This is a genomic window from Metabacillus sp. 84, assembly GCF_050107715.1.
GTDB lineage: Bacteria > Bacillota > Bacilli > Bacillales > Bacillaceae > Metabacillus_B.
Window position 1 is genome coordinate 1 of record NZ_JBNILN010000010.1, and the last position, 114758, is coordinate 114758.

Consider the following 114758-nt stretch of genomic DNA (forward strand, 5'->3'; position numbering starts at 1 on the left):
CTCATAACCCGAAGGTCGCAGGTTCAAATCCTGTCCCCGCAACCAAAATGGTCCGGTAGTTCAGTTGGTTAGAATGCCTGCCTGTCACGCAGGAGGTCGCGGGTTCGAGTCCCGTCCGGACCGCCATGATCTTTTAAAAGACAACGAAACGCGATGTTTCGTTTTTTTTGTGTCTAAAATTTGAGTATGTGAAGTTGAATCCGTGCACTTGGATAAACGAATGGAGTGCGCTAAACTGTTAATAATGATACAAGAACGAAAAACGTTAATTAATTGCGAAATATAGGTGATTAAAATGAATGGTTTTGACATCAGTTCTGAATCTGCTCAAGCTACACAAGCTCTTTCTGAAAAACTTGCCAGGTTGCTGAAGGGCGGCGAGGTGCTGACCCTTGAGGGGGATTTAGGTGCGGGGAAAACGACCTTTACGAAAGGTCTTGCCAAGGGCCTTGATATTCAAAAAATCGTGAACAGCCCTACATTTACCATCATGAAAGAATACCACGGCGGACGGCTATCGCTTTATCATATGGATGTTTACCGTTTAGATGAAGAAAGCGAAGCATTAGGATTCGAAGAGTACTTTGAAGGGAATGGAGTAACAGTTGTCGAATGGGCTCATTTAATTCAGGACCAGCTGCCAATGGAAAGGCTTGAGATTGCCCTTTTCCGCAGCGGAGACGAAGCAAGATTGCTTCGCTTCCAGCCGCATGGTTCTAAATACATTGATTTATGCAGGGAGCTTTTTGAGAATGAATAAAGTATTAGCGATTGATACGTCCAATGATACGCTTGGTCTCGCCCTGCTCACGAACGGAAACGTGACAGGAGAATTTATTACGCATTTAAAAAAGAATCACTCTGTCCGAGCCATGCCCGCGGTCGAACAGCTTCTGAAGGATTGCGGCATCAAGCCCTCCGACTTGGACAGCATCGTGGCCGCAGTGGGTCCCGGCTCTTACACAGGAGTCAGAATCGGTGTAACCATTGCCAAAACTTTGGCCTGGTCCTTATCGATTCCTCTTTATACTGTTTCAAGCCTGGAGTGCCTCGCAGCCGGCGGCCGTTATTTTGACGGACTGATTTGTCCGCTGTTTGATGCAAGAAGAGGCAGGGTGTATACCGGACTATACACCTGGAACGATGGGGTCCTGCTCAGCAGTGCTGATGATCAGAACGTGCTTCTGGCGGATTGGCTTGAAGGGCTGAAAGAGACAAATAAAAAAGTGCTATTCATAGGGCACGATGTTCACATGCATTGGGAAATGATTGAGGAGAAGCTGGGCAGTCTTGCTGTTAGAGCCGATCTGGTTCAAAACAGTCCTAGGCCTTCAGAGCTTGCAAGAATCGGTCTTCAAAAGGAGCAAACCTCTGTGCACACCGCTGTGCCAAACTATACGAGGCTCGCCGAAGCAGAATCTAAGTGGCTTGAAGAGCAAAAATAAGTTGGTGGAGAACGTGGGGAAAAGCGAGTTGAAAATCAGGGCCATGAGGGTCGAGGATATCGATTCTGTATATGAAATTGAAACGAAGTCCTTTGCAACGCCCTGGAATAAAGAGTCCTTTTATAATGAAGTGGCCCATAACCTGTTTGCCACCTACCTTGTCGCTGAGCATGATCATAAGGTAATCGGCTATTGCGGAATCTGGCTCATTGTAGATGAGGCCCAAATCACCAATATCGCCATCCTTCCGGAGTATAGAGGAAACGGGTTTGGAGAAACTTTGCTTAAAAAGGCGATGAAAGAAGCAAAAAAGAGGGGAGCCCGCCAGCTCTCGCTTGAAGTAAGGCTGTCCAACTACCCAGCCCAGGAGCTGTATAAAAAGCTTGGGTTTAGGCCAGGCGGGATCAGGAAGCAGTATTATACAGATAATTTAGAAGATGCATTAGTGATGTGGGTGATGTTAAATGGAGTGTAAGGATCGGTATATTCTGGCCATTGAAACGAGCTGTGATGAAACAGCAGCGGCCATTATTAAAAATGGAACGGAAATTGTGTCCAATGTAGTCGCCTCTCAAATCGAATCGCATAAGCGTTTTGGCGGAGTTGTACCTGAGATTGCGTCCAGGCACCATGTAGAGCAAATTACGCTGGTTCTTGAAGAAGCGATGCAGCAGGCTAAGCTTGAGTTTAAGGATTTGACCGCGATTGCGGTAACAGAAGGACCTGGTTTAGTAGGAGCCCTGCTGATTGGGGTTAATGCAGCGAAGGCTCTCGCTTTTGCCCACCAAATCCCCTTGGTCGGCGTTCACCATATCGCAGGCCATATTTACGCCAACCAGCTCATTTCCGAGCTGAAATTCCCATTGCTTGCGCTGGTTGTATCCGGGGGACATACCGAGCTTGTCTATATGAAAGAGCACGGCTCATTTGAAGTAATTGGCGAGACACTGGATGATGCAGCGGGAGAAGCCTATGACAAAGTAGCCCGGACCCTGCAGCTGCCATACCCGGGGGGGCCTCACATTGACCGGCTTGCCCAGGAAGGAGAACCGGTCATTGACCTGCCGCGTGCATGGCTTGAGGAAGGCTCCTATCATTTCAGCTTCAGCGGGCTTAAGTCTGCCGTCATTAATACGCTTCATAATGCCAGGCAAAAAGGCCAGATCATTGAAGCGAGAGATCTTGCGGCAAGCTTCCAGCAGAGCGTCATCGATGTTCTGGTGGAAAAAACCTTCCGCGCGGCTATCGAGTATGGAATCGGGCAGGTGGTGCTTGCAGGAGGAGTAGCTGCAAATAAAGGGCTGCGACAGGCATTGTCAGTCCGTTTTGAGGAGCGTTCAGACATAGAGCTTGTGATTCCTCCATTATCCTTATGTACAGATAATGCCGCGATGATTGGCGCTGCAGGGGATATGCTCTATCAAAAAGGAGTTCGAGGCCATATGGGTATGAATGCTAATCCGGGGCTGGAACTATAGAACGACAGAATCTTTGCTGTGTATAAATGGCGAAGGTTCTTTTTTTTACAGGTTATCAACAGGTTTATCCACAAACCTGTTGATAGAATTCCAAACCTTGCAAAATAAGGGGCTTTGGACTGTGGAAAATGTGGATAAAATGAGGGTTATTTGTGGATAGTGTGGATAATAGAGCTGGGAGCTTGAAAAATAAGTGCTGAAGCTGTGGATAAAAAAAGAACAGCTTGAACGCTGTCCTTTTTCCTTCTATTCCTGAAGCTGTTCCCACTCGTCCATCAAGTTGGCAACCAAAAGCCGGTATTCTTCATTTTTCCGGTTGATTTCCTGCAGCTTTTCGTGATCCTGATAATAATCGGGATCGGCGAGCAGCTGCTCGTTTTCTTCGATTTTTTCTTCAAAGCTGAAAATTGCGGATTCAATTTCTTCAATTCTTCTTGAACGCTGCCGTTCAAGCTTTTTCAATTCTTTTTCCTGCTGGTACGAAAGCTTCGTTTCCTTTTGTTCCTTTGCTGGGGAGAGCGCAGTTTTTTCCTGCTGTTCCAGAGCTGCGAGCTCCTCCTGTTCCTGTTTTTTGGCCAGGTAATAATCGTAATCACCGAGGAACATTTCCAGCCCATCCCGGGAGAGCTCACACACCTTTGTAGCAATGCGGTTGATGAAATACCGGTCATGTGAGACGAACAAAATGGTGCCGGGGTAATCCACAAGGGCATTTTCCAGCACTTCTTTGCTGTCCAGATCCAAATGGTTTGTCGGCTCATCCAGGATAAGCAAATTGGCTTTTTCCATCATCAGTTTTGCAAGGGCAAGCCGTGCTTTTTCTCCCCCGCTTAAAGCAGACACCGGTTTAAGAACGTCGTCCCCGCTGAAGAGGAAGTTTCCGAGAACAGTCCGGATTTCTTTTTCAGGCTTTAGCGGATATTCATCCCAAAGCTCATTCAGGACCCGTTTATTCGAGGTCAGCTCGGCCTGCTCCTGGTCATAATAGCTGATCTTTAAACTGGAGCCGTAACGGATGTCGCCCTCCATCGCCTTTAGCTTGCCGACGATTGTTTTAAGCAGGGTGGATTTGCCGATCCCGTTCGGTCCGACAAGGGCTAAGCTGTCGCCGCGGTCTGCTGCGAATGTGATATTGGAGATAGCAGGTGCTTTGCCGTCATAGGAGACGGTCAGCCCATCCACTTTAAGGACATCGTTCCCGCTCTGCTTATCAATATCAAACCGGAATACGGCAGATTTTTCGTCGCCTTGGGGCCTGTCCATCATATCCATCTTTTCCAGCTGCTTGCGGCGGCTTTGAGCCCGTTTTGTTGTTGAAGCTCTTGCCAGGTTCCGCTGAACAAATTCCCTCAATTTTGCGGCTTCGTCCTGCTGTTTTTCATAGGCTTTCATATCCCGTTCATAGTTCTCGGCCTTTTGCTGAAGGTAGGCGGAGTAATTTCCGTGAAATTTGGCTGATTGATGCCGTGAAATTTCGTATACCTGATTGACAACCTTGTCCAGGAAGTACCGGTCATGCGAGACGATCAGCACGGCTCCCTTATAGCCCTGCAAGTATTGCTCAAGCCATGAGAGGGTAGCGATATCCAGATGGTTGGTCGGCTCATCGAGAATCAGCAGATCCGGACTCGTCAGAAGAAGCTTCCCGAGCGCGAGACGGGTCTTCTGGCCGCCGCTTAAAGTGGAGATGGAGATGGATTGGTCAAAATCCCCAAAACCGAGACCATGGAGGATGGATCGGATATCCGCTTCGTATTGGTAGCCGCCCTGTTCCTTAAAGTCGGTTTGAAGGCGGTCATATTCCTTCATTGTCTGGCTGAACTGGGGACTTGCGGGATCAATCTCTGCCATATCGGCTTCCATGCTGCGCATTTTCTTTTCCATCTTTTGAAATTCGCTGAACACTGTCAGCATTTCATCCCATATCGAACGGGAGGACTCAAGTCCTGTATTCTGGGCTAGATAGCCGATGGTCAGATCCTTCGGCTTTATCAGCTCCCCGGAATCATACGAAAGCTGGCCGGAAATGATTTTCAGGAGCGTCGATTTGCCTGCTCCGTTTCTTCCAACAAGCGCTATCCGGTCCCGTGTCTGAACTTCAAGCTTAATATTGGATAATATCGGTTCAGCTCCAAAAGATTTTGTGAGCTGCTGAACTTGCAGTAGAATCATACTTTTCACCTCATATATACTCCTTTCAGTGTAGCTCAACTGCCGAATGCGGGCAACCTTGCCGTCTCTTTTATGGCAAATTCCTGGTATCCGCCAAAAGACAATTTTAGAAAAATAGTGTATAGTTTGGGTAGGATGCCATCTATACCGTCTTCTTCGCATTTATGCAGGAAATGGAATTGGAAGCGCTAACGTAAAAATAGAAGATATAACTATATAGAATAAGAGGCGAATGCCTGTAGATTTGCATCAAGGAATGTGAGGGAACCATACATGAACATTGACCAATCCAAAATACCGCAGGCGACCGCGAAACGTCTGCCGCTTTATTACCGTTTCTTAAAAAACCTTCATTCTTCCGGAAAGCAGAGAGTGTCATCAGCAGAATTGAGCGACGCTGTAAAGGTGGACTCTGCCACGATCCGCAGGGATTTCTCCTACTTCGGGGCTCTTGGAAAAAAAGGCTATGGATACAACGTGGACTATTTGCTTTCCTTTTTTCGGAAAACGCTGGATCAGGATGAGCTGACGAAGGTCATTTTGATTGGGGTCGGGAACCTCGGAACGGCATTTTTGCACTATAATTTTTCAAAAAACAACAACACAGAAATCTTCGCGGCTTTTGACGTGGATGAAGAGAAAATTGGGACTCAGGTCGGAGAAGTGCCGATCTTCCATCTGGATGATCTGGAGGAGCGTCTTCCTGAAGGAGCACCGGTAGCAATTCTTACCGTTCCAGCACCGGCTGCGCAGTCGATCACAGACAGGCTGATTTCAATAGGGGTCAAAGGGATTCTAAATTTTACACCAGCAAGACTGAACGTGCCGGACAATATTCGGATTCATCATATCGATTTGGCAGTGGAGCTGCAATCTCTTGTTTACTTCTTAAAGCATTATCCAAGCGAGACATCTGTGTAAAAGGATGGATGGTCCCATGAACGAACGGGAAATGACGGTTTATGAGCACATAGAAGAGCTACGGAAACGGATCATCTTCATAGTCATCTTTTTTATCATCGCGCTGGCCGCCGGCTTTTTTCTGGCCAAGCCCCTCATTTTATTTCTGCAGCAGACAGAAGAGGCGAAGAACCTGACCTTGAACGCGTTCAGGATTTCAGACCCGCTGCTGCTTTATATGAAATTTGCCTTTATTATTGCGTTTGTTCTCATCTCCCCGCTGATTTTGTTTCAGCTTTGGTCGTTTATCAGCCCTGGCTTATATGAAAGAGAGCGAAATGCGACATTAAGCTACATCCCGCTTAGCGTCCTCTTATTTTTAGCGGGACTGGCATTTTCCTATTTCGTTCTATTTCCGTTTGTCATCCGGTTTATGACTGAATTGTCGGCCGATATGGGCATCAATCAGGTCATCGGCATCAATGAGTACTTTCAATTCCTGCTGGAGCTGACCTTGCCTTTCGGACTGCTCTTCCAGCTGCCTGTCGTCATTATGTTCCTGACAAGGCTTGGCATCGTCACCCCGCTGTTTTTAAGGAAAGTCCGTAAATACGCGTACTTCCTTTTGCTTGTGGTCGCCGGGTTCATTACACCGCCTGAGATCCTGTCACAAATGATCGTGCTGCTGCCGCTTGTTCTTTTATATGAAATCAGCATCATCGTTTCACAGAGAGCGTATCGGAAGTCGCAGCTCATCCAGATGGAGGAAGAGGCGAAGGAACAGCTTTCGGAATAAAAAAATAACCTATCCGGACGGGATAGGTTATTTCCTTTGGATCTCTCTTTTCAGCTTACTGCCAAACAGAAACATCCGGATAGCTACCGCGAAATCAAAGGTCGCAATGATCATGAGGATCACGGTAGAAAAGGAATACAATCCGTTTGACGCACTATTAATCGCAAGGTACGTAAACAGAATGCCCATGGCTAAATAAAAGAGGGCAAGAGCCCAGGGACGTGCTTTCATAAGAAGGTTCCTCCAATAATGCTTTGCAATTGCTCTGCTTCCTTCAGCATTCTTTCAATATCATCACTATATACATACTGAATGATGACCACAAGTGTGTTCATAAATACGTGGGCGATAATCGGAACGATAATCCGCTTTGTCTTAACGTACAAAAACGCAAAGGTCAGACCCATTGCCGTATAAAGCAGAATGTGGGCAGGATCCTGGTGGACCACTGCAAAGATGACAGAGCTGATGACAGCTGCAAGGATAAAGTTGGTCCGTTTGTAAATGGTTCCGAAAATGATTTTTCGGAAAATGATTTCCTCGAGAATCGGCCCTGCAATGGAGACGACAAATACCATAAGGGGTGTCAGTCTCACAATCTCCATGATCTGCTGCGTATTCTCTGATCCCGGCTTAATGCCGAGCAGCTGGGATTCAATATTTGCTGCGATAACCTGGGCAAGAAACGCCAGAAAAATTCCTCCGACAGCCCAGGCTGCGGACGAAGAAGCAGAAGCCGGAGTTCCCCTTAAGTCCGTTTCTCCTTTATCCTTTCTCAAAAGGAAAAGAACAATGGCGAGACCGGCGGCAAAGCTGATGATGTTCCAGTAGCCGATCACCTGGTTCCGTTCAACCCCCAGGCTTAAGAGAAGCGGGGCACCGGCGAAAATGGAAAACTGCATAACGACATATGTAAGCAAAATGTACCAGTAATGTTTCTTCACGTCTAAGCTCCTTTAGGATCCGCACTTGCTTATAGCCTATTCCTGAGTGCGGCTAATGATACGCTAATAACAATTGTACCATATCCAGCTTCCCATCACTCCTGACAGACCTGACTGAGTGCGTTTTCAATTGTTGAATTTCGTCGAACAAAAATTAAATGGTTTTCACTTGAAATTCGGAAAAAGTTTATATAATATAGACTTGTGTGTTAGCACTCAACATAAACGAGTGCTAATAAATTAAATTTACATATGAAAATGAGGAGGGTGTTTCACTTGTTAAAGCCACTAGGTGATCGTGTAATTATTGAATTGGTTGAATCTGAGGAAAAAACAGCAAGCGGCATCGTATTGCCTGATTCTGCGAAGGAAAAACCGCAAGAAGGAAAAGTTGTAGCTGCTGGTACAGGACGCACGCTGGACAATGGCGAGAAGGTTGCTCTTGAAGTAGCTGCGGGCGATCGCATCATCTTCTCAAAATATGCTGGAACTGAAGTTAAATATGAAGGTACAGAATACCTGATCCTTCGTGAGAGCGACATTTTAGCGGTTATCGGCTAATCGATCCAACCGGATAAAAAAATAAAACGATAAACAATTCCAAGGAGGTATTTTTCATGGCTAAAGAAATTAAATTCAGCGAAGAAGCTCGCCGTTCCATGCTTCGCGGTGTGGACGCGCTTGCGAATGCCGTAAAAGTAACATTGGGACCAAAAGGACGCAACGTCGTTCTTGAAAAGAAATTCGGTTCTCCGCTTATCACAAACGATGGTGTGACAATCGCGAAAGAAATCGAGCTTGAAGATGCTTTCGAAAACATGGGAGCAAAGCTTGTAGCTGAAGTAGCAAGCAAAACAAACGACGTAGCAGGTGACGGTACAACTACGGCAACGGTTCTTGCACAGGCAATGATCCGCGAAGGCCTGAAAAACGTAACAGCCGGCGCAAACCCTATGGGCGTCCGCAAAGGAATCGAAAAAGCAGTAAAATCTGCAATTCTTGAGCTTCAAGCGATTTCCAAGCCAATCGAAGGCAAAGAGTCCATCGCTCAAGTAGCATCCATCTCTTCTGCTGACGAAGAAGTTGGACAACTAATTGCTGAAGCAATGGAGCGCGTTGGAAACGACGGCGTTATCACAATCGAAGAATCCAAAGGGTTCACGACTGAGCTTGAAGTGGTAGAAGGTATGCAATTCGACCGCGGCTACGCTTCACCATACATGGTAACTGATTCAGATAAGATGGAAGCGGTTCTTGAGAATCCTTACATCCTGATCACAGATAAAAAGATCACAAACATCCAGGAAATCCTTCCTGTTCTTGAGCAAGTGGTTCAGCAAGGCAAATCTCTATTGCTTGTGGCAGAGGATGTTGAAGGGGAAGCACTTGCAACACTTGTTGTGAACAAGCTTCGCGGAACATTCAATGCAGTAGCGGTTAAAGCTCCTGGCTTCGGTGACCGCCGTAAAGCTATGCTTGAAGACCTTGCCATCCTGACTGGCGGAGAAGTGATCACAGAAGATCTTGGTCTTGACCTTAAATCTGCGAACATCACTCAGCTTGGACGCGCATCCAAAGTTGTCGTTACGAAAGAAAACACAACTGTGGTTGAAGGAGCAGGCGAAACAGACAAAATCGCAGGCCGCGTAAACCAAATCCGAGCTCAATTAGAAGAAACAACTTCTGAGTTCGACAAAGAAAAGCTTCAAGAGCGTCTTGCTAAACTTGCTGGCGGCGTAGCCGTGATCAAAGTTGGTGCCGCTACTGAAACAGAACTAAAAGAGCGCAAACTCCGCATCGAAGACGCCCTGAACTCTACGCGCGCAGCAGTAGAAGAAGGAATCGTATCCGGCGGTGGTACAGCCCTCGTGAACGTATACAACAAAGTAGCTTCTCTTGAAGCAGAAGGCGATGCAGCAACAGGAATCAACATCGTGCTTCGCGCTCTGGAAGAGCCAGTACGCCAAATCGCTCACAACGCAGGCCTTGAAGGATCTGTCATCGTTGAGCGCCTGAAAAACGAAGAAATCGGAGTTGGATTCAATGCTGCAACAGGCCAATGGGTAAACATGGTCGAAGCAGGAATCGTTGACCCGACAAAAGTAACACGCTCCGCACTTCAAAACGCTGCATCTGTCGCAGCAATGTTCCTCACTACTGAAGCGGTAGTAGCCGACATGCCAGAAGAAGGCGGCGGCGCCGGCATGCCTGACATGGGCGGCATGGGCGGAATGGGTGGAATGGGCGGCATGATGTAATATTGCCCTCAAACCCTTGATATGAGTGGGTTCTTGAGTAAGGTTAGAGAGAAATGCTAACATTTTGCTAACATTGAGGTTTTTAACGGAGGCTTCTCATTAGTTCACCGAACTTTTGAGAGGCTTCTTTTTTCATTTCTTGGGTGACGTGGAGGTACACATTTTTTGTGATTTGATCGTCTGTATGACCGAGACGGTCCATAATTTGTTCGAGTGATACACGCGCTTTGGCAAGCAACGAAGTGTGAGTGTGCCTAAGACTGTGCGGTGTTAAATCTTCATTAAGGCCGGCAATTTTAAGCAGCCTTTTCATTCGATCTCTAACGTTCTTAATCACGATTGGATAACCATACTGTCGTTGCATTTTGGCGAATATAAAATCTTGGTTATAGTAAGAATCCTCTAATCGTTCGATTACCTCGTCTTGAACCTTTCTATGTTCCTTCAAAGCATCGATGACATCTTCATCTACAATGATTTTTCTTCTCGATTTTCTCGTCTTTGGAGTACCAAGTTGATATTTCATCGCATTGTTGCTTGGATTATAACATGTTTTTGTGATGCTGATGGTGTGATTAACAAAATCAATATCCTTCCACTTGAGTGCGATTAACTCCCCTGCTCGAATACCTGAATAGGACAGAATGAGAAATGCCAAATAATCATGTTCCAAACCATAATCCTTAGCAGTTTTCAAAAATAACGCAAGTTCTTCCTTTTCCAAATATTTTGGAAGTTCCTCTTCTTCCATTTGCTCGAGGGTTTTCTTATCTTTTTTGAGATAAGCAAATTTTGTTGGGTCTTTCTTAATGAGTTCTAACTCCAACGCTTTTCGGAAAATCATCCTGGGCCTTGTCTGTGCGCCATGCTATAATCTCAAGATTTTCTCTATCAGCCAAGAGTAGTATCTGGCTTTTTTGAATTTCCAGAGAATGATTTCCGTCTTGTTTTTTGTCTGAATAACGTCTATAGCTTGTTGATTTTGTTTTACTCATGAAGTTTCCAATTCCTTTACAAAAGTTGATAGGAATAAATCAATACCAATATAAGTTTCGTGAACAATGACTTCATGAACAAGCAACTCTATTAACCGTTGCACGTCTTGTTCCGACAGACTTAATTGTTCCTGTGAAAAAATTGTATTTAGACTTTTAATCTCGTTACTTAGTATCTGCAGAGCAGTTAAATCTTGACCTAACTTATTGGCCTTGTCCTTTATTACTTGAATACGGTCCATGTGTTTTTGAATAGTAGATTTGTTCCCAAGTGTACATAGCGCAAGTGAAGTATCCAAATATTCAGATGTGGCGATATCCTTTTCGTGCACCAATCGTTTCTTTGCCGAAGATATGTGTTTGGTCAAAATTTTATGGGCTAGCTGTGTCGGAATAGACTGTAAACGTTCGAGAACTGCTTGTTTAAGGGATGTGTTCAATTCCTCAACCGTAATCATCTGTCTTTTATGGTTAGTACTACATATGAAGTAACCTTCATCAAGTGCATTTTGCTGACGAAGTTTCATGTCTTTTCCGCATTTGCCACACTTTGGCGTTGTAATGAAAAGGTTACTAACCTCAATAAGCCTTTCTTTATAGATAGCTAGAAATTCACCTATCTGAGCTTTCACCGCCAAATAAAGTTCCAGACTAACTATAGGTTCAATATGCGCTAGTGGTTGCAACCCATTTTTCGATTCGTAATGTGCAGCGTAAAATGCATTTGTTAATATTCGCAGTAGTTTATCTGTTTGGTTTAACCCCTTACGACGTTTCATTAGGAAATGAAAGAATTCCTCTTCGTCTTTAACCTTATTAAAATCGGTAAATAACGAAACAATGGAATCGCGCTTTTCTTCATTTACGACATAATACACCTGTTTCTCTTCTTTCATCCGCTTATAACCAAAGATACTGGAAGGATATTGTTTGCGAGTATCACTGATACGAGTTCGAATATTTTCGCCTTCCATCTGCCCAAACATTCCATAAAACGCTTCTAGTGCTAACTTGTTACGGAATGGTGGTTCATTACTCGCTGTATAAATAACTTCTACGTTATATTTAATAAAAATCCGCGTGATATCAACGAATTCATAAAAGTTTCTAGCCAAGCGATCTCGCTTATATACAATTACCTTTTTAACTTTTTCTTCTTGTATTAAGCGGAGTAACTCCATTAACTTTAGTCTATCCTTCATTTTCAGCTTTGTAGCTGAAACGTCATGATCGGTTAGCTCAATCACAAAGTCCTCATTTCCATTTAGACCTTTTGATTCAAGGTATTTTTTCGCTGCAGATAGCTGCAGTTCAAGACCTTGTGCAGCGGAACTTACCCGACCATATTTTGCAATTAAATTGTAATCATCCATTTTTATTTCCCTTTCTATTATTATTTTTTACTAATCAATAAAGCCCGAAGTCTATAATCATCTCTGGTAATATGGTCCAACAACGCATTCTCAATAAAACGTTTGAACCATAGCTCCGAGTCTGATGATAGTTCCTCAGAGTAACTGACTTTTACGACACGATACTTCTCGTTCATAGCTTCCCCTCCCATCAAGTATTTGCTAATAAGCATTGACGCGAGGGGAATGGTTTATACTTTACTTCTTCGAAATTTGCTTAGTTGATTCCAGTTCTATATCAAGTGATAACTGAATACCAGCCGGCACCTTTTCAGTACTAAACCCTGCATTCTTCCGAGGTACAATTATCATTTTTGTTTCATATCCGGGAATTTGAAGTTTTTTTATGATCTTGTTCATGCTTTTGTTCCTGTAAGTGGATGAACACATTTATGATAGATTTTGAGATTCCAACCTCTTCACAGTGAACAAGGCATTCTTTATGCCAATTAGTACTAGTGATTTCCTTGTTCTCCACTAGGGAGTCCTCCTTTCTATATAGAATTAATTGCTCTTGGCCTCAAGCGTTAATCATCTTACCTTTAAGAAATTAATATTCTTATAGGTAAAAAGAACTATTGTTAGGTGTTAGATATTTTGAAGATATTTATTAAGCTGATTTCCGATATTTTCAGTAGATAAATTAATGTGAACAGAAAAAGACGAAGGGGTTATTAAAAAATACCTCTTCGTCTAAGACATACAAATTGCGCTAACATTTTTATTATGTCTTCTTCAAACCGTTTAATACATATTTAAGGAAATATATTAAGTTCAGAATTAAGAAACGTTATTTAAGTATCTACCTCAGCCTATTTCGTAGTGCTTTCTAGCACTATGAATCTGCAACTTACAATTACATTAAAAGAAATGATAAAATAGAATATATTTACAAAAAAATATTGGACCTAAACAGAATATTAAGGATGGTTAGAAGATTTCCTAATAAAACAATTTATTGGATTTATGAGTAATCTACATATTAGAAGAGTTCCCGTACTTATAGACTTGTAAGGAGTGATTTGGCAAATATGGTTAAAAAAAGAGAAGAAATAGGGGCTGCGGATAAAACTTCAGTAGGCTTTGAATATCAACATTACTATTTTCTATACCGGTTATTAACACTAAAGAGAGATGAAAGTATTGGTTATGAGGTGAAAGACGACGTTCATATTGAAAATATTGATGGGACTATAGAACTTATTCAAGTGAAGCATACTCTTAAAGTTAATGTAGAAGGCAAAGCTAAAAATTTAACAGAATTAGATATTGACTTATGGAAAACGCTTAGCAATTGGGTAACTTTAATAGGAGAAAAGAAAGAGCCGAAGAGTTATTTGTCTAAGACTTCATTTGTTATTGCTACTAACAAGAATGATAGTACACGGAATTTATTCTTAACTAATTTAAGGAAGTTCAATGATAATAAAATTTCTTACGATGCATTACTTTTATATGTGGAGGAACTTATTAACAAGACAAGTAATGAAGAACTTAAAGAAAAAATTAGAAATGTAATTAAATTTGGAAGAGAATTATTATCCGTATTTTTCAGGAAGTTGAAGTTTGATTTAGCTATTGAAGACATAATAGAAAAGATAAAAAATGAAATTAAAGATCATTTTATTTCTGATGAACGGGTAAACGATGTCTTAATATGTATTGAGGGGAATACACGATTATGGAAATATGATGTCGTAAAAAGGAATAATAAGATATTAATATCTAAGGATGAAGTCAATAGAAAACTTGAAGGCTGTTTTGAGAACTATAGAAAAACCACATTGCCACAGAGGGATATTGATACATTTATTGATGATGTCAATGAATTAAAGGATCTACCATTTATTCAAGAATTAATAGAAATTAATGATATAAGTACAGATGATTATTCTGAAATGGTTAGATATAATAACCAAATGCTAAAGTTGGTAAATAATATGAACCAGTGGCTTGTAGATGGAGATTTGACTGAAATAGACCAGAAAAACTTTATAGAGGATAGTTTTACACGTTGGCACCGTATCCATAAAAGGAAGCATAGAAAAACTAGAAATATTGACCGAAATAATAAAAATCCCCAACAAGAGCAAGAGCTTATTGATGCAGCCTTGGATTGTCTGGATGATGTTAGAGAAATAGACCTGCAGATAGATGGAACAAATCTTACTGCTGATATGTGTAATGGTAATTACTACAATCTATCTAATAAAAAGTTAGTTGGTTGGAAAGTAGAGTGGGAGGATAAGTATAAATGAAGAATGCGAATAGTAATAGTTATTATTCTTATAATAACGAAATTATTGGTATAGTAGCTATGATTTCTATATTAAAACTATCAGAAAAAATCTCTATTTCAAAAGCTATGTTGATACTCCCCCTCATCCTTCATGATCCAACGATGAATTATCTTCAAAAAGGTAACGTAAAGATTAAAAGTATAGATCAACTAGTAGTTGATAAATATCAATTTCTTACAAATTTTAATAATAGATTTTCTAGCATGTTACCTATAAGTTTGAATTGTTTATATTTGTTAGAAAAAATGAACCATATAAAAATAGAGGATGGATATATATCTAAACTAAAAGAAATAGATTTTAATGTGAAGAAGCTAGGTAAAAGAGGAATGAAGATCTACAAGTCGTCTTACAACATGAGAAACATATTAGACGCTAGTGAAAGTTATCTATACTTACAGTTGAGGGTGGAACTATGAATTTTAATATTAGGAACATTTTATTATGGTGTGAAAACGGGACCTTAAGAAACTTAATATTTAAAGAGAATAAAATTAATGTGATAACCGGAGATAGTGGAACGGGAAAGACAGCTATTTGGTCAATTGTTGATTATTGTATGTTGAATTCCGATAAATTTAACATACCAGAAAAGACAATTGGTGAAAGTGTATCTTGGTACGGCATTAGAATTGAGATAAATGGAAAGATGTACACTATTGGGCGTAATTCATTTCTTGCTACAAAAGATGCATCTAAACTTTTTTATTTTTCAGGGGAGGGGGTTATCCCTCAGGAACCTGAAGATAATATAAGGAGTAAAGATTTAAGGAAAATAATAGAATCAGAGTTTTCTATAGATAATAATGTAAAGGTGCCATATGGTGGCAAAGTTATAAAGAAGGGAAGTAAAGTTTCTTTTAGGTATTTTTTGTTATTTGTTGCTCAAACACAAAATATTATTATAAATGATGAAGTTTATTTTCCGAAACAATCTATTCCGAAATATGCGGAGGCATTAGATAGAATATTTGATATGGCACTGACTATAGATAATATTGAGGAGACATTAGTTAGAGAAAAAATATCGGAGCTAGAAAGGAATAAAAGAAGATTAGAACGAAAACAAAATTCTATGGAATTGGAAGTAGACTTATTTAATGAAGAGATATCTGAATTGGTGAGAAAAGCAAAAGAATACTCACTAATAGACGAAAATATTAGTGACTATAAGAAAGCTTATGACGAACTTAAGAAAGTCTTAGAAAATCCGATTAATGCCTTAATATATAAAGAAGACTATGAAACTAGTGAATACGATAATCTTCTTAAGCAGCAAGTAAGTCTGAAACGAAAGGTTAAAAACTTAAAATCTTTTAATAAAGAATACGCTGAATATAAAAGTTTATTAAATAAAAATTACGACAGCTTAAAGCCAATTGAGTTTGTGAAGAACAATCAATCCGAATTAATATCAGATGAGATTACAAACAGGTTCATTGGGCAATTGGATAATCAGTTAAGGAGAATAAAAGAAAAAGTAAGTAAGAAGTCCCCAATATCTATAAAGGTTAACGAAGAAATCAAAGAGTATGAAGAACAACTTAAAGAAGTTGGTAGGAAGTTGAGTTTATTTAATAATCCACTTGAACTTTCATATGAGTTGAATAGTAATTTTGATAGATTAGTAACTTTAGGTGAAATAAAAGCAAAGGTGGATTTGTTTAAAGATAGAACGTCAGTGATAGACTATAGTAATGAGATAAATTTAATTGATGAAGATATCGAAGCTCTTAGCGTGGGTTTAACTTCCCATGAAGATAGAAAGAGTTCAATTTTAACTTGGCTAGAAGAGTTGATACAGGAATATTTAGATGAGAGTAAAGATGCTCTGGGAAACTATGCTGGATATAGAGCGGTATTTAATTACTCTGATAAAACTCTTAAATTAAGAGAGCCTAAGACACCTAATATAATTGATACTGTTGGAAGTAGCTCAAATGATTTATTTTTACATATATGCTTATTCCTTGGGTTACATGATTTGTTCTTACAAGCTAAATCCCCGTTTGTACCAAATTTCCTTTTTCTAGATCAACCTAGTCGTCCATATTATGAAGATGGTAAACCCAAAGAGGGACAAGAGCTAAAAGGTACGGATAGAGAAAAGATATCTATTGCTTTTAGAGTTTTAAATTATTTTATGAGAAAAGCCTTAAATAGAGGAGATTCTTTTCAAATGATAATAGTTGAACATATCCCTCCAGAAATCTGGGAAGAACAGGGGCTAGAGTGTGTACATTTAGTTGAAGAATTTAGAAATGGTAATTATTTAATAAATAAAGAGAATATAAAGTAATATTTAAAATTGGTATTAAGGTTTAAAGAGAGATTAATTATTTGAATCGCTAATTATTCTAGATCACGTAACGTTTATGTGGGATTTATATAATGATTCATAATCGATGTTAAACTCTCAAAGCTTACGGGTAACTGATGTGATGAGCGGTCAACTCCTTGATATATAAGGGCTATGAGATGATTTGTTACCTAAAATGCTAACATAAAATAATATAGGAAGCTTCTTATTAGTTATTACTATTGGGAGGCTTCTTTTTTAATTTCCTGAGTAACATGGAGATAAACTCTTTTCGTGATTTGACCATAAAGTACATTATTTTTTGGAGGATTTTAACAAATTTTGTCGAAGTAGGTTTATTGAAAAGCAAATAACAGAGTACGAGTAAAATTGTAAAATTCTCTCTAGATTCTTTATATAACAATGATGAATTAGTATTGACTTTACTGGAGGTGCAAAATGTCTAGTGTATCACTTTTACGAATAGACGCACAGATTCTTAATATAAACAAGGTAATTTGCCGTCACATAGACAACCTTGCCACTTCGCCAAGAGGAGTAGTTTCGCAGGACATCCTGTCTCAACTACGTAACTTTGTTGAGCATATAATGCTAAAGTTCTACGCTAATGGCCAAGACATAGATAACGACTATGATAATATCTGCACAGCAATTGACTTTGTAAGAACACAGGGCAAATTAAAAGTACTGAGGCGGTTTCATGACTATTTGCAAATCGTAGCATCACACTATACTCTTGACGAGGAAAACTCAGAGCGGTTAATGCTAAAATATTATGAATACCTTTTGAAAATCAAAAACCTCATGTATGATAGGTTTTCCTTAGCCGTTCTTGGCAATCTTGACAAGTTTCCGATGAACATTGATTCAAACATGCAGGAGTACTATGAAAAAATTGCAGCTAAGATAAAACGCTATAATATGCAGAGCGTTGGAAAATCCGATAAATACTATATCCAAAAAGTTAAGCCATTCTTTATCGGTCAACGGGTTTACTATGAAGTAACTTTCACACCCGCAAATGATTATGCGAGCAAGTTTAATCGGGTTATAGCCTTTACAAGTATGGAAATAACCGAGAACTATGCTGTCAAGTTTGCCCTTGCCCACGACAGTATTGAAATCCTAGGCAAGACTATGCCTATCATTGTTATCGTAGGTTGGGAAGTCGCAATTCGAGATTGTGAGTTTAAGAATTTCTCAAGTCTCATTAGGGGAACGGCCGTTACGACCCGATATGCTGAACAACAAGGAATCTCACTATTTTTAACATCAACTGGATTTAATCTAACGGAACTCGTTGATTTTCCCGATACGGAATTTCAAAAGATAAAGCAACAAGCGACACAACGAACCAAGATGGTTGTGTTCTTCGAAGATTTAGAGCGGTGTCGTGCAATAATGAATGAAAATAGGGCGGGTAAAAATCTACTACGTTATTTACTTTACCATATGAATAATAAAATAATTAAGAATCAGCATCACAGCCTTGCAAACAATAATTTGTCCGGGCTTTATGTGAAAAACGGTAGTATCCCGTTCGACAGAATGCCCTTTAATTCCTCACCGTTAGGACATAACCCTAGACTAGGGGATTTGTTCGCTTGTATTGATCCTGCAGAACGACAACACGAAATACTTGCACGTCTGGTTAGGAACAACACCGAAATTAAAGGACAACTTTTTACACCCATAAAGGATATCACTGGGTTCGATGATATAGCAGAACTCGTAAGAATTTATAACTCCACATTATGGCACGGTCATTTTGAAAGCAGCAAGTTAGTGATTGAAGCTGGTCACATCTTTATAAATGGTTATAAAAACGATACCCGTTTCATTATTAACCAACTTGAGGATCTGGCAAAAAGCGGAGTTCAGAACTATTCAAACTCGGTAAAGGCGTGGTTGAGCGAACCTAACCACGGTGTTGACTGCGACGAGAAAAAAGAGGCTTTAACCCGAATGTTTGAAAGCTCACGGGTGGCTTTAATTTACGGCTCGGCCGGCACGGGGAAGTCTACGCTCATAAACCACTTAGCACATTTCTTTGCCGATAAGAAAAAACTGTTTTTAGCACAAACCAATCCTGCTGTCGATAATTTGAAACGACGAGTAACAGCTTCAAATTGCACATTTTCAACGATTACAAAATTCCTAAAAAGGAAGAGCATGATTACTGATTATGACGTGCTAATAATAGATGAGTCCAGTACGGTGAACAATCGTGATATGAGAGATATTTTTATCAAAGCTACATACAAGCTTTTGGTTATGGTTGGTGACTCATATCAAATAGCATCTATCCGATTTGGCAACTGGTTTAACGTTGCTCGTATGTTTGTTCCAGAAACAACAGTATTTGAATTAAAAAAGCCTTACAGGAGCAATAACCAAGGATTGCTTTCATTATGGGACAGAGTGCGTAAGATGGATGATACCATTCTTGAACTTATTACACGGCAGGGGTATTCCAACACGTTAGACGTTTCAATTTTTGCCCCTGCTGAAGCAAATGAAATAATTCTATGTCTTAATTATGACGGGCTGTACGGAATAAATAACATTAATCGTTTTTTACAAGAAAGTAATCCAAACGTTCCGGTGTCTTGGGGAATTCAACAATATAAGGTCAACGATCCAATTTTATTCAATGAATCCGACCGTTTTGCGCCCCTAATTTATAACAACATGAAGGGAAGGATAGTAGGGATAGAAATTCTTGATATTGAAAAGCCCACAGAACGCATACAGTTTGATATCGAACTTGAAATGGTTATCAACGGTGTAGATGCCTTTGGTCAAGATTTTGAGTTATTGGATAACTTAGAATGCGGTCACTCTGTTATACGATTTTGTGTCAACAAACTTAAAAGTACGGATGAAGATGATGACGGCTCTTCAAAATCAGTTGTTCCATTCCAAGTTGCATATGCCGTATCCATCCACAAGGCACAAGGCTTGGAGTACAATTCTGTTAAAATCGTCATAACAGCTGAGATTGATGAACTTATAACACATAATATCTTCTACACAGCTATCACCCGTGCGAGAAATAAGCTCAAAATCTACTGGACACCGGAGGTTGAGCAAAAGGTTTTGGGTAGCATAAAACTGAAAAACAACAATAAAGACATACAGTTGTTGAAGCGAGGCAACCAATTATGACTCTGTAGAACTAATTGTTCCTGTTTTAACTGCTAAAGGTGTTATAGTAGTTACCAAAAACGTATGACATCTCTGAACTTCTTGAATTAAATCACGCGGTTAATTGCTGGAGGGAATTTGAACATGAATCTAGGTTCTTTAGAAGAACGTCAAAAAAGAAATAATGAGATCAAACTTGTGACTGCCGCATTAAATGAAACTAAGGTCAAGGAAGATGAAATTTTGCGCATTTTGATGAAGGTATGTGATATTGGCCGAAAAGAAGCAATGAATGCCCTCCAAAATGAGAAATTTATGCTGTCTCCTTGTCGAGAATTGTATCATTACTTAATTATGGAAAAGGGATTTGATGCTTATGATGCGGATGTATTTGTTCACAAATACGCGAGGACTGCACTAGCGGGTAATTCAGAATTAAGTAAATTAACCTCAGCTAAATTGTTTGAAGCTATTAGAAAGACTAATTACTAGTTGAGGATTACTAATGGAAAAAAATAGAGCGATATGATATAGTGGTTAGCCTTACAAACATTTGCAGCACTCGTAAGAAAAACAAGTGTGAGGTATAGTCAATAATTAAAGAGGGTACTTTTAGTAAATCTTTAGAGAATGAATTAAAAAGCTTTTGAGAGTAAACCTACTAGCACTCATGTATTGCCTTCATACACTATATAAATGTGTGTTGTGTAAACCGAGGTAATAGGTAATGTACTTAAAAATGCTAACATTATGCTAACGCAATCCTATAAAAAACGGTAAATCTCCATTAAAAGATGTTACAGCCAAGAACACCCAAAACGTTGATTTACCGCACCTTCTGCACTCTATGTTTACAATATTACACTCTAGCAACCTACCGGCGGCAGGTTGTGATAGCTGCTCCCCCTTGATATATAAGCTTTTCTAGTAATTACTAACAAAATGCTAACATAATGTAATATTAAAAGAGGCTTCTCGTAAGTTTATTAAACTTACGAGAAGCTTATTTTTTATGTTTTCAGTGATATGAAGATAGAATATTTTGTGATTTGGTCGTCATTATGACAGAGTCTGTTCATCATTTATTTGAGTGATACCCCGGCATCGGCAAGAAGCACGTATACATATTTCCTAAACTATGCTGCTGAGTCAAATTTTTATTTACCTGCTATTCTAGGCCTTCATATGATCTCGAACATTATATTACCACAATGGGATAACAGGAGTAGCGTTCCATTTTTGCAGTCTTCCTTAATATGATGAACTATCAAATTGTTGGTAAAATCCTCCTATTTTCTATGTTAAAATTAAATAGAAAACTAAAAAATTTCTATTAACTGAAGTATTTTCTTCTAGTAAAGGGGGAGTAAACTTTGCCAAGTTTCTTAATAGGTTATAAGGATGCTGATAAAAATAGTGGTCATGAAGATCCAATGTTACATGAGTTTACATATGGTGATTTAAAAGTAAATGGGGAAAAGCTTTTAAGTCTAAAAAAGGGAAATTTTTTATTTTTTCATAAGAGTATATATGATAAGAGGTATATAACTGCTTATTACTTAGTGGAAGAAGTTCATTTAGTAAGAAAGGCAATTAAAGACCCTCTAATCATGGGAAAATATAATAACCACCATTTACAAAAGAGTTCAGACCAATTAGGTATTAACGAAACAGTTGTTTTTGGAAATCCATTACGATCAAAAGTATTAGACGTTCCACTTGAAATAACAAAGGGCTTATTAAGTCAGTTATCGAGAAAGGCAAATTTAAATCCAGACCAAACACAATTAGCCGCTATATCATCAGCACTACGTACATGGAAAGAATTAAATCAACAAGATGTAAATCTATTAATTAGTTTAATTCATGAAAATGAAAAAGCTGGTAGATTAACAAATACAACATTATCTACAGAAGAAGTATATCAGGTTCTTGAGAGAGATATTGAAAAGTTTATTGCTAATAATCCTGAGATTCTCGGAGGTAAGAATATAACAATTGAAAAACAACAGTATATTTTTTCTGATGAATCAAGGTTAGACCTACTTTTACATGATACCTCCACTAATTGTAGCATTGTGGTTGAAATAAAAAAAGGAAAGATTGGCAGGGAAGCAAAAGAACAAATCAAACATTATATGAGGTTATGTAAAGAAGAATTAGGATATTCGGATGTGAAAGGGATTATTATTTGTGATGGGATTTTACCATACTTTGAAAATGAATTATTAGATGCAAAAAAAGAAAACATTTCTGTACAAACATATGGCTGGAGGCTTCACATAAATGACTAGTTTAAAGAATTATAAGTCCGAGTTTATTAACTTTTTATTGTGATTAAGGAGTAAACATTATGGCTATTTTTATAGATAGATTCCATGAAGGTGTGAAAAGAAAAGAATATATTTTTGGAAGAGGGCCTGAAACACTATACTATATCCTTACTTTTAAAATTAGCATAAGCAACTACAAAGTTATTATTCTTCAAAATCATAGTCTTATTGTTGAGGAATATGAAGAGGGATTAACTGCAGCGAAACATTCTGCTTTTGAAGCACTCTTGAAGTTAGACCCTGATGCTTTTAATAGAAAAGAAGTTACTATGGTACATTATAAACATGATAGACCTAATGGGAAACCTTGGGTAAAAGATACTGAAAATGAATTGAATAAGAACCTAAACAAATTCCTTTTAGGTGTCACTAATAAAGATGATGATTCAAAGTTAAATACTGCTAACAAATATATACAACAATTTAAACAAGAGGAAAGTAAAGATGTAGAAAATATCCAATTAAATCAGACAGAAAGAGATCAGTTAATAAAAGCTAGGATTGGACAAACATCGTTTAAAACGGCTCTAGTGGTAATGCAAAAGAAATGTAGTTTATGTGGTGTATCTGATATTAGATTTTTAATAGCAAGCCATATAAAACCTTGGAGCAAATCAACAGATGCTGAAAGAATGGATATAAATAATGGGCTATTGCTATGTCCAAACCATGATTTTCTATTTGATAAGGGGTATATTACGTTTTCTGAAGGAGGCTTTATTATTTTATCATCTGAATTATCCGAAGAAACAAAACTATTTTTTAATGTAAATAAAGATATAGGCCTTTCCTTAAATACTGATCAAAAAGAATATATGAAGTGGCATAAAGAAAATGTATTTATAAATTCTTGAGGTATAAAACTTACCATAAAGGCCTCTCAATAAAACTAGCATAGGTTTTGCGATTATTTTATATTCTCTATGTGATGAAGGGATGTAATTATGATACATAAGGAGCTTTTTATGGGTATTGAGGTGTTTGAATTTGAGAACAGTTAAACATGAGCCTTTTTCCTATAACGACGCAATCTCTCTTGCAAATTTAGTCATTCAATGTTTTTACGATGGTAATGATGAATTTGATATGTTTTGGGATGATTCAATAGATGAAATAGCTAAAAAACTGACCAAACCAGAAAAAGAATCTCTCTTGCACATATACATAGATTGGATTAGAAGTATGTTAGAGGATGAGATTGATAATATTCTCAATAATGTAGATCCAATTGATTTTCAAAGTATATTTGATGTTATGGAATCAACAATAAATCAACTTGGGTGTAAGTCATATAAAAAAGATTACCCTAACTATGCTGAAATTGAAAAATGCGGTCATTGTGGAAATTGTAGAAGTTGTCTGAAATTTCAGAGGTATATTGTGTGGCTTAAAACTAAATCTGATGAATATTCACAACAAAGGATTCATGCAGCTTTTCATGTATTAATGTTAAATAAAGCATTCTTGAAAGATTTTCATGAAGTTATTGCAAAAGCCATACAGTCAGATAAAGTAAAACTAAACTCACTATACCCGAATGAAATCAACTCACATGGCATTATTAAACGTTCGCATTGGCCGGTATGGTTAAAAAAAGGGATATTTTTCAGAGATAGGGGTGTATGTACTTTGTGTCGTAATCCTTTATCTGGGGATTTGTTCTTAGGAATTGATCCAGATATGGATCATATTGTTCCTTTAGCTTTACACGGAAGTAATGATTCGTCTAATTTACAAATTCTCTGTAATAAATGTAATAATAAAAAAGACACTATAGTAGTGCAACAAGTTCCATAGATATACCATTATGGAATATATGAGTTTAAGTCTCTTTTAGGAAGGTGTCTCATTTGGGTGTTGATTTAGACTTAAATATTAATAAACACATAGAAAAACACGATATAGAGGAAATAATCCTAAGCCTTGGTTATAAGAAAACAGAGTTTGATAATACATATTTTTGGTTCGATTACGATTATAGATCAACTAGAGGCTGTTGGTTTTCTTTTGGCTATAATAGAGAATATTTTATAGAGGGGCAAGATAGACAGGTTAAAACTAGTATGGAAACATCTACTAAGGCAGGTCGAAGTTATTATGATCTTCAAATGCAAATAGACACAATAAAATTATTAGAAGAAAGATTCGGTGGTACTGTATATGGAGATGGAGAAGAAGGCTATTTCGAAAATGATTTACCTAAACTCTCTAGAACTGATATAGCTTGCGGATTTGCATATATAAACTTTAAAAGAAACCTAGCTATGGTAGAAGGACTAATTGAAGATGTTGACTTAGAAAGGATAAAAAATTATGAAGAAAACGGCCTCCCTCTTATTTTTGAAAAGAACTATTTGAGAAATAACACATTACTCCCGTTCTTTGTGTCTGTTATGGAGAATTTTCTTAAAACATTTACTTATAGATATATTGAAACTAATGAAGAAGCTCAAAACATTATATATAAAAAGAAAGATAGACAGTTACCATATAATGTTGTGAAAAAACTTATCAATGGTGAAAAAAATATAATTGATATAGAAATAGAGGAATATTCTTTTCAAAATTTCAAATCAGCAAATAGAGCTTTTATTAAGTATATTGGAATTGATTTGTTTAAAGATATCTTATCACATAAAATCCCAGTTGAAGGGCAAGAGAAAACATTGGTGACAGTTCTGACAGAAATGATTGATTATCGCCATAAATTAATACACGAGGCCCTACTAAACAATACTTTAGGTAAAAATAAAATGAAGTGTTATCACTCGAGTTTGGAATTACTTGGTAATGTTTTAGTCAGTTACCTTTTAGAAAAAAGAGATATAAGGATTGATTTAGAAGAAGAGCTATAAGAAAGATTCACAAGTCTAGTTAGTGGTAGCTGATAGATGAAAGTGGTGTATAAAATGGATAGAAAACAAGAAAGAGTCATCTTTTACAAAGATGTTTATGAGATTCCAAGTATTGATGATTTTATTGTTGAGTTTAAATTTAATAATACAACTGTTTATACGAAAGACAAACAACTAATTATTGAATGTATTAAAACAATTGACGGTATTGATAGTCCACAAGAAATAAGACGTTATACTAGACCAGATCTGCTAGTTGTTCAAGGTATCTTATGTTACTTTACGGGACATCTATTTACAATATATGAGTTCAAGAAGGGTGAGACTCATATAGAAGAAAGTGGAATTAATCCTTCTAAACATATAGAGTGTAACCTTCTTTCATTAGAAGGCTTGGATCAGTCCAACGATTTAAATTCACTACTTGAGAAGTTGAAAGATAAACGTTTTAAAACGTTAGTCATTACATTATTAGATAGATGGAGAAAAGCACTTTTTATGGTTGATGAAAGTGAAGTAGATACTTACCATGACGAAGCAATTCTAACGCATTTTCATATTCTTGAATTACTCGTAAGCTACTACTACAATGATTTCAAGGAAGAAGCTAATGAAGAAATCAAGCGTTTTTTGACATTATTCTCTTCAGAGCTACTTAATCAAAGTGGAAAAGCCAGAGAAAATACTATTAATTCTAAATTAAGAATTTTGCAGGAAGTACTAATTAGCGATGAGGCCTCAATCGCTACAAAGATTAATTACTTTTTAAAAACGCATCATATGTTAGATGAACATACATATTCCTTGGTTAATAAAATTGTTAAAATACGAAATTCTATAGCACACGGTCGAATGTCATATAAAGAAAAGTTAATCTGGTCACTTCCGCCTTTCTTCAACATTTCAGGTATTGATACTAAATTGATCATTTCTCAAGTCCAAATTTTGACCGCAAGAGCTATTGCTGTGCATTTAGGTTTAGATGCTTGGAAAGACGCTTGGGGGTTCATCCATGATTCTCTACCACCATCAGATGAGACACTTATGCAATTTTTAAAAAATCCTGATGAGCATAAACAATTAACTGGTTACGATCTTATAGAGGGGAATTATAAAAATATTACTGTAGAATCATTAGTAGATTACTATATTAATAATAGTAGTAAATGTAGCTTAACTGAATTAGAACAAGTGATATCTAAGACATTGATTGAAGTACAAATAAATGAGGAAAATTGTGTTGTATTATTTTTAGCATCAGTATTATTAAGTGATTCGAATAATGAAGAATTATCTAGTATATCAAAAAGTAATATAGAACTTGTTCATAAACATGACTGGTATGGATATTCCAACATAAAAGACATTGTACAGTATTTCGATTATTATGATATAGAGGTTAAATGGTTATATTCATGGATTAATGAAGGAGGTCATATAGGTGAAAGAAAGAGCTAAATACATATGATCAAGATTTGATATAGTATTTTAAGAACAAATTTTAAAGTTACTACGGAATATTATTTAGAATTGTAGTGAACTAAGAGGATATAAATATTAGGTGATGTATATGGCAAAAAAAAGAAAAAGTCTTAATGACTTTGCTAAGGCACTAATGTATTTTTGTTTAAAGTTAAAACGAGAAAATCATTTTCCTGTACCATTAATTAATTATAATGCAACAGATAACTTTTGGGAAAAAATCCAGTGGGATGAAAGATTCCAAGGAATATATTCATTTGAGTTAGTTGAACTTTTTATTTGTAATTATATGTTAGTGTTTCCTAAACAAACTGTAAACAAGACTGATGTTGAAAATTTCTTAGATGATTTAGAGAGCTACTTGAAAAATAATTTAGAAGAATATTGGCTAATAGCTCCCTTGACAGGTGCTTTACTCTCTAAGGAAATAATAGTGAGTGATAATTTAATATTCTTAGACGGTAATAAAGAAGAAGCACAAGAATATTTAAAAAAACTAATTGGAGAAAGGTTTTATAATTATATTACAGAGAAAAGATTTAACACAGATTATAAAGATGTTTTAATAGCTTATAAAATTAAATGTCAAGCTGAATACATTGGAACGTATTATAATTTCTTTGCATTTTATTTAAACGCATTGGTACATTTATATTATTATGCAAATGTTTATCCTTATTATGAATATAAAACCAATATTGTAAAATATAGGATGAATAGTACATTTAGTTTACCTTTGAGGAGTTCTGAAAATATGGAGCGTATAATATTATCCTCACAACGAAATCCTATGTTACGCGTAGCTAGACATCAAACAGACTGCGAACTAGATCTAAGTTTTTTCGAACATAAAGAAAATCTTACAAATTTTATTGAAATGATGAAATACTTACTCAAGGAAATACCCACTCATGACAAATTAATTAACAAATTTTTAAATTCCGTAAAAATTTTTAAATCAGCTCTCTCTGTTGAAGACAAAGATATATTTACAGGAATTAGTATTACAATAGTATTATTGTCAACTGCTAGTGAAGCATTGTTATTGAAGCATAGTGACATAAAGAGAGAGAGCCTGAAAGCTATATTTTCCTCTATTTACGAAGGTGATGATTTTTCAAGTAACCAAGTAAAAGAAATTGTAGAAAAAATATATACATTGCGTTCTGAATTTGTCCATGGGGGTACTTTTACCTATATGGATTTTAATAGTGACTTTTCAGACGGAAATAACACAAGATTACTTAATGATTTTAAAAGAGTATTTTGCAAAAGTGTATATCAGATCATAGAGGAAATTTTAAAGTTAAACCCCACAGAACGAACTATAGATTTCTATGAAGAATATATAAATTCACAAAAAGAAATAATAGATTCCTCGATTGGTTAAAAAGAGGATAAAGAAAAGAGCTAGAAGCATAATTAATCAGTATTGCTGTGTTTTTTAATAAAATTTTATAATGAAACGATTTGGCTGATAATTACCGATGCTTCTTTTCTTCTTATTGTGCAAGGATTATTTGTAATTTAATTAAAAGCGTGAAATACAATGCTAACATTTTGCTAACGACTTCCCAACGCACTACTATAAAAAACGGTAAATCCTCGTTAAAGATGTTACAGTCAACTACATCAAAAACGTTGATTTACCGCACTTGTTGCACTCAACGTTAACAATATTACACTCTAGCAACCTACGGGCGGCATGATGTAATCACATCATCTGCTTGGAAAAACGCGAAACCTTTTGAGGTTTCGCGTTTTTTCTTTTATAACAGTACAGCATGCAGGTCTAAATAGGTACAAAACCTGATTGATTGCTTTTGTAATTAGTTTTATGTACTATGGAAAAAAATTAGCTACACTTGGAGGAAAAAACAATGAGCAAGCAATCAATGCCGTCAACAAATAGTGAAGCTGGTGGCTTAGACCTGTGCAGCAACAGTTCATCTGCCCGAGTTCCAGATCAATGTCTCCAGCCACTTTCATTAAATAAAGGTATAGATCGCTTATGTTAGCAGCTGCACTGACTTTACTTCTCGGCATTATCGTCATTCTCGCTATCATAGCTGCAAATGGTTATTTTGTAGCCCAGGAATTTGCTTATATGTCTGTCGACCGGGCAAGGTTAAGCGCGCTGGCCGATCAAGGCGATCGTGCAGCTAAACGTGCATTGGCGGTCACAAAGCGTACATCATTTATGCTTTCTGGATCTCAGCTGGGTATCACGGTTACAGGTCTGCTTGTTGGGTATGTTGCCGAGCCTCTTGTTGGAGAGAGTTTAGGCGTGCTGCTTGATGGAGCTGGAGTGCCTGCTGCGGTCAGTATCTCGGTTGGCACTGTGCTCGCTTTGGCTGTGTCGACAGTTGTGCAGATGATCTTTGGGGAGTTGTATCCTAAAAACCTCGCGATTGCCAATCCCGAACCATTGGCCCGCAATCTTGCCCATTCAACGAATATTTACCTTATGGTTTTCGGGTGGTTAATTAAGATTTTCGATCAGGCAGCCAATAAATTCCTGAGGCTTTTAAGAATCGAGCCAGTTCACGACATCGATAGCAGTGCCAACGCTCGTGACCTTGAGCACATTGTCGCCGATTCCCGTGAAAGCGGTGATTTGCCAAAGGACCTGTCCATTGTACTGGATCGAATCCTGGACTTTCCGCAGCGCAACGCCGAGCACGCAATGACACCCCGTTCCCGCACAGAGTCTGTTGGTCCGGACATGACCATCGGGAAGATTAGATCCTTGATGGCTAAGGAACATACCCGTTATCCGGTTATTAATTCCGATGATGAACCAATTGGCGTTGTACATCTTGGCGATGTATTGGCTTCATCTTCGGCTGAAGATGAACCTGTCACTGCGATTATGAGACATCCGCTTGTAGTCCCTACTTTAATGTCACTCCCGGAGGCACTTAAAGCTATGAAGCAATCCAATAACGATCTTGCTTGTGTCATAGATGAGTATGGGGGTTTCACAGGAGTATTGACAGTGGAGGACTTGGCGGAAGAAGTGGTGGGTGAAATTTCAGATGAGCACGACAGTGACATGCCAGCCGTCGTCGAACCACAAGGGGAAGCTTCATGGCAGATGAGCGGAGATGTTCACATCGATGAGGCCGAACGCGAAATCGGTTATCATCTGCCGCGAGGCGATTATGAAACAATCGCTGGAATGCTCATTGCACAGTGCGGGCATCTTCCGGCTGTCGATGAAACAATCACGGTTGAGCTGCCACATGACCCGGGTGATCTCGTTCAAGAGGAACCCGTTCGCCGTTACTTAGCAGCACGGATCATCGAAGTTGACAGATGGGTGCCGACCTTGGTCAACCTCACAATAGATGATTCAGAAATGGATAGTGATCCTGAATTGAAGCAGGTAAGGAGGGGGAATAATGACTAACCCCTTAGTGATAATACCAGTGACAATAATCATCATTCTCATAAGTGCATTCTTCGTCATCATGGAATTTGCGTTCCTTGGTGCCCGGCGCCATCGACTAGAGGAGGCAGCGGTTAACAGCCGCGGCGCCCGTGCTGCTTTAAAATCAGTGAATGAACTTACTATCATGCTGGCAGGTGCGCAGTTAGGGATTACAGTATGTACGTTTGCCCTTGGAGCAGTGACTAAACCGGCGGTGGATGCCTGGTTTTCAGCGGGTTTCGCTGAAACAGGGCTGCCATCCTGGCTGACCGATGGAACTTCTTTTTTCCTATCCTTGCTGATTGTAACGTTTCTGCATCTGGTAATTGGTGAAATGGCGCCAAAATCCTGGGCGATCTCCCACCCTGAGGTCTCGGCCATTCTGGTTGGCTCGCCTGCACGGATGTTTATCTGGCTGTTCCGCCCGCTGCTATTATGGGTAAATAGGATAGCGAATCGTCTAGTGAAGGCATCGGGCGTGGAACCTGTCGATTCCGCTGCGGTTGGCGGGCAGGATATTGAAACCATTCGCCACCTCGTGGATCACTCAGCTAATGTAGGCGCATTGGACGCGTCCATCCGCAAGCCCATTTCAGGCGCGCTTGATTTGGAAACCTTACGTGTCGCTGACTTGCTTCCGAAAAAAACATCTGCAACAGCGGTGGAATCAAATGCCACAGCACAGGATGTTCAGAAAGCCACAGAACGTACAGGTCATAAACGCATCCTTATTATGGCAGAAGATGAAGGTCCTCCTAAAGTCCTTCATGTTCGCGATACGCTGCTTGAGCCAGCGGACCGGCCTGCAAAGGAACTGGCACGCCCTTCGTTCGTTCTGCAGCCGGATACCCTTTTATATGAAGCTCTTACAAACATGCGGCGGTCCAGTGAACAGCTGGCCGTGGTTATGGACGGTCCTAAGTTCATCGGTGTCATCACGATGAATGACGTCTTTCACATTGTGCTCCCGCGCACGAATGATTAAACAAAAATCTTGAACGTTAGTAAAAGCATGGGGACGGTCCTCGTGCTTCCAAAGCAGCAGAAGAACCCTGCTCATGCTTATAAGGCGGTCGTAATAAAAGAAAACACAGCAATGGTTCCCTAACCCTTTCATGATAGGGTTTGAGAACATCGTTTACTAAATCGAAAAGCCTTTCAAGAGTTTATGAACTCTTGAAAGGCTTCTCTTTTGTGGTTTTCTGCAGAATCTGGGAAAGGAGCCAAGCGATATCGGTTTTTCGTCTATTTCCTCTTCCTAAATTATAGATGTTCAAATTAATGAAGTCGCAATTGATGACAGTACAAAAGTTACGTGAGTAGCCATATGCGCAACCATTGCAGCCTCCAGCCCCTTTTTCCAATAAAGCCATCCATAGATGATCCCGCCCAGGCCATTTAAAAAGATCATTCGGGCAAATATAAGGGGCGTCATGTCTGCAGCTGCGGCCGTTGCTCCATAATGAGCTAATCCAAAAAGCAGAGCAGAAATGAAGATACCCATCCATACAATAATTGATGAGGGTTGATTTTTGCTCCGTTGAAAGATTTTCCAAAGGATAAAGACGAGTAAAGTCATGACCCCCCAGCGAAGCATAAGTTCTTCAGCAATCCCTCCGTACAACAATCGTGTAGCGAGGTCAAATACTCCTAAAGAAGCTTCCGCATTTGATAAGTGCAGGGCTTCTGGAAGAAAAGGCTGTAGTATGGTGTCTACCGTTATTATGAGGACGCCGCCCATCACCCCTAAAAGAGCGGAAATCTTAAAGATACCTCTTACTCGTTGGAACAACGGCTTGCCATATCGATCTTTTTCATAGATAAAAGAATGGAATCCCGTTTTTTCAGCTAAAAAATGACCAATGAGAAGGCCGGCGATAATAAGCAGCAGAGGGTTAAGGAGAGTCAGGAGTGCCATTGTTTCAACTGGAAGTTCTAAGGGAACTCCGAGCTCCTCCAGCTGCCGGGGAAGAAGTTTTATCTGCATGGGCAGCAAGGAAAGGACTGCCAGTACACCAACTAATAGAAAGAATATGAAAGAGCGCCATGGTTTTCGAGATTTCTGCATATGTTCACCTCATCTTGTAGAGTACAATCATAACTGGCAAGCTATTTTTACAACATAAGAAGTATAGGAATACCCGCTGCTGTTGCAATGATTCCGATTACGAACAGCCATGCTGCCGGCCTTGCAAAATTAACTGTCCAGCCGATCCCAAAGCGTTTTTCCAAAAATAACGCTTGATCATTTGGATTATAGTAAATTTGACCAAGTTTCCAATGGATATCATCATCTCGATTAATGGAATCTGCTGATGGTCCTCCTCCAGTCGTTTGAATGCGGCTTCCCCCTTGTCCTGTCGAAAATGAAAGGGCAATCGCGGCTGCCATGATCATCCCGCTGAATACTAAGCTCACTATGGTAACCAAATGTTGATTTGCCGGCTGGAAATAGCTCCATTGGATAAATGAAAACATCATCGTTAAAAGGGCTGACGTAAAGAGGAGAAAGAGTGACCATCTTCTTCGGAACAAGGTAACCTGTTTATAGGATTTTTCTGGATCCTCTGCATTCAACTGCTGCTTTGCTTTTGCAATAATCGTGTTGATAAAGATGAACAGCAGGATGAGATACGACTGAATGATTGGTAGGATAAAGACAGTGCGATAGCTTTTCTCAACCGACTGGGTCACTTCTCCCGCAAAATTTACTTTCATCGGCAGGACATTCGGCAGCCGGTCATAAAACAGCGCAGTAAGCAAAGCAGTTACCAGCGTGATCACGAATGGAATGGCATACCAGGCGTTTGAGTAAATAAGCTGCTGTTCACGAAAATCTGTGCGCACTAGAACCTTCTGTGTCCTGTCATGCGTCCAATTGGACTCTTTTTTTATTCGCTTCATTTCGTTATGAAATTTCAAATAGATGCCAAATGAAATAATGATTAGAAGCAAAGTGAAGGCGGCAAATGTTATACTTAGGGATTCTTCATTTGCAGTCAGCATGGATGCAGTCCAAATGAATCCCCCAACTGAAATAACAGTGACAAAAAGCATAGAACGGACATACTGTTTCCTGATCATTTGTATGGACTCCATATCATAAACCATTTCAGGAATCGACACCCCGAAACTTTCCGTCTTCCGTGTTAAATAGGGAATACACGTTAAGATAAGCGCAATAGGCAACAAAACAACTGATAAAACAACACTGAGTGTATTGAGAGTCATTTTTTATCCTCCTCACTTTGAAATTCATCCAGTACTTCTTGATACAAGGCTGCAATGGACTCGTGTGATAGGTCCTTACACAGGCTCTCCGCTATTATTGGGCGCAGCGTCTGTTTTAGCGTTTCCTTATATTCGCTGTCTGCTTTCGGTACTCCCTCAGGATGAATAACAACACCCTTTTGCCTGTGAATCTGAATATACCCTTCCTGTTTCAACTGCTGGTACGCCTTATTCACTGTGTGCAAGTTGACCCCAATGTCTGAGGCTAAGGAGCGGACAGACGGCAGCGGGTCATTAGGACGCAGCTCGTCTTTAGCAATGCCGATAATGATTTGCTTCACAATTTGCAAATAAATGGCATCCTTTGATTCAAAATTAAGTGAAAAGAGCAATTGAGACACCTTCTCTCTGTTCTATCTGGTATACATATAGTATAACAGATAGAACAGAGAGTCAACGCTTTTACTTGTGCACGGGCATTTTAAACCAGCCCGGTACAAAGGGATAAAACCCGCAAGTACTGCTAATATGCCGGGATGGTTTTGAATTTCTTTATCAGCCGCCCTATAACTCTCCTTAGCAAAAAAAATCCAAAATCCTTTCACGGCTGGAAGAGATACAGGAATCAAAAGGTTTTAATCGTACGATTGAGGCTGGAAATCGTATACTTCAGCTTCATTAATATATATTTGAGCAGTATTGGTACAGTTCAGCGGATTTTTACGACTTTTCCTTATTCTCCTTTTACTATAGATACAAGGAAGCCAACTTTAAGGTTTTCGTGTAAGATTATTTTTAAGGAATAAGAAGGGAAATGGTAAAATGAGTTCGATTTCAATGAAGGATCGCATCCACACACTGGATATGATCAGAGGATTTGCGTTGTTTGGAATCTTAATAGCAAACATGATTTTTTTTAAGACCCCTGCTTTTAATAGTATGACCAGTTTAGTAGAAGGGGAGAGTCTGCCGGAGGGCGGTTTGAACAGTGTCCTGACCATTCTTACTGCGGTGCTTGTTGACGGTAAATTTTATCCGATGTTTTCGATGTTATTTGGACTGGGCTTTTATATTTTTTACACCCGCTTAATGCAGCGAAATCTGCCAGCAACAAAATTGTTTATGCGGCGTCTTGTATTTTTACTGTTTCTTGGAATTCTTCACCTTGTGTTTATCTGGTCGGGAGATGTTCTTCATACCTATGCCATTACAGGGTTCTTGCTGCCGCTCTTTATTCACCGTTCGCCTAAGGTCATAAAAATCTGGGGAGTTGCCTTATTTATTGCTGGCAGTCTGCTTTTTACCCTTTTACTGATCGGCAGCGGCTGGGGTACGGAATATATGATTGCGGAAGGATTTGAAACCGTTGAATCCCTTAAGGCAGAAGAACTCACAGTAGCATCTGTAATGGCAGCAGGCAGTTTCGGAGAAATACTTGAGTATCGATTTTCTAACGAGGTTCTGTTTGTTTTCTTCCAGGTTTTTTTACTGGTCCCGACGATTTTGCCGCTTTTTTTAATCGGTCTTTATTTCGGTAAAACCGGGATGTTTGAGGATATTGAGGGAAATATCAAGAGATGGAAGAAGATTTTTTGGCTCGGGCTTGGCATTGGGGCACCGCTCGTCGGTCTTTCTGAAGCAGTGAAATATAATTTATTTGACTGGCCGCTGTACGTAACTACTCCTGTTGCAGAAGGCTTAAATATGCTCGGTGGACCGCTTCTTATGCTGTTCTATGTGGCATTGATTGTTCTAGCGACTCGTAAAGCTTCTATTGAAAAGATGCTCATGCCTTTTGCATCAGTCGGCCGTATGGCGCTGACCAATTATTTGATGCAATCCATTATTGCGGTGATCATTTTTAATGGCTATGGCTTCGGTCTTTTTGGCCAGTTATCAAAAACGCAGGGAGTCGGAATCGCCATTGTGATCTATACCGTGCAGGTTGTACTCAGCTACTACATTCTTAAAAAGTTCAATCAAGGTCCGCTTGAATTTGTCTGGAGAAAGTGGACATATGGAGGAACTGAGAAGCGCTCAAAAGCGGCTTGAGGGAAAAGCGGAAGAGGCTTCTTGTTAGTTGATAAAACTTTCGAGAGGCTTCTTTTTTAATTAAATTTCTAGGGATCGATAGCAAAGATCAGCAGTAGTACCCGACAAGCCAAAAGAAGGCGGCGCCGGCATGCCTGACATGGGCGGTATGATGTAATCACATATCTGCTTGGAAAAGAGGCTGGGACAAATCCTAGTTAATAAGAGAGGCCGTCGCAAATAAGTTTGCGACGGCCTCTCTTTCTATGTTATACGTTCATTTTTAATGAAGAATATAAGGACACCTTCTGATAAAGTTAAAGTTACCACACAATAACCATCGGAGGTGCCCTTATGTATAAACAGTATAACATGGACCAAATGGTTTTGCCCCTGGATTTAGAGATGAAACTTGATGAAAAAGATATCGCCTACACCGTTCATCATATGGTTGAACAGATCCCCAATGAAGCCTTTTCTAGTTTCGTGCGTGAGAGCGGATGCCCAGCCGGAGGAGTGTGGATTTCATCACAAAAAAGGGTTCCGAGCAGAAAAATCATCTGATCGGAACCCTTTATTCATTATTTCTGGTTAGTTTTGTCCCAGGCTCTTTTTTTCGTGTGCAATCTTTCTAGCGAATTATATTTCTGAGCTTCTGATAGCTTTCACTTTCAATAAAAGTCCAATCGTTACCGCTATCATCAGGGTTGGAAATACATTCGTGGTCAGGGTGACCATTGGGCTTTCAGTTGTCGGTAAAACGAACTCCATCAACAAAAAAGCTAAGACGCCAGCGAAAGACGGCATTACAGCAATGAAATTTTGCATTTTTTTACTTTTTGGAAGGTCGTTAAAAATCTTCATGCAAGAATATAACGTTGCGAAAACAACGAGAAACAAAACCAACGTTTCTATGGGTTGCATACGAATTCACCTCCTACTATTACGTTATCATTTTGGGAAATATTTTACAATAGAATACAAGTATGTTACGGTTACTTTGTAATAAATTACAATTTTGGGAGGAGAATGACATTTGAAGAGAAAATCTTTTAGGTCCGCGGTTCTAATTGTCGCGTCGTTCGTTCTTATGATGATGGGTCTCGCCCCCGCAGCTAGTGCAAACGGTTTTTCTGGTTCATCCACTAACGATTTTGATGTAGATGAATTCTAGGAAAAGTTCCAATAATTTCAAAACAATACAGAAGAACTAACTAAAGATGAGAAGAAGATGATGGTGAAAGCCGTAAAAGAAGCTGTAAAATCTGGCGAAATCGATGTTCGTGCAGATTCTGCATTGAATTATGGTAAAGTGACGGCTAAAAAAATTGATAACAGTTATCTTTTGAGAGTTCCCTACGCTTCTGGCGATATTCATGAAATGAGTGGTCTAAGCGTAAATCTAAACGAAGATGCTGAAATCTTTTCCACTTCGGAAACAATTATTAAAGAGACGGCCGAAACTTATGAAGTGTTAGCGTATGCAGGTGATGAGTCTGTATCTAAAACAATTGTTAAAGATGATTACAATAATAATGGTGAAATCTCAATCTTAGGTCTTGACGATGTAAATGATTGCCTGGACGATTACGGGGTTTCTCGTGCTTTACTAGCAGCTGTTGCGGCTGGATGCGGTTTTATTTGTATCGGTACTATCGGGACAGGCTGTCTTGCTTGTTATGGGTCGTACCTGGCGGTTGATGGTGGTATCATTGCCGGCTGCCTCTTACAGTTTTAATTTATTGCTAGAGTAATAGAATCGCGCAGCAGTAGAAAGTCGTATCCGGCGGTGGTACAGCCCTCGTGAACGTATACAATAATGTTGCTTCTCTAGAAGTAGAAGCAGAAGGCGATGCTGAAACAGGGATCAACATCGTGCTTCGCGATTCGTGTGATTCATGCCTTATGTCCGATAATCCGCTCCAGCATATTATCGAAAAAAACTTATTATGTGTAATATTGCATCAGTCGGCCGTATGGCGCTGACCAATTATTTGATGCAATCCATTATTGCGGTGATCATTTTTAACGGCTATGGCTTCGGTCTTTTTGGCAAGGTATCAAAAACGCAGGGAGTCGGAATCGCCATTGTGATCTACATCGTGCAGGTTGTACTCAGCTACTCCATTCTTAAAAAGTTCAATCAAGGTCCGCTTGAATTTGTTTGGAGAAAGTGGACATATGGAGGAAGCAAAAAGCACTCAAAAGCGGCTTGAAAGGGAAAACCCGGCAGGTGATTTGTCGGGTTTTCTTGGTTAGATAAAAGTACATTGATTTCTGATCTACTTACCGCTGCACAACTCTGTATTTTATCTTGCAATAAACAGGTAAACAGAGCACAAGCTTACTTTCATCCAAATTCTGCAGGTTCCCTAAAACCGTTGTGCTAATATTGCATTAAGAGATTAAGTCATAGAATGAAAAAGAGTTGTTTATATGAAAGCGATCATCACTGGGATGAATGGAGCGGTTGCACCGTTTATTGATTGGGAACTGGAGAAGAGGGGAATTGAAGCAGGCATCTGGGACCGGACAAAGGTGCCTACGGACAATGAGAAGGACGTTTTCCATTTTATTCAGGAGCATAAACCGGACTATTTTTTACAAATTGCGACTGGGCCGGTCGAATGGCTTGAATACATCGCCAAGGCAACAAAGGAACTGGGAGTGAAACTCGTCTTCACAAGTACGGTTTCAGTTTTTCCCGAGCAGGGGACAGGGCCTTATACCATTAAGAGTGTGCCCAATTCCGTAGAGGATTACGGTCTCTATAAAATAGAATGTGAAAAGACGGTCAGAGTGTTTCATCCGGGCGCAGTCATTTTGCGGATTGGCTGGCAGATTGGAACCAGCGCCGGCTCGAACAACATGATCGATTTCCTTGAGAGGACCTTTCGGGAAAAAGGATTAATCGAGGCCAGTACAGAATGGTACCCTTCAACCAGCTTCCTGACAGAAACCGCCAAGGTGATTGTCGATGGGGCTGCGATTCTTAAACCTGACCCCTATCTCGTGAACTCTAATAAAAAATATTCATTCTATGTAATCGCCCAGCATTTAAAAGAAAAACACAAAGCGGAGTGGATTGTGCAAAAATCCACGGACTTAAAAAGAGACGACAGAATGTTTGATGACCGGATCAATATATCGGAACTTTTTTGAGTTGAATAGAGGGGCAGATCTACGGCACGAAAAAAGCCAGGGATTTGGCCCCTTAATTAGATGTAAGTCGAAAGGAATGATGGTATGTCTATTCCTGATGAAAACAAGAACTATTCGTATGCCGATTACCTAACAGGGGATGAAGGAGAAAGGTTCGAGTTAATTGATGGGGAAAAATTTCCTATGTCTCCTGCTCCTTCACGCAGGCATCAGCAGGTTCTTCGGGAGTTATCTACCGCTTTTACTATTTTCTTGCGGGGAGAAGAATGTGAAGTGTTTTTCGCGCCTTTTGATGTGCGTTTATTAGGGGAAAACAAACAGGACAATGAGATAATGAATGTTGTTCAGCCTGATCTATCTATTGTTTGCGATCGGGATAATCTTGATGACAAGGGGTGCAATGGAGCGCCTGATATGATCATTGAAATTCTCTCGCCAGCTTCTATCAAGATGGATCGATGGAAGAAATTTCAGCTTTATGAGAAAGCGGGAGTAGAAGAGTACTGGCTCGTTGAACCGGTTTACGAATCTGTTGAAATATACCTTTTAATCAACGGGGATTACAAATTTCAAGGAGTCTATACTAAGGGTGATTCATTATCAGTTAATTGTTTTACTGGACTGGAAATAGATCTAGATCGGATATTTGAGTAGGAACTTAATGGAGATTTTAAACTGTTCTGAGGTAGTAACTTTTGCACTCAGTTCCATTTTGCTGAGAGTAAAATTTAAAAATAAAACTGATTATGTATGGCCAGTGAACTAAAATTTAATTTATTTGTTTCTATTTAGAGGGATTTCGGTAAATAGTTACCCCCTCTAATACTAAACGAATTTGAAGCATATGTTATTACCAAATGGTCTTTTCAATAACTCTAGAAACAAGATTGCTTAGAACAGTTACAATAATTGAAAGTAAAACTGTTTCAAGTATCATATTACTCACCTCCAATCTTATTTGGAGTTGAAATTCACAGTCTGTTTAGTTTATGTGGAAGCGTAACTTATGTGAATAACAACATGACCGTGATTAAAGTTGCTGCCGCTATTGAAACTGAACTGAAAGAGCGCAAACTCCGCAATGAAGACACCTTGAACTCTAAGCGCGGAGCAGTAGAAGAAGGAATCGTATCCGGGTACTGCCCTTATGAATATACAACAAAGTAGCTGCTTTGAAAGCAGAAGGCGAAGCAGCAACAGGAATCAATATCGTGCTTCGCGCACTCGAAGAGCCAGTACGCCAAATCCCTCACAACGCAGGCATTGAAGGATCTGTTATCGTTGAGCGCCTGAAAAACGAAGAAATCGGAGTTGGATTCACCGCTGCTACATGCCAATGGGTAAACATGGCCGAAGCAGGAATCGTTGTTCCGCACTTCAAAACGCTGCATCTGTCGCAGCAATGTTCCTGACTACTGAAGCAGTAGTAGCCAACAAGCCAGAAGAAGGCGGCGGCGCAGGCATGCCTGACATGGGCGGAATGAAGTAATAAACATTATCTGCCCTGGAAAAACGCGAAATCTTTTAGGGCTTCGCGTATTTTATTATGGATAATTATTATGGATTTAATTTGATTCTGTTTCTAGCTTGATTATTTTATCTTTTTCTTTAACGACTATTGCCTTTTTACTATCAACGGACGGTTCTCTTTCTGCTGAAGAAGTAGAACCGCCCCGTACTTCTTGGATCAAGTTTACCTACTTTTTATTAGAGATACTTGGAATATTAACTTGTAAATAATTTTATATTTATTGTATCAATCTACTAGGGGGATATTATGTTTTCTGCTGATGCATTGATTCAAACAAGTGGTAATATAGTGGGTGGAACTGCCGGGGCTTTCTTAGGTGGATACTTCGCAATAAAAGTAATGAGAACACAAATAGAGTTTCAAAGAAAACAAAACCAACAGGAAAAGGAAGAACAATATGAAAAAACCTATTGGCTTATGAAATTAGTTTTTGAAGGCTTAGGAAGTAGTATAGATGATTTTCAAAAGACAATGAATAAACCAGATATAGATGATAAAAAGGATTATCCCTATCTCATAGGCTTGCTAAAAGGGACTTTATCTGTCTCAAAGGAAAAGAAAGAATTGATCAATGATAATTACATTCCTAAAGATATTTATAGAGAATATCTAGCGGGAATTACATTATTTAATAGTTGCGAATTCATAATTGAAAGATGGTATCAAACGTTACATTTGGATAACTTTAAAATATCAACCGATAATTACCAATTTAAGGATTTGATTGTTTACGGTAATGGGATGAGGCATATTTTTAATGAAATAGAGTCTATAAAACCAATAAAAAAGAAAGTAACGACTACAGGGGGCGGAGCAAAGTAAAGTAGATAGCCGCCTATTTCGAGGGATTTTAAAAATGGAGAATTAACTTGAACGATTTATTTTGGAGAAACCACAGTTTGTTACCCTGCTTATAATCTAAAGGGTTTATTAGCTAGATAGTTCTTTCGTTTTATCCAAAGATGTTTAAATAATTCTGAGAGGCAAGAAAATTCTTGAAATCAATAACAAAAAACGACAGCCATATGCGGTGACTATCGTTTTCTTTTGTGTGAAACATTAAATGTATACAAAAGACTGTGGAGCAGCATTTATACCAAATTCTTTTAAATCTTTAGGTTCAGAATAGACAGTAACATTCTTTAATTCATAGGCTACAGCCTCATTTCTATTTTTATAATAGTTCTTGAAAAACATTTCATCTATTCCTGAATGGACGGAAGTTAAATCCCATAGGTTTTCTGGTGTATCAATAAGTATTTTTTCTACGTCTGCTTCGCCTATTACTTGAGATATAGGAGAAGTTGAATATATTATTATTTTTTCTGGAGGTAATTTTGCTTTAACCTTTCTAAATTCGAATCGTTTTTCACCACTTAATATTTTTTCCACAAATTGCGGTTGAATAGATAGCATTATATTGCTCATAAATTTATAACCCCATTATTATAATTATATAAATATTTTTTCCTTATCGAACCTTGCTTCCTTTAATATTAAATCAAATTCTTTTTCAGTGATTTGCTTAGTTGGGTAGTCATTATCATTGAGAATTTCATTTTCTAATAGAAAGTGTCTGATGGGTCTCTTTTTAAATGAATATAAATCATAAAACTTTAAAATGTTAACGCCATATCGACTTTTTAACAGTTTCTGTTTAATTTCTTCTTCGGTTAAAACTGTTCGTTTAGATACAATTTTTTCTACTTCATTAAAACTGGCAATGTTCCTATGGGTATTAGAAACTATCCCAAAACCAGTTATTGTAGTTGCATACCTAGCAGATCTATTATCTCCTGCTGGTTTAGTTCTATAGTATATAATAATATCACCGGGTTGTGGACTAATCCGGTAATTTCCAATATATATTTTTTGTACTGCATTGGCGGCAGTAATATCACTAGTGAATTCATCAGGGTTTTCTTCTCTAATAATTGAATCTGGAATTAATTTTGTGTGATATAAAGCATCTATACTAAGTAAATAGTATTTTCTATCTTTATTCCTATCTACGTAAGGATAATTGTTTAAACTAGGTTCATCACATAGTATAGTGTTCATTTTTCTTACAAATACTTTTTCATTAGTATCCTTATTAAAAGTACACAAAGTAAACCCGAAATCCTCCATGAAACTAATTAGTTTCTTTTGTTCTTCACGTTTTGGAAAAATTGTAACATATATTTCTTCTACTTTATTTATAAGAGCATGTTCTAAGATTATTCGAAAAAATCTTTCACCTAAATAAAACCCATTTTTTGTTATTTTAAAAGTACCTACCTTCAATCTTTTTGCAGGTTTCAGTTTGGTATCAAAAATAGAATAATCCTCATCCTTGTCTTCTATTTTCATATATAAAAAGGCTTGAATAGCTTTGTCGTATTTTACCACAAAAGCTTTTTCTTCATTCTTTTTTGTAAACCAGCTACTAAAACCGGGATAGTCTTCTTTTAATGAATCGAAGAAAGTATCATTTAAATCTAGATTGGTAAATTTCATTTGCTTTACGCTAAGTACATCATAAGATTTCAATTCCATTTTATCTTTCTCCTTTAATTAAGGTAGTTATTAGATATTCCAGCTCTTCCATCTCTGTATTATAAGATATGACTGGTACATTTAATTGATTTGCTATATTTTTAGCATGCATTAACTCTGCTTGATGGAATCTGCGTATTTCGTCAATTTTTATTGTGTTGTTTCCATCTCTTTCTTTTAACCTTTCTAAGACGGTTTCCAAAGGTGTTATGCAACAAATAATGTAAGACATGTTTAAGTTTTGAAAGATTTCAATTGGTAAGTAGTTGATTTGATACTCACTATCTATTAATGTGAAATGCCCATCTAATATGATTAATTCCTCTTTACTGTAAAGTTTATTTATTCCGGCTAAAAGAACATCTTGATTTTTGTTAATATTACTGACACGCTTTTCTTGGTCCCAATTAATCTGATTCATTTTTTTAATAATATTACTTGCACTATCAAATGATAGATTCATTTTTTGAGATAATTTTTGACCTAAAGTTGTTTTTCCACTGCCATGAATGCCAGAAATGAAAATAACTTTTAACAATTTAAGCATCTCCTTATACGCATTTAAAGTTTTTACTTATTATGTAACAATATGTATAATTATCTCAATTAAGAGGCGGAAGGTCTACTGTTTTCCTCCCTCAAAAGTCATAAAGATAATTCTCTTGCTTCAATAACAGTAAGAACGGTAACAAGCACTTCAAAAGACAATAGAAATATCTAAAGAGAAGAGTTAATTAATTGCAACAGGAAAATATGTTGGAGAATGGTTCAATAATTTTAGGTTATATATTCTTTTTCTAACAATGCCGGCAAACTTCATTGTAAATATGTAGGTGAAAATTTGTTTCAGTGAAAAGGTGAAAGCTATGCTTAAACAAATCAATCAGATAAAAGCTATCCTGGATATCAAACAGCCACTTCCCAAATATACAGCCAGAAGTTTACGCGAAAAGCTATTTCTCGTATGGACATATCATACGAATGCAATAGAAGGAAACTCATTAACAATCAAAGAAACTAAGGTCGTTATCGAAGGAATTACGATTGGCGGAAAAACCCCCCGTGAACATTTGGAGGTTATTAATCATCGTGATGCGATCACATTCGTAGAAGAGGTCGTACATAAGGAAGAACCTATGTAGGAGTGGCAAATCAAGTACTTACACCGGCTTGTGCTTAAAAGGCATTGATGTCGAATATGCAGGTGTATATAGAGATCAGCAGGTTTTTATTTCTGGTGCTCAACATATCCCCCCAGCACCTTTTCTTCTAAAAGGGGAGATGGAGCAGCTGATGAGATGGTACGAACAGGAACAAAGAGATAACCTGCACCCGATTGCCCGGGCAGCCATGCTTTACGCCATTTTTGTTAGAATTCACCCGTTTATTGATGGGAACGGAAGGACATCAAGGCTGCTGTTAAATCTGGAATTGATGAAGGACGGCTTTCCGCCAATTGTGATTAAGATGGAAAATCGTTTGGCATATTATGAAGCATTAGATAAAGCGCATACGAAGAAAAAGTATAATTGAGAAGGCGTACTGGAAGGAAATTGAGGGGTATGTGAATATAAGGGAGAGGTACTAACCGAGTAAGTACTTTAAAACCGTTAAGGAAATCGATAGCCGGCAAACATTCAGTGGATGACGGCAAGGCGGAAATACGAACTAGCTGCTGCGTCTAGTAAAGTCACCTAATAGAACCTGAAAACGCGAAACCTTTGAGATTTCGCGTTTTTTACTATTGCATTAAAGGCTCCCTATAATAACTCATTCACCTTTTTTAGCCACAAATTCAATGCCCGGGGAATAATAGCTGGATTCTTTTCCTTGATTTTAAGGATCTGTCCTTCATAAATCTTGTCTGAAGGTAAGCCGTTCATATTCATCAACTGAAAAAGGGGAATGTTATGCTTAATCGAAATTCCCAATAAGGTTTCAATGGAGGTTTCATAGTGAATCCATCTTCCGCCTTCTGGTGATTTTGGCGCGGCCTTCAGAATCCCCTGCTTGTTGCATGCAGCAGCATTTCCTCCGCCCGCTGCTGGTACGAATTTAGTTTGACGGCGTTTCGGCCGTTTGCCCGGACCAGTTCCCTTCCTATCGGGTTAGCTAAATAGGATTCAACCTTTTGAATGGTTTCCATGGGAGAGGCTGAAACGATCAAGTCCTGTTCAGGTATAAATTTTCCCCTTACTGCAGGTGTATCATTGGTTAGCAGCACTCCTCCTGAACCAAGAATTTAATAGGTGCGCTGGGTAAGCTGATCTTCGCAGTTTTGCAGACCGATGACGATTTTTGCCGAGCTGTAGATTTTATGGGCATCCCGGTAATCCACATATCCATGAATCCATTCATCTGGAATCTTCTTTCCTACATAGTTCTCCATCTGCTCCCAGTCTTTTCCCCAGAAGTCAATGCGGATCCCTCTTTGCAGTAAAGGCGCAATCAGCGTCTGCAGGGAAGAAGCACGGTATCCGTTCGGCTCATTTTTAATGAACTTCGGATAGGCGTTTGCCACCACTGCAATGTCACTGCTGTATTCTGATAGAGGCGGAATCTGGTGATGGATGCTGTCATGGTAGCCAAAATCCAGGTGAGCCGCCTTTATCCCTTGCGCTTCATAGGTGCTTATTAAAGAAGGAGTAACCGTGAAAACAAGATCAGGCTTCATTCTGCTGATCAGCGGCAGGGTGAAATTCTTCGTATGAAGAGGATCCTCCGTTGCCCAATAGACAAGCGGGATATTCGCCTTCTTTACAGCACTTCGAATCCATAGCTGCTTTGCCTCCCAGTGCTCCTCCGTCCAACCTATCGATACAATAAGATCAGGTTTCACCTCTTCTATCATCGGTAAAATCCTTTCAATACTAATAGGCCCTGAAATGATAGCCGTATGAATTCATTCGGCAGGCCATAAATCCACATCGGGTGACTTTCAAGAAAGAGTATCTGTAAGTCTTGTCCCTCCATTCTAACGGTACCTACTAATCTTATGTACATGCAGGATGGACTGGCACGGCTTGAAGGTATTTTATACATTTATTAATGGCTTTGTAGTAGACTGCCGAGTATCTAGCACTTGAGTCTCTTACAATGCACGCAGTAAGTGACGCGTTGCAAGGAGGTCGGGTTCTCTTGTAACTACGACTGCCTCACACTAAGCACCGTAATCGTAACCAAAATAACCGCCATCCCAACAACCTGAACAGCTGCCAGCTGATCTCCGAGAAGCAGGACACCAAATAACGAAGCGGTCACCGGTTCGACCATAGCGACCATCGAGGCGGTTGATGCCTCGGTTGATCGAATGCCGATTACATACAATATGAATGAAATGCCGGCACCTACGAGTCCTAATAGCAGCAGCCATCCGATATCACTTGATGTCAGCGCGGCTGCTGCTTCTTTTTTGTCCATGAATAGAAAAAGGATGAGACAAAGAGAGAAGAACGCGATGGGTAACGTTGTCTGCGGGTTGCCGATCGAAGAGGCATTTTTAAAACCGAAAATAAACAACGCATAGGAAAGGCCGGCAGCGAGTCCCGTTGCGGCTCCCAGAAAACTGACTGAAAGTGCTTCGGTGTTGTACGCCCCTGTAAGCAGGATGATCCCGATAAGAACACCAGCAATACACCCCCATTTAAACCAAGTCGATCGTTCGATCCGTAATAAAAAGGAGATGACCAGAACGAAAACGGGTGCGGTGTACATTAATGTAGCGGCGACAGCAACGCTTGAAGCCTGGATGCTTAGAAAATAAAAAGCAAAGTTCCCGGCCACACCGATACCGGCGAGCACCGACCATATGTATAAGCGGGCAGAGGTCCCCCGGTTTTGTTTAAAGCGAAAGGTCATCCACACGAAAAAGCATAGAAACCCAACAGCTCCCCGGTAAAAGGATATGACAATCGGGTCCCAGCCCTTGTTCATTAAGATATCTGCAATTCCTCCGCTTATGCCCCAGCATATAGCCGCCAGCATGACGAAACCTACTCCTGCGAATTTCATGGTGAGCCCCCTATAGATAAATCATTTCTATAAACCTTATTTCCTTTATTTCCACATTTCTAATCATCGGAGCCGCTCACTGCCGGGTGTACTAAAGCACCGATCAGGGAAAGGAAAAAGTAAAGCAACTGATGAGGAGGAAACCGTAGTGTCTATCGATACATCAGAAAACGAAAAAACCCTTAAAAAAATTAAAGAACTGATCAAGGATGAGAAGGTAGCGATGCTGACGACCATTTCCCCGGAAGGCAGGCTGATGTCGCGGCCGATGCAGACGCAGGAAGTGAGGATGGAGCAGGAAGAGATTTGGTTTATCACCAAAAAAGAAACAGAGAAATACAGAGATATTCAAAACAATCCTGCTGTGAACCTCGCCTACGCAGGCAGTTCCTACGTCTCGATCAGCGGAACGGCTGAATGTGTCCAGGACGAAGAGAAGAAGAAGGAATACCTGAATTTTGTGGTGGAAAAAGTACTGAACACATCTGCTGAAGACGAAGATGTCGTACTGATTAAAGTGACACCTGAAATCGCTGAATACTGGGAGTCCGGCTTCAACTTTAAAACCGTGAAGGAATTCGTGAAAAAGATGGCCAGTAAGAACTCGATGGAAGACGGGAATAAATTGAAAGACACGGTTACTTTTGGCGAGAATTTGAAATAGCTGCTTCAAAATCATAGTAAAAAACGTGAAACCTTCGAGATTCGCGTTTTTTGCTATGTATTCATTTTTGCTTCTGTTTCGAACGGAATTACTTTTTAATAATAGAAAAATAGTATAATTTCAATCATGAATATACACTTTCAAAAGCTAAGTTTTTAGGGATAGAGGGGTAAAGTGAAGAGATTACAAAACGCTGAAGATATTTCCCGGTTAAAGGATGCATTCCATAAAGTATTTATTAAATCAGACCCATTTGGTGATCCATTTCAAGAAACTCTTACCGAAAAAGTGCTGATCTTCCCAACTGACGGGTACTATCTGGCCAAAAATCAGTTTGCTGCCCTTATGAAAACCATTGAATATTTTGGACAAGGAACATTTTTCGGGTCTGAATCGGAGGGTGATTGTTTTGACCTCTCGCACGACTTTAACTCCGAGCTGGCACCGCAGCAGTGGGTGATCGAGAGTCATATTGACTGCGAAGACTATCAATCCATTCCTTTTGTGGTCGAGAATTCTCTTTATTCTATACACGGAGAATGGGGATTACAGGTATCTCATGAAGATCACGCAATCCTTGCCGGGAATTCAGAATTCATTTCCAGATTTAAAGAAGCCTATCCGGAATGGGCAAAGGATAAAGAAAAATTCATTCACCACTGGACTGAAGTAAACAAAAATGTTTGTGCGGATATAAGATGGATTGATGATTTCAAAAAACAATTATAAGTACCGTCCCCAATACTGTATCCACATCTTCATAGAAAAACTGCCATGTTTAAATGAAGGCACTGGAAAAGTGATAAAGACAGAAACTACGGAAAACGTTTCTTCTTTTTTTGCGCTGTTAATTTGGCTCTATATACTGATGATATTGCCAGTATAAAATTGAAATCCGTCCAGTTTCTAAAAAAATGATCAGCAATATGCGGCTTGTTTTTTTTCCATACAACGGCAAATCACTCTTCAAGCTGCCATTATCCGAATCCTTCCTGATTGAAGAGAAACAGACTGGTTCTCTTACCGCCATTCACAACATGCAAATCTTCAGGATCCCATTCTTGCACATTGACTATACAATCAGCAGGAAGAATGGATAAAGACAGTAATCGGCGTTTTCAAGGCCCCTTTTACCTCTAAGTAAACAGGCTGGTGTTTTCCGAAGATTGTAACGACTTAATCACAATCCCGGCTTCTGAAATTCATAATGAATCTTCCGGCAATTATTACAAAAGCTACCACTAAAACTGGATAATATGGAACGGGCATAGATAGTCTATTAAGGATGAAAATCAATAAAAGACCAAGCATAAGGTTGATCAGGTGTACAGTTAACCGTGATTCAATGTGATCAGAATTGAAACCTGCAAGGAAAACAATAATCAGAAAAAGAGAAGAAAACCATACCCAGTCCCTAAATGGCAAGAAGGCAATAAAGAGAAGGCAAATGATCAGTCCGATCACGAGAGAATGCTTTGTTTTCAGAGTTAGACCTCCCTTAGAATGAGCTGTCAAGTGTAATTTGTATTGGGAAATATACCCTTTTTAAATGGCTTACAATCCAGATGAAAAAGAAAGGTAAAGGGCTCCTTTAATAGAAGTATAGATAGAGAAACATGGAGAGGAGAGGATAAAAGTGGATGGATTAAAAAATCAATATGACTGGATCCGCATGACAAGAGAAGTGTTGTTTACATACTGCGAATCGCTGGCGCCCTCTGATTATGTGAAAGAGCTTGAGAGCTTTGGCGGAGATTCTATCCGGAATCTGCATGCTCATGTAGCCGATTGCTACCGCACATGGCTTGGGATTATGACACTTGGAAAACCGATTACCCACGTTCAGCTGGAATCGGTTCAAACCGTTCAGGACATGCGGAAGATTTTTAAGGAAACAGATGAGGTGGTCTATGATTTTTTGGATGAGTTCAAAGGAAAATGGGATCAAGCCATTCATGTGGACTTTTCGGATGACAACAGCGCCAAGACGACCCCGCTTTGGCTTGTTACCCATACGATGACCCATGAGTTTCACCATAAAGGACAGATTGTGAAGATTGGAAGGCAGCTTGGATATGTGCCGCCTGATACGGATCTTCTTGATCCTCGGAGTGAAGGGGAAAACTTGTGAGTGCAGAGGGAAATGGTCTGTCCTGAAAGTCAGTATGAATGACTTTCTGGCAGAATTCTTTTCCTTATTATTTCAAGAAAAAGGCCCCCATCATTAGTTCGTATAGGAGGCCTTTTTCATCTGACTTTTTCTTAACACTGAGCACGGCAGCTTCCCTCCTGGTATATTGTAGCAGGCACCGGGGAGCGCCAGGCTGGAGCGGGATTGGCGGCTTATTTTTATTATCAATCGCTTTGTACACTTCAACTTTATATTCTATTTACCGGGTTTTTGTACGGTTAATACGGTCTCTCAGAATATAAAGAATGATCCATACACCCATGAGAAAAAAAGAAAAAGGGAGCATCCAGGATACGGTGCTTTTTTCAAATAGAAAATAGAATATGGCAGCTCCAACCATTCCAAGCAGCAAATAGACGAACCAGAATGTGGTTTTGTTCATTCGTATCCTCCATTCTTTGCAGCAGAAGTTATATTTATCATAACACATACCCTTTTAACATTTTCTAAGAATTAACAATATGTGAGTCCACACAATTTGTGGTAAAGAACGTGCGCTGGGTGAAAAACAGTCAAACCTAATCTGTTTGGTGAAAATACACACAAAAAGCCGCACAGGCAAGATGGCAGCCTGCACGGCTTTTTGTGTTTAGAACACTGGGGATGAGACATAGAGTGCTTTATATAGTTAAATGTTGACTTGGCTGTTAGCGGGTTCCGGATAATTTTCTGTCTGGCTCTTAACAACATACGTACGCGCCAGCATATCGTGAAGCGCTCTTTTTCGATCTGTAAATCCGGCCATTATATACCCGATATATAGGATGATTCCACTGATGATTTGACCGACATAGCGCAAAATTGCCGCCCCGGGAGTTATACGGCCGCCGTTTTCATTGACTATTTTTAATCCGAGCAATTTCTTTCCAATCGTCCCCTGCCATTTGGTAGCGGGCATGAAAATGACATAAAGAGCCGATAAACTTCCAATAACTAACCGAATTGCCGTATTGATTACCGGATCTCCTCCAATTAGAAGGTAGCTGGGAACTCCAAAAACAATTGCTAAGATTAAGACATCAATCATGTATGCTCCAAACCTAATCCAAAACCCTGCATATTTAGTAGAATTATTCATGTTTGTACTCCTTTTTCTTATTTAATTTGAATGATGCCATACTAAAACCACTCATTTCAGCCGGTATCCTGCCTATTTCACGAACGAACGCATGACCATTACCCTCTCTTTCTTCCCTAATTTGTAATTACTGGTTTTTATTACCCTTCATGCAGTAGAGGTAAACGGGCCTTTAGTAGGGTTGCTGCTGTAAAGGGGCCAAGTGTGCATGGACGTTCTTCCTGTTAGCTGCCGCCTGGAATCTTAATTTGTCCTTCCTTGTGAATCTCCTCTGTCCCAGCCTCCAATGCTGCCTTATAATAGGAGCATTTATGTTCAATAACTTCCATAGTCCTCCTTAAATCTTCCATTTGTGCTTCCACCGTCATTTTTCGTTCGAGGAACATGTCATATCGCTGCTGCAGGGTGGCATCCCCCTCCGAACACCAATCTATAAAATGTTTAATTTCTTTAATAGGCATCCCGGTCAATTTAAGGCATTCAATCACTTTTAGCGCGCTGATATCAGTTTCTTTAAACACTCGAGTCCCGCTTGCTGTCCGTTCTACAAAAGGGATTAAGCCTTCCTTGTCGTAATATCGCAATGTATATACCGTTAGATGTAATTCTTTTGCTGCTTCGCTGATCGAATAGGTTTTCATTCGTAATCTTCCCTTCTATGTAAATCTGGACTTGGAGTTAACTCTATGTTAAGAATGGTATCACGTTAGCGGCCACAATAACAGGTTGATAGAAGCTTATCACTTGACCTAGAGTTAACTGGAAGGATTAACATGATTCTGAAAGAGAAAAAACAGGTATAGTGATTCTGTACCACGCTTTCTCTGGAAATACGAATCTATTCATACTGGAGGTTTTTCTATGGTAACTGCTAAAGCAAGAGCTGTTGACGGTCCGGACAAATCCTTTCGAGAAGCTGAAATTACACGGCGCGATTTAGATTCAAAAGATGTTTTAATCGAAATTAAATTTGCGGGAATCTGCCATTCTGACATCCATACTGCTCATGGGGAATGGGGCGAGGTGAACTACCCGCTTGTTCCTGGACATGAGATCGCAGGAATTGTCACAGATGTAGGTCCCGAAGTTACAAAGTATAAGGTTGGTGACCGGGTAGGGGTTGGATGTATGGTGGACTCTTGCGGTGAATGTGAGAACTGCCGTAAAGGGGATGAACAATACTGCCTGAAGGGCAACATTCCTACATATGCCGGTGTTGACCGATACGGGGAGCCGACTCAGGGTGGCTATTCTACACATATAGTGGTTGTTGAAGACTTTGTCTTACGCATTCCGGATAATATTGAACTGGATGCAGCAGCACCGCTTCTTTGTGCAGGAATTACTACATTCTCTCCACTGCATCATTGGAAAGCCGGCCCAGGCAAAAAAGTAGCGGTCGTTGGTCTTGGCGGTCTTGGCCACATGGCTGTTAAGATTGCGCATGCTATGGGCGCAGAAGTTACCGTACTTTCTCAATCCTTAAAGAAAAAAGAAGATGGAATGCGGTTCGGTGCTGCGGATTACCATGCTACCAGCGATCCGGAGACTTTTGAAAAGCTTGCCGGTACGTTTGACCTAATCATTAATACGGTAAGTGCCAAGCTTAACTTAGATGCCTATCTTTCTCTTCTCGCTCTTGACGGCAGTCTAGTAAACGTCGGTGCACCAGCAGAACCGCTGTCTTTGAATGTGTTTTCTCTTATTGCACACCGCCGTTCTTTTGCCGGTTCATTGATAGGCGGGATCCGTGAGACCCAGGAAATGCTGAATTTCTGTGCAGAGCATAACATTGCTCCTGAAATCGAAATCATCTCTGCCGATCAAATTGACGAAGCATACAAACGAGTTATGGCATCAGATGTGAAATATCGGTTTGTGATCGATATTAGCACAATGTGAGCTGGGTAAAAGCACAGCTGAACTGATTATAGGAAGGGTGTCCAATACATGGGCACCCTTTTTGGGGTTTTATACGCAAGTTCTATGACTTATTCGCTTCCAGACAGTAATCATGTAAAGCCATCATTTCACCATTCAAATCTATCATGATCCTCTTTTCTAGAAAATACCCCATATTATTTACCGCTTTTCACCTCCCCGTAACCTTTTTATAAACGCTCTGTAATAAGTCCTTATTACTCCCTTTAAATTGAGACCGTAGAATCATGGGTGAACATATCTTGAAGGAGGAATTGCCTTGGACAAGAATGATGAGCTGCACCAAACAGATAACGAGTATGATCAATCACGCAGAACGTTCCTGAAGTATTTTTTGGCAGGATCTGCGGTTATGGCATTAGAGACGTCCGGAATCTCCCGTTTGACGTCTATGGTTTCCCGTGCCCAAGCAGCAACAGCTATCGAGCCATATGCTGCAGCGCAAACGATTGGAAAGGGATTCCCGCAGTCTGTGGCATCTGGCGATCCTACGCCGACTGGTGCAATGCTTTGGACCAGGGTTGATTCTTCTATGGAGACTGGTTTAACGAACAAAGAATTCTCAAGCGAAGTAATTTATTGGCTTGAAAATAAAGATTCAAACGATGCTTCTTTAGAAGATGGCATTAATCAAGGTAAATTCATTATGTTTGAAATCAGCAAAAAGGCAGATTTCTCTGAAGTGGAATTGAGAGGCTTCTCTCCAATCTGGAAGGACCATGACCATGTGGTTCGTGTGGACCTGGATGGCAGGCTTGCTTCTCAAGCGACGTACTATTACCGGTTTATTACAAAAAGCGGACTTGTCAGTAAGACAGGCCGTTTCAAAACGCTGCCTCTAGAAGGGGCAGATGTTCAGTCTGCATCGATCGGGTATGTGTCGTGTCAGGATTACACAAACGGGTATTTTAACGCTTTAGGCTATATGGCAGATGAAGAGATGGACTTTTTCCTGCATCTTGGAGACTACATTTATGAGTCGGTCGGTGACGCTGCCTATCAGGGGAATCTCGATGACCGCCAAATCAAACTCCCGAGCGGGCAAAGTAAGGCGTTTACGATTGAGGACTATCGTAAGCTATATCAGACGTACCGTTCGGACAAGGACCTGCAAAAGCTGCACGAACACCATGCGATGGTTGGGATTTGGGATGACCATGAGTTTGCCAACGACACGTATTACCCGGCAGTCGCACCAGATGATAATCCGGAGTCAGATCCTGCCCGCCGCCTTGTCGCAAACCAGGTTTGGTTTGAGTACATTCCGGCGCGTGTCCCTTACAATCCTAATGGAACGTTTGAGGATTCCGTGAAAATTTACCGTTCTTTTGCGGTAGGAAATCTTGCTTCCATCATTATGACGGATGAACGGCTTTACAGAAGTTCACACCCTTGCGGCCAAGGTACGCTGGACCGTTACTTAGCGGGCGGGTGTGAGGATATTAACCTTTCCAGTCGAACGATGCTCGGGAAAACACAAAAAGACTGGTTCTTAAATGAACTGAAAAATGCCAAAGGAACATGGAAAATCTGGGGGAATGAAGTGCAAGTGACACAATTAAAGGTGCTGGGGAGATATTTAAATCTTGATGCTTGGGATGGCTATGCTTATGAAAGACAGCAGATTGCGAGAACGGTACTGGACAATGGAATTAAAAACTTCCTCGCGCTGACTGGCGATTTCCACACGTTTGAAGTGTCGTATATGCAAAATGAGTATAAGCGTTTCGGGGAAAAGTTCGGGGTGGAGCTGATGGTAGGTTCCGTCACATCGAGTAATTTAAGGGAATCACTCCGCAACTCCCTGAATTTGTTTCCTGATGTGTCCAGTCCGATCCCGATGCCCGCGGCTGAAGAGCTGGTTAAGATTTTGAAGGGGAAATTCAATGCAGGAACAACCTTTACGGCAGAGCTGCTGTTTAAAGAGCTTCAGAATATCGTCAAACTGGAAAATCCATGGATTGAATTGTTCGATAGTACGGCACATGGATATGCTGTACTGCAGCTTAGCAAGGCAAAAGCAACATGGACAGCCTATTCGGTTGATAATATTGAAAAACCGGAAGCGGCCAAAAAGCTGCTGTGGCAGTGTGAAGTGCCTAATGGTGAAGTGAAAATAAACGTTTTGGAAGGAAGCTTATTTTAAAAATCAGGAGGGTATACTCATGCTGCAAAATATCGGAGTTCCAGGGCTGATCTTAATTGTAATCATTGCACTAATTGTTTTCGGACCTTCAAAACTGCCGGAAATCGGCCGGTCCTTTGGTGTAACATTGCGTGAATTCAAGAAAGGTACAAAAGAAATGCTGTCGGAAGAGGAGCCGAAGAAAGCAAATAAAGAAGAGACTGCTGCTGTGAAAAGGGATTCGTAACAGCAGATTAGAGAGGGACTTGGCTGGTTGTCCGGCCGGTCTCTCTTTTCTAAGATGGGGGTATGAACATGATTCAACAGGAATTTATTCAAAGCCATTTAGCTGAATTGCGGCAGCGGATTGTAACCTTGGCTGTGGTCTATGCAGTTCTATTGATAGCCGCTTTCTTAAATGTGAAGCATATTTACCGCTGGGTCCTAAATGACGCTGAGCTTGAGCTCACAGTGCTTGGGCCTTCAGATATTCTATGGATCTATTTTACGCTTGCGAGTATTTGTGCGTTCGCCTGTATCATCCCGTTGCTGACGTACCAGGTGTGGGCATTTGTAAAGCCAGCGCTGAAAACAGAGGAACGCACAGCCGCCTTGCTGTTCATTCCATTGTTATTCTTTTTATTTTTGAGCGGAGTTGCATTTGGCTACTTTTTAGTTTTTCCGATGGTATTCGAGTTTATCGTCTCGCTGTCCGATGGGATGTTTGCAACAATGTTCACAGCCGAAAAGTACTTTCGTTTTTTATTTCAGATCATCTTTCCTCTTGGATTGCTTTTTGAATTGCCAGCTGTCGTATTATTTTTAACGGAAATCAGGATGTTAACTCCTGACTTTATGAAAAAGCACCGGAAATACGTCTATTTCGGACTCGCAGTCCTGTCGGCCGTCATTACGCCGCCCGATTTCGTATCCCAGGTGTTCGTGCTCATTCCGATGTTCCTGCTTTACGAAATCAGCATTGGGCTCTGTGCATGGCGCTCGAAAAAAAAGGCGGGGAATTCTTTATCCCATAATCTGTGACGGAGATAGATGCTCCTCGTTACCTGGCACCCCCGCATCCCGGAAAACGTAAGCTGTAAAAATAAAAAGGTGAAAGAAGGAGGCTTCTCATGAGTTGATTAGACTTGAGGGGAGCTTTTTTTCTATATACCTTTTGACTTGAAGTTCGAAAAATAATTTAAAAAACGATTGACACATTAGCTACTCGGTAATACTATATACAGTAGTAAGCATTACTTATTAGCAGGAGGGTCTGGATATAGAAAACTTAACGGAAATGCTGAAGGGATCGCTGGAGGGCTGTGTGCTGGAAATCATCAGCCGCCATGAAACATACGGCTACGAGATTACCCGGCGATTGAACGACCTTGGATTTACTGAAGTGGTGGAGGGGACGGTTTATACCATCCTTGTCCGATTGGAAAAGAAAAAGCTGGTGAACATTGAAAAAAAACCTTCCGAAATGGGGCCGCCGCGTAAATTCTATACGCTGAATGAAGCTGGATTTAAGGAGCTTAAATCGTTCTGGGAAAAGTGGGATTTTGTATCATCCAAAATCAATGTTTTAAAGACGGTCTAGCTATATAGGCTGGTCCGTTAAAAAAGGAGGAACATAACATGTGGGAAATGTTCAGGAAAATGATTGGTGATAAAAAAGAGTACAAAATGATGATGGAACGGGTTGAAGCCCTGCCTGATGATTATCAGTATGTATTTAAAAAAATTCAAGGCTACATGTGGAATTTCTCAGCAGGAAACGGAATGGATATGCTGCACATGCAGTATGAGCTAATCGAGCTGTTCGAAGCCAGTGCAGCGGAAGGAAGGGAAGTGCTGGAAATTACGGGACCTGATGTGGCTTCCTTTGCCGACGAATTGGTTGGCAGCGCTAAAACCTATGTCGACAAATACCGTCAGGATCTGAATGAAAGCATCATGGAGCGATTGGGAAAAAAGGTAATATAATCAAGTATTCCGGCCGGGTGGCCGATAATTTTTTGACTGGTAGTAAGTAATACTGATTACTGATGGGATGAGGGGAATCTCTTGAAATTAAGAGAACCCTTTTCCTGCTTCTATAACATCGTATGAGTAAATATGCCATTTTTCAACATGAATTGATAAGTTGTGTGTTCAGAATCCTGACAAACTTATTGTGCAAACCTGTCTCCTCCTCTATAATGAAAAGAAGCAATTTTCAGATAAAAGGAGTGAGGATTTTGGCGGAGTTTGTTTCAGGTCTGAATGGTATACTGTGGAGCACACCGGTTATATACATATTGCTTGGCGTAGGTCTTTTATTCTCCATTTTAACCCGGTTTCTGCAGGTGCGGCACATAAAAGAAATGGTGAAGCTCATGTTTCAGGGCAAGAGCTCGGAGGCCGGGGTTTCTTCATTTCAGGCCCTATCCATTGCACTGTCCGGCCGGGTCGGAACAGGGAACATTGCAGGGGTCGCGACGGCGATTGCGTTTGGGGGTCCCGGGGCGATCTTTTGGATGTGGGCCATTGCGTTTATCGGAGCCTCCAGCGCATTTATTGAATCAACACTTGCCCAGATTTACAAGGAGAAGCATGAGGGGCAATACCGGGGAGGCCCTGCCTTTTACATAGAAAAAGGGATTGGCTGGAAATGGTTTGCTGTTCTGTTTGCCGTTGCAGCCATCATCGCGATGGCCGTTCTGATGCCGGGGGTTCAAGCCAACTCGATTGCATTAGGAATGGAAAATGCTTTTAAAATTCCTCCGGCTGTTACCGGGTTAGCGGTTGTGCTTTTCTTAGGCATTATTATTTTCGGAGGGACAAAGAGGATTGCCCGAACCGCCCAGCTGATTGTTCCTTTTATGGCGCTTGGGTACATTCTGTTGTCAGTTGTGATTATTCTGATGAACATTACCGAACTGCCGGGTGTAATCAGCCTGATTTTCAGAAGTGCCTTTGGTGTGGATTCAGCGTTCGGAGGGCTGATTGGAATGGCTATTGCCTGGGGAGTAAAGCGGGGAATCTACTCGAATGAAGCAGGACAGGGTACGGGACCGCATCCGGCAGCAGCAGCGGAAGTATCCCATCCCGCTAAACAGGGACTGGTCCAGGCATTCTCGGTGTACATAGATACGCTGTTCGTCTGCTCGGCTACTGCCTTCATGATCTTGTTTACAGGCATGTATAATACACAGGCGGAAGACGAATCGTTTATTGTGAACAATTTAGAGGGAGTAGAAGCGGGACCAGGCTATACGCAGGCTGCTATCGACAGTGTTCTTCCAGGTTTTGGAGCCGGATTTGTCGCCATCGCTCTTTTCTTTTTCGCCTTCACGACGATCATGGCCTACTACTATATTGCGGAAACAAATGTTACCTATTTATTCCCGAAAAACAGCTACTGGATTTCAATCCTTTTAAAAGTCGTGATTATGGGGGCTTCCTTCTACGGTTCGGTTAGAACGGCAGAACTGGCCTGGGCGCTTGGAGATGCAGGCCTTGGAATTATGGTCTGGCTCAATGTTATCGCTATTCTGATTCTGGCGAAGCCTGCCCTCATCGCTCTCAAGGATTATGAACGGCAAAAGAAGCAGGGGCTTGATCCGGTATTTGATCCAAAGACGCTCGGCATCAAGAATGCGGACTACTGGGAAACGGAGCGCAAGCTGGATGGCGATAAAGTTTAAAGATTGATCTGCCTATAGTTCAAATAGGGGTTGCTTGTAAAATCAGTTTTTGCTGATTTTATGGCAGCCTTTTTGCTGCCGGCAAAATATCTCGAATTCAAAACAAATTGTTGACAGAAAGACAGAGGTATACTATCTTTAATTCGAGATATTGAAAATGAAGATATTCAGGAGGAAGCAAAATGGATATTGCACTGCTAATTTTACGTCTTGTTATAGGATTAACTTTCCTGGGTTACGGGAGTCAAAAGCTTTTTGGATGGTTTGGAGGATATGGTTTGAATGGAACCGGACAATGGATGGAGTCTCTTGGGTTAAATCCTGGAAAGCTTGCAGCTTTTGGAGCGGGTGCTTCTGAAATGCTCGGAGGCCTGCTGCTTGTATTGGGATTATGGATGGGTCTGGGAGCGGCGCTGATTATTTTAACGATGATCGTTGCCATCGCAGCCGTCCACGGAAAAAACGGGTATTGGAATGGAAAGGGAGGCTTTGAATACAATCTGCTGATCATTGCAGCTGCTCTTGTTCTTGCTTTCGCTGGACCTGGATCCATATCTTTATAAAAGGGTCAAACATGAATCTTAGACGATCTAATGTCTCGAATTCGAGATATTTTGTAAATGGAGAAAAAAGGCTACTCAAGGATTAGGATGTTTAGTTCGTATCTGCGGAAATGGTAGAATGGAGCCTAAAGGGCAGGCTGCTGTCAGCCGGCAAGAGGGAATTAGGCATCGATCGGTGAGATTTTTCCCACAGACTGGCCAAACCAATTGATTTGGGGAAAGTGAGTGATAAGAGTGCTGAAAACAGCAGGGATCCATCATATTACGGCCATGGTTAACGATGCGCAAAGAACGATTGATTTTTATGCAGGGATTCTTGGATTAAGGCTTGTAAAAAAGACCATTAACTTTGACCGGCCCGAAGTGTATCACCTTTATTTCGGGGATGCTCACGGGCAGCCCGGCACGGTGATCACGTTTTTCCCGTGGCCTAAGCAGCTAAAAGGGCGAATTGGGCAGGGGCAGGCGGGGGTAACCAGTTATGCTGTTCCAGAGGGCTCGCTTACATTTTGGAAGAATCGGCTGCAAATATTTGGGATCGAATTTGCCTCCGCTTCCCGTTTTGGGGAAACGTATTTGCAGTTGAGCGATCCTGACGGACTCCAGCTTGAACTGACGGAACGCAAAGAAGGCACGAACCATACCTGGAGCTTTGGCGGAATAGATGCTGCACATGCAATTAAAGGGTTCGGAGGCGTTACGTTAATCTCGGCAAAGCCTGATAGAACCGCCGACGTATTGGAGAATGTATTGGGTTTAGCCTGTATCGGTGATGAAGAGGGCTTCCTGCGCTTTAAATCTTCAGCACAGCTCGGCAACACCGTTGATATTAAGTTGACACCATCCGTCCGAGGACTAATGGGGGCTGGAACCATCCACCATATTGCATGGAGAGCCAAGGATGATGAAGAGCATGCGCGGTGGAAAGATTGGATCCTGGAAAAGGGATACAACCCGACGGAAATCAAGGATCGCAACTATTTCAAAGCGCTCTATTTCCATGAAGGCGGAGGCATCCTATTTGAAATAGCAACAGACACGCCGGGATTTACCGCCGATGAACCGGTGGCTGAACTGGGCCAAAGCCTGATGCTGCCTGAGTGGCTGGAGCAAAAGCGCGAAGAATTAGAACAAACCCTGCCTAAGGCAGAGGCCAGAATTTTAAAGGAGGATTTGCGATGAAACATGTATTCAATCAAGGCCGTAATCCTGAAAAACCAGTACTTCTGCTGCTTCATGGTACAGGCGGAAATGAACTGGACCTGCTGCCCCTTGCAGAAAAAATAGATGATGGCGCTTCTGTATTGAGTGTGCGGGGCAATGTATTGGAAAATGGAATGCCAAGATTCTTTCGAAGGCTGGCAGAAGGGGTGTTTGATGAGGAAGATCTTATTTTCCGTACAAACGAATTGAACACGTTTCTGGATGAAGCAGCAGTGAAATATGAGTTTGACCGCAACAGCATCGTCGCTGTCGGGTATTCAAACGGAGCGAACATAGCAGCGAGTCTGATGTTTCACTTTCAGCATGCGTTAAAAGGCGCGATCCTTCACCATCCGATGGTTCCAAGAAGGGGGATTGAACTCCCTGATTTATCAGGGAAATCGGTGTTTATCGGTGCGGGGACAAATGATCCGATCTGCTCATCAGCTGAATCCACTGAACTGTACTCCTTATTGGAAAAAGCTCATGCAAATGTAACACTTCATTGGGAGAAGAACGGTCACCAGTTAACCATGCAGGAAGCGGATGCTGCAGCAGATTGGTATAAAAAATTTGTCCTTAAACCGGAGTGAAAACAGACAAGGGGATGCCTTCAAAGCGTCCCCTTGTCTTTGATTTTAAGCATGAGCGGACAGTCAATCTGTTTGCTTCCCGTGTTATTCAGGTAGTTTCCGGGCTATGACCGCGAGCCTGTTCCAGGAGTTAATCGTCACAATCTTCCTGATGATTTCACGCATTTGCTTTTCATCAAAATCCTGTGCAGCATCCTCATAAACATTGTCGGGGACATGCGATTCAGCAACGAGGGTGACCGATTCCGCCAATGCAAGAACGGCTCTTTCTTCAGGCGTAAAATAAGGAGCTTCACGCCAAGCATTCAAAGCATAAATCCGCTGCCCGGGTTCTCCTGACTGACGTGCCTCCTTCATATGCATTTTCAGGCAGAAGGCGCAGCTGTTAATCTGGGAAGTCCGGATTTTAATGAGTTCCTTGAGCGTGCCATCAGCTAAATAGTTCTCAAAATGCCTCAGCCAAATACTCTGATCTTTATCAGCTGCTGGAGGCTATGATGTGCTTCGCTGTTTCAATTGCAGGTGCAGCGCCATTTGGAGCCAGCCCCATAGAGTAGGCAACGGTTATTCCTTCATGTAATATGAACAGCTTTTCACCGGTTTGTATTGCATTTGTTAGCCCTAGTTCGTCAAGATATCGGATAAAGAGCTGTTTCAGCTGTTTTTTCTTTTCTATGATGTATGTTCTTCCAGGGTGAGACGGTTCGGTCAATTCAGCCAATGCGTTGACAAAGGCGCATCCCCGTTGACTATTCTTTGCAAGCCAGCTTTCCAGAGCCTCAAATATCATCATTATTTTCTGCACCGGATCATGATCCGGTATCCGGTTCAAATAACTGTTTAAATGGTGCGTCCATAAGTCATCCCGTTTCTTTAAATACGCAACGATCAGCTGTTCCTTTGATCCAAAGCGATCATATAAGGTTTTTTTCGTTACTCCGGCCTCGCTGGCAATTGTTTCGACACCAACCGCATGGATTCCCCGCCCATAAAATAGGGCAGAAGCGGTTTCTAGAATTCTTTGAGCAGCAGGGGTCATTTTCACGGATTCATCCATTTTTTCACCACGCTTTCCTGCCTCTTATAAGAGGACCTTATTCTTTTTGAATAATCCAGACACCTATTAAACATACTATCATTCCTGCTAGTGTAAAGCTGCCGATCTTGTCTCCAAACATAAAGAAAGCCCAGAGCATGGTGAATGGAGGAGTCAAATACAGCAGACTGCTTACCCGTGTGACACTGCCTAATTTGAGATTGAGCCAGTAAAATCCATAGCCTCCAATAGTCGACAGAATGGCAAGCCATGCTGCGGCCATCCAGAAATCCGGATTAACAGGAGGGGCTGTATGACCGGTTGCTGCAGCAAGAATCGTGAAAAGGAAAGCGCTAATCAAGGTTTGAATAGGAAGGGCATCCATAATAGAAACGGCATCCTTCGTTTTTTTCTCATATAGTGTTGCACAAACGAGGCTGATAACTGCCATAAACGATAAAGCATAGCCCCACAGTGGAACACCAGCCGCTGATCCCAAATCCCCCAGCACAACGAGCAGTACACCTGAAATCCCCAGCAGCAGTCCAAACCACTGCCTGATCGTTGCAGATTCCTTTAATACCGGGCCCGCAAGTGCGGCAGCCGCAATCGGCTGAAGGGTCGTGATTAAATTGGAAGTGCCTGCGGAAACTCCACTTTCAATCGATAGAAATACACAGAGTAAGTATCCCCCTTGGGCAAAGAGTCCGATCATCGCTTGGGAAAACAAAGTTTTGGCAGAAATTCTTTTCCGCTGTTTCCAAAGCCACCAGCCTCCCAATATGATGGCTGCCGCTATAAATCTCCACATCAGTAAGGTGAAGGTGTTTGCCTCTGCTGTACCCAGCCGCGCTCCAATAAAACCTGAACTCCACATAACAACAAATCCAGCCGCTGCAAAAAGTTTAGTCTGCTGTTTGGTGATCAACTTTATCGCCTCCTCTAAACTAAACCGATTGGTATAGTATAAGGTTATATAACCATACCGGTCAGTATACTGTCAAAGAAAAGAAACTGCAGGGAAATTCCAGCACGGATAAAAGACAATTTTATAAGAATGCCAGGTAGTACTGAATTTCACTTTTCGTCAGTCGTTTTCCCACCTGATAATTGGAGCAGATGGCGATAGACTCCGAGCTAAGAGCAGCGGGATTAATACCTCGCAGACGCAAGAGGCTAAGAGGCTTACCGCCCGCCTTTGGTTAAGCGAACTCCGGCTGACTGCAATCAACAGCCAAATTTAACACAAAAAATAAATGCCTGCACCGCATTACCTGCAAAAATATTACTTTTTAGTACCTATGCTACTTTAAAGTGCGTACTGTTTCCTTTTGTAGAAACCTTGCATAATGACTCATGTACCCGGTAATGAGTACATCAAGGAATGCATGATAGAGGAAATGAAAGGTACCTTCGTTTCCCCATTTACATCCAAGGAGGAATGAACAGTATGAGTACAAACTCAACCGCTATAGATCAGCCCAAAACAAAAGGAGGCACGCCGGCCCTGCTGGCTCTCGCAATTAGTGCCTTCGGTATTGGAACGACAGAGTTCGTTCCAGTAGGATTATTATCAACGATTGCCGATGACCTTTCTATTTCCATTACACTTGCAGGTTTGCTGATTTCAGGATATGCATTGGGAGTTGCTTTCGGGGCTCCCGTTCTCACGGCTTTAACAAGTAAAATGAGCCGAAAAACGCTGCTAATGTTTCTTATGGTCGTGTTTATTATCGGAAACTCTGTAGCAGCCATCTCAACAAGCTTTGGATTATTGCTTGTCGCCAGGTTTATTACAGCCTTTTCACATGGTATTTTCTTCTCGATCGGTTCAACGATTGCAGCCGATTTAGTGCCGGCTCATAAACGGGCCAGTGCGATTGCCTTTATGTTTACAGGACTGACCGTTGCTACTGTCACCGGGGTGCCGCTCGGAACCTTTATCGGACAGGCATTCGGATGGAAAGCAACCTTCTGGGGAGTAGCTTTGCTCGGTGTCATTGGAATCATTGCAAGTGCTATTCTCGTACCGAAAAACCTTAAGGAAGCACCGCCTTCCAAGTTCAGTGAACAAGTTAAGATTCTGGCCAATGGCCGCCTGCTTCTTGCATTTGCGATCACAGCGCTTGGTTATGGCGGAACGTTTGTAGCCTTTACCTATTTAACTCCGCTGCTTGAAGATGTAACTGGATTCAGCTCAAGCTGGGTAAGTATCATTCTTCTCGTATACGGAGTAGCCGTAGCCATTGGGAATGTGGCCGGCGGTAAGTTCTCAAATAAAAATCCGTTAAAAGCTTTATTCTGGATGTTTGTCCTGCAAGCCATTATTCTAGTGGCCTTAACATTTGCCGCTCCATTTAAAGCAGCGGGACTTATTGCGATCTTCCTCATGGGGTTATTCGCTTTCATGAATGTACCTGGCCTGCAGATTCTGGTTGTAGACCTCGCTGAGAAATATGTGCCTTCCGCAGTCAACGTGGCCTCAGCCTTGAATATTGCGGCATTCAATGTCGGAATTGCGATTGGTTCATTTGTCGGCGGTGTGATTGTGGATGGCATCGGTTTAATCCATACCCCATGGATTGGGGCAGTTATGGTAGCAGGTGCCGTTCTGCTGACTGCTTGGCTTCGAGGCATTGAACGCAAGTCAGAATCAGCATAAGGGAGATTCCGCTGCCGGGTTCAGCTATGGAAGGAACGAGCAAGAAAGCAAACTATTCTCACAGGGGCGGCACTAGTTGCCGTCTCTTTTCTAAAGAAGAAAGGGAGGGGAAAAGATGAATCCATTCTCACAGCATCATGCATATAACCGGACTTACAAAGAGGGAGAATTGACTCTTGGTCTTCATATCCCTTTAGAGAATTATCAGTTTGACACACCTTCAATGGAGAAACAGGTGGAATTGGCACAGCTTGCTGAACAACTCGGCTTCACAAGCTTATGGTTCCGTGATGTCCTGCTTGAAGATCCTAACTTTGGAGATCCAGCTGTTGGTCAAATCTACGACATGATGATCTACCTGACGTATTTGGCAGGAAAAACAAAGGAGATCGGACTTGGCACGGCTGCCACTGTCTTGCCGCTCCGTCATCCGCTTCGCGTTGCAAAAGAAATCGCAACGATTGATCAATTGTTCCCGGGAAGATTATTCCTCGGGATATCATCAGGAGACCGCCGTGCGGATTTTGCTGCGCTTGGTGTTTCACATCCTGATCGTGGAGAAGCATTTGTTGAAGCGTATCACGATCTGCAGGAAGTGCTCTATCAAGACTATCCAATCATTCACTCCAAGCGGGGAAATATAAGAGGGGCAAATCTTGTTCCGAAACCGGCTGTCCGCATACCGGCATTGATCACTGGCTATGCCCAGCAGGAAATGAAGTGGTTTGCCGAGCATGGAGATGGCTGGATGTATTATCCACGCAGTCCCCATGATCAGGAAGTGACGGTCAAGCGCTGGAGAAGTCTGGTGGAAGAATATCATCCTGGGGCTTTCAAGCCTTTCAGCCAGCCGATGCATCTCGATCTTGCGGAGGACCCGAATGAGATTCCAAGGCCAATCCGGCTCGGTTACAGGATTGGAAGAAACTATCTGATTGAACTGCTGAATAGTTATAAAGAGTCAGGCGTTAATCATCTATTCTTTGCCCTGTTCGACAGTCAAAGGCCTGCAGAAGAAGTCATTCAGGAGCTGGGGGAAGAAGTGGTTCCGCACTTCCCATCCATTCAATAGCAATAATAAACAGGAAAGATGACTCCAGGACTATACCCTGGGTCATTTTTCGTTTGACAAGGAATAGGAATGGACGCTGAAATTATTTAGGGCTGGACAGTACAGCATAAAAGAAGCAGGCAGGAACCTTGAGAGGATACAGTCGCAGATAAAAAGGGTATAGACTTATGTAGCTAAGGTTAGGAGGGAACAATCATGAGGAAAAAATCACCAATCAATTACGCTTTTTCAGCTCTTCTGCTGACAGGCAGCGCGATATGGGCAGCCGCATCCTATAAGAAAAAAAGGAAACAGCTAGAGAAAGAGCTTGAAAACCCAAACAGAAAGCTCCATCAAATCGAAAGTGCAGATGCCTCCAAAGAGCAGGAAGAAAAGGAACTAACTCAGCTTGATTCTGTGCAGAGATCGGAATGGGTCGCCAATGGATTCCCGCAAACACATCAGGAAATGAGAGAATTGGAAGAGGAAGAGAAGAAATAAAGCACGATTGGGTTAACAGAGTGTAAATATCGCATGAAACAGGGCACCCATCCGTACACAGGGAACGTTTGGAAACCCTGTTTTTTTTTTGCTGTTTTTCCGCAGTGCATTCCAAGCTTGAAGGAACCATGTACAAAGGGAATGAAAGCTGTTCCCTTAAACCATAACTCTCATGGAGTGAAGAGGTGACAGTACATGTCATACAAAAAAGCCTGCTCATCAGCAGGCCGCTTGGCCAAAACAGCCCCTATTTCCGCACAGGCATCTGGATAGGATGGATTTCTTCATACTCCCTTTGCTTTGTTTCAGGGTGGAATGGATCAAGCTCATCAGAACGATGAAAATCCGATTGATTTTGCTTTCCAACGGACCTGTATTTAATATGAAATTCCTCTTCGTATTCCTCATGTGCGGATGAAGACTGCTTCATTCCGGCTATCCATGTCTCAAACTTGTAAGTTCCTCTATCTACGATGACACTCAAATCTTCAAGTGACTGGGTCAGTTCATTTAAGCAATCCAAACCGTTTCTTAACAGAATGCCTCTCTCTTTCGCTTTGTCAATCGAGTGCTCCAGCCTGTATTTTCCGTGGTGGTAGGAAAATTCAATATAACAGCTGTTGCGGTCCCAGTTGAAATTGAAATCTTCAATTTTCAAATGCTTAATGACCTTCACAAGTCTGACTTCGCAAACATCCTGCTCTTTGTGTGGCATCCCTTTAAATAGAACGTTCTTGAATAGACGATTCCTGAACATGCCATCAACCTTCCTTCGTTTTTTGTGCCTGATTTAGAATGGGTATAGTACCATTTCTACAAAAGGGGCTCATTCCCTGCCTAAAAGGATTATGCTTTTACAAAAACCCTTAATGTCTTATCCAGCTCCAAATTTTGTGACATTATGGCATGGAGTGAAGAGCGGTTTGGAAAATACATTCCGGCTGGATAGCCGGCCTCTTCCAGGAAAGGATATAGACATAGAAAAAAGCAAAAGGGGCCCATCCATTGAATAAAATCATCCTGATTCTACTAGCCGTTCTGCTTGCCCTCACCGCAGCAGGCATCAGCTCATCAGCTTCCAAAAAAATAACGGCACCGTCAGCTTCTTTGAAAGCAGGAAGCGATGGTCAGCCGCAGATCGTTCATTTGAATACAGCCGCCCGGGATCCAAAGATTTTTTACACCCTGGACAGGAAAGATCCCACCACACACAGCCGTCAAATTATAAGAGGGATTCCACTCCATCAAAGCACAACCATAAGGGCGTTGTCTTCCAGCAGCAGTCGTTCGATAGGTCAGGTCTCAGAATTCACTAATACAGTTGAAACGAGGAAATCCATTGCGCGAAAGTTCCTGTCTTTCACCGATCACTCCATTCCTTACCGTCTGTTTATCCCCGATGATTACACCCCTGAAAAAAGGTATCCCCTTGTTTTGTTTTTGCACGGAAGAGGTGACAGGGGATCAGATAATACGAGACAGCTTTTAGGCAGTGATGGAGCGGCAGTTTGGGCTTCCTTGGATGTGCAGCGTAAGCATCCCTGCTTTGTGCTGGCTCCGCAGGCACGAAGATCCTATGACGGAGGATTTTCAGTAACACGAGACAGGCACAATCGCCTTAATCCAAGCACGGCCTTTCAAGAATCGAAGGATGGAAGAGCTGCTTATGAGATTGTAATGAAGACAATACACTCATACAGCATAGACCGGACTCGGATTTATGCAACAGGCCTTTCCCAAGGTGGCTTCGGCACGTTCACAATAAATGCTGAGCATCCTGAATTATTCGCAGCAATGATTCCAATTTCCGGAGGGGGAGATCCGGGAACAGCAGCCATCATTAAGGATAAACCGATGTGGATTTTCCATGCGGCTGATGACCAAACCATTCCGGTTTCGTATTCAAGAAATATGGTTCATGCTTTAAAAAAAGCAGGGGCTCATCCAATTTATACGGAATATCCGCCGAGCATGAAAATTGGACATGGAGCATGGGTGCCGGCCTATAAAAATCATGAAGTAATGGAGTGGCTGTTTCAGCAGAGAATGAGGAAATAGGATCAAAAAAATAGGACTCCTGCCAGGAAAGGATATAGAACGGAAACTTTTTCAATCCTTAATTGTATAGAAGAGGAGAGAAAAGGAGGGGAGGCCGAAATGCATGAAGTAACCATTGAACAGAAAAACAGCAATCTCGTTCTTAAGTGGCAGCTAAGCAAAATCGAAATTCCTCTGGCAGCGATTACTGAAATGACGAGCGACGATACGTATGGCGGAGCAGAGCGCACGGCGGTGAGAGTTGGCTTTCCTTCCGCCACGGCAGACCGGATTTTAATAAAAACCAGTGGTCAAAGCTATCTTATTTACTCAAATGCCGGATCTGTAATTGAGAATTAAATCAGAAGGATGCTGTGAATCGCTTCATTGGGAACAGATGTGGCTTGGACCGATTGGAAGCTGCTTCCTGCTGGAAACGGATAAATGGCTCTGTTACAGGGGAAACGATTGAAACGTGATAAATAGACCGATGAATGAATAAGAGCTGAAGCTTTTGGAAAGAAATATCCGCAAAGCTTCAGCTCCATTTTATTATTTTTGTTCCCAGTACACTAAGAACGGATAAGGGTTAACGGCATTGTAGTTCTTGTCGTATACACCGAGGTGCAAATGGGGTGCAAACATACCGGTTGTGCCGGTTTTGCCGTACCCGCTGTCGCCGACTGTACCGATGTATTGCCCGCGCTTGACAGTTTGTCCCACTTTAAGACCGGAAGCGTATTTGTCCATATGCGCATAATAGATACGGTATCCTTCATGATTGCGGATGGTCAGTCTCCAGCCGCCAAGTTCGTTCCAGCCGTATCGCTCAACGACACCATCTGTTATGGAGTAGAGAGGTGTTCCTTTTTTAGCCATAATGTCTGTACCTTCATGGGTTCTTGTTCCGCCGTACGCTCTGGAATTTCCCCATGAATCCGGGTAAGGCTGATATGTTCCCGGTTTCAGCGGGAAGATTCCGTCCGCAAGAACGGCTGGTGCAGGCAATTCGCCCTCTGTCATTTTCAGGATTTGTCCGATGCGCAGAGTATCACTTTTTAAGTTGTTGATTCTTTTAATTTCCTGAACGGATGTCTTGTATTTGCTTGCAATGGCAGAGAGGGTATTTCCTGGCTGAACCGTATACGTAACGGCTGTTTTAACAGGTGCTGACGGTTTGCTCGTTTGAACAATCGTTCCGCCGGATGGAATCGTTAACGTTTGCCCAACATAAATAGTAGTTGTTTTCAGCTTGTTTTCTTCCATAATCTGGTTAGAGGAAACGCCGTATCTTTTCCCGATGACGTAAAGGCTGTCTCCTGATTTCACCGTATATTTATAGGAAGCAGGAGCTGGTTTTGGTGTGGTCGTACCTGAGTTAGAATTAGAACCTGATGAAGGCTTCTTTACAACCAAAGAGTCACCGATATAGATGATATTGCTCTTTAAGCTGTTCCATTGTTTGATCTCATTTACGGATACTTTATAAATGCCGGCAATCTTTGACAGACTGTCACCTGATTTCACCGTATGTTTAACGGTTGTGGATGAAGCCGGTTTTGTGGCAGTCGCAGGTTTAGTTGTTGATGTTCCGGTTTTGGATGATCCTGAGCCCGGGTTTTTTACATAGAGTGAGGTTCCTATATAAATGGTATTGCTCTTAAGCTTGTTCCATTGCTTAATATCATTGATGGAAACCTTGTATATATTGGCGATTTTGGAAAGACTGTCACCTGATTTTACCGTGTGCTTAACTGCAGTAGATGCAGCAGAATTGTTGGAAGCAGGTTTAGATGATGACGAAACGGTTTTGCCGGAGGAAGGACTTTTTATGTAAAGCGATTTACCGGCATAAATCGTATCGCTTTTCAAATTGTTCCATTGCTTTAATTGAGTGACGGATACTTTGTACTTGCTGGCGATCTTTGAGAGGTTGTCCCCAGATCTTACAGTATACTTGTCAGAGGAAGAAGGGGCAGATGATGGCGAAACGGACTTTGAGCTGGAAGCAGGACTGCTTACAGTTAGAGATTTTCCTACATAAATAAGATCGCTTTTTAGCTTGTTCCATTCTTTTAACTGGCTGACAGAGACATTGTACACGTTGGCAATTTTCGACAGGCTGTCACCAGACTTGATTTTATACGTCTGGGACGCAGCTTCAGCATCATGGGCGGCGTATACGCTTAAGAAGCCGGCTAAAGCTACTCCTGTGAATAGGCTTTTTTTCATGGTGGAAAAATTCCCTCCTAGTATAATCTTACTTTATAACTGCTACTATAGTAACATTTCATTGGATTATATGGAACATACTAAAAATACCTAGCATTAAATAGGTATTTAGACTCTTAAAATAAGAAATATAGAAATTAATAGGGTGAATAACCCGATTTTTATGTTTTATTGTAAAATTTATGTAAATAAAGTTTCGGTACTAAGACAATTTTTAAAATAGCGGTATAAAGCTTTTACAAGCAAGATAAGTAACTGTAATGTGCTTTATTCTTCCGACAATTTTTTCACCGAAAAAAAACAAACTTCGGGGACATTCCCGAAGTTTTGCATTAGGTTTTATTCTAAAAACTCTTTAAGGGCTGACTGATTTCCTTCCAGATCCAATCTCAAAACCGCTCCTGCTCCCGGAAGGTTTTGCGGTTCGTAAGCTCCTTCAGCTGGGATTCTTAACGTTTGAATCTCTTCATCGCGATTCCCCATATAAGAGGCTGCAAGTGAGAGAACCGTAGTATTCTCGAGATTTGTATTGATGTATGGCTGGATGGTGCCAATCAGCTGTGGGGCTTTTGTCACGCCATTTAGACTGAATAGCTCCCGGGACACTGTTCCGAGGATTTCCTGCTGCCGTCCGACCCGCCCGAAATCACTTTGCGCATCCTGCCGGAAACGGACATACCCGAGGACTTCCTTTCCATCAAGCTTCTGCAGGCCGGGTTCAAGCGTGACACCTATTTTTTTGGACATCCGTTTTTCAACATTGACCTCTAGACCGTTTGGGAAGGCTTTATCAATAATCTGGGAAAACCCGTTAAAGTCAACAAGGGCGTAATATTGAACATCCACGCCGAAATTTTCTTTTATGGTTCTGCGAAGCAATTCTGCTCCCCCGATTGAATAGGCAGAGTTGATTTTTCCTTTGCCATGGTCCGGAATATCCACATAAGAATCTCTCATAATTGAGACGAGCTTGGCCGTATTGGCGTCGGTGTTATATTGGCCAATCATAATGGTATCGGTCCGCGATTTTGCTTCTCCACGGGAATCAATTCCGAGAAGAAGAACATTCACGGTTCCTTCCGCTCCCTTGACCCCATTAAACTCGACATTTTCTTTGTGGATGCTTGTGGCTTTCATTGATTCATCTAACGCTAATTTATACTGGATAAAAAAATAGAGGGCAAAGCTAACAAGAAGGAGGAGGAGGACGGTTAGAAAAACCCGGAACTTTCTAATTTTGCGTTTCTTTTTCTTGCCCCGGTTCATGCGGCTTGTTTCAATCATTTGAATTTCCTTTCATTACCTGGCATGTGCATATTATATCAGAAATTGTAAAAACGAGAGAGGAATTTAGCGGAAAATGAAAAAGCCGCCGTGCGCAACCCGGCGGCTATGATGCTATTTAAGACCTGACTGGGATTTGTTGGACAATCCGTTTTCATCAAATGAGAGAGTAGCGTAGCTGTATTTATCCCCGCCGTCACTCTGATACATGTAGCTTGCAGAGTAGTAGTCTCCGCCAAGGGTGGATTCTCTTTCAAGTGTTCCTGAGCCCCCGATGATTTTGTTAACTTCTTCAAGGGTCATGCCGTTCTTAATTTGATCGTATTCGGCTTTTGTCATTTTTCCTTTCGCCTTTGGATCAACCATACCAAATTGAGATTTGGAAACGAGCTTCTCGTCCTGGAATCGAAGGTCTACAAATATGAGGCCATCCTCCGAATCTGTTTCCCAGCTGTAGCTTTCAGAATGATATTCTGATCCTTTATCCCCGGATTCAGATTCCAGCACTCCTTCAGCTCCGATAATTTCTTCAGCTTCCTTATACGAAATGCCGAACTTTAGTTTATTGAACTCTTCCATGCTGACCTCTCCTGCAGGAGCAGGTGCAGCTTCGCTTTCCTCTTCGGCCGGTTCTTCGGCTGGTTCTTCAGACGGTTCTTCGGCTGCTTCTGTATCCTCATCTTCCATCTCATCTATAAGGCCGTTTTCAGAACCTTCATTGGAGCTGTCTTCATCCGCTGACTCTTCATCTGTCCAGCCCTCATCTTCCTCCGAACTCGCGGATGCTAAAGTAGAGGAAAGAGGCTCATTTTCAATAAATATTGATGCTGCTGCAACTGTTACAAGGACGACTGCTATGGAAATCCACTGCATAAGAACCCATTTCTTTTTCACTGCCTTCTCCCCTTATCAATAATAAAGTAATCCATTTCCCATAATCCCTACCCTTTTTTAGGTCGTATTTAACATAAAATTACAAAATAATTGAAAAAATGTTTACTGGCTAATAGCTGCGTCGATTTATGCAGGACAGAAGGTGTCAGTTAAGTTGAAGTGGATCCGCGCCTTTTGGCATTTTTGAACGTTTTTCGGCCGGACGGAATCATGCTGCAAGCTATTTGTTCCTTTAATTAGCCGGGCAGCTCCGTTTTGGAGCCAATTTTTAGCTGCTTTGCAAAGGATCAGCCGGGATATGAGCTGAAATCCAGTTTTATTGTCCGTACTCGGTCACTTATTGTCCGTATCCGCGGATTTATTGTCCGAAATCGAATTATATTGTCCGTACTTTTAATATAAAGACTTTTCGACAAAAAATGCGGAGCGAATCCTGCATGGGTAATGCCAGAAGCCCCTCTACTAAAATAGCTGTCGAGTACCTTCCTCCTAAAATTCGTTTCTGTGCAAGAAAAAAAGGCCGGAGCTATGCTCCAGCCCCAATTGAATCAGGGTAACCTGATGGGGATTCTGCTGGTCCCCTGGAGACAGCCGTCCCGGCAAGCGGGCTGAATCCTGCCCCCGGACAGGTCCTCAGTTAAAATGCTTGATCTCCATGTTTTCAAAAACAGACGTGCCGCCCTCAGAGTAAAGCGTGATTCCCTGATCTTTTTTTTCAGGGAAGACGAGACTTGAGTGAACCGTCCGGCCATCCTCAATAAAAACTTCGATGCTTGTGCGGTCCACGAGAATTTTGACATGGACTTTTTTCTTTCCGGCGTCAAAAGGAGCCTTGCTCTCAAGGGATTTTTTGCTCTTGTCGGGCTGTCTTGAAAAGCTTCTGTTGACATAGGAGTGTCCTTCTTCCGGCAGAAGTCCTGCATCAATGTGGCGAGTGCCGTCCTCGGATTCACGCAGGCGAAGTCCGATGTTTTTAGCATCGGTCCAGCTGATATCTGCATCTAGCTGGTAGGCTTCTCCTTTTAGATCAAGGGTTCTTGAACCATTTACCTTTAACTTGCCGATGGAGTCCGCTGATTTTGCTGTTTGCTCCAGCGCTTTAACCGGCTGGGAAATTAGGGTGTAGCCCTGATCCTGTCGTTTTTTCAGTTTGATTTCTCTTACAATGGAATCCGTGCCGTTAAAATTCTCTTCCATTGTTGGTGTGTTATGCGGATACTCCCAATTGTTCATCCACGCAAGAGCATAGCGCTTGTCTAAAGAGCTGCTGTCATCTTCAAATGTAACGCCGCCATACCAGTCAAACCCGTAATCGAGCCACTGAGGTTCCTTTGAATCCGAAATAAAGGTTTTACCGTCGTAGGTACCCGTCCAATAGGCATAGGTGTTTGGCTTTCCGGATGCTTTTCCATTGGCGCTTGCACCGAGTATCCATTTAACTGTGCCGTCTTCTGCACGCATTTGATACAGGTCCGGACATTCGATGAGACCGATGTTTTCAGTTTTGAAATCTCCTGTGAAGGTCCATTCCTTCAGGTTATTGGATTCGTAGAAGCCGATTTTGTCTCCTTCAGCCATGGTCATCATCCATTTTTTATTCTTTTCGTCCCATATGATTTTCGGATCACGGAAAACCTCCGTTCCGGGATTAGATAAAACAGGCTTTTCACTGAACGAGGTGAAGGTTTTCCCACGGTCTGTGCTGTACCATAAATACTGCTCCTGTTTTCCGCCATCAGCAGAAGGCTGGGTTACGACAGCGATTATGGCGCCTTTTCCGAAGCCTGCCGTATTGTTTTTGTCCTCAACCGCAGAGCCTGACCAAATATCTCCGTTCTTGTTCGTGAACTTTGGGATGGCTGTGCCTTCATCTTTCCAGCTGACTAAATCCTTAGAAGTAGCAAGACGCCACTCCGTTCCGCCGCCATCTGGATAATTGCCGTTATACAGATAATAGTAATGATATTTTCCGTCAATATAAATTGGCTTTTGGGGATCGTTTTTCCATTTATCCGGTGTGCTGAAATGGAACACCGGCCGGAAGGATGAAGAAGGTTGGGGGGACTCTTTTTTCTTCGTCTGTTCTTTTGGAGATTGGAAAAAACCCAGAAAAAGTACAAGAATAATCAATAGGGCAAGGGCTGAACACCATACAATCCATTTCCAGTTCATAGGAATACTCCTTTCGGTTTTGACCTTTCATGAATAAAAGAAAATGGTGAGTGGAAGCTCACCATTTTCTCTGTTTAGGATGCTGAATTATCTGCGTGTTTTAGTCGGAATCTCAAGCTGTCCTTGTTCAAGGATGCTGTCTTTCACTACAGAAGTTCTTTTTCCTTTGATGTTAAGCAGGAAGCTTGGAGCAAAGGAAGACTTTTGTTCTGCAAAGAATCCGCGATTAGTAATGTAGCTTGTTACAACAAATTTATCTCCGGATTTTTGAGGCACAACATAGTGTGCGTAGTTGAATGTTTTATCATTCGGGTCCAGGTCATGGTGAAGAACGATTCCAGTGCGGTTAAGCGGCTTGAATTTTCCATCAAGAGAGTTAGCCACATAACCAAGCATGAAGATGTCTTCGTTATCAATACCGTCGATTGTCATTTTAGCACCGCGTGTATCAGTGAACAGGTACCATTTGCCTTTATGCTTGAAGATATTCGGACGCTCGATTTCATCGGTTACGGTGTTAGAAGTAAGCAATGGTTTTTTTACTTTTTTGAATGTAAAGTCGTCATTGATTTCAATGATTCCCATTGCGCCGTTTGCAAGCTCTGCTTTTTGCTTTTGATTGCTTTTCATCAGTCTTTCTTTTTCTGCTTTGAAGAAGGATTTGCTGCCGCCGTAGTATGCACGGTTAAATAGTGATTCTTCTCCTTGGTATCCTGTTTCAGTTCCGGTATTCGCTTCAAATACAAGATATTTTTTGCCTTTTTCTTCAATGTAATGAGGATCTCTTAGAGTGTGGTTGTCTCCAGTAGAGAATCCGCCTTGATCCACAAATTGCTTAACGGTTTGATATTGTTCTCCGTCGCCGTCAAAGATGGATTTATGGTCGGATACGCCAGCAACCGTTAATTCAGTATTATAGGAATGGTTAAGGTTTACTTGAGCAGTCGTGAGAGTCTGTTTTCCAAGCTCGCGATCTGAACGGTTTGTATAGAACAGGCGGACATCGCCTTCTTCAGTCATGACAGCAGATCCGGACCAATCCTGATCCTTGTTTTTAAGGTGAGGATCGTCAGGGTTTACTACATCATTTTCAAATACTTTACCAGCGTTCTTCCAGCTTTCAATGGATTCTTCCCCTTTTTTCTTATAGAAAAGGTAGATGGAAGTATCATTGGCATCTGCAGGATCTCCAGCAAGACCGAATACGAGGTCATAGCCCTTGTAATTTGCAACCGTTCCGTCTGGGTTCATAAGAGGCCAAGTATCCCACACATCAAGAAGAATCGGGTTGCCGTTTTTGTCAAAGCCTTTTGCAGATTCGATGTTTTTAAGTTTAGATGCATCAAATGCAGGAACGGTGTAACGGTCTTTATTTCTTTCGAGTTGAGCAGGAATCCGTTTCATGTCGTAGCGGGTGATCTCACCTTGACCGTATGTTTCCTTATGGTTCTTATACTCCTGTGCAAAAGCCTGAGTGCCTCCGCCTAATAGTAGAGCAGAAGTAAGAGTCAATGCAGTGGTGCGTTTAAGAATGGTTTGGATGTTCATACTCGTCCTCGTTTCTGAAATTTTTTTTCTTCTGTTAGATGCTGAGCTAAAACTATGAAAGATGATGGCTGCTGTCATTGACCAAGTTTCTGTCAGCAGTTAGTAGTTGCAGAACCGGTTCCGCATGCATCTACAGAATACGTGCAGAAAATAATTCCGTCAAACTGGACGAAAGTACTTGGGGAAGCTGATTTGCATGAGACCCATACTTAGTCCTATAACTATTGGGTTAGGTTACGTAAAGGTGATTCAAGTGGTTGAAAGGGCTTCATATTTATTCTGTATTCGCTTTCCCGATAACAAAGGGTAGAAAGGTATGTAGAACCGGTTCCATACTGAGTGCGGTTTCACAGCCTGGTATTCGTGAGTTTATCTCTGTATTCAGCTCTAAGTGAGACTTTAGATGCGGAAATGTTCCTTATTTTCAGCCTATTTATCAGGGTAAAAGCAAGAATGTTTTACTCTTTTACAGGCGTGTTACATTTGTGGATTCTATGTTAAAGAATGTGGTGCAAAAGAACGGATTATATAAATATCATAATTTCACATAAAAAGTTACATCGATACCTGAAACCGCTGAAGTAAGTAGAAGATTCAGAAAACATTTGACGCACCATATTGCCCGTTGTATGCTTAAATCACAAATATGACGTTTTATAGAAGTTCGAAAATAATACGTCATAAAATAATGAAAGCGGTTTCTTTGAGGGGGAGTATCGTTGATTTTACACAAAGCGGAGACGCTGGACAGGGAGACATTGGAAGCGGAGCAGCTGCAGGGGTTAAAAAAAACGGTCAGGTTAGCTTATGAGAAGAGCCCATTTTATAAAGAGGCCTTTCAGAATATTGGGTTTTCCCCAGATCAAATTCATAATTTGGCGGATATCCGCTTGCTGCCCTTTACGGAGAAGAAGCATTTGCGCGAGCATTACCCGTTCGGATTATTTGCAGCAGGCCGGGAAGAGCTTGTCCGGATTCATGCTTCATCGGGCACGTCCGGAAAACCGACAATCGTCGGTTACACCAAGCAGGATGTCGAAAATTGGGCCGAGCTTACAGCGAGAGCCATTGCGATTGGCGGAGGGACACCGGCTGGCATTTTGCATAATGCATATGGCTACGGTCTGTTTACAGGCGGTTTAGGTCTGCATGCCGGTGGAGAAAGGCTTGGGATGGCTGTTGTTCCTGTGTCCATTGGGAATACAGACCGGCAAATTACTCTCATTGAAGATTTGCAGCCAGAGGTGATTTGCTGCACCCCTTCCTACGCATTAAATATTGCTGAGCGTATGCTGGAAACCGGCAAAAATCCACGGGAAACTTCATTAAAGTTCGGGATATTCGGTGCAGAGCCATGGTCTGAAGAAATGAGAAAGGTTCTCGAGGACCGCCTGGGAATAAAAGCATGTGATATATACGGCCTGAGTGAAGTAATGGGACCGGGGGTAGCGATGGAATGCCATGAAGCGCAGGATGGCCTCCATATTGCAGAGGATTACTTTTATGCGGAGGTTATTGACCCGGATACATTAGAGCCGGTTCCAGATGGAGAGTCCGGGGAGCTTGTTTTCACGAGTTTGAGGAAAGAAGCAATTCCCATGATCCGCTACAGGACCGGAGATGTTGCTTCTCTTACAAAAAAACCGTGCAAATGCGGCAGAACAACGATGAGGATGTCCAGAATTAAAGGGCGGATAGATGACATGCTGATTATCAGAGGGGTAAATGTCTTTCCATCTGAAATTGAGCATCATCTAATTGCCGTGCCTGAAATCGGCCCCCATTACCAGCTTCATTTAGGCAGACGGGGACCGCTTGATGAAGTAACGCTTCATGTGGAAGTGAGCGAAGAGGTTTATGCAGATATTACGATGGATATGGAGCATGAGCGCATGATTGAACTAAGAACACGAATTCAGCATCTGTTGAAATCGTCCTGCCTGGTCTCCGTCAATGTACAGGTGAAGGCGCCTAAATCGATTCCGAGATCGGAAGGGAAAGCGGTAAGAATTGTGGATGCCCGCCTTAAGGCAAGTGAAGCGGAAGGTATTTCTTGAATATAGTATGATGTTAATATATAATAACGTTATAAAATCGTTATATAAAATGAAAGGGGTATTGCAGTGAGCGTGACTTCCTCGTTTTATCAGCGGACCGAGAAGGAAAAATACGAGCGGTTCATGGAAAGAATTGAAGCAGGCGAGAAAATTGAAGCGGATGACTGGATGCCGGATGATTACAGAATGACGCTGATCAAACTGATTTCTATGCATGGGATTAGCGAAATAATGGGAGCGCTTCCGGAGAAAGAATGGGTCCCGAAAGCTCCTTCTCTAAGAAGAAAGCTTGGAATTATGGCGAAGGTTCAGGATGAAATGGGACACGGCCAGATGCTTTTAAGGGTGACGGAGGATCTGATGGCTCCGCTCGGGAAAACGAGAGAAGACATTATGGAGGATCTTTTCACGGGAGATTTGAAGTTTCATAACGTTTTTCATATGGAGGCACCGACCTGGGCAGATGCGGGAGTAATCGGATGGCTTGTGGATGGAGCGGCGATTATTTCACAGACAAATATGCTCGGAGCCTCCTATGGGCCTTATGCGAAAGCTTTGCAGAGAATTTGTGCCGAAGAGGTTTTTCACGCACAGCACGGCGAATCAATCATTTTAGCGATGACAGAGGGTACAGAGGATCAGAAAGCAATGATTCAGGATTCTTTAAACAGGTGGTGGGAAGCACTGCTTATGTTCTTCGGACCTGCCAGTGCAAAAACGACCGGTTCCTCTAAACAGGATACGACCATTAAATATAAGATCAGGACAAAAACGAATGAGCAGCTTCGCCAGGACTTTTTTTCAAAATACATTCCCCGGGTCCTTTCAATCGGCTTGAAGCTTCCAGACGAAACGATGCATTTTGATGAGGAAAAGCAGCTTTGGATATATAAACAGCCGGATTGGAATGAATTTAAAAACATTATTAAAAACAATGGGCCGAAGTCCAAAGACCGTCTTCGTCTCCGCAAGCTAGCTTACGAGAATAATAGATGGGTGCTGGACGCACTGAACATGAAAAGCCAGAACGCTGTGTAGCAAGGGGTGGAGCAGATGACGGAAAAATCAAAGGGAAGAACGGAATTTTTTGAGGTCTTTGAGGTGTTCAGCAAACGGACTGCATCTGCAGCCATGCAGTATCAGTTTAGCCTGCTCGCTCCAAACCATGAACTTGCCATTGTCATGGCACAGGAGAACTTCATGCGCCGCGAGCCGGTCACTGATATTTGGGTTGTAAAGCGGACGGATATCCGAAAGATGACCGAGGAAGAAAGGGAGTCTTTGGCTCGCCTGGACAATAAGGATTACCGGACAACGAAAGGGTATGGGTATTTAAAGAAAAAGTGGCGTGAATATGAACAAAACATGCTGGATGAAAAGGAAATTTTGTCGTGGGGTGAGAAGAGCAAATGACGAATGTGAGAGAAGCGGCAGAAGCCATCCAAAATGAAGCTTATTTCGAAGCGCTGTCTGATCTTCTTTTTCAGCTTGCAGACGACGACTTTATCGTGTCATACAGGGGCTCGGAATGGCTCGGTCTTGCTCCGCATATTGAAGAGGATATCGCTTTTTCCTCCATCAGCCAGGATACGATGGGGCATGCAGCCATCTACTATCAGCTACTGGAGCAGCTCGGAGCAGGGGAGGCTGATGAACTTGCCCATGGAAGGCCGGCTGAAAACCGGAAGAACGCCATCATTCTGGAGGAAGTCAACGGGCCGGGCACGTACCTTGAGGAACCCCGCTATGACTGGGCATTCGCTGTTGTCAGAAATTATTTTTACGATCTCTATAAAAAAATCAAATTAGAGTCCTTGAAAAATTCCTCCTATGAACCTCTTGCCCACGCAGCTGTAAAAATCAACATGGAGCAGTACTACCATCTCCTGCATTGGGAAACTTGGTTCAGGCAGCTGACCCTTTCAGGCGGGGACGCAAGAAGCAGGATGGAAGCGGCGATTGAGAAAGTATGGCTGGATTTTGAAGGGGTTTTAACATTGGGTGCCAAAGGAGCGGCAATGTCCAGTTATGGCTTGATTGAAGGAGAGGACTTGCTGAAACAGCGCTTCTATTCCAAGGTAAAGCTTATATTTGAACAGGTGCAGCTTCCTGAGCCGAAGCCTTGCAGCATGAAGTCCGGAAACGGGCGCAATGGAGAGCATACAGAGGACTTGGAAACAGCGCTCGATGTATTATCCGAGGTTTACAGAAGTGATCCTAAAGCCGTATGGTAATCGGATTTCTGGAGGAATCACAGTGAATCAGCACATTACTGAAAAAATCACCAAGGTACTGGAAAATGTGAAGGACCCCGAGATATCTTCTGTCAGTGTGATGGACCTTGGCATGATCGAATCCATTCAATTCGAGGAGGGCAGAGCAGCAATCAAGGCGCTGCCGACCTTTATGGGCTGTCCGGCCCTCGAGATTATTCAAAAGAATATTGTAAGCGCTGTTATGGAGATCGAAGAGATTGATTCTGTCAGCGTGGATTTTATTTACGATCCGCCCTGGACCTCTGACCGGATTACGGCAGACGGACGGGAAAGACTGAAGGAATTCGGCATTGCCCCGCCCCCTGTTTTTTATGAAGAAACAGGGATGTGGAAGGTGGATTGCCCATATTGCGGTTCAGGTTATACAACCTTGGAAAATATATTCGGTCCGACAGCCTGCCGAAGCATTTTGTATTGCAAGTCCTGCAAAAATCCGTTTGAAGCCATGAAGCCAATCTCTACTTTAATGTAGAAAAAAAGGAGAAGATGAACATGTTCAAAATGGTCGCCTTATTTAAGAAGCCAGAGGATCCGCAAAGCTTTGACGAGTATTACTTCGGTACACACATTCCGCTTACCCGGAAAATTCCTGGTCTTCAGGATGTGAAAATCACTAAGATTACCGGCTCGCCGATGGGGGAGAGCGAGTACTACCTTATGTGCGAAATGTTTTATGAGAACAAGCAAGCCTTTAAAGAAGCATCGAAAACCGAAGAATCCAAAGCCTCTGGAAAGGATGTAATGAAATTTGCCGGAAGCCTCGTAACCTTCTTTTTCGGTGAAGAGCATAATGGATAATTTCATGATGATCGAGACCGGGGTGCAGGGGAAAATCGGTCTCATTACACTGAACCGGCCCAAGGTTCTAAACGCGCTAAACAGGCAAATGATCCATGAAATCGTTCAGGCGCTTGAAGAATTTGACCGCCGGGATGATGTCAGGGTAACGGTTCTCTCAGGAAAAGGCCGGGCGTTTGCGGCTGGAGCAGATATAGAAGAAATGGCAGATGAAGATGCCATCCATATGGAATGGATGAATCAATTCGCCGATTGGGACAGAATCAGCATGATCAAAAAACCGGTCATTGGCGCTGTACACGGTTTCGCCCTTGGCGGGGGATTTGAGCTGGCTCTTGCCTGTGATCTGCTTTTTGCAGCAGAACAGGCTCAATTCGGTTTTCCGGAAGTGAATCTCGGGGTGATGCCGGGAGCGGGGGGAACACAGAGACTGACCAAACTGATCGGAAAAACAAAAGCACTCGAATATATATGGACAGGGGAGACGATGACAGCTTCCAAGGCAGAGAAGCTCGGAATCGTCAGCCGCTTGGTTGCCCCGGAGCTATTAATAGAAGAAACGATGAGGTTTGCAGCCAGCCTTGCAGAAAAAGCACCGCTTTCCATTCGTTTCAGCAAGGAAGCGGTGTATAAGGCATTGGATTATTCCGTTTACGAAGGGATGCAATATGAACGGAAAAATTTCAGTCTGCTGTTTTCCTCAGAGGATCAGAAGGAAGGCATGCGCGCATTTAAGGAAAAACGCCTTCCTTTATTTAAAGGAAAGTAGGGGGTCGCATGTACGAAACGATTAAGCTGGAGCAAAAAAACGGCACGGCCTGGCTGACGCTGAACCGTCCGGATAAGCTGAATGCGTTTACTGGACAAATGAACAAAGAGATCGTCCAGGCACTAAAAGCTGCGTCCTCGAACGAGGAAATACGCTGCCTGGTTATAACAGGTGAAGGCAGGGCATTCAGTTCCGGAGAGGATTTAGGAAGCATAGGGGAGGAGACCGATCACGGAGAAATTGTCCGGACCCGCTATAACCCAATGGTGAAGGCGCTGGCTGCCTTTCCAAAGCCGGTAATTGCTGCCGTCAACGGGGTAGCGGCGGGGGCTGGATTCAGCCTTGCTCTTGCCTGTGATTTCCGCATCGCCTCTGAGAAAGCGAGCTTTATCCAATCCTTTATCCACGTCGGTCTTGTTCCGGATTCCGGGAATCATTTCTACCTTCCCCGGATTATCGGAACCGCGAAGGCACTGGAACTGGCCTTGTTAGGTGAAAAAATTGACAGCCGGCAGGCGAAAGAGCTTGGACTCGTTACCCTCATTGTGGAACCGGACCTGCTTGAACAGGAAACCGCGGCATTTGCAGATCGTCTTGCTGCGATGCCGACTGCCGCAATCGGGCTCATTAAAAGGGCTATTCACGGAAGCTTTAACGCGACTCTTGATGAAATGCTTGAAAAAGAGGCGCAGTATCAAAGGATCGCCGGTCTGTCAGAGGACCACCGCGAAGGGACAGCCGCTTTTTTAGAAAAACGGAAACCGCAGTTTTCAGGAAAATAAAAAAGAAGGAGTGTTTGGGATGAGTACAGTAAAAGACAAGAAATTTGAGGCTTCACCGACAATCCGCGAAATGTATCAGCTTGTGATCAATGGGGAGCGGACAGACAGCCACTCAAATGAAACGTTTACTACATACAATCCGGCAACCGGTGATGCGGTAGCGGTTGTGGCAAAAGCCTCGATGGAAGATGCAGACCGGGCTGTAAAAGCGGCGAGGGCAGCTTTTGATGCCGGTAAATGGAAGCGTACACCGATCGGTAAACGCTCCCGTGTCCTGAACAAAATCGCGGCTATTATGAGATCCCGCTTTAATGAGCTGGTGGAGCTTGAGATTCTCGATACAGGAAAATCTCTTTCAGCAGCTCAGGGACAGGTCATGCAGGCCATTGAGGATTTTGAGTTTTATGCAGGAGCGATTGTCGGTCACCGTGGAGAAGTGAACAATGTTCCCGGCCAATTCTTTAACTACACCCAAAAGGAACCGGTAGGTGTCTGCGCGCAAATCATCCCTTGGAACTATCCGCTCATGATGGCTGCCTGGAAAGTAGCGCCTGCAATCGCGGCCGGCTGCTCTGTCGTTTTAAAACCGGCAAGCCTGACCCCGCTGACGGCTATCGTTCTGACTGAAATCTGCCACGAAGCCGGTATTCCTCCGGGAGTTGTCAATGTGGTTCCAGGCTCAGGTTCAACAATTGGAAATTATTTAGTGGAACACCCTGAAGTGGATAAGGTGGCGTTCACCGGCTCCACACCGATAGGAAAAGATATTATGGCGAAAGCGAGTCAAACGCTGAAGCGTGTCACTCTCGAGCTCGGCGGAAAATCCCCGAATATCGTATTTGCCGATGCCGACATTGAGGCAGCAGTTGCAGGGTCCCTATACGGCATTTTCTACAACACCGGCCAATCCTGTGAGGCACGGTCCCGCCTTTATGTAGAAGAAAGCATTTACGATGAGTTTATGGAGAAATTCATTGAGAAGGCCCACAAACTGAAGCTTGGCAATCCATTTAATGAAGAAACCCACATTGGAGCTGTGATCAGCAAGGATCAGCTTGAAACGATCGACAGCTACGTGCAGTCAGCCATTTCGGATGGTGCAGAGGTTGTGGCTGGCGGCAAACCGGCAGAGGTGGAAGGGTTCGAAGGCGGCTATTGGTATGAGCCGACCATTATCACGAACGTTACCCATGACATGAAAGCCGTCCAGGAGGAAATTTTCGGACCGGTTGTGGCCGTCATGAAGTTTAACGGCGAAAAAGAAGCGCTTGCTCTGGCCAATGACACCATTTTCGGACTTGGCTCCGCCATCTGGACAACCAATCAGGCCCGTGCGACACGTGTGGCCAACGAAATCAAAGCGGGGATCGTCATGGTTAACAGCCCGATTTCCGCGTTCCCCGGCACACCGTTCGGGGGCTATAAGCAATCTGGGTTTGGCCGTGAGCTGTGTGTAGAAACTCTGGATCTTTATACAGAAACAAAGAGTGTTCTGTCCTACTTCGGCACCCGTCCGCTGAATTTCTTTAACGTGTAAAACCTTGAGCGAGCGTATTCCCCAGCGGAAGCCGCTCGCATTTTTTCTATAGGGGAAAAGGGGGAAGAAAAATGATCAAACATATCATGGTTGCCGGATCGGGCGTAATGGGAAGAGGGATCGCCTACGTGGCTGCAGCCGGAGGTTTCCGGGTTACGCTGGCTGATGTAAAAGAAGAAGCGCTCTTAAGCGCCAGGAACGAAATTGATGCTATTTTTCAAAAAGCAGTCGGTAGAGAGATTATGTTAAAAGATCAGGCCGAGCATGCGAAAGATAAGCTGGACTATTCTTCAAGCCTTGAAGAAGCATCAAAACAGGCAGACCTGATTATTGAGGCGGTTCCGGAAAAAAGGGAAATCAAGCAGGCGGTCTTTGAACTGTTTGATGCACATGCACCTGCCGGATGCCTTTTTGCCACGAATACGTCCACAATGAGTCCGACAGAAATCGGCTCCTTTACAAACAGACCGGCGCAGGTCATTGCCATGCATTTCTTCAATCCGGTACATAAAATGCCGCTCATTGAAATCATCCGCGGTCTGGAAACAAGCGATGAAACAGCAGAAGCCATTCAGCAGGTTTCCAGGCAGATGAAAAAAGAGACGGTTGTCATCAATGAGTTCCCAGGCTTTGTCACGAGCAGAATCAGCGCCCTTGTCGGGAATGAGGCGTTCTACATGCTTCAGGAGGGAGTAGGATCAGCAGAGGAAATCGATAAAGCGATCCGCCTCGGGCTGAATTATCCAATGGGTCCGTTTGAACTCGGGGACCTGGTAGGACTGGATACAAGACTTAACAATTTAACCTATCTCCATCAGACGCTTGGGGAAAAATACAGACCCGCACCGCTGCTCGTACAATATGTCAAGGCAGGCAGGCTTGGCCGCAAGTCGGGAAAGGGTGTTTACACGTATACAAATGAAGGGAAAGGTGATTGAATCGTGCGTGAAGCGGTAATCGTCGATGCTCTCAGAACACCTGTCGGCCGCTACAAAGGAGCCCTGAAATCCGTTCGCCCGGATGACTTGGGAGCGATCGTCCTGAAAGGGCTGCTGGAGCGGAATAAGGGCCTGGCTCAAATTGAAGAGGTCGTTTTTGGCTGCGCGAACCAGGCCGGAGAGGATAATAGAAACGTTGCACGCATGTCGGCCCTGCTTGCCGGCCTGCCTGTGGAAACAGGCGGTACGACCATTAACCGCCTGTGCGGCTCGGGCCTCGATGCAGTCAATTATGCTGCCAGAGCGATCATAGCAGGAGAAGGGGACATCTACATAGCAGGGGGAACAGAAAGTATGACACGGGCCCCTTTTGTCATGGGAAAACCCGAATCCGATTATCCGAGAGGAACGATCGACCTGCTCGACACAACCATCGGCTGGCGCTTTATTAATGAAAGACTGCAGGAAAAATTCGGGACGGATTCCATGCCGGAAACAGCAGAAAATGTTGCAAGGCAGTTTGGCATTGCAAGAGAAGAGCAGGACCGGTTTGCCTATCACAGCCAGATGAAGGCAGCAGCAGCAATGGAAGCCGGAAAATTTGCAGAAGAAATCATTCCAGTCTCCATCCGCGACAGAAAAGGGAAGGGATTTATTGTAGACCGGGATGAGCATCCGCGGCCTGAAACGACGAGGGAAAAACTAGCTTCTTTGCGGCCGCTGTTCTCAGGGGGAACGGTCACAGCCGGGAATGCGTCCGGAGTGAATGACGGAGCGGCGGCTCTATTGATCATGAGCCTTGAAAAAGCAAACGAGCTTGGACTAAAACCCCTCGCAAAATATAAGGTTTCTGCCGTTGCAGGACTGGAGCCTTCCATCATGGGAATGGGACCCGTGCATGCCTCCCAAAAAGCTCTCACCCGTGCCGGACTCTCGGCAGCTGACCTTGGGCTGATCGAATTGAACGAGGCCTTTGCCTCTCAATCTATCGCCTGCATTAACGAGCTGGGACTCGATCCCGAAAAGGTAAATGTTAACGGAGGGGCTATTGCATTTGGCCATCCTCTTGGAGCAAGCGGCGCCAGAATCCTGACGACTTTGATTTATGAAATGAAACGCAGACAGGTCCGGTTCGGTCTCGCCACGATGTGCGTCGGGGTAGGTCAGGGCATTGCGACCATTGTAGAAAATATAGAATAAGAGAGAAGGATGGCTATGGAAAATGTACTTGTGAAAAAGAAAGAGGGCCTGGCTTACGTTACATTGAACCGGCCGGAATCCCTGAACTGCTTCAATTTTGACATGCTGATGGAATTAGGGGAATTAACGGAAAAGCTCCGCCATGACAAGGAGACACGTGTCGTCATTTTCACAGGAGCGGGAGAGAAGGCCTTCAGTTCCGGAGCCGACTTAAAGGAAAGAAAAACACTCAGCGAGGAAGATGTGCGCAGAAATGTTCACAAAATCAGGACTGTTTTCCATGAAATCTCCAAGCTTCCGCAAGTAACGATCGCAGCTGTAAACGGCTATGCCTTTGGCGGAGGGTTTGAGCTTATGCTTGCCTGTGATTTCCGTCTGGCTGCAGACCATGCCCGGATGGGACTCACTGAGACGAGCTGGGCGATTATTCCCGGTGCCGGGGGAACCCAGAGGCTGCCTCGGCTTATCGGGGAAGCGAAAGCAAAGGAACTGATTCTAACCGCCAGAAAACTGGATGCCGCTTCAGCATTTAACTTCGGCATTTTAACGGGAATCACTTCCTCAGACAGGCTCATGCAGGAGTGTGAAGACCTGGCAAGGGAAATTCTGAGCAATGGACCGGTAGCCGTAGAGCAGGCCAAATATGCCATCAGCTGCGGGATGGAAACAGACCTTGCTACGGGACTTGAAATTGAAGCGAAAGCCTACGAGCTTACCATCCCGACGTATGACAGAAGAGAAGCGCTCAACGCCTTTTCCGAAAAACGCCCTCCGCAATTTATAGGAAAATAGACGAAAAAAGTTGACAGAAGGGAACCATTCATTGTCAAATGGAGGATAATAGAGCGCTTAACTTTTCATAGAGAGTAGTGAAGGCAATGAACAGCACCATCAACACGAGATCCATGATCTTTACCCTATACGGGGATTACATCCGCCATTACGGCAACGAAATTTGGATCGGCAGCCTGATCCGCTTGCTGAAGGAGTTCGGCCACAACGAACAATCCGTCCGGGCCGCTATCTCCAGAATGAACAAACAGGGATGGGTAACCTCAAAAAAAATCGGCAACAAAAGCCATTATTTCCTGACAGAACGCGGAGCCGTACGCATGGAAGAAGCCGCCAAGCGGATCTTCAAGCTAAGTCCCGACAAATGGGACGGCAAGTGGCGGCTATTCATCTATTCCATTCCCGAAGAAAAGCGGGCAATCCGCGATGAGCTTCGCAAAGAACTCGTCTGGAGCGGCTTCGGGACGATGGCTAACAGCTGCTGGGTTTCGCCGAACGAATTGACCAAAGAAGTATACGCCCTCATGGATAAATACGAAATCCGTCCGTACGTGCACTTCTTCGCAGCCCAATACGACGGCCCCCATGAAAACAAAAAACTCGTAGAAGAATGCTGGGACCTAAACGAAATTAACCAGCGCTACGAAGAGTTTATTGGCGGCTACAGCCAAAAGTACATCATCGATAAAAACAAAATTCAAAAAGGGGAAATGACCGACGCCGAATGCTTCGTTGAGCGCACCAAGCTCGTACACGAATACCGGAAGTTCCTCTTCAGCGACCCCGGTCTGCCCGAAGAGCTGCTCCCGGAAAAATGGCTCGGCAGCCACGCCGCCTCCCTCTTCAGCAGCTACTACCGCGAACTTGCGGAACCGGCCAGCCGCTTCTTTGAAGAGGTATTCAAAGAAGGAAACGAACTAACGAACAAAGACTCTGAATACGATATTTATCAGCATCCGCTGCTGGTGGAGGAGAAATAACCATGGCTGCTGGGCCGGTGCTGGGCCGGGGCATGTCCCCACATGCTTCACCGCAGCGGGGGACGGAGACCGGCGAGTGCAGCCTCATATACCCCAAGGGATTCGGGAAGCGGTGCCGGAGCTTTAGTATGGTAGAGAAGCAGGGGCCAGGCACCGTGCCTGTCCCCACATGCTTCACCGCAGCGGGGGACGGAGACCGGCGATTGCAGCCTCATATACCCCAAGGGATTCGGCAAACGGTGCCGGAGCTTTAGTATGCTAGAGAAGCAGGGGCCAGGCACCCCGTACCGGAGCTCGGCAGATGATTCCTGGAGTGGTGCCTGAGCTTTGTTTGGTCTGCTGGTACAGGCCGGGCCAAACCCTCTCCTCCCCATTATGTAAACGCTTACACAAAGGAAGGGAGCTTTTAGTTTGAACCGTTTATGCAGCATTCTCAATATTGAAGTGCCCATCCTTCAAGGGGGGATGGGGAACATTAGCAATGCCAAGCTTACGGCTGCCATTTCGGAGGCCGGGGCGCTTGGTACGATTGGTGCCGGGACGCGCACACCTGATGAGGTGGAGAGGATTATACTGGAGACGAAGGAAAGGACTGCCAGACCATTTGCTGTCAATGTGGCGCTTTCGGTTTCTACCCACGCGAAAGAGCTGGCTGAAATAATCGTAAAGCATGAGGTAAAAGCTGTTTCGTTATCAGCAGGAAATCCTGCCCCCTTTATCCCTTACTTTCAAGAGCATGGAGTAAAGGTGCTGGCTGTGACCGCTTCTGTCAGGCAGGCGGAAAAAGCCCAAGCAGGTGGGGCGGACATTATCGTTGGTGAAGGGTTTGAGGCAGCCGGGCTGAATTCTCCGCTGGAGACCACAACACTTGCGCTCATCCCTCAGCTTGTGGATGCGGTTCAAATTCCTGTAGCTGCAGCCGGAGGCATTGCGGATGGGCGGGGGCTTGCTGCCATGCTTGTGCTTGGTGCAGAAGGAGTTCAGATGGGGACAAGGTTTATTGCAACGAAAGAAGCCCCTTTTTCTCCGCTGTATAAGCAGCGCCTTTTAGAAGCGGATGATCATGGGACCATGGTGATCGGCCGTTCAGTGGGAAGAGTGAGAAGAGTCCTGAGAAATCCTTATGCCGGACGTGTGCTTGATAACGAAAGTAAGGGCATGTCACTTGAAGAATATAGCCGCCAAACCGATGAAGAGTTTCATATTGCCGGTGCAATTGATGGAAACGAGAATGCAGGTTATTGGAACAGCGGCCAGATAGCAGGATTGATTCGGGAAATTCCTTCTGTAAAAGAAGTCATAAACGAGATGAAAACAGACTTTGATAAAGCGGCCGCCAGACTGAAAGAAATAAATTTTTAAATATTCTAAATATTTATTGACGTGCCAATTTCCTGATGATACCATTACGTTGAAATAACGCACTTGATATTTTCGACATACTTTTTGTAAGAGTTTTACAGTTCTTATATCAAAAGGGGGATTTTTGCTGATGAAAAAGGCGAAGGTATGGCTTGGAATGGCTGTAGCAGCAGGTCTGATTTTGAGCGGATGCGGAAATAAACAGAATGCTTCCGGCGGAGAAGGCGGCAGCGGGGAAGAAGCAGGAAAAACGTATAAAATCGGAGTCACCCAAATTGTGGAGCATGCCTCCCTTGACGATGCTTTTAAAGGATTTAAAAAAGCGCTGGAGGACAAAGGGATAAAAGCGGAATTTGATGTAAAGAACGCGCAGGGGGATTCAAGCACAAATACGACCATTGCCACGACCCTCGTGAGCCAAAAGCCTGATCTGATCTTCGCTAACTCTACCCCAAGCTCACAGGCAGCGCTGAGCGCAACAAAGGACATTCCGATTTTATTCAGCTCAGTGACCGATCCTGTTGGAGCGGAGCTGGTTGATTCATTAGAGAAACCCGGAGGAAATGTAACTGGCACTATCGATGCTCATCCTGATGCAATTCTAAACACGATGAAGTTTATTAAAGAAGAGCTTGGAGGGGAAAAAGTCGGCATGCTCTACAATGCGGGAGAGCAGAATTCCGTGTCCCAGGTGGAATCGGTGAAGAAAGTAATGGAAGAACTGGAACTCGAGCCGGTAACAGCTTCCGTCTCAACCAGTGCTGACGTCAAGCAGGCGGCTGAGTCCATGGCGGGAAAAGTGGATGCGTTTTACATCGTTACTGATAACACCGTCATTTCCGCTGTTGAATCTGTCGTTTCAGTAGCAAATGATAAGAAAATCCCGCTGCTTACCGCTGATTTGGACTCGCTGAACCGGGGTGCCTTTGCGGCTTACGGATTTAAATATTACGACATTGGCTACCAGGCAGGCGAAATGGCTGCGCAAGTACTGACTGGAGAGAAGAAGGCAGGGGACATTCCGGTGGAAGTGCCAGGAGATCTTAAGCTGATGATTAACAAACAGGCAGCTGAAGCAATGGGCATTGAAATCAAGCCGGAGTGGGATGAGCAGGCTGAATACACTGAATAACAGTTAGGGGCGATTCGCAATGTTTTCTGCATTATTCGGTTCTGTTGAATTGGGCATCATTTATGCCATCATGGCGCTTGGCGTCTATTTATCCTTCAGGGTGCTTGATTTTCCTGACCTGACCGTTGATGGGAGCTTCGTTACTGGAGCTTCCGTGGCGGCGGCAATGATCGTGCTCGGCTTTAATCCTTTAGCGGCGACTGCAGCAGCTGCAGCAGCAGGCTTTGCAGCGGGGTCGATAACAGGGGTCTTGAATACAAAGGGGAGGATCAACCCGCTGCTTTCAGGAATATTGATGATGATTGCTTTGTACTCCATCAATCTGCGCATCATGGGAACGACTTCAGAAACGTCGATTGGCGTTCCGAATATTCCTCTCCTAAATTCTGAAACCATCTTTACATGGGTATCTGATTTTTCAAAGAATCTTGGGATTGATGCTCCTTTAAATGGAATGCTCTCGGCTATTGGATTAGGCAGCAGCCTTCCGTCTGGCTGGGGCATCCTGATCTTTATGCTGCTCGTGACCTTTGCGATTAAGGGGCTGACGGACCTCTTTCTTAAGACCGAGACCGGGCTTGCCATCCGCGCTACCGGTGATAACCGGCGGATGATCCGCAGTTTTTCCGCCAACACAGATTCCCTGATAATTTTGGGTCTGGGGCTATCCAATGCGTTAGTTGCCTCATCCGGTGCATTGGTGGCACAATATGCCAAGTTCTCGGATATCGGAATGGGAATCGGGATGATCATAATCGGACTTGCTTCTGTCATTATTGGAGAAGCGATATTCGGCACGAAAACCATTGCCAGAACGACGCTTGCTGTCATCGGCGGGGCTGTTATCTACAGGATTGTCATTAGTCTTTCTCTGCAGGTTGAATGGCTGGATACCGGAGATTTAAAGCTGATCACCGCAGTGATTGTTATTTTCGCATTGATTGTTCCGATGATTCTCGAGCGGTACAGGCAGAAAAAGCGAAAAGAGAAGCGCTACCAGGAGCGGATGCGGGAGCTTCACGGTGTAAATGGAGAGGGGGAGGCCATTGCTGCATCTAAAGCAGATTAACAAGATTTTCAATGAAGGCACGCCGGATGAAAAAATTGCTTTGGACCGAATCAACCTTTCTTTAAAACAAGGGGATTTCGTGACCATTATCGGGAGCAACGGAGCCGGCAAATCAACGATGATGAATGTGATATCCGGCGTTCTTTCTCCGGATGTCGGGATCGTGGAAGTGGACGGGAAGGACGTTACAATTCTCCCTGAATACAAACGGTCAAAGCTGATCGGCAGGGTGTTTCAAGATCCTATGGCCGGAACCGCTCCTTCGATGACGATAGAGGAAAATCTGGCAATGGCCTACTCGCGGAATAAAAAACGCGGATTTAAAGCAGCCGTAACAAAAAAACGGCATGATTTTTTTAAGGAATCCCTCGCATCCATTCATCTGGGGCTTGAAAACCGGATGAACGCAAAGGTGGGGATGCTTTCCGGAGGCGAAAGACAGGCGCTTTCCCTGCTTATGGCGACGTTCACCGAGCCGTCCATTCTGCTTCTGGACGAGCATACTGCCGCCCTTGATCCTTCCAGAGCCGAGCTGATCACCAATCTCACGAGAGAAATTGTAAGCAAATTTGGTTTAACAACCCTCATGGTGACCCATAATATGCAGCAGGCCCTTGATTTAGGAAACCGGCTGATTATGATGGATAAAGGACAGATCATTCTGTCTGTTGATGAAGAAAAGAAAAAAGAGCTCACCATTGAAAAGCTGATGAGCGAATTTCAGCGGATACGAGGCGAACAGATGGCGAGCGACCGCGCCCTGCTGAATGCTTACTAAACATCGCCAAGCATGAAGGAAGGAAGTCTCCCGGTCCTCGGGTTCAGCAGACTTCTTTCTTTTTTTCACTCCCTAACGATGAATTGCCCAGTGCATGGCCCGGATTGCATCAGAAGCATGCATCCCCCAATGGATTTCAAACATGAACTTCCAATTCCAAAGGGCAGCCTGGTGGAATCCTTTTTCATAAAGAAAAATCCCGCTCTTTACATCTTTGTAAATATCCAAAATGTCATCTGATAGCGCCACCTGTACAGGTTCGTCCCTTTCGTATGGATCAAACACCTCCCAATATTCGCCCCCGAGCTGAAAGTCTATTGAAGGAATCTCATAATCAAGCTCACCTTCCTTATTTGCATGCTCAGCAATTTCCGTTTCGGGAAGAGACAAAGCCTTTGCATACAGATCAATTAAAACACTCAACAGGTCTTTCATTTTCGCCCGCTCTTCTTCCTGATTTGAACCGTATTGCTCTGCAGTCCGGCAAAACCTGGACGCTGAATGAAAAAACTCGAAAGCATGATCCTTCATAGTCACCCTCCGCTTCAAAATATATGTAGAGGAATTCGGTACAGCACGATCAAATTCCTTTTTTGCCGGCCGCAGGTGGAGAGGCTAAACTTGTACGCTAGGTTTTGCGACGAGGTTTTGCGGCAGGGACAGGGGGAGCTGTTTTGGTTGTTGTGGCTGTAGAGGTTGTGGTGGTGGCAGTGGCAGTGGCTGTACCGGTTGCGCTTATTTCACTGACTGTCGCAACCCTTCCTCCGTCCCCCGTTACGGTAAAGTATCGGGGGCCAGAGGCAGAAATCTCCTCTTCCTTCTCCACCAACGCTTTTAAGGAGCAGGGGACAGAGGAAAACTAGTAGACATAATTGGGGTCGGAGGATGCCTCCGTCCCCTCTTATTGGATTATTCGGGGTCGGAGCCCCAACCTTTCAATCCCTTGTGCAGCAAAGTGTCATCGGAATGGTGCCGGAGGTTTAGTGCTTTAGCACAGCGGGGGTCGGAGGCAAGAGCAGTCCAGCTTCCTTAGAGCTGGGGTACGGGTGGTGATTCCGGAAGGTTAGTGCTTTAGCACAGCGGGGGTCAGAGGCAAGAGCAGTCCAGCTTCCTTAGAGCTGGGGTACGGGTGGTGGTGCCGGAGGTTTAGTGCATTAGCACAGCGGGGGTCGGAGGCAAGAGCAGTCCAGCTTCCTTAGAGCTGGGAGACGGGTGGTGATTCCGGAGGTTTAGTGCTTTAGCACAGCGGGGGTCGGAGGCAAGAGCAGTCCAGCTTCCTTAGAGCTGGGAGACGGGTGGTGATTCCGGAGGTTTAGTGCTTTGTTAAAGTAAGAGCCCGCTCCCAGCAGATGAACCCTCTTTCACTCTGTAAAATTTAACAGAAATAGCTAAGTGTGTATTGAAAAAAATATAACGTAATGATAAGATTGCGTTAAATAAACGTTATTAAACATAATTGTAACATTATGTCGGAATTGGTCTGCAAAGGCGGAGATGGGATGAAAATAGGGATGGAGATTGGCTGTCAGGCTGATTGTGAAGTGACAGTAACACCGGATTTATTTGCTCAATTTGAAGGGAAGGTTGTTCATCCCGTCTATTCTACTGTTTCAATGGTGCACAGTATGGAATGGGCTTCGCGGAAGATCATTCTTCCTTTTTTAGAAGAGGAAGAAGAAGGAATGGGGGCTTCGGTTAAGGTTAAGCATATCGCTCCAGCTGGGGAAGGCGCCGTTGTTAAGACAACCGCAACGCTCGTGAAGGTGGAGAAAAATCTCATATATACAGAGGTAGAAGCCTATAGCGGTAACCGGCTGGTCGGAAAGGGAGAGGTTGTGCAGATCATTTTGCCGAAGGGTGAAATACGGTCAAAAATAGAACAGGTTCAAACGGGAGGGAATTTATGAAAGCGGTTACTTTTCTTGAAGAACGGGGGTCCGCAGAGATGGATGTGTTTTCTGAAATCAGCGGTCATGAACAAGTGGTTTTCTGCAATGACCCTCATACCGGCCTTAAAGCTATTATTGCGATACATAATACAACTCTTGGTCCGGCGCTCGGCGGCTGCCGAATGCGTCCATATGCAACGGTAAATGAAGCACTGAATGATGTACTGAGGCTTTCGAAAGGCATGACTTATAAGTGCGCTGCCGCTGATGTTGATTTTGGAGGGGGAAAATCCGTTATTATCGGCGATCCGCTTGGAGAAAAATCACCAGAGCTGTTCAGGGCTTTCGGCCAGTTTGTAGAATCGCTTAAAGGACGTTTTTACACTGGGACCGATATGGGGACCACTCCTGAGGATTTTGTTCACGCCTCAAAGGAGACACAATGCATTGTCGGCATTCCGGAGGAGTATGGCGGAAGCGGGGATTCATCGATTCCTACCGCTCTGGGAGTAATTTATGGGATTAAGGCAACGAATAAAGCGGTCTGGGGAGACGATGCTCTTCAAGGAAGAACCTATGCGATTCAGGGACTTGGAAAAGTAGGGTTTAAGGTGGCGGAACGTCTGCTTGAGGAAGGGGCTGACTTGTTTGTTTCAGATATCAATGAGGCAGCTTGTGAGCTTCTTGTTCAAAAAGCGAAGGATCTTCCCGGTTCTGTTAAATCTGTAAGGGGAGAGGACATATACGGAGTGAGTGCTGACGTTTTTGTCCCATGCGCTCTGGGCGGAATCATTAATGACTGGACCATTGAAGAGCTGAAAGTGAAAGCGATTGCGGGTTCGGCTAACAATCAGCTGGAGCGGGAAGAGCACGGTCAGGACCTATGGAGAAGAGGCATCCTGTATGCACCTGACTACATTGTGAATGCAGGAGGACTCATTCAAGTGGCAGATGAGCTGTATGAGCCGAATAAGCAGCGGGTGCTTACGAAAACAAAAGCGATTTACACTTCGCTGTTAGAGGTTTACAAGCATTCTGAGGACCGGGGAATTTGTACGGCAGAAGCAGCCGATCTGTTCTGCGAGCAGCGAATTGAAGCGAGAAAGCACCGCAGCAGCTTCTTTACAGCAGACCGGAAGCCGAAATGGAACATAAAGCGATAACGCGGGAGGGATAGGAATGGAGAACGGGTTTGCAATGATTCAAATCATGGATGAAAACGGTAATCTCGTAAACGGGGAATTTCAATCAGTGATCTCTGAATCTCTTACAAAAGAAATGTATGAAAAAATGATTCTCGTCCGCACGTTTGACCGAAAAGCGATTTCACTTCAAAGGCAGGGGCGGCTTGGAACGTATGCTCCTTTTGAGGGTCAGGAAGCGGCTCAGGTAGGAAGCGCTTCAGCGTTGAATGAGCGCGACTGGCTTTTCCCGACGTACCGGGATCATGCAGCGACGATTACCTTTGGGCATTCCCTTCCGCACGTGCTGCTGTATTGGAATGGTAGGAGTGAAGGCTGTCTGGTTCCCGGCGGCAAACGAATTTTTCCTCCCGCAGTGCCGATCGCAACACAGCTTCCGCATGCTGCCGGGGCGGCACTCGCTGAAAAGCGCAGGGGAACAGACCATGCAGCCATCGTTTATTTTGGTGATGGGGCAACGTCAGAGGGAGATTTCCATGAAGGGCTCAATTTTGCAAGCGTATTCAAATCTCCTGTCGTCTTTTTTAACCAAAATAATCACTTTGCCATCTCGGTTCCGATAGAAAAGCAGATGAATTCGGAAACGATTGCCCAGAAATCTGTAGCTTATGGCATACCGGGCTACAGGATCGACGGGAATGATGTATTTGCTGTTTATTTTTATACAAAGCAAGCGCTGGACAGGGCAAGAAAAGGGGATGGTCCGACCTTGCTGGAGGCGGTTACATGGAGATATGGCGCTCATACGACAGCCGATGACCCGAAGAAATACCGAAATCAGGAAGAGAGTCTGAATAAAAAGAGAACGATTGACCCCCTTCTCAGGCTTGAGCGGTTTATGAAAAATGAAGGCATTTGGGAAGAAGACTGGGCGGCTGACGTTCAAAAGAACGCCGAGGAGAAGATAGAAGAAGCAGTGGCTGAAATGGAAGCCTTCCCTCCTCCTGATGTTAAGGACTTGTTCGATCATGTTTTTGAAGAGAAAACGTGGACCATTAAAGAGCAGGAAGAAGACTACATGAACCATATAAGAGGTGCTGGCCGATGAGTATGGAAATGAAGGTGAAAACCAATAAGCTGACGATGGTTCAAGCTGTAACCGATGCGCTCAGAACGATGCTGCGGAAAAATGAGGAGGTCGTCCTTCTCGGAGAAGACATCGGAAGCAACGGAGGCGTTTTCCGCGCAACCGAGGGGCTTATCGAAGAATTTGGCGAGGACCGGATAATGGACACTCCATTAAGCGAAGCGGGGCTGATGGGTGCCGCGATTGGAATGGCAGTTAACGGAATGAAGCCGGTGGCAGAAATTCAGTTTCTTGGTTTTATTTACCCTGCCTACGAACAGATTGCGACCCATGCGACCCGGATCCGGATGAGGACGCTGGGTAAGTACACCGTCCCGCTTGTCATCAGAGCACCGTATGGAGCCGGGATCCGTGCTCCGGAAATTCACTCTGACAGTGCGGAAGCGCTTTTTACCCATATGCCGGGAATAAAAGTGGTTTGTCCTTCTACCCCTTACGATGCAAAAGGGCTTCTCATTTCAAGCATTAAAGATCCGGATCCTGTTCTGTTCCTGGAGCCGCTGAGATTATACCGTGCGGGTAAGGGCGAGGTGCCGGATGAGGAGTATCAGGTTGAAATCGGCAAGGCGGCTGTCAGAAAGCAGGGAAGCGACGTAACCCTCCTGTCCTGGGGAGCGATGGCGCTGCAAACGCTGAAGGCTGCCGAGGAGCTGGAAAAATCAGGTGTCAGCTGCGAGGTCATTGATTTGCGGACCTTGTATCCTCTCGATAAAGAAACGATTGCCGCTTCGGTTCAGAAGACAGGGAGAGCGGTTATTGTACAGGAAGCGCATGCAACAGGCGGTGCGGCGAACGATGTCATGGCTGTGATTAACGATACCTCCTTCCTTTACCTGCGGGCCCCGGTTGCCCGGGTGAGCGGTTTCGATGTGCCCGTTCCGTTTTTTGCGCTGGAAGAGCATTATTTGCCGGGCCCGGATCGGATTATGAAGGCAGTGGAGAAAACGGTTCAATTTTAAAGGAAGCGGGTGAAACGATGCTGGAAGTGAAGCTGCATGATATTGGAGAAGGGATGACCGAAGGGGACATTCTTCACTATTTCGTTAAGCAGGGGGAAAAGGTTGAACGGGATCAGCCCCTTATTGAAGTCCAAACGGATAAGATGACAGCGGAGCTCCCCTCGCCGGGAGCGGGAGTTGTCAAAGAAATACTGATTGATCCTGGATCCACAGTGACCGTAGGGACTACACTCTTAATCATTGAGTCAGAGGATACAGGCGCTGTTTCTGCAGAAAAAAGCAGTGCAGGCCCCCGTCCGCTTTCAGCGCGAGTGCTTGCAACTCCGTATACGAGAAAGCTTGCAAGGGAACGCCGGATTGATATTGAACAGATTAAGGGATCCGGTCCTGCCGGAAGAGTAACCGATGAGGATGTACTGGGCACAGCCCGAAAACCGGAGCCGGAAGCGGAAGTGGGGATCCAATCGGTGGCGGATATGCCGGAGCCCCATCCGATTCAGCAGGTTTCAGATGCTGCAGAACGGTTGACGATTCCCTTTAAAGGAAGAAGAAGGCAAATTGCAAAGAAAATGGTGCACGCTTTAAAAACCATTCCGCATGTAACCCATTTTGAGGAAGTGGACATGACGGAGCTGCTTCTTTTCAGAAAAGAACTGAAGGAAGCCGGCCGCCCGTTATCGGCAGCAGCATTTTTCATAAAGGCTGCGGCAATCGCTTTGAAAGACTTCCCGGTCTTTAATGCGAAGCTGGATGAAGAAAATGAAGTGATTGTGGTAGAGCCGGAGTACAATATCGGATTGGCTGCAGATTCACCTGAAGGGCTGATTGTGCCGGTGATAAAGCAGGTAGAATCCAAATCGATCATTCAGGTGAATAGGGAAATGAAGGAGTTAAATGAAAAGGCAAGGGAGAACCGCCTGAGCCGCCATGAGCTTACAGGAGGAACCTTTACGATCAGCAATGTCGGACCGCTCGGAAGCATGGGTGCAACGCCGGTCATTAACCATCCGGAGACAGGTCTGATGGCGCTGCATGCAACGAAGGAGAAACCAGTCGTACGCAATGGCGAAATTGTAATTGGCTGGATGATGAATGTGTCTATGTCCTTTGACCACAGAGTTGCAGACGGTGCCACCGCTGTAGCATTTACAAACCGTTTCAAAGAATTAATTGAACATCCTAAAATGCTGATTGTGGAGCTGGTTTAATGGTAGTAGGAGAACTTGCGCAGGAGAGAGACGTTCTGATCATTGGAGGTGGACCGGGGGGGTATACGGCTGCAATCAGGGCCGCCCAGCTCGGCAGGGAAGTGACCTTAATTGAAAAAGCGGAGCTTGGCGGAATCTGTCTTAACCAAGGGTGTATCCCGTCAAAAGTACTCGCTCATGTATCTTCACAATACCGGGAGCTTTCGAATCTTGACCGGTTTGGAATCGGCATTTCAGAGCCATCCTTTGATCTGCCGCAGACGATGGAGTTTAAACGTTCCATAATAGCTGACTTAAGAAAAGGTGTTGAGGCGCTGTGCCGTCAAAATAAAATAGAGCTTGTACAAGGAAAGGCCTCGTTTTTATCCGCTGACCGGATTGGTGTGGAAAATGGAGATGATTTTCAGGTATTCACATTCCGTTCAGCGGTTATCGCGGCTGGAAGCTCCCCTGCCCGTCACCGGGCTGCCGGACCGGATCATGCGCAGATACTTGATTCAAGGTCGCTCTATACGCTGGAAACGCTGCCGGAGCACTTGATTATATACGGAAACGATTATATAGCCATCGAAGCGGCTTTCAGCTACAGGTCGCTGGGCTGTGAAGTCACCCTTCTGCACGAGAAGGAGTTCGCAGGCCTGGATGCCTCCATAGAAAAAGAGCTTACAAGAGTGATGAAAAAAGCCAAAATCAAACGGCTCAAAAATAGGCTGCTTGTCCAGGCTGAAAACCGAAACGGAAAACTGGGCGCAGCCTTTAAATCCGAAGACGGAGCTATACAGGAAATAGAAGGCACACACCTTTATATGCAGACTGAAATGCAGGGGAATTCCAAAGAGCTTGGCCTGGACCGCCTTGGTATGGATATAGATGCAGACGGTTTTATTAAGGTGGACCATGAATGCCGTACATCTGTAGAGGGAATCTGGGCGGTTGGCGATATTACCGGCGGAGACCAGCTGGCTGTCAAAGCCATCACCCAGGCAAAAGCGGCCGCCTCTTCCATCGCAGGTCTACCGGCTGAGTGGAATGCCGGATTCATGCCGCGGGTAATCCGAAGCCAGCCGCCTGTCGCCTGCAGCGGCATGACGGAAGAGGAAGCGAAAGCGGCCGGATATCGTGTCCAAACGGGGATTTTTCCGTTCGCAGGAAATGGGTTCGCTGCGATCAGCGGGCAAAAGGACGGCATTGTAAAAGTAATAGCGGATGCAGATCATGAAGTAATTCTGGGCATTCATCTGATGGGAAGCGGAGCGTCAGAACTGATCAGCACCGGAATGACCGCCTTGGAAATGGCGGGGAGAATAGAAGATTTAACGTTCCCGCTCTACCCCCACCCAAGTATGAATGAAGGACTGCTGGAAGCAGTGGAGGATGTTTTGGGTTATGCAATTCACAAAGCTCCCTCCAAAGTACCTGTCAGACAAAACTAACTTCAGCTTGTAAGACGGACGATGCGAACGCGCGTCCGTCTTTTTGATGGCAAAAAGTCCCCGCTCATGCGAAAATAGGAGATAGATTAAAAGAGCACAATGAAGGGATGAGCAGGTGTGATTGTCATTTTGGCAGAAAAGCCGGATCAGGGAAAGCTGCTCGCTTCTCCTTTTCCATCCGTTAAAAGAGAGGGCTATATTGAGATTCAGCCCTGCAGCCAGTTTCCGCATGGGGCAAAGGTTACGTGGGCGATCGGCCATTTAGTAGAGCTGAAGAACCCTGATGAGTATGACCCGTCATGGAAAAAGTGGTCGCTCGCCAGCCTGCCGATCATTCCGGAGCGGTTTGAATACAAGGTAACTAAGGACAAAGCAAAGCAGTTCAGAGTGGTGAAATCCCTGCTGAAGGAAGCCTCTCAAATCATTATCGGGACGGATGCAGCCAGAGAGGGAGAAAATATTGCCCGTTTGCTGATTATGATGGCAGGAGCCTCCCGCAAGCCGACAAAGAGGCTTTGGCTTTCATCCTATACTGATCATGCGGTCCGGAAGGGATTTGCAGCTCTTAAAGAAGGAAAAGAAAGCGAACCGCTATTCTATGAAGCCCAGGCGAGGCAAATAGGCGACTGGCTCGTTGGGATTAATGCAAGCAGACTCTATACGCTGCTCCTCCAGCAAAAAGGGATCAGAGAGAATTTCAGTGTCGGACGTGTTCAGACTCCAGTTCTGAAATTAATCTATGACCGTCAAAAGGAAATTGAACAGTTCAAACCTGAGCCATTCTTTGAGCTGGAGGGTGAATTTACGGTGAAGAATGGAAAATACAATGGGAAAATTCAAAAGAAATTTAAAACAGAAGAGGAAATGCGCAGGGCGGTAAGTCCGGAGATAACCTCTGAAACAAATCAATATGATGCTAAGGTTAAAGACAGAAAGGTTCAGGAAAAACGGCTGAAGCCTCCGCAGCTGCATAGTCTTTCCACCCTTCAGTCCAATTTGAACAGAAGGACGAAAATGAGCCCGACAACTGTGCTGAAAACAGTGCAAAAGCTTTATGAGAAAGGATATGTTTCTTATCCGAGGACGGACAGCCAGTATATTACAGAAGAGGAATTTACTTATATAAAATCCAACATTAAAGGCTATCAAACTACTTTTTCCATCGACTTTACTCCTAAATTCCTTTATCCTTCCAAACGATTTGTAGATGCCGGGAAAGTAAAGGATCACTATGCGATTGTCCCGACAGAAAAACTGGTGACACCCGCAAAGTTTGCGTCTTTTTCCCCGCAGGAAAAAACCGTTTATGAGGAAATCGTCAAAACTGCCTTAAAGATGTTTATGGAAGACCATGTATATGATGAGACCGTCATTACAACATCAATTGGAAAAAACGATTTTTTATCTAAAGGAAGAACGGTTAAGGTGACTGGCTGGAAGGCTCTTGAGGGAAAAGGGGAGAAGAAAGAAGAGGAGCAGCCTTTGCCGGAGGTAACGTCAGGGGAAGCAGCCCGGGCTGTACTAAACGTAAAAGAAGGCATGACCCAGCCGCCGAAGCCTTATACGCTTGGCCAGCTCATCACATTAATGAAAACGGCAGGGAAGTATATTGAGGACAAAGAAATGAAGGATGCGCTAAATGCGGCCGAGGGTCTCGGAACGGAGGCAACAAGAGCGGGCATCATTGACACCCTGCTTCTGAGAGAGTTTATAGAAGTGAATAAAAACAGTGTGTCTGTCACTCAAAAAGGCAGCATTCTCTGCGAAGCAGTGGATGGAACCCTTCTTTCCAAACCGGAGATGACGGCCAAGTGGGAAACCTTCCTAAAAGGAATTGGGACGGGAGAGAAATCAAAAGATGTGTTCATCGAAAATGCCGGCAAGCTTTGCTTTGCGCTTATGGAGCAGGCAAAGACGGATGTAGGACGGGTGAATACAGAAGGCCTGGCCGCAGCTGTACAGCATGAAGGGGCAATCTGCCTTTGTCCTGTCTGTAAAGAAGGGAACATTCTTGACCGGAAATCGTATTACGGCTGCTCCGGCTACATGAAGGGCTGCAAGCAGTCTTTTCAAAAGAAAATTCTCAATAAAACAATCAGTCCGGCCCAGATTAAGCTGCTGTGCGAAAAAGGGAAGACCAGGAAAATTAAGGGCTTCAAAGGAAAGAAAACGTTTGATGCTTATCTCGTTCTAAAGAACGGGAAGATTGAATTTTCTTTCAGCTAGTTCTGCTTTTATTAAGGGGGGACGGACGATGCTCCGGCACGTCCGTCTTTCTATTGGTAAAAAGGTCCGTAACGTGCGAAAATATAAAAGAATATAAAACTGCTGTTAATAGACGGAATATTTTGAGATAATAACAGGACTAAAGAACGGATTATATGGTTGTAATTCCCACTGCTCGCATAGAGTTTTTTAGACAAATTTTGCAGGGTTTTGCAAAGTAAGCTTCGAATATAGTAGCTAATTAAGCCGCATCTCTTATTAGGAGGAAAATATGGATTATTTGGAGACAATTCACCCTCAGCTTGGAAGAGTCGTAGAAAACATTGAAAAAGTGATGGCAGGGAAGCGGGAAGCGGCTGTTTTATGTTTGACGGCCCTGTTGGCAAAAGGCCATGTGCTTCTTGAGGACGTGCCTGGGGTCGGAAAAACGATGATGGTCCGATCTCTGGCAAAGTCTGTTGGAGCGGATTTTAAACGCATTCAGTTTACGCCGGATTTACTGCCTTCAGATGTAACGGGCATCTCTATATATAATCCTCAAAAGATGGAATTTGAATACCGCCCCGGTCCGATTATGGGCAACATTGTTCTTGCGGACGAAATCAACCGCACCTCGCCAAAAACGCAATCTTCGCTGCTGGAAGGAATGGAGGAAGGGAACGTTACGATTGACGGGGAAACGATGCCCCTTGGAAGACCTTTCTTCGTTCTGGCTACCCAGAATCCGATTGAGTATGAAGGGACCTATCCGCTCCCGGAGGCGCAGCTGGACCGTTTCCTGTTCAAAATTAAAATGGGCTATCCTACTCAGGCGGAGGAACTGCTTGTCTTGAACCGGGCTGACGGAGATGTGCCAATTTCCACGATTGAGCCGGTGATTTCAAGAGAGGAGCTCTTAAGCCTTCAGGATGAGATGGAAAGCGTGTATATTGATGAGACTGTGAAGCGCTACATTATAGATTTAGTGACGAAAACCCGCAAGCATCCATCCGTCTATCTCGGTGCAAGCCCGAGGGGATCAGTAGCCCTCATGAAAGCGTCCAAGGCATTTGCGTTCCTCTCCGGACGTGACTACGTTATTCCGGATGATGTTCAGTATCTGGCTCCGTTTGCGCTTCCGCACCGTATGATCTTAAAGTCGGAAGCCCGCTATGATGGGCACACGGCTGCTGACCTTGTAGAGGAAATCATCAGCCGGACACCTGTGCCTGTGAAGAGGTCCATGACCCCTTGATGGAGATGCTGAGAAATCTAAAGTTGATCTGGAAATTAATCCTTTTGCTTTTATTAACGGCTTTAGCCTTCTGCTATGCAATGTTCCAAGGAGGATTCGTCAGCTGGTTTCTCTTTTTTTCATTCCTTCCGTTCGCTGTTTACTCCATCCTGCTGGCAATCTATCCGCTGCAAACGTTTGAGGCATCAAGAGAGATCAGTCAGGATCAGTTTTCAGCCGGCGATGTTCTCAAAGCGAGAGTGACACTGCAAAGATCCTTTCCATTTCCATTTATCTATTTAATTGCAGAAGAATGCCTGCCTCCCGGACTTAAGCAGACTCAGGATGACATTCCGGCGAGAAAATGGTTCTATCTGGGCTTAAGCCGGAAAGCTGTATTCTCTTACACCGTGCAGTCGATGAAGCGGGGGGAGCATGAGTTTTCCCAGATCCGGATTAAAACCGGGGACCTTCTCGGTTTGTTTGAGAAAGAAGCCAGAATTGAGACGAAAGAGACGATTATCGTGTATCCTTCCACGTTCTCTATGTCCTACAAGCATTCGAGGCCGCAGTACGAGCAGGGGGCAAGCGCCGTTACCCAGCGCTACATGAAAGATACTTCCATGGCATCGGGAATACGTGACTATCAGCCTGGCGACCGGATGGCATGGATTGACTGGAAAGCGACAGCGAAGAGAGATTCGTTTATGACGAAAGAATTTGAACAGACGCGCACCCATGATGCGGTGATTATCATGGACCAGCAGGATTCAGAAGCATTTGAGGCGATGATAACCTTCACTGCTTCACTTTCCAAAGCGATTATTAAAGAAGGGTCTCCTCTTGGTTTTATTCTGCTTGGCTCTACTTTGGACACTACGGCCGCATTGCCTGGGGGAAGGCAGCTTCAGACTATTTTCAGTAAGCTTGCACGGGTGAAGCCCGAGCCCAGCCAAAGCGCTTTTTCTTTATGGGAGGAGAGGATGGCGAGCCGCGGAGGCTACAGTTCGTCCAATTTGTTCATTGTATCCGTGCTTTCTCTTGAACTTGTCAGGAAGCTTGAGTACCGGGCCGGATATAGTGAATTAAAGCTCTATTTTGTCCGCAAGGACCGCGATCGCCCGACTCAAGAGGAAGAGGTATTGCTCGACCGCCTGAACAAGAGAGGGATTGTTTCTGAATTCGTATCAGAGGGGAGCTTTACCCGGACTTTAAAAGAGGTGAAAATCCTGTGAAAATTTTTGATGCTCCAAAAGGGGATTTCCTATCCAATGCGGCAGCTCTTCTTTATTATGTGTTTGCTTTCTTTTTGCTTTGGGAATGGCTTGCTCCGCTGAATGTCTACACAGATACCGCTTCCACCGGAATTTTTGTCTCGTTTATCGCACTTAACTTCATTTTGACTTACTTGCGAGTAAACTGGCTGATCTCCCTGGTGCTCCAGCTTGTTTTCGTCTTCATTGCACTGGGGCGTCTCTTTTACGAAGGGCAGCCGATGCTGGAGGGATTCCGCAGCTTCGCAGAGGAGTTTGTTTACAACATCAGCCTTATTCCGGCATCCTCTTGGATGGAAATGACTTCAGCATTCAGGACGTTTTTATTTTTTGTTCTGCTCTCCCTTCTTGTTTACCTGCTGCATTACTGGATCATTGTCCAAAAACGCATCCTATTCTTTTTTGTAATGACGCTTGTGTATGTCACCATCCTGGATACGTTTACAGAGTATGATGCCGCTCTCCCGGTTATCCGCATCGTCATTGCAGGGTTTTTCCTGCTCGGCATGCTCAATTTTGACCGGCTCACGGGGGTGGAAAAACTTAAGGTAAAAAGGTATACCCGTCTGAAGTGGACAGTCACACTTCTCGTGTTTGTGGCAGCATCGATTTTCGCCGGAGTGGCGGCTCCGAAAGCAGCGCCGCAATGGGAGGATCCGGTGCCGTTCCTGACAGCTTATGGACCGCTTGAAGGGCTGAACGGTTCAGGAATGAAAAAAATCGGCTATGGCACGAATGATCAGAGCCTTGGCGGAGCTTTTGTGCAGGATGATACACCGGTTTTTACTGCTGAAGCTATGAAGCGCCATTATTGGAGAGTCGAAACGAAGGATGTTTATACCGGGAAAGGCTGGGAGACTTCCCAGCAGGAAAATGAGCTGGAAATGACAGAGAAAAATGATATCGGCATCAGCTGGTACGAGGACGGGGCGGAAACAGAATTTCTTTCGGCTGCAGTGAAAATCGAAGGGGATTACAAATACAATCATGTCATCTATCCGCTTGGATTCAGCGAATACTTTTCCGAAGAAGCGGAAGGCCTTCTTATTAATATGAACAATGAACGAATCACGCCTTCCGGAATTCCCCAAGGGGAAAAAGTAACTGAGTATGAAATGAATTATGAGTATCCGAGCTATGACATTGATTCTCTCACCTCAATCAAAGGAACGGAAGAGGTCTCTCCGGACATGCTTGCAAGGTATACGCAGCTGCCTGAGATTCCTGACCGGGTCCGTGAGTTATCCAGAAGTCTGACCGAAGATTATGACAATCTGTATGATAAGACAAAAGCCATTGAAGAATACCTGACCGGTCCTGATTTCACATATAATACTCAGGATGTCGGAGTGCCGGGTGAGAATCAGGACTATGTCGACCAGTTTTTATTTGAAACAATGCAGGGATACTGCGATAACTTTTCAACCTCTATGACCGTTCTCCTGAGAGCCTCCGGCATACCTGCCAGATGGGTAAAGGGATATACGGAAGGGGAATACCAAAACACCAGCTCGGAAACCTCAGCAAGAACGTATCAAGTAACCAACAACAACGCCCATTCATGGGTTGAGGTATACTTTCCGGGTGCTGGATGGGTCACCTTTGAGCCGACACAGGGCTTTACGAACCCATACAGCTTTACAAGGAACACTGAAACGGAAACTCCGGAAGAGCCTGCTCCAGAGACGCCGGAAGAGCAGCCCGAGCAGCCGGAAAGACCGGATCAGCAGCCTGAACAAGAGGAAGCAGCCTCTTCCAAACAAACGTTTAATTGGAATTTCTCTATCGGCAGTCCGGGCTTTTACACAGTAGTCGCCCTAACCCTTTTTATTGCTGCCGTGATCTATTTTACGAGAAGAAAATGGATGATGCTTCTCGTCCTGGCAAAGTATAAAAACCGCAGGGACGAGGAGGCCTTTTTCTCCGCCTACCCAGCTTTATTGAAGCAGCTTCACCGCATCGGCTATGAGCGGAAGGAAGGCCAGACCTTAAGGGAATTTGCAAAAACGGTAGATTATACCTTCAGCTCACGGGATATGCTTCACCTTACAAACAGCTATGAGAAAGCCTTGTACAAAAGAGATGATGCAAAGGCTGAGTGGAACAAAGTGGCGGAATTATGGGAAAATTTAATAAAAAGAACATCATCTTGACCATATGGGGTCTGATTGTTAGAATGGTGAAAATTAAACGAATAGTTCCTTCATATATCCTCGATAATATGGTTCGAGAGTCTCTACCGGATTACCTTAAATGATCTGACTATGAAGGCAGGATACAGAGCAAGCAAAGCTGGAATTCTGCCTTCTTATATTTTTATATGAAGGCTGTTCCGGCTTTTTTATTTTCCGCAATCTATTCAACTATTTGAAAGAAGAGGTGCCGCAATGACAAAGTCCATCCAGGATCAGGAAATGATTTTAGTATTGGATTTCGGAAGCCAGTACAACCAGCTTATCACAAGAAGAATCCGTGAAATTGGAGTATATAGCGAGCTTCATCCTCATACGCTGACAGCAGATATGATCAAGAAGATTAATCCGAAAGGAATCATTCTTTCCGGAGGCCCGAACAGTGTATACGGAGAGAACGCATTCCGATGTGATGAGCGTATTTTTGATCTCGGCATCCCGGTACTTGGAATCTGCTACGGAATGCAGCTGATGACTCACTACCTTGGCGGGCGTGTGGAAGCGGCCGATCATAGAGAATATGGAAAAGCAAACATTAAGGTTCAGGAAAACTCGCTCCTTTTTGACCGTCTTCCGGAAGAACAGCCGGTATGGATGAGCCATGGCGATCTTGTAGCTGAAATTCCGCCGGGCTTCAAAGTGGATGCCATCAGTGCTTCCTGCCCATATGCTGCCATGAGCGACGAGGACCGCAGGCTTTATGGTGTGCAATTCCATCCGGAGGTGCGCCACTCCCAGTTCGGGAATGACCTGCTGAAGAATTTTGTTCATAACATTTGCCAATGCCATGACGAATGGACAATGGAAAATTTCATTGAAATTGAGCTTCAGAAAATCCGGGAGTCCGTTGGAGACAAAAAAGTACTGTGTGCCCTTAGCGGAGGAGTTGACTCTTCTGTTGTTGCCGTTCTGATCCATAAAGCGATCGGCGATCAGCTTACCTGTATATTTGTAGACCATGGACTGCTGCGCAAAGATGAAGCAGAAGGGGTCATGAAAACCTTCAGCGAAGGGTTTAATATGAACGTCATTAAAGTGGATGCGAAGGAGCGCTTCATGGCAAAGCTTCAAGGTGTATCCGATCCTGAGAAAAAACGTAAGATTATCGGAAACGAATTTATCTATGTTTTTGACGATGAAGCGACGAAGCTTGAAGGGATTGAATTCCTGGCCCAAGGTACGCTTTATACCGATATTATCGAAAGCGGAACTGCGACGGCTCAGACAATTAAATCTCATCATAACGTTGGCGGGCTTCCAGAGGATATGCAGTTCAAGCTGATCGAGCCGCTCAATACTCTGTTTAAAGATGAAGTCCGCGCTCTAGGATCTGAAATGGGCATTCCCGATGAAATCGTATGGCGTCAGCCGTTCCCGGGACCAGGTCTTGGAATCCGTGTGCTTGGAGAAATTACGGAGGAAAAGCTGGAAATTGTCCGCGAGTCCGACGCGATTCTCCGTGAAGAAGTGGCGAAAGCAGACTTAGAGCGTGAAATCTGGCAATACTTCACGGTGCTGCCGGATATCCGCAGTGTCGGCGTAATGGGAGATGCGAGAACGTATGACTATACAATCGGGATCCGTGCCGTAACATCCATTGACGGCATGACGTCCGACTGGGCAAGGGTTCCTTGGGATGTCCTGGAAGTCATCTCGACCAGAATCGTCAACGAAGTCAGCCATGTAAACCGGGTCGTATATGATATTACGAGCAAGCCGCCGGCAACAATTGAGTGGGAATAACAGGAACACGAATGAAAACGAACATTTTTTATTAAATGTTCGTTTTTTGTATTGATTCTTTAGGGATGACCTGCTAGAATGTTCATATAAGTAAATAGGAAATACGTCGTATAATATTGGGGATATGGCCCGAAAGTTTCTACCAAGCTACCTTAAATGGCTTGACTACGGCGATAGGACGGATGCGTAGTTTGCGCATTCCTTGTATCGTAAACGGTCAGGCGCTCTCTGTTTTTTTTCAGAGGCGCTTTTTATTTGGACTTATACCTCTATTAACCTCCCGATCTATACGGCGCGTTTCATATCTAGGAGGAGACATAAGATGAAAAAATACTTTCAGTTCGAAGAGCTCGGAACGAATTACAGGAAAGAGACCATTGGCGGACTTACCACCTTCCTTTCGATGGCCTACATCCTGTTTGTTAATCCAATGACTCTTTCTCTCAGCACAGTTCCAGATCTTCCTGACAGCATGAGAATGGATCAGGGAGCTGTATTCACCGCCACCGCACTGGCAGCAGCCGTTGGTACCCTGCTAATGGGACTGCTCGCCCGTTATCCGGTAGCCCTGGCGCCGGGAATGGGATTAAACGCCTTTTTTGCCTTTACAGTTGTTTTGACGATGGGGATCCCCTGGCAGACTGCTTTATCCGGTGTATTGGTCTCCGGTATCTTTTTTACCCTTTTAACCCTGTCAGGTCTCCGGGAAAAAATTATTAACTCGATTCCTTCAGAGCTGAAATTTGCGGTTGGAGCAGGAATTGGATTGTTCATCACATTTGTCGGCTTTCAAAATGCCGGAATCATTGTGAACAACGATGCGGTTCTTGTAGGTCTTGGCGATTTAAAGAACGGCTCTACCCTGCTTGCCGTTTTCGGTGTCATTATTACAGTCATTATGCTCGTAAAAAAAATCAACGGCGGAATATTCTTCGGAATGCTGATTACCGCAGCAGTCGGGATGGCAACAGGCCAAATTCCCTTACCGGAGCAGATTATAGGGGCGGTCCCGAGTCTGGAGCCTACATTTGGCGCGGCAATCACTCACTTTGATCAAATATTTACACTTGAAATGCTTGTCGTAATCCTTACCTTTTTGTTTGTGGACTTCTTTGATACTGCAGGTACACTTGTAGCGGTGTCCAATCAGGCAGGCCTGACTAAGGACAATAAACTGCCCCGGGCAGGGAAAGCATTATTAGCAGACTCCGGAGCAACCGTGGTTGGAGCAATCCTAGGTACATCAACGACCACTTCGTACATCGAGTCGTCTGCCGGAGTAGCAGCGGGTGCCAGAACCGGATTTGCCTCCGTTGTAACAGCCGTGCTATTCCTGCTCGCGCTATTCTTCTCACCGCTGCTCGGTGTCATTACGGCCGCTGTTACAGCCCCGGCCTTGATCATTGTGGGTGTGCTGATGGTCTCTTCCCTGGGTAAAATCAACTGGGAGCGTTTTGAAATTGCCGTTCCTGCATTTTTGACCATTATTGCCATGCCTCTCAGCTACAGCATCGCAACGGGGATCGCCATGGGCTTTGTTTTTTATCCGATTACCATGATTATGAGCGGTAAGAGAAAAGAAATTCACCCGGTTATGTATGGACTGTTTGTCATCTTCGTCCTTTACTTCATCTTCCTGTCCAGTAAGGGATAATAGAAAAAACCAGAGCCGAGGCTCTGGTTTTTATTTTCTAATCGTAAGGTCTTCTTTATTGAGCGGGACTTTAAGTTCCAATTCCTCCACAACTATAGGGGGAGCGGAGGCCTGGAAGACAAGCTTTTCACTGTAGACTGTTTTAAACTTGGCAATATGAGAACGGCTGTCATCTGCTGATTGGTAATTGTAATCTTCTAAATAACCATCAGCGTTCGGATTCCCTTTATCGTACACATTGAAGAAATACTTTCTCGTTTTAGGGTCATTTCCTTTAACTGTGTAATGAACCCATACTTCGTTCCCTTTGTCTTCAAGCTTCGTAACGGTGATTCCGCCCTCTTTGTTCTGTGGCAGGTAAAGGGGAAGGGATGCGGTTATTTCTTTCTCCGCAGGCATACTGCCGTCCCGCAGATAGCGCTTTGATTGAATAACTAAGTAGTCAGGGATCTCCTTGAGCGGCTTGTATGATTGAATGTTGTGGGACAGCACCTTTCCATCCTTGCGTTCATAATCGGTATGGCCGTAATGATTTCGGATTTCTAATTCATTGCCTGTATCATCATAGACCTTATAACTAACTTGTTCTTCTCTGTTGTGCTTCCCGGTAAATTCTTCTGCTCTAGTGCGGATCTGGATGCCGGTAGGGGAAAATACCGCCTCTTCAATGAATAATTCCGCTTCTTTTTTAACGGATGCCGTCGGGCTGTAGCGGTATTCGGTCCCTTGTTTTTCGACTGGGAAAGTAAAATGCCATTTTCCTTTTATTTGTTCTTTAGATGCTGCAGGGTCCAAAGAATAGAGTGAATGGATGTTGATATCAAGCTTGAATTCTTCAGGCAGCTCCTTTTTTAACTCGATAACCTCCATTCGCAGGTTCTCAGGTGCATCTTCCGGCAAACCGTTCATATGGCCTGATACAAATTCATGTCTTAGCCGTTCTCCATCTGCTGCAAATTCCATGACTGTGTTGAGTGATTTGTATTTGTCCTTGTCATAATCCATCTCGTAAAAGATGGTGATGCGAGGTCCTTCATAAAAGACTTCTTTAATGGTGATTTTTACCCCTTTATCCTCTGCTGTCTGATTGATTATCTGCTGTTCATTCTCCTTTATAGCCGTCTTCAGCTCTTGATCACCATATTGGGAGGTGAGAGTGCCTGAAGAAGGTGGGGGAGATGATAAAATCTGCTCTTTAATCGGTGTCTGGACAAAAACCAGCGTTGCCAATGCGGCAACAGCCACTGGAGTCAGCACATACACCAATCCCTTTTTAAACCGCATGGAAGGTTCTTTAGCAGGTTCCTCATCGAGGCGTATTTTCTCAAACACCTTATTTCGGTCATGGCTGGTGAACTTCAGCTGCTCTTTTTCTTGATTAGAAAGAAAATCTCCCATTTTATATGGGTCACTCATAACGTAAAACCTCCTTTTGCAGCAAAGGACTCAATTTACTCTTCGCCCGCCGAAGCCTCGTCCGGACTGAGGCTTCCGGTATTTTCAGCACTTCTGCTATTTCTTTCGAGTTCAGATCCTGAAAATACATCATTATAAGCACTTCCCTGTATTTGACTGGAAGCTTCTCGAGAGATTGTCTGACTGCTGTGGCCTGCTCCTTTTGCTCAAAACTGCGGGATGGATTTGCTTTAGTATCTTCACTTTCACTGGTTTCCTTTGTCAGAAGCGTTTTTCTAAAAGGGGCACTCTTTAAGTAATCCTTGCATTTATTGATCGTAATTCGGTAAAGCCACGTTCGGATGCTTGAGTTTCCTTCAAAATGATCAAACTTGGTATATACAGAGACAAATGTATTCTGTACTAAATCTTTGGCTGTCTCAGCATTCTTTACATAAGAATAAGCGAGCCTGACCAGCTCATCCCCGTATTCAATCATTAACTCATTCAGATAATCTTCTTTAATAGAAGAATGGGTTTCATTTAATTCGCCGGCGTTCAATTGTTTTCCCCCTTTCACAACCTTAGACGAGGACCGGAAACAATAGTGTTCAAGTTTTTAAAATAAACCTCTGTAAACTTGGCTGTGGCTTGGGTTTCGCTTATCTAAGGGCTGGCGGTGAGTCTCCTCCCGGCCTTCGAAGGTGCAGGGGCAGGGTGTCACTTGTCCCGCATCCCCCCTCAGGTATCCCAAGCCTCGATGCTTTAACAAAGCCTGAAATAAAAAAGCTGCCGGATAATGCGGCAGCATCTCTCGTTACTCTTTATAGGAAAAATTCTCTTTCCTCATCAAAAGTCCTGCTAGATTAAAAGCAAAACGCTCTGTGTTTTTTATTCCGTCTGCCAAAGCCTGTTCAAGCGAGAGTGCTCCAGGAGAGATGGAAAAAAGGGAAGTAAATCCGTTTTGAAGAAGAATTTCTGCGTCCTCTCCTATTGTGCCAGCCATCCCGATTACCGGAATGCCTTGCTTGAGTGCGCGTTGAGCGGCGCCGAACGGTGTTTTCCCGTGCATCGTTTGGCTGTCCAATTTTCCCTCGCCGGTAACCAGCCAGTCCGCCTCTTGAATCAGACGGTCAAAGTGGATGCTGTCCAGTACTAAATCAATTCCTTTCTCAAGCTTTGCACCTAGGAATGCCATAAGTCCGGCGCCAAGTCCGCCTGCTGCTCCGGAGCCGGGAGAATCGGTGATCTCTTTCCCCAGATCCCGTTTTATAATAGAAGAAAGATGTTGCAGATGGTGATCCAGCTGCTTCACCATGTCTGAGTCCGCCCCTTTTTGAGGACCGAATACAGCGGATGCTCCTTTATCTCCGAGCAGAGGATTATCAACGTCGCAGGCAGCAATGACTTCGATGTTATGGAACGCAGAAGAAAACCCGGCGGACTCAATTGCGTAAAGGTCTCGCAGTCCTCCTCCGCCAGGCTGTATAGGGTTGCCCTCTGAATTGACCAGCCTGTAACCCAATGCCTCTGCCATTCCGGCACCGCCATCGTTTGTGGCACTGCCCCCGATTCCAAGAATGATTTTATCCACTCCCCTTGAAGCAGCGTCCACCAATAGCTCCCCCGTCCCTTTTGTAGTGGTAACAAAAGGATTCCGGTCAGCAGGGGAAATGAGGTGCAGCCCTGATGCTTCTGCCATTTCAATAACAGCTGTCCGTCCATTATCGATAAGGCCGTACACGGCTTGTACCGGCTGTGACAGCGGACCGGTCACAGTTTTTTTTACGAGAGAACCGGAGGATGCACCAACCATCGCTTGAACCATTCCTTCTCCTCCGTCAGCTATGGGAATCTGGATGACTTCGGAATCAGGAAGTCTCCTTTTAAAGCCTTTCGAAAACGCAGCGGCTGCTTCTGCTGCTGTCATGCTTTCCTTAAATGAATCTGGAGCAATCACGATTTTCAAGTAGAGTCATCCTTTCTGGAAAAGCTTAATTTCAAGTTGAACGGTTATTTCTTTTTTAAAAGAAAGATAAGCAACTCATTCTCCCGGAGGAAATGCTTCGACATTCTTTTCGCACGGGCAAGCAGATTTTGTTCCCATTGAGGGAATCCCCGGCGCATGCAGGCTGATTTTAAATCCTTTCCCACATTTGGTCACCGCATTTGCCAATCTTCCCCGGCGTGTCGTTCTTTCTCTTGGAATAGGTTGATTAAGGGCCCTCAAGTCTTATTCATCTGTACTAACCAGCAGGTTTTATAAAGATAAAACAAATTCAAAAAAAGATTGACGGAGTACGGCAATCATGATAAAGTTTAATTCTTGCCTCAACAAAGGAAGAACAACAGCATATGAAACTCTTAAAAAACTTTCAAAAAGTTGTTGACGAATTCCTTGTAGTGTGGTAAATTAATAAAGTCGCTTCTGAACGAGGCGAACGAAACAAAATGATCTTTGAAAACTAAACAAATCGAAGTGCCAACGTTAATTCTAAAGTTTTAAACAAGAGCTAGTCAAACTACTTTTTGGAGAGTTTGATCCTGGCTCAGGACGAACGCTGGCGGCGTGCCT

At 43.4% G+C, this 114758-nt stretch carries 108 protein-coding genes, 1 tRNA gene, 3 pseudogenes and 2 riboswitches; of the genes and pseudogenes, 81 read left to right on the forward strand and 31 right to left on the reverse strand.

Annotated features, from left to right (window positions below; all coding sequences use genetic code 11):
* Window positions 1-49 precede the first annotated feature (49 nt).
* From ACQCV8_RS15335 to tsaD, 5 genes are all read left to right on the forward strand, one after another.
* Window positions 50-126 (forward strand) — tRNA-Asp (locus ACQCV8_RS15335).
* 169 nt (window positions 127-295) lie between these two features.
* The gene (gene tsaE, locus ACQCV8_RS15340) at window positions 296-760 is read left to right on the forward strand and encodes a tRNA (adenosine(37)-N6)-threonylcarbamoyltransferase complex ATPase subunit type 1 TsaE (RefSeq protein WP_426845819.1); all 465 of its coding nucleotides are present in this window, start codon (window positions 296-298) and stop codon (window positions 758-760) included.
* A complete protein-coding gene (gene tsaB, locus ACQCV8_RS15345) occupies window positions 753-1445 on the forward strand; it encodes a tRNA (adenosine(37)-N6)-threonylcarbamoyltransferase complex dimerization subunit type 1 TsaB (protein WP_426845821.1) in 693 nt (230 codons plus the stop codon). The genes tsaE and tsaB overlap by 8 nt, the downstream gene beginning before the upstream one ends.
* A gap of 13 nt (window positions 1446-1458) precedes the next feature.
* Window positions 1459-1920: a ribosomal protein S18-alanine N-acetyltransferase gene (gene rimI, locus ACQCV8_RS15350; protein ID WP_426845823.1), complete on the forward strand. Its 462-nt coding sequence runs from the start codon at window positions 1459-1461 to the stop codon at window positions 1918-1920.
* Window positions 1910-2923, forward strand: a complete 1014-nt coding sequence (tsaD, locus tag ACQCV8_RS15355) for a tRNA (adenosine(37)-N6)-threonylcarbamoyltransferase complex transferase subunit TsaD (RefSeq protein WP_426845825.1) — start codon at window positions 1910-1912, stop codon at window positions 2921-2923. Before rimI ends, tsaD begins: the two co-directional genes overlap by 11 nt.
* A 246-nt stretch (window positions 2924-3169) precedes the next feature.
* Here the strand turns inward: tsaD and ACQCV8_RS15360 are convergent, their stop codons facing one another.
* Window positions 3170-5095 carry an ABC-F family ATP-binding cassette domain-containing protein gene (locus ACQCV8_RS15360; RefSeq protein WP_426845827.1) on the reverse strand — a complete coding sequence of 642 codons (1926 nt, stop codon included), beginning with the start codon at window positions 5093-5095 and terminating at the stop codon, window positions 3170-3172.
* A 273-nt stretch (window positions 5096-5368) separates the two neighbouring features.
* Between ACQCV8_RS15360 and ACQCV8_RS15365 the strand changes: the two genes are divergently transcribed.
* Window positions 5369-6016 carry a redox-sensing transcriptional repressor Rex gene (locus tag ACQCV8_RS15365; RefSeq protein ID WP_426845829.1) on the forward strand — a complete coding sequence of 216 codons (648 nt, stop codon included), beginning with the start codon at window positions 5369-5371 and terminating at the stop codon, window positions 6014-6016.
* A 16-nt stretch (window positions 6017-6032) separates the two neighbouring features.
* The gene (tatC, locus tag ACQCV8_RS15370; RefSeq protein ID WP_426845831.1) at window positions 6033-6791 is read left to right on the forward strand and encodes a twin-arginine translocase subunit TatC; all 759 of its coding nucleotides are present in this window, start codon (window positions 6033-6035) and stop codon (window positions 6789-6791) included.
* 27 nt (window positions 6792-6818) lie between these two features.
* Here tatC (ACQCV8_RS15370) and ACQCV8_RS15375 read toward each other — a convergent pair whose 3' ends face one another.
* Window positions 6819-7022, reverse strand: a complete 204-nt coding sequence (locus tag ACQCV8_RS15375) for a YdiK family protein (RefSeq protein ID WP_426845833.1) — start codon at window positions 7020-7022, stop codon at window positions 6819-6821.
* Window positions 7019-7735 (reverse strand): CPBP family intramembrane glutamic endopeptidase, encoded by a 717-nt coding sequence (locus tag ACQCV8_RS15380; RefSeq protein WP_426845835.1) that lies wholly within the window; start codon window positions 7733-7735, stop codon window positions 7019-7021. The genes ACQCV8_RS15375 and ACQCV8_RS15380 overlap by 4 nt, the downstream gene beginning before the upstream one ends.
* Before the next feature lie 276 nt (window positions 7736-8011).
* Between ACQCV8_RS15380 and groES the strand changes: the two genes are divergently transcribed.
* Both groES and groL read left to right on the forward strand, forming a co-directional pair.
* A complete protein-coding gene (gene groES, locus ACQCV8_RS15385) occupies window positions 8012-8296 on the forward strand; it encodes a co-chaperone GroES (RefSeq protein ID WP_426845837.1) in 285 nt (94 codons plus the stop codon).
* 56 nt (window positions 8297-8352) lie between these two features.
* Window positions 8353-9993 (forward strand): chaperonin GroEL, encoded by a 1641-nt coding sequence (gene groL, locus ACQCV8_RS15390; protein ID WP_426845839.1) that lies wholly within the window; start codon window positions 8353-8355, stop codon window positions 9991-9993.
* 82 nt (window positions 9994-10075) lie between these two features.
* On the opposite strand, the gene ACQCV8_RS15395 is transcribed toward groL, so the two are convergent.
* A complete protein-coding gene (locus ACQCV8_RS15395; protein WP_426845841.1) occupies window positions 10076-10837 on the reverse strand; it encodes a tyrosine-type recombinase/integrase in 762 nt (253 codons plus the stop codon).
* Window positions 10838-10984: 147 nt separating this feature from the next.
* Entirely contained in the window at window positions 10985-12361 is a 1377-nt protein-coding gene (locus ACQCV8_RS15400; protein WP_426845843.1) for a recombinase family protein, read from the reverse strand.
* Window positions 12362-13431: 1070 nt separating this feature from the next.
* On the opposite strand from ACQCV8_RS15400, the gene ACQCV8_RS15405 reads away from it, so the two are divergent.
* The 13 genes from ACQCV8_RS15405 (at window position 13432) to ACQCV8_RS15465 (ending at window position 31255) form a co-directional block, all read left to right on the forward strand.
* The gene (locus ACQCV8_RS15405; RefSeq protein WP_426845845.1) at window positions 13432-14658 is read left to right on the forward strand and encodes a dsDNA nuclease domain-containing protein; all 1227 of its coding nucleotides are present in this window, start codon (window positions 13432-13434) and stop codon (window positions 14656-14658) included.
* A complete protein-coding gene (locus tag ACQCV8_RS15410) occupies window positions 14655-15119 on the forward strand; it encodes a three component ABC system middle component (protein ID WP_426845847.1) in 465 nt (154 codons plus the stop codon). The genes ACQCV8_RS15405 and ACQCV8_RS15410 overlap by 4 nt, the downstream gene beginning before the upstream one ends.
* Window positions 15116-16999: a DUF3732 domain-containing protein gene (locus tag ACQCV8_RS15415; RefSeq protein ID WP_426845849.1), complete on the forward strand. Its 1884-nt coding sequence runs from the start codon at window positions 15116-15118 to the stop codon at window positions 16997-16999. Before ACQCV8_RS15410 ends, ACQCV8_RS15415 begins: the two co-directional genes overlap by 4 nt.
* A 459-nt stretch (window positions 17000-17458) precedes the next feature.
* On the forward strand, window positions 17459-20188 hold the full coding sequence (locus ACQCV8_RS15420; RefSeq protein ID WP_426845851.1) for an ATP-dependent DNA helicase: 2730 nt from the start codon (window positions 17459-17461) through the stop codon (window positions 20186-20188).
* Window positions 20189-20311: 123 nt separating this feature from the next.
* Complete coding sequence (locus ACQCV8_RS15425) at window positions 20312-20659, forward strand: hypothetical protein (RefSeq protein ID WP_426845853.1); 348 nt, start codon at window positions 20312-20314, stop codon at window positions 20657-20659.
* Between the two features lie 881 nt (window positions 20660-21540).
* Complete coding sequence (locus ACQCV8_RS15430) at window positions 21541-22461, forward strand: endonuclease NucS domain-containing protein (RefSeq protein ID WP_426845855.1); 921 nt, start codon at window positions 21541-21543, stop codon at window positions 22459-22461.
* A gap of 59 nt (window positions 22462-22520) precedes the next feature.
* Window positions 22521-23354, forward strand: a complete 834-nt coding sequence (locus ACQCV8_RS15435; protein ID WP_426845857.1) for an HNH endonuclease — start codon at window positions 22521-22523, stop codon at window positions 23352-23354.
* 133 nt (window positions 23355-23487) lie between these two features.
* Complete coding sequence (locus tag ACQCV8_RS15440; RefSeq protein WP_426845859.1) at window positions 23488-24297, forward strand: HNH endonuclease; 810 nt, start codon at window positions 23488-23490, stop codon at window positions 24295-24297.
* 53 nt (window positions 24298-24350) lie between these two features.
* Complete coding sequence (locus tag ACQCV8_RS15445) at window positions 24351-25355, forward strand: hypothetical protein (RefSeq protein WP_426845861.1); 1005 nt, start codon at window positions 24351-24353, stop codon at window positions 25353-25355.
* Between the two features lie 54 nt (window positions 25356-25409).
* Complete coding sequence (locus tag ACQCV8_RS15450; RefSeq protein ID WP_426845863.1) at window positions 25410-26813, forward strand: hypothetical protein; 1404 nt, start codon at window positions 25410-25412, stop codon at window positions 26811-26813.
* A 112-nt stretch (window positions 26814-26925) separates the two neighbouring features.
* A complete protein-coding gene (locus ACQCV8_RS15455; RefSeq protein ID WP_426845865.1) occupies window positions 26926-28227 on the forward strand; it encodes a hypothetical protein in 1302 nt (433 codons plus the stop codon).
* A gap of 621 nt (window positions 28228-28848) precedes the next feature.
* Complete coding sequence (locus ACQCV8_RS15460; protein ID WP_426845867.1) at window positions 28849-30249, forward strand: hemolysin family protein; 1401 nt, start codon at window positions 28849-28851, stop codon at window positions 30247-30249.
* On the forward strand, window positions 30242-31255 hold the full coding sequence (locus ACQCV8_RS15465; protein WP_426845869.1) for a CNNM domain-containing protein: 1014 nt from the start codon (window positions 30242-30244) through the stop codon (window positions 31253-31255). Before ACQCV8_RS15460 ends, ACQCV8_RS15465 begins: the two co-directional genes overlap by 8 nt.
* A 288-nt stretch (window positions 31256-31543) precedes the next feature.
* Here the strand turns inward: ACQCV8_RS15465 and ACQCV8_RS15470 are convergent, their stop codons facing one another.
* The 3 genes from ACQCV8_RS15470 to ACQCV8_RS15480 all read right to left on the reverse strand — a co-directional run bounded on the left by ACQCV8_RS15470 (window position 31544) and on the right by ACQCV8_RS15480 (window position 33893).
* Entirely contained in the window at window positions 31544-32188 is a 645-nt protein-coding gene (locus tag ACQCV8_RS15470) for a CPBP family intramembrane glutamic endopeptidase (RefSeq protein WP_426845871.1), read from the reverse strand.
* A gap of 197 nt (window positions 32189-32385) precedes the next feature.
* Entirely contained in the window at window positions 32386-33501 is a 1116-nt protein-coding gene (locus ACQCV8_RS15475; protein ID WP_426845873.1) for a DUF1648 domain-containing protein, read from the reverse strand.
* Window positions 33498-33893, reverse strand: a complete 396-nt coding sequence (locus ACQCV8_RS15480) for a GntR family transcriptional regulator (protein ID WP_426845875.1) — start codon at window positions 33891-33893, stop codon at window positions 33498-33500. Before ACQCV8_RS15480 ends, ACQCV8_RS15475 begins: the two co-directional genes overlap by 4 nt.
* A 445-nt stretch (window positions 33894-34338) precedes the next feature.
* Here ACQCV8_RS15480 and ACQCV8_RS15485 point away from each other — a divergent pair, with 445 nt between their 5' ends.
* Window positions 34339-35553 (forward strand): DUF418 domain-containing protein, encoded by a 1215-nt coding sequence (locus tag ACQCV8_RS15485; protein WP_426845877.1) that lies wholly within the window; start codon window positions 34339-34341, stop codon window positions 35551-35553.
* 333 nt (window positions 35554-35886) lie between these two features.
* Entirely contained in the window at window positions 35887-36096 is a 210-nt protein-coding gene (locus tag ACQCV8_RS15490) for a hypothetical protein (protein ID WP_426846030.1), read from the forward strand.
* A gap of 75 nt (window positions 36097-36171) precedes the next feature.
* On the opposite strand, the gene ACQCV8_RS15495 is transcribed toward ACQCV8_RS15490, so the two are convergent.
* Window positions 36172-36456 (reverse strand): hypothetical protein, encoded by a 285-nt coding sequence (locus ACQCV8_RS15495; RefSeq protein WP_426845879.1) that lies wholly within the window; start codon window positions 36454-36456, stop codon window positions 36172-36174.
* 307 nt (window positions 36457-36763) lie between these two features.
* Here ACQCV8_RS15495 and ACQCV8_RS15500 point away from each other — a divergent pair, with 307 nt between their 5' ends.
* The 7 genes and pseudogenes from ACQCV8_RS15500 to ACQCV8_RS15530 all read left to right on the forward strand — a co-directional run bounded on the left by ACQCV8_RS15500 (window position 36764) and on the right by ACQCV8_RS15530 (window position 41047).
* A complete protein-coding gene (locus ACQCV8_RS15500; RefSeq protein ID WP_426845881.1) occupies window positions 36764-37270 on the forward strand; it encodes a hypothetical protein in 507 nt (168 codons plus the stop codon).
* A gap of 38 nt (window positions 37271-37308) precedes the next feature.
* A pseudogene (locus tag ACQCV8_RS15505) lies at window positions 37309-37416 on the forward strand (hypothetical protein); the annotation flags it as partial.
* Between the two features lie 65 nt (window positions 37417-37481).
* Window positions 37482-37748, forward strand: coding sequence for a DUF418 domain-containing protein (locus tag ACQCV8_RS15510; RefSeq protein ID WP_426845883.1), 267 nt, complete (start codon window positions 37482-37484; stop codon window positions 37746-37748).
* A gap of 220 nt (window positions 37749-37968) precedes the next feature.
* Window positions 37969-38694 carry a sugar nucleotide-binding protein gene (locus ACQCV8_RS15515; RefSeq protein WP_426845885.1) on the forward strand — a complete coding sequence of 242 codons (726 nt, stop codon included), beginning with the start codon at window positions 37969-37971 and terminating at the stop codon, window positions 38692-38694.
* A gap of 84 nt (window positions 38695-38778) precedes the next feature.
* Window positions 38779-39348 (forward strand): Uma2 family endonuclease, encoded by a 570-nt coding sequence (locus ACQCV8_RS15520; RefSeq protein ID WP_426845887.1) that lies wholly within the window; start codon window positions 38779-38781, stop codon window positions 39346-39348.
* Window positions 39349-39714: 366 nt separating this feature from the next.
* A pseudogene (locus tag ACQCV8_RS15525) lies at window positions 39715-40183 on the forward strand (TCP-1/cpn60 chaperonin family protein); the annotation flags it as partial.
* A 288-nt stretch (window positions 40184-40471) separates the two neighbouring features.
* On the forward strand, window positions 40472-41047 hold the full coding sequence (locus tag ACQCV8_RS15530) for a hypothetical protein (RefSeq protein WP_426845889.1): 576 nt from the start codon (window positions 40472-40474) through the stop codon (window positions 41045-41047).
* Window positions 41048-41284: 237 nt separating this feature from the next.
* On the opposite strand, the gene ACQCV8_RS15535 is transcribed toward ACQCV8_RS15530, so the two are convergent.
* From ACQCV8_RS15535 to ACQCV8_RS15545, 3 genes are read right to left on the reverse strand one after another with little or no spacing between them, the layout of a single operon-like run.
* Entirely contained in the window at window positions 41285-41653 is a 369-nt protein-coding gene (locus tag ACQCV8_RS15535) for an ASCH domain-containing protein (RefSeq protein ID WP_426845891.1), read from the reverse strand.
* Between the two features lie 24 nt (window positions 41654-41677).
* Window positions 41678-42763, reverse strand: a complete 1086-nt coding sequence (locus ACQCV8_RS15540) for a hypothetical protein (protein WP_426845893.1) — start codon at window positions 42761-42763, stop codon at window positions 41678-41680.
* A gap of 1 nt (window position 42764) precedes the next feature.
* Window positions 42765-43301, reverse strand: a complete 537-nt coding sequence (locus tag ACQCV8_RS15545; protein WP_426845894.1) for an ATP-binding protein — start codon at window positions 43299-43301, stop codon at window positions 42765-42767.
* A gap of 328 nt (window positions 43302-43629) precedes the next feature.
* On the opposite strand from ACQCV8_RS15545, the gene ACQCV8_RS15550 reads away from it, so the two are divergent.
* Together ACQCV8_RS15550 and ACQCV8_RS15555 are read left to right on the forward strand one after the other, a co-directional pair.
* On the forward strand, window positions 43630-43905 hold the full coding sequence (locus ACQCV8_RS15550; protein WP_426845896.1) for a hypothetical protein: 276 nt from the start codon (window positions 43630-43632) through the stop codon (window positions 43903-43905).
* A gap of 28 nt (window positions 43906-43933) precedes the next feature.
* Window positions 43934-44296 carry a Fic family protein gene (locus ACQCV8_RS15555; protein WP_426845898.1) on the forward strand — a complete coding sequence of 121 codons (363 nt, stop codon included), beginning with the start codon at window positions 43934-43936 and terminating at the stop codon, window positions 44294-44296.
* Between the two features lie 463 nt (window positions 44297-44759).
* Here ACQCV8_RS15555 and ACQCV8_RS15560 read toward each other — a convergent pair whose 3' ends face one another.
* The 3 genes from ACQCV8_RS15560 to ACQCV8_RS15570 form a co-directional block, all read right to left on the reverse strand.
* Window positions 44760-44987: a glycosyltransferase gene (locus ACQCV8_RS15560; protein ID WP_426845900.1), complete on the reverse strand. Its 228-nt coding sequence runs from the start codon at window positions 44985-44987 to the stop codon at window positions 44760-44762.
* Between the two features lie 18 nt (window positions 44988-45005).
* Window positions 45006-45614 carry a DUF3880 domain-containing protein gene (locus ACQCV8_RS15565; protein ID WP_426845902.1) on the reverse strand — a complete coding sequence of 203 codons (609 nt, stop codon included), beginning with the start codon at window positions 45612-45614 and terminating at the stop codon, window positions 45006-45008.
* A gap of 293 nt (window positions 45615-45907) precedes the next feature.
* A complete protein-coding gene (locus ACQCV8_RS15570) occupies window positions 45908-46774 on the reverse strand; it encodes a DMT family transporter (RefSeq protein WP_426845904.1) in 867 nt (288 codons plus the stop codon).
* A gap of 148 nt (window positions 46775-46922) precedes the next feature.
* On the opposite strand from ACQCV8_RS15570, the gene ACQCV8_RS15575 reads away from it, so the two are divergent.
* The 3 genes from ACQCV8_RS15575 (at window position 46923) to ACQCV8_RS15585 (ending at window position 49569) form a co-directional block, all read left to right on the forward strand.
* On the forward strand, window positions 46923-47438 hold the full coding sequence (locus ACQCV8_RS15575) for a pyridoxamine 5'-phosphate oxidase family protein (protein ID WP_426845906.1): 516 nt from the start codon (window positions 46923-46925) through the stop codon (window positions 47436-47438).
* Between the two features lie 174 nt (window positions 47439-47612).
* Window positions 47613-48167 (forward strand): hypothetical protein, encoded by a 555-nt coding sequence (locus tag ACQCV8_RS15580; RefSeq protein ID WP_426845908.1) that lies wholly within the window; start codon window positions 47613-47615, stop codon window positions 48165-48167.
* Between the two features lie 907 nt (window positions 48168-49074).
* Entirely contained in the window at window positions 49075-49569 is a 495-nt protein-coding gene (locus tag ACQCV8_RS15585) for a DinB family protein (RefSeq protein WP_426845910.1), read from the forward strand.
* A gap of 259 nt (window positions 49570-49828) precedes the next feature.
* Here ACQCV8_RS15585 and ACQCV8_RS15590 read toward each other — a convergent pair whose 3' ends face one another.
* The 3 genes from ACQCV8_RS15590 to ACQCV8_RS15600 all read right to left on the reverse strand — a co-directional run bounded on the left by ACQCV8_RS15590 (window position 49829) and on the right by ACQCV8_RS15600 (window position 51348).
* Window positions 49829-50011, reverse strand: a complete 183-nt coding sequence (locus ACQCV8_RS15590; RefSeq protein ID WP_426845912.1) for a hypothetical protein — start codon at window positions 50009-50011, stop codon at window positions 49829-49831.
* A gap of 246 nt (window positions 50012-50257) precedes the next feature.
* A complete protein-coding gene (locus tag ACQCV8_RS15595) occupies window positions 50258-50707 on the reverse strand; it encodes an RDD family protein (RefSeq protein WP_426845914.1) in 450 nt (149 codons plus the stop codon).
* Window positions 50708-50931: 224 nt separating this feature from the next.
* Window positions 50932-51348: a MerR family transcriptional regulator gene (locus ACQCV8_RS15600; protein ID WP_426845916.1), complete on the reverse strand. Its 417-nt coding sequence runs from the start codon at window positions 51346-51348 to the stop codon at window positions 50932-50934.
* A 220-nt stretch (window positions 51349-51568) separates the two neighbouring features.
* Between ACQCV8_RS15600 and ACQCV8_RS15605 the strand changes: the two genes are divergently transcribed.
* The 10 genes from ACQCV8_RS15605 (at window position 51569) to ACQCV8_RS15650 (ending at window position 60821) form a co-directional block, all read left to right on the forward strand.
* Window positions 51569-52609: an NAD(P)-dependent alcohol dehydrogenase gene (locus tag ACQCV8_RS15605; protein ID WP_426845918.1), complete on the forward strand. Its 1041-nt coding sequence runs from the start codon at window positions 51569-51571 to the stop codon at window positions 52607-52609.
* 298 nt (window positions 52610-52907) lie between these two features.
* Window positions 52908-54794 (forward strand): alkaline phosphatase D family protein, encoded by a 1887-nt coding sequence (locus tag ACQCV8_RS15610; protein WP_426845920.1) that lies wholly within the window; start codon window positions 52908-52910, stop codon window positions 54792-54794.
* Window positions 54795-54813: 19 nt separating this feature from the next.
* Window positions 54814-55020: a twin-arginine translocase TatA/TatE family subunit gene (gene tatA, locus ACQCV8_RS15615; protein WP_426845921.1), complete on the forward strand. Its 207-nt coding sequence runs from the start codon at window positions 54814-54816 to the stop codon at window positions 55018-55020.
* A gap of 68 nt (window positions 55021-55088) precedes the next feature.
* A complete protein-coding gene (gene tatC / locus ACQCV8_RS15620) occupies window positions 55089-55814 on the forward strand; it encodes a twin-arginine translocase subunit TatC (protein ID WP_426845923.1) in 726 nt (241 codons plus the stop codon).
* Between the two features lie 238 nt (window positions 55815-56052).
* Window positions 56053-56373, forward strand: a complete 321-nt coding sequence (locus tag ACQCV8_RS15625; RefSeq protein WP_426846012.1) for a PadR family transcriptional regulator — start codon at window positions 56053-56055, stop codon at window positions 56371-56373.
* Between the two features lie 38 nt (window positions 56374-56411).
* Window positions 56412-56759, forward strand: a complete 348-nt coding sequence (locus tag ACQCV8_RS15630; protein WP_426845925.1) for a DUF1048 domain-containing protein — start codon at window positions 56412-56414, stop codon at window positions 56757-56759.
* A 254-nt stretch (window positions 56760-57013) separates the two neighbouring features.
* The gene (locus ACQCV8_RS15635; protein ID WP_426845927.1) at window positions 57014-58462 is read left to right on the forward strand and encodes an alanine/glycine:cation symporter family protein; all 1449 of its coding nucleotides are present in this window, start codon (window positions 57014-57016) and stop codon (window positions 58460-58462) included.
* A gap of 182 nt (window positions 58463-58644) precedes the next feature.
* Window positions 58645-59025, forward strand: a complete 381-nt coding sequence (locus ACQCV8_RS15640) for a DoxX family protein (RefSeq protein WP_426845929.1) — start codon at window positions 58645-58647, stop codon at window positions 59023-59025.
* Window positions 59026-59259: 234 nt separating this feature from the next.
* Window positions 59260-60207, forward strand: coding sequence for a ring-cleaving dioxygenase (locus tag ACQCV8_RS15645; RefSeq protein WP_426846014.1), 948 nt, complete (start codon window positions 59260-59262; stop codon window positions 60205-60207).
* Window positions 60204-60821 carry an alpha/beta hydrolase gene (locus ACQCV8_RS15650; protein ID WP_426845931.1) on the forward strand — a complete coding sequence of 206 codons (618 nt, stop codon included), beginning with the start codon at window positions 60204-60206 and terminating at the stop codon, window positions 60819-60821. Before ACQCV8_RS15645 ends, ACQCV8_RS15650 begins: the two co-directional genes overlap by 4 nt.
* 84 nt (window positions 60822-60905) lie before the next feature.
* Here ACQCV8_RS15650 and ACQCV8_RS15655 read toward each other — a convergent pair.
* The 3 genes and pseudogenes from ACQCV8_RS15655 to ACQCV8_RS15665 form a co-directional block, all read right to left on the reverse strand.
* Window positions 60906-61253 (reverse strand): annotated as a pseudogene (locus ACQCV8_RS15655) (carboxymuconolactone decarboxylase family protein); the annotation flags it as partial.
* Window positions 61254-61299: 46 nt separating this feature from the next.
* A complete protein-coding gene (locus ACQCV8_RS15660) occupies window positions 61300-61878 on the reverse strand; it encodes a TetR/AcrR family transcriptional regulator (RefSeq protein WP_426845933.1) in 579 nt (192 codons plus the stop codon).
* Window positions 61879-61915: 37 nt separating this feature from the next.
* Complete coding sequence (locus ACQCV8_RS15665) at window positions 61916-62785, reverse strand: DMT family transporter (RefSeq protein ID WP_426845935.1); 870 nt, start codon at window positions 62783-62785, stop codon at window positions 61916-61918.
* 513 nt (window positions 62786-63298) lie between these two features.
* Here ACQCV8_RS15665 and ACQCV8_RS15670 point away from each other — a divergent pair.
* The 3 genes from ACQCV8_RS15670 to ACQCV8_RS15680 all read left to right on the forward strand — a co-directional run bounded on the left by ACQCV8_RS15670 (window position 63299) and on the right by ACQCV8_RS15680 (window position 66071).
* On the forward strand, window positions 63299-64519 hold the full coding sequence (locus tag ACQCV8_RS15670) for an MFS transporter (protein WP_426845937.1): 1221 nt from the start codon (window positions 63299-63301) through the stop codon (window positions 64517-64519).
* Between the two features lie 115 nt (window positions 64520-64634).
* A complete protein-coding gene (locus tag ACQCV8_RS15675) occupies window positions 64635-65591 on the forward strand; it encodes an LLM class oxidoreductase (RefSeq protein ID WP_426845939.1) in 957 nt (318 codons plus the stop codon).
* Between the two features lie 195 nt (window positions 65592-65786).
* Window positions 65787-66071, forward strand: a complete 285-nt coding sequence (locus ACQCV8_RS15680; RefSeq protein WP_426845941.1) for a hypothetical protein — start codon at window positions 65787-65789, stop codon at window positions 66069-66071.
* A gap of 247 nt (window positions 66072-66318) precedes the next feature.
* On the opposite strand, the gene ACQCV8_RS15685 is transcribed toward ACQCV8_RS15680, so the two are convergent.
* Window positions 66319-66828 (reverse strand): hypothetical protein, encoded by a 510-nt coding sequence (locus ACQCV8_RS15685; protein WP_426845943.1) that lies wholly within the window; start codon window positions 66826-66828, stop codon window positions 66319-66321.
* Between the two features lie 248 nt (window positions 66829-67076).
* Here ACQCV8_RS15685 and ACQCV8_RS15690 point away from each other — a divergent pair, with 248 nt between their 5' ends.
* Window positions 67077-68129 carry a chitobiase/beta-hexosaminidase C-terminal domain-containing protein gene (locus ACQCV8_RS15690; RefSeq protein WP_426845945.1) on the forward strand — a complete coding sequence of 351 codons (1053 nt, stop codon included), beginning with the start codon at window positions 67077-67079 and terminating at the stop codon, window positions 68127-68129.
* A gap of 99 nt (window positions 68130-68228) precedes the next feature.
* Window positions 68229-68468 carry a hypothetical protein gene (locus ACQCV8_RS15695; RefSeq protein WP_426845946.1) on the forward strand — a complete coding sequence of 80 codons (240 nt, stop codon included), beginning with the start codon at window positions 68229-68231 and terminating at the stop codon, window positions 68466-68468.
* A 192-nt stretch (window positions 68469-68660) separates the two neighbouring features.
* On the opposite strand, the gene ACQCV8_RS15700 is transcribed toward ACQCV8_RS15695, so the two are convergent.
* The 5 genes from ACQCV8_RS15700 to ACQCV8_RS15720 form a co-directional block, all read right to left on the reverse strand.
* On the reverse strand, window positions 68661-70340 hold the full coding sequence (locus ACQCV8_RS15700) for a LysM peptidoglycan-binding domain-containing protein (protein ID WP_426845948.1): 1680 nt from the start codon (window positions 70338-70340) through the stop codon (window positions 68661-68663).
* Between the two features lie 339 nt (window positions 70341-70679).
* The gene (locus ACQCV8_RS15705; RefSeq protein ID WP_426845950.1) at window positions 70680-71624 is read right to left on the reverse strand and encodes an LCP family protein; all 945 of its coding nucleotides are present in this window, start codon (window positions 71622-71624) and stop codon (window positions 70680-70682) included.
* A 114-nt stretch (window positions 71625-71738) separates the two neighbouring features.
* Entirely contained in the window at window positions 71739-72518 is a 780-nt protein-coding gene (locus ACQCV8_RS15710; RefSeq protein WP_426845952.1) for a DUF3862 domain-containing protein, read from the reverse strand.
* Between the two features lie 633 nt (window positions 72519-73151).
* Window positions 73152-74690 (reverse strand): glycoside hydrolase family 32 protein, encoded by a 1539-nt coding sequence (locus tag ACQCV8_RS15715; RefSeq protein WP_426845954.1) that lies wholly within the window; start codon window positions 74688-74690, stop codon window positions 73152-73154.
* A gap of 87 nt (window positions 74691-74777) precedes the next feature.
* Window positions 74778-76238: a glycoside hydrolase family 68 protein gene (locus tag ACQCV8_RS15720; protein WP_426845956.1), complete on the reverse strand. Its 1461-nt coding sequence runs from the start codon at window positions 76236-76238 to the stop codon at window positions 74778-74780.
* A 719-nt stretch (window positions 76239-76957) separates the two neighbouring features.
* On the opposite strand from ACQCV8_RS15720, the gene ACQCV8_RS15725 reads away from it, so the two are divergent.
* From ACQCV8_RS15725 to ACQCV8_RS15805, 17 genes are all read left to right on the forward strand, one after another.
* Window positions 76958-78295 (forward strand): phenylacetate--CoA ligase family protein, encoded by a 1338-nt coding sequence (locus tag ACQCV8_RS15725; RefSeq protein ID WP_426845958.1) that lies wholly within the window; start codon window positions 76958-76960, stop codon window positions 78293-78295.
* Between the two features lie 123 nt (window positions 78296-78418).
* Window positions 78419-79333 (forward strand): 1,2-phenylacetyl-CoA epoxidase subunit PaaA, encoded by a 915-nt coding sequence (paaA, locus tag ACQCV8_RS15730; RefSeq protein ID WP_426846016.1) that lies wholly within the window; start codon window positions 78419-78421, stop codon window positions 79331-79333.
* 15 nt (window positions 79334-79348) lie between these two features.
* Window positions 79349-79708 carry a 1,2-phenylacetyl-CoA epoxidase subunit PaaB gene (gene paaB / locus ACQCV8_RS15735; RefSeq protein ID WP_426845960.1) on the forward strand — a complete coding sequence of 120 codons (360 nt, stop codon included), beginning with the start codon at window positions 79349-79351 and terminating at the stop codon, window positions 79706-79708.
* On the forward strand, window positions 79705-80529 hold the full coding sequence (paaC, locus tag ACQCV8_RS15740) for a 1,2-phenylacetyl-CoA epoxidase subunit PaaC (protein ID WP_426845962.1): 825 nt from the start codon (window positions 79705-79707) through the stop codon (window positions 80527-80529). The genes paaB and paaC overlap by 4 nt, the downstream gene beginning before the upstream one ends.
* Before the next feature lie 16 nt (window positions 80530-80545).
* Window positions 80546-81043: a 1,2-phenylacetyl-CoA epoxidase subunit PaaD gene (gene paaD / locus ACQCV8_RS15745; RefSeq protein ID WP_426846018.1), complete on the forward strand. Its 498-nt coding sequence runs from the start codon at window positions 80546-80548 to the stop codon at window positions 81041-81043.
* Window positions 81044-81063: 20 nt separating this feature from the next.
* Window positions 81064-81369: an EthD family reductase gene (locus ACQCV8_RS15750; protein WP_426845964.1), complete on the forward strand. Its 306-nt coding sequence runs from the start codon at window positions 81064-81066 to the stop codon at window positions 81367-81369.
* On the forward strand, window positions 81362-82138 hold the full coding sequence (locus ACQCV8_RS15755) for an enoyl-CoA hydratase/isomerase family protein (RefSeq protein WP_426845966.1): 777 nt from the start codon (window positions 81362-81364) through the stop codon (window positions 82136-82138). The genes ACQCV8_RS15750 and ACQCV8_RS15755 overlap by 8 nt, the downstream gene beginning before the upstream one ends.
* 8 nt (window positions 82139-82146) lie before the next feature.
* Window positions 82147-82920, forward strand: a complete 774-nt coding sequence (locus ACQCV8_RS15760) for an enoyl-CoA hydratase-related protein (RefSeq protein WP_426845968.1) — start codon at window positions 82147-82149, stop codon at window positions 82918-82920.
* A 19-nt stretch (window positions 82921-82939) separates the two neighbouring features.
* On the forward strand, window positions 82940-84457 hold the full coding sequence (locus ACQCV8_RS15765) for an aldehyde dehydrogenase family protein (protein ID WP_426845970.1): 1518 nt from the start codon (window positions 82940-82942) through the stop codon (window positions 84455-84457).
* Window positions 84458-84528: 71 nt separating this feature from the next.
* The gene (locus ACQCV8_RS15770; protein ID WP_426845972.1) at window positions 84529-85395 is read left to right on the forward strand and encodes a 3-hydroxyacyl-CoA dehydrogenase; all 867 of its coding nucleotides are present in this window, start codon (window positions 84529-84531) and stop codon (window positions 85393-85395) included.
* 3 nt (window positions 85396-85398) lie between these two features.
* Entirely contained in the window at window positions 85399-86595 is a 1197-nt protein-coding gene (locus ACQCV8_RS15775) for a thiolase family protein (protein ID WP_426845974.1), read from the forward strand.
* Window positions 86596-86610: 15 nt separating this feature from the next.
* Window positions 86611-87387, forward strand: a complete 777-nt coding sequence (locus ACQCV8_RS15780; protein ID WP_426845976.1) for an enoyl-CoA hydratase-related protein — start codon at window positions 86611-86613, stop codon at window positions 87385-87387.
* Window positions 87388-87485: 98 nt separating this feature from the next.
* Window positions 87486-88367, forward strand: a complete 882-nt coding sequence (gene paaX, locus ACQCV8_RS15785) for a phenylacetic acid degradation operon negative regulatory protein PaaX (protein WP_426846020.1) — start codon at window positions 87486-87488, stop codon at window positions 88365-88367.
* 411 nt (window positions 88368-88778) lie between these two features.
* A complete protein-coding gene (locus ACQCV8_RS15790) occupies window positions 88779-89729 on the forward strand; it encodes an NAD(P)H-dependent flavin oxidoreductase (protein ID WP_426845978.1) in 951 nt (316 codons plus the stop codon).
* Window positions 89730-89859: 130 nt separating this feature from the next.
* Entirely contained in the window at window positions 89860-90861 is a 1002-nt protein-coding gene (locus ACQCV8_RS15795; RefSeq protein WP_426845979.1) for an ABC transporter substrate-binding protein, read from the forward strand.
* Window positions 90862-90880: 19 nt separating this feature from the next.
* Entirely contained in the window at window positions 90881-91930 is a 1050-nt protein-coding gene (locus ACQCV8_RS15800; RefSeq protein WP_426845981.1) for an ABC transporter permease, read from the forward strand.
* Window positions 91908-92708, forward strand: a complete 801-nt coding sequence (locus ACQCV8_RS15805) for an ABC transporter ATP-binding protein (RefSeq protein WP_426845983.1) — start codon at window positions 91908-91910, stop codon at window positions 92706-92708. Before ACQCV8_RS15800 ends, ACQCV8_RS15805 begins: the two co-directional genes overlap by 23 nt.
* Before the next feature lie 72 nt (window positions 92709-92780).
* Here ACQCV8_RS15805 and ACQCV8_RS15810 read toward each other — a convergent pair whose 3' ends face one another.
* Entirely contained in the window at window positions 92781-93239 is a 459-nt protein-coding gene (locus tag ACQCV8_RS15810; RefSeq protein WP_426845985.1) for a DUF5063 domain-containing protein, read from the reverse strand.
* A 143-nt stretch (window positions 93240-93382) separates the two neighbouring features.
* Between ACQCV8_RS15810 and ACQCV8_RS15815 the strand changes: the two genes are divergently transcribed.
* From ACQCV8_RS15815 to ACQCV8_RS15875, 13 genes are all read left to right on the forward strand, one after another.
* Window positions 93383-93571 carry a hypothetical protein gene (locus ACQCV8_RS15815; protein WP_426845987.1) on the forward strand — a complete coding sequence of 63 codons (189 nt, stop codon included), beginning with the start codon at window positions 93383-93385 and terminating at the stop codon, window positions 93569-93571.
* Window positions 93572-94207: 636 nt separating this feature from the next.
* Entirely contained in the window at window positions 94208-94615 is a 408-nt protein-coding gene (locus ACQCV8_RS15820; RefSeq protein WP_426845989.1) for a thioesterase family protein, read from the forward strand.
* 38 nt (window positions 94616-94653) lie between these two features.
* Window positions 94654-95760: a Leu/Phe/Val dehydrogenase gene (locus ACQCV8_RS15825; RefSeq protein ID WP_426846024.1), complete on the forward strand. Its 1107-nt coding sequence runs from the start codon at window positions 94654-94656 to the stop codon at window positions 95758-95760.
* 16 nt (window positions 95761-95776) lie between these two features.
* Window positions 95777-96847: a pyruvate dehydrogenase (acetyl-transferring) E1 component subunit alpha gene (pdhA, locus tag ACQCV8_RS15830; RefSeq protein ID WP_426845991.1), complete on the forward strand. Its 1071-nt coding sequence runs from the start codon at window positions 95777-95779 to the stop codon at window positions 96845-96847.
* Between the two features lie 2 nt (window positions 96848-96849).
* Window positions 96850-97845 carry an alpha-ketoacid dehydrogenase subunit beta gene (locus ACQCV8_RS15835; protein ID WP_426846026.1) on the forward strand — a complete coding sequence of 332 codons (996 nt, stop codon included), beginning with the start codon at window positions 96850-96852 and terminating at the stop codon, window positions 97843-97845.
* 17 nt (window positions 97846-97862) lie between these two features.
* Complete coding sequence (locus ACQCV8_RS15840) at window positions 97863-99053, forward strand: dihydrolipoamide acetyltransferase family protein (protein ID WP_426845993.1); 1191 nt, start codon at window positions 97863-97865, stop codon at window positions 99051-99053.
* Window positions 99053-100486, forward strand: coding sequence for a dihydrolipoyl dehydrogenase family protein (locus ACQCV8_RS15845; protein ID WP_426845995.1), 1434 nt, complete (start codon window positions 99053-99055; stop codon window positions 100484-100486). Before ACQCV8_RS15840 ends, ACQCV8_RS15845 begins: the two co-directional genes overlap by 1 nt.
* A 117-nt stretch (window positions 100487-100603) precedes the next feature.
* The gene (locus tag ACQCV8_RS15850; RefSeq protein WP_426845997.1) at window positions 100604-102712 is read left to right on the forward strand and encodes a DNA topoisomerase 3; all 2109 of its coding nucleotides are present in this window, start codon (window positions 100604-100606) and stop codon (window positions 102710-102712) included.
* Window positions 102713-102983: 271 nt separating this feature from the next.
* Window positions 102984-103946, forward strand: coding sequence for an AAA family ATPase (locus ACQCV8_RS15855; protein WP_426845999.1), 963 nt, complete (start codon window positions 102984-102986; stop codon window positions 103944-103946).
* Window positions 103946-105160, forward strand: a complete 1215-nt coding sequence (locus tag ACQCV8_RS15860) for a DUF58 domain-containing protein (protein WP_426846028.1) — start codon at window positions 103946-103948, stop codon at window positions 105158-105160. Before ACQCV8_RS15855 ends, ACQCV8_RS15860 begins: the two co-directional genes overlap by 1 nt.
* Entirely contained in the window at window positions 105157-107352 is a 2196-nt protein-coding gene (locus tag ACQCV8_RS15865) for a transglutaminase TgpA family protein (protein ID WP_426846000.1), read from the forward strand. Before ACQCV8_RS15860 ends, ACQCV8_RS15865 begins: the two co-directional genes overlap by 4 nt.
* Window positions 107353-107382: 30 nt before the next feature.
* Window positions 107383-107484: riboswitch (purine riboswitch) on the forward strand.
* 102 nt (window positions 107485-107586) lie between these two features.
* On the forward strand, window positions 107587-109134 hold the full coding sequence (gene guaA / locus ACQCV8_RS15870; RefSeq protein ID WP_426846002.1) for a glutamine-hydrolyzing GMP synthase: 1548 nt from the start codon (window positions 107587-107589) through the stop codon (window positions 109132-109134).
* 86 nt (window positions 109135-109220) lie between these two features.
* A riboswitch (purine riboswitch) is annotated at window positions 109221-109322 on the forward strand.
* 134 nt (window positions 109323-109456) lie between these two features.
* Complete coding sequence (locus ACQCV8_RS15875; RefSeq protein ID WP_426846004.1) at window positions 109457-110788, forward strand: NCS2 family permease; 1332 nt, start codon at window positions 109457-109459, stop codon at window positions 110786-110788.
* 30 nt (window positions 110789-110818) lie between these two features.
* On the opposite strand, the gene ACQCV8_RS15880 is transcribed toward ACQCV8_RS15875, so the two are convergent.
* The 3 genes from ACQCV8_RS15880 to ACQCV8_RS15890 form a co-directional block, all read right to left on the reverse strand.
* Complete coding sequence (locus ACQCV8_RS15880) at window positions 110819-112204, reverse strand: DUF4179 domain-containing protein (RefSeq protein WP_426846006.1); 1386 nt, start codon at window positions 112202-112204, stop codon at window positions 110819-110821.
* Window positions 112197-112745 (reverse strand): sigma-70 family RNA polymerase sigma factor, encoded by a 549-nt coding sequence (locus ACQCV8_RS15885; protein WP_426846008.1) that lies wholly within the window; start codon window positions 112743-112745, stop codon window positions 112197-112199. The genes ACQCV8_RS15880 and ACQCV8_RS15885 overlap by 8 nt, the downstream gene beginning before the upstream one ends.
* A 255-nt stretch (window positions 112746-113000) precedes the next feature.
* Window positions 113001-114152, reverse strand: a complete 1152-nt coding sequence (locus ACQCV8_RS15890; RefSeq protein ID WP_426846010.1) for a glycerate kinase — start codon at window positions 114150-114152, stop codon at window positions 113001-113003.
* Window positions 114153-114758: the final 606 nt, after the last annotated feature.

Coding starts and splice junctions, on each gene's coding strand:
- ACQCV8_RS15470 (WP_426845871.1), bottom strand. CDS start 32,188: ATGGCACTCCTGACTCTCCTTAACCCTCTGCTGCTTATTATCGCCGGC.
- ACQCV8_RS15415 (WP_426845849.1), top strand. CDS start 15,116: ATGAATTTTAATATTAGGAACATTTTATTATGGTGTGAAAACGGGACC.
- groL (WP_426845839.1), top strand. CDS start 8,353: ATGGCTAAAGAAATTAAATTCAGCGAAGAAGCTCGCCGTTCCATGCTT.
- ACQCV8_RS15875 (WP_426846004.1), top strand. CDS start 109,457: ATGAAAAAATACTTTCAGTTCGAAGAGCTCGGAACGAATTACAGGAAA.
- ACQCV8_RS15770 (WP_426845972.1), top strand. CDS start 84,529: ATGATCAAACATATCATGGTTGCCGGATCGGGCGTAATGGGAAGAGGG.
- ACQCV8_RS15860 (WP_426846028.1), top strand. CDS start 103,946: ATGGAGATGCTGAGAAATCTAAAGTTGATCTGGAAATTAATCCTTTTG.
- ACQCV8_RS15670 (WP_426845937.1), top strand. CDS start 63,299: ATGAACAGTATGAGTACAAACTCAACCGCTATAGATCAGCCCAAAACA.
- ACQCV8_RS15565 (WP_426845902.1), bottom strand. CDS start 45,614: ATGATAGAAGAGGTGAAACCTGATCTTATTGTATCGATAGGTTGGACG.
- ACQCV8_RS15435 (WP_426845857.1), top strand. CDS start 22,521: ATGGCTATTTTTATAGATAGATTCCATGAAGGTGTGAAAAGAAAAGAA.
- ACQCV8_RS15765 (WP_426845970.1), top strand. CDS start 82,940: ATGAGTACAGTAAAAGACAAGAAATTTGAGGCTTCACCGACAATCCGC.
- ACQCV8_RS15420 (WP_426845851.1), top strand. CDS start 17,459: ATGTCTAGTGTATCACTTTTACGAATAGACGCACAGATTCTTAATATA.
- tatC (WP_426845831.1), top strand. CDS start 6,033: ATGAACGAACGGGAAATGACGGTTTATGAGCACATAGAAGAGCTACGG.
- ACQCV8_RS15425 (WP_426845853.1), top strand. CDS start 20,312: ATGAATCTAGGTTCTTTAGAAGAACGTCAAAAAAGAAATAATGAGATC.
- ACQCV8_RS15795 (WP_426845979.1), top strand. CDS start 89,860: ATGAAAAAGGCGAAGGTATGGCTTGGAATGGCTGTAGCAGCAGGTCTG.
- ACQCV8_RS15405 (WP_426845845.1), top strand. CDS start 13,432: ATGGTTAAAAAAAGAGAAGAAATAGGGGCTGCGGATAAAACTTCAGTA.
- ACQCV8_RS15820 (WP_426845989.1), top strand. CDS start 94,208: ATGAAAATAGGGATGGAGATTGGCTGTCAGGCTGATTGTGAAGTGACA.
- ACQCV8_RS15530 (WP_426845889.1), top strand. CDS start 40,472: ATGTTTTCTGCTGATGCATTGATTCAAACAAGTGGTAATATAGTGGGT.
- ACQCV8_RS15755 (WP_426845966.1), top strand. CDS start 81,362: ATGGATAATTTCATGATGATCGAGACCGGGGTGCAGGGGAAAATCGGT.
- ACQCV8_RS15455 (WP_426845865.1), top strand. CDS start 26,926: ATGGCAAAAAAAAGAAAAAGTCTTAATGACTTTGCTAAGGCACTAATG.
- tsaE (WP_426845819.1), top strand. CDS start 296: ATGAATGGTTTTGACATCAGTTCTGAATCTGCTCAAGCTACACAAGCT.
- pdhA (WP_426845991.1), top strand. CDS start 95,777: ATGGAGAACGGGTTTGCAATGATTCAAATCATGGATGAAAACGGTAAT.
- paaB (WP_426845960.1), top strand. CDS start 79,349: ATGACGGAAAAATCAAAGGGAAGAACGGAATTTTTTGAGGTCTTTGAG.
- ACQCV8_RS15365 (WP_426845829.1), top strand. CDS start 5,369: ATGAACATTGACCAATCCAAAATACCGCAGGCGACCGCGAAACGTCTG.
- ACQCV8_RS15810 (WP_426845985.1), bottom strand. CDS start 93,239: ATGAAGGATCATGCTTTCGAGTTTTTTCATTCAGCGTCCAGGTTTTGC.
- ACQCV8_RS15500 (WP_426845881.1), top strand. CDS start 36,764: ATGATGGTGAAAGCCGTAAAAGAAGCTGTAAAATCTGGCGAAATCGAT.
- ACQCV8_RS15515 (WP_426845885.1), top strand. CDS start 37,969: ATGAAAGCGATCATCACTGGGATGAATGGAGCGGTTGCACCGTTTATT.
- ACQCV8_RS15720 (WP_426845956.1), bottom strand. CDS start 76,238: ATGAACATCCAAACCATTCTTAAACGCACCACTGCATTGACTCTTACT.
- ACQCV8_RS15540 (WP_426845893.1), bottom strand. CDS start 42,763: ATGGAATTGAAATCTTATGATGTACTTAGCGTAAAGCAAATGAAATTT.
- ACQCV8_RS15845 (WP_426845995.1), top strand. CDS start 99,053: ATGGTAGTAGGAGAACTTGCGCAGGAGAGAGACGTTCTGATCATTGGA.
- ACQCV8_RS15490 (WP_426846030.1), top strand. CDS start 35,887: ATGTATAAACAGTATAACATGGACCAAATGGTTTTGCCCCTGGATTTA.
- ACQCV8_RS15660 (WP_426845933.1), bottom strand. CDS start 61,878: ATGGATGAATCCGTGAAAATGACCCCTGCTGCTCAAAGAATTCTAGAA.
- ACQCV8_RS15640 (WP_426845929.1), top strand. CDS start 58,645: ATGGATATTGCACTGCTAATTTTACGTCTTGTTATAGGATTAACTTTC.
- ACQCV8_RS15450 (WP_426845863.1), top strand. CDS start 25,410: ATGGATAGAAAACAAGAAAGAGTCATCTTTTACAAAGATGTTTATGAG.
- ACQCV8_RS15680 (WP_426845941.1), top strand. CDS start 65,787: ATGAGGAAAAAATCACCAATCAATTACGCTTTTTCAGCTCTTCTGCTG.
- ACQCV8_RS15360 (WP_426845827.1), bottom strand. CDS start 5,095: ATGATTCTACTGCAAGTTCAGCAGCTCACAAAATCTTTTGGAGCTGAA.
- ACQCV8_RS15410 (WP_426845847.1), top strand. CDS start 14,655: ATGAAGAATGCGAATAGTAATAGTTATTATTCTTATAATAACGAAATT.
- ACQCV8_RS15700 (WP_426845948.1), bottom strand. CDS start 70,340: ATGAAAAAAAGCCTATTCACAGGAGTAGCTTTAGCCGGCTTCTTAAGC.
- ACQCV8_RS15750 (WP_426845964.1), top strand. CDS start 81,064: ATGTTCAAAATGGTCGCCTTATTTAAGAAGCCAGAGGATCCGCAAAGC.
- ACQCV8_RS15855 (WP_426845999.1), top strand. CDS start 102,984: ATGGATTATTTGGAGACAATTCACCCTCAGCTTGGAAGAGTCGTAGAA.
- ACQCV8_RS15760 (WP_426845968.1), top strand. CDS start 82,147: ATGTACGAAACGATTAAGCTGGAGCAAAAAAACGGCACGGCCTGGCTG.
- ACQCV8_RS15880 (WP_426846006.1), bottom strand. CDS start 112,204: ATGAGTGACCCATATAAAATGGGAGATTTTCTTTCTAATCAAGAAAAA.
- ACQCV8_RS15570 (WP_426845904.1), bottom strand. CDS start 46,774: ATGAAATTCGCAGGAGTAGGTTTCGTCATGCTGGCGGCTATATGCTGG.
- ACQCV8_RS15395 (WP_426845841.1), bottom strand. CDS start 10,837: ATGATTTTCCGAAAAGCGTTGGAGTTAGAACTCATTAAGAAAGACCCA.
- tsaB (WP_426845821.1), top strand. CDS start 753: ATGAATAAAGTATTAGCGATTGATACGTCCAATGATACGCTTGGTCTC.
- ACQCV8_RS15840 (WP_426845993.1), top strand. CDS start 97,863: ATGCTGGAAGTGAAGCTGCATGATATTGGAGAAGGGATGACCGAAGGG.
- ACQCV8_RS15650 (WP_426845931.1), top strand. CDS start 60,204: ATGAAACATGTATTCAATCAAGGCCGTAATCCTGAAAAACCAGTACTT.
- guaA (WP_426846002.1), top strand. CDS start 107,587: ATGACAAAGTCCATCCAGGATCAGGAAATGATTTTAGTATTGGATTTC.
- ACQCV8_RS15800 (WP_426845981.1), top strand. CDS start 90,881: ATGTTTTCTGCATTATTCGGTTCTGTTGAATTGGGCATCATTTATGCC.
- tatA (WP_426845921.1), top strand. CDS start 54,814: ATGCTGCAAAATATCGGAGTTCCAGGGCTGATCTTAATTGTAATCATT.
- ACQCV8_RS15685 (WP_426845943.1), bottom strand. CDS start 66,828: ATGTTCAGGAATCGTCTATTCAAGAACGTTCTATTTAAAGGGATGCCA.
- ACQCV8_RS15675 (WP_426845939.1), top strand. CDS start 64,635: ATGAATCCATTCTCACAGCATCATGCATATAACCGGACTTACAAAGAG.
- ACQCV8_RS15400 (WP_426845843.1), bottom strand. CDS start 12,361: ATGGATGATTACAATTTAATTGCAAAATATGGTCGGGTAAGTTCCGCT.
- ACQCV8_RS15475 (WP_426845873.1), bottom strand. CDS start 33,501: ATGACTCTCAATACACTCAGTGTTGTTTTATCAGTTGTTTTGTTGCCT.
- tsaD (WP_426845825.1), top strand. CDS start 1,910: ATGGAGTGTAAGGATCGGTATATTCTGGCCATTGAAACGAGCTGTGAT.
- ACQCV8_RS15595 (WP_426845914.1), bottom strand. CDS start 50,707: ATGAATAATTCTACTAAATATGCAGGGTTTTGGATTAGGTTTGGAGCA.
- ACQCV8_RS15630 (WP_426845925.1), top strand. CDS start 56,412: ATGTGGGAAATGTTCAGGAAAATGATTGGTGATAAAAAAGAGTACAAA.
- tatC (WP_426845923.1), top strand. CDS start 55,089: ATGATTCAACAGGAATTTATTCAAAGCCATTTAGCTGAATTGCGGCAG.
- ACQCV8_RS15780 (WP_426845976.1), top strand. CDS start 86,611: ATGGAAAATGTACTTGTGAAAAAGAAAGAGGGCCTGGCTTACGTTACA.
- ACQCV8_RS15835 (WP_426846026.1), top strand. CDS start 96,850: ATGGAAATGAAGGTGAAAACCAATAAGCTGACGATGGTTCAAGCTGTA.
- ACQCV8_RS15535 (WP_426845891.1), bottom strand. CDS start 41,653: ATGAGCAATATAATGCTATCTATTCAACCGCAATTTGTGGAAAAAATA.
- ACQCV8_RS15600 (WP_426845916.1), bottom strand. CDS start 51,348: ATGAAAACCTATTCGATCAGCGAAGCAGCAAAAGAATTACATCTAACG.
- ACQCV8_RS15465 (WP_426845869.1), top strand. CDS start 30,242: ATGACTAACCCCTTAGTGATAATACCAGTGACAATAATCATCATTCTC.
- ACQCV8_RS15485 (WP_426845877.1), top strand. CDS start 34,339: ATGAAGGATCGCATCCACACACTGGATATGATCAGAGGATTTGCGTTG.
- ACQCV8_RS15550 (WP_426845896.1), top strand. CDS start 43,630: ATGCTTAAACAAATCAATCAGATAAAAGCTATCCTGGATATCAAACAG.
- ACQCV8_RS15705 (WP_426845950.1), bottom strand. CDS start 71,624: ATGATTGAAACAAGCCGCATGAACCGGGGCAAGAAAAAGAAACGCAAA.
- ACQCV8_RS15695 (WP_426845946.1), top strand. CDS start 68,229: ATGCATGAAGTAACCATTGAACAGAAAAACAGCAATCTCGTTCTTAAG.
- ACQCV8_RS15460 (WP_426845867.1), top strand. CDS start 28,849: ATGTTAGCAGCTGCACTGACTTTACTTCTCGGCATTATCGTCATTCTC.
- ACQCV8_RS15510 (WP_426845883.1), top strand. CDS start 37,482: ATGTGTAATATTGCATCAGTCGGCCGTATGGCGCTGACCAATTATTTG.
- ACQCV8_RS15825 (WP_426846024.1), top strand. CDS start 94,654: ATGGATGTGTTTTCTGAAATCAGCGGTCATGAACAAGTGGTTTTCTGC.
- ACQCV8_RS15605 (WP_426845918.1), top strand. CDS start 51,569: ATGGTAACTGCTAAAGCAAGAGCTGTTGACGGTCCGGACAAATCCTTT.
- paaC (WP_426845962.1), top strand. CDS start 79,705: ATGACGAATGTGAGAGAAGCGGCAGAAGCCATCCAAAATGAAGCTTAT.
- ACQCV8_RS15495 (WP_426845879.1), bottom strand. CDS start 36,456: ATGCAACCCATAGAAACGTTGGTTTTGTTTCTCGTTGTTTTCGCAACG.
- ACQCV8_RS15715 (WP_426845954.1), bottom strand. CDS start 74,690: ATGAACTGGAAATGGATTGTATGGTGTTCAGCCCTTGCCCTATTGATT.
- paaA (WP_426846016.1), top strand. CDS start 78,419: ATGGAAAGAATTGAAGCAGGCGAGAAAATTGAAGCGGATGACTGGATG.
- ACQCV8_RS15520 (WP_426845887.1), top strand. CDS start 38,779: ATGTCTATTCCTGATGAAAACAAGAACTATTCGTATGCCGATTACCTA.
- ACQCV8_RS15590 (WP_426845912.1), bottom strand. CDS start 50,011: ATGAACAAAACCACATTCTGGTTCGTCTATTTGCTGCTTGGAATGGTT.
- ACQCV8_RS15375 (WP_426845833.1), bottom strand. CDS start 7,022: ATGAAAGCACGTCCCTGGGCTCTTGCCCTCTTTTATTTAGCCATGGGC.